Here is a 115,343-nt window from a genome sequence, read left to right as displayed (position 1 = left end):
CCGGTAGCGGCTACTTCACACGGTAAGCAAGGTCAAAACCATATGGCTTACAACAGATGTATCGGTACCAGATATTGTGCAAACAACTGTCCGTACAAAGTAAGACGTTTCAACTGGTTTACTTATAACCTAAATGATAAGTTCGACTACAACATGAACAACGATTTAGGAAGAATGGTACTTAACCCGGATGTAGTTGTTAGAACTAGAGGGGTAATGGAGAAATGTTCAATGTGTATCCAAATGACTCAGAATACTATTCTTGAGGCTAAGAAAGAAGGAAGAAAAGTGAAGGATGGAGAATTCCAGACAGCTTGTTCTAAGGCTTGTTCTACTGGTGCAATGACATTTGGAGATATGAATGATAAAGATTCTTCAATTAGAAAGGTATATGCCTCTAACAGAAGATATTATTTACTTGAAGAGATCGGAACAAAACCAAACGTGTTCTATCATACTAAAGTAAGAAACAGAGTAGAAAAATAAAGTTTAAATAATAAATAGGTAAAAAATGTCAGGACATTACGAAGCTCCGATAAGGGAACCTCTGATTATTGGTCACAAAACTTATCACGATATCACAGAAGATATTGCACGACCTATCGAAGAAAGAGCAGGTAAATTATGGTGGATTTCATTATATGCAGCCTTAGTTCTATTCATCTATGGATTCGGATGTATCGCTTATACTATCGGAACAGGTATTGGATCATGGGGGCTTAACAGAACTATTAACTGGGGTTGGGATATTACCAACTTCGTATGGTGGGTAGGTATTGGTCACGCCGGAACCCTAATCTCAGCGGTATTATTATTATTTAGACAGAGATGGAGAATGTCTGTAAACAGATCTGCAGAGGCAATGACGATCTTTGCGGTTGTACAGGCAGCAATCTTCCCTGTAATTCACATGGGTAGAGTTTGGGTTGGATACTGGGTTTTCCCTTTACCAAACCAATTCGGTTCTCTTTGGGGGAACTTTAACTCTCCTCTACTTTGGGACGTATTTGCGATCTCTACGTATTTCTCAGTATCAACTGTATTCTGGTTCATGGGATTGATCCCTGACTTTGCAATGATCAGAGATAGAGCTAAAACTCCTTGGACTAAGAAGATTTATACATTCCTTGCATTCGGTTGGGGTGGTAAAGCAAAACACTGGCAAAGATTCGAAGAACTTTCTTTAGTTCTTGCAGGGTTAGCAACTCCACTTGTATTCTCAGTACACACTACCGTATCTTTTGACTTCGCAACTTCAGTAATTAAAGGATGGCACTCAACTATCTACCCTCCTTACTTCGTTGCTGGTGCGATTTTCTCAGGATTTGCAATGGTACAGACCCTATTGTTAGTTGCAAGAAAAGTTTGTCACTTAGAAGAGTATATTACAATGTATCATATCGAAATTATGAACATCGTAATCATCTTAACAGGTGGTATGGTAACTGTAGCTTACGCAACTGAATATTTCATCGGATGGTATTCTGGATCTAGATTTGAAGACTTTACTTATCTTTCTCCAGGTGCTGCAGTGGGCCCTTACTGGTGGGCTTTCTGGTCACTAATCATCTGTAACCTTGTTATTCCGGCTTCATTCTGGTTCAAGAGACTAAGAACAAACATTATCTGGACGTTCATCGTTGCATTGATTATCAACATCGGTATGTGGTTCGAACGTTTTGATATCATCGTTATCAACCTTTCCAGAGACTACTTACCAGGATCATGGACAATGTTTAAGCCAACAATCATTGATGTGGGTGTATACTTAGGAACAATCGGATTCTTCTCTGTATTATTCTTATTATACGCAAGAACATTCCCTGTAATTGCACAGGCTGAATTAAAATCGATTTTGAAAATCTCAGGTGAAACTTATAAAGCAAAAGAAGGAGATGAGCACCACTAAAATTGTATACGGACTTTATGCTGATGACGACGATTTAATGAACGGCGTTAAAGCATTCAACGATAAAGGAATCAAAATAAACGAGGTTTATACTCCGTTTCCGGTTCACGGACTAGATAAAGCTTTGGGGTTAAAGAAAACCAGAATTTCTGATGCTGCTTTCATCTATGCTTGTTATGGGGTTACTATCGGTGCTACTTTAACTTGGTACGTGATGAACCACGACTGGCCTCAGAATATCGGTGGTAAACCAGCTTTTGACTGGGGACACAACATGCCGGCATTCGTAGTTCCAATGTTCGAATTAATGGTATTCTGTGCAGCTCACATGATGTCTCTAACTTTCTTGGTTAGAAACAAAATGTATCCAGGAGCTCCAGCTCAGAACCCGGATCCAAGAACTACTGATGATAAATTCATGATGGAATTCGTAACTGAAGATGTAGAATCTGTAAAGCAGTTGCTAATTGAAACTGGAGTTGAAGAAATAACTGTTAAAGACGCTTAAAATGAAAAAGAATGTATTAAGAATTACAGCAGTTTTAGGTTTAACAACAGTTTTACTTAACTCTTGCGGACCAAAGGAGAATACTCCGCTGGTATATTTCCCGGACATGTATTTTCCGGTAGCTTATGATCCATTGATGAAGGCTCAGGATGCGTATTCAGATCATGAAAATGAAATTCCTGCTTTTGTTAAAAATAATGGTGCAACAGGTCTTTCTCCGGTAGAAGGATCAGTTGCTCAAAATAAAGATGGAGTTTTTGAAGAAAGCTTATTGCCAAAGAATGTTGACGAGTACAACGCAGGTTATGATGCTTCTAAAAAACTAACAACTTCTCCTCTGAACCCAGCTAATGCAGCTAAGGATCTTGAAAGAGGAAAAGTATTGTTCGACCACACTTGTGCTGCATGTCACGGAACAGGAGGTGATGGACAAGGACCTATCGTACAGAGTGGAGCGTTCTCCGGAGTACCAAACTATGCTGACAGAGAAATTACTGTAGGATCTGTTCATTATGTATTAACAAACGGTAGAAATGCCATGGGATCTTATGCGGGACAATTGAACGCAGGAGACAGATGGAGAGTAGCAATGTATGTGATGAGTGCTTTCAAAAAAGGAGCAGCAGCACCGGCAGCAGCTACAGCGGCGGCACCAGCAACAACTGAAACGACTACCGAAACTAAAAAATAAGAAAAGAAATGTATAGTTTTTCACCAAAATTAAAATCAACTTCTATAATACTTCTTGTTGTAGGTTTAGTTCTTTTCGGTATTGGTTTCTTTATGAACAAAGGAATTTCTACTGAGAAAATAGAACAAATGATGGAAGCTGTTCATGCTTCTGGTCATACTGCTCCTACACACTCGAGTGAAATGGTTGGACCTCAGGATCACGCGGCTCACCTTGAGCACGCTACAATGCAGGTTCACAATCAGCCTTTAGCATCATTACATTTTGTAGCTGTATTTTTCTTTGGAGTAAGCTGCTGTGTATTGTTCTTCTATTGTATTCAGCATGCTGGACACGCAGGATGGCCAATCATCATTACAAGAGTAATGGAAGCTATTGCTTCTTATATCCCTTACGGTGGTGCAATCCTTGTTATCCTGATGATTTTAAATATCACACACAACGGGCACTTATTCCACTGGATGGACCCTGAATTGACAAAACCGGATTCTCCGCATTTTGATGTGATCTTATTCGAAAAGAAAAAGTTTTTAAATATTCCTTTCTATGCAGTTAGAACTTTAATCTATGTGATTGGTGCTTCTTTCTTCGCTTGGAAATTGAAAGCTCAGTCTAAGAAAGTAGACGAAACCAAGTCTAAAGTAGAGTATCAAATGCTTTACAGATGGTCTGTAGGTTACATTGCATTCTTCGGATTTGCTTCTGCAGCTTGGGCTTGGGACTGGTTGATGTCTATTGACCCACACTGGTATTCTACAATGTATATCTGGTATTCAATGGTTAGCTGCCTTTCAAGTGGTATTGCTGTAATCATTCTATTAAGTGTTTACCTTAAGAAAAATGGTTTCCTACCACAGTTCAATGATAACCACTTACACGATTTAGGAGTTTTCCTTTTCGCTACAAGTATGCTTTGGACATATACATGGTTTGCTCAGTTCATGCTTTACTGGTATGCAAACGTTCCGGAAGAGGTTAACTACTTCTTCGGCAGATTCCAGCACTACTCTCCTACTTTCTTACCGATGTTGATCATCAACTTCTTATTACCGCTATTGGTATTAGTAAGCAGCAGCATCAAGAGAAACTACAAAGTAGTTACTACAATGGCAGTAGTTGTTATCTTGGGTCACATTTTGGATTACTTCAACATGGTAATGCCGGGAACAGTAGGACCATACTGGAACACACCTGAAGTATTCCTGTTAATTCTTGGAGCAATCCTGTTCGTAGTTGGATTATTTATGTTTACTGTACTTTCAGCTTTATCTAAACTGAAGTTGATTCCTACAGGAAACCCTTTCTTACACGAATCTGAAATTTATGAGTATCCTTTCTAAGGACTTCTAATAAAACTTTAAAAAGACTGATTGCTTGAACAATCAGTCTTTTTTTATGTTCAAAATATGCATATTATTTTCATTTATAATTCAAAGATGAGCTCCGCAAAAACAAAACAAAAAATAAAATCCTCTATTAATAAAGGTTTTAGTAAATTTGCAACAAACCAAATAAAAATGAAAAAGTTTTCTTTTCTACTTGTTTTCAGTCTCTTGCTTTTTACAGCATGTAAGAAAGATCATGTAGATGCTACGAATACTAAAACGCTGCAGTCAAGTATCAATGATATGACTTCCAGCTTACCTACCATTAAACAGATTAAGTTTAATGAAGCTCTTTATATTCTTAAAACATTTGGCGTGGAAGCTGATGGAGATGTGAACGAGCTAAAAGCTTTGGGGCAACTGATTAACGGGAAAAAGGTTCCTGAAATCATGGCCTTGGCTGACGAAGTTGCACAGAAAAACGGAATTGAATGGGCAAGTACTGCTCCTCCATCATTGGGTGAAATGAATATCTTCGGAGATGATAAAGCCAAAGAAAGTGATCCAAATGATGTGAAAGCAGGTGCATTAACCCTAATAACAAGGCCCACGGGTGATGACGGAAGCGGTGCGCCAACTGCAATCCAGATCGTTCCAAGATTAGTAGATGCAGCTGGAAACCCTGTATCATTTACCGGTGCTGGCCTGGAAGCTACTTTAGAAGTTTTCAGCAATGGAGTAAGACTTTCAACAGCTAAGAACCTGATGCAGGACAATAATTTTAAAGGGTTTAACCTTAAGTTCTCTTCCATTCCGGCTTCAAAAGTGGTAGATAATAAAATTGACATCACAGTTTCTGTAAAAACAACAGCAAAAACATTCAAAATGTCTAAAATTGGACTGGATGTAAATGCTGCCGCATTGAAAGTTCCTGCTGTTCCGAAAACAGATACAACTGCAATACCACAACAGCCAAGTGCCGTAGTAGACCCGAATAATCCGGCTACAGCTAATCCAGCTACCACAACAGAACCTGGTACAGCAGCTCCTGCAACACCAACGGCTCCAAAACAGCCAACTGCAGATCCGAAAAATACAGTAAGTAAATTCCTGAGCAGTGTAAGCTCCCAGAACCTTAAAGCTGCTTATGATGCCTCTAACAACCCAAGCTGGGGAAGCTATGAGTCTTTCTCAAACCCTAATTCAGGTTTTGGAGCAGTAAAAAATGTAAGCGTTAAGAATATTACTACAACGGCAACCAATGCAAACGGAGCCAGTGTAAACGCTACTTATGATGTAACGGATAAAAACGGAAAGACAACTTCATTAAAGGTAACTTTCGGACTTAAAAATGTAAACGGAGACTGGAAAATTTCCAGCTATAAAATAAACCCATAAATGGCTTCAGCAGAATTAATCAAAAGACTGGAAGAAACAATTGAAAACATACCTGACTTCCCTATTCCGGGGATTCAGTTTAAAGATATTTCACCTATTTTTTTAGATCCTAAACTTTATGAAGACGTTATTGCAGACCTTGCTGCCAAAAGTAAAGGAAAAGTAGATGCGGTATGCGGAATAGAAAGCCGGGGCTATCTTTTCGGAATTGCCATTGCTGTTGCACTGGAAGTTCCTTTTATCCTAATTAGAAAAGCAGGAAAACTTCCGCCGCCTGTTATTTCAGAAAAATATGATCTGGAATATGGAAGTGCCACAATCGAAACCCGTGAAGGACAGATTAAGCCGGGACAAAGGGTTTTAATTCACGATGATCTTTTAGCAACAGGAGGAACCACAGAAGCCGCTGCTAAATTAGTAGAAAAACAAGGAGCAACTGTTTCTCAATTCAGTTTCCTGATTGGATTAAAAGGGTTGAATGGAGACGAAAAACTAAAGAAATTTGGTGCAGAGGTTTACCATATTTTAGAATATTAATCTAAGTAAATAAAAAAATTAATGCTTCGTAACTATGTTTTCGAGGCATTTTTCTTATTAACAATTGATAATTGATAACATTTACAGAATAATGCTCTAAAAGTATTTTGTAAATCTCTAAGAAACAATTAAATTTGCAATTCAATTTTTAAAAACTTATGGCAAAATTGGGAAAGAATGCTCAGAATGAGCAAGAAGGTAAAGAAACGGTTGAGTTCTTCAAAGATCTTGACAGAGAAGCCTTAAACACTGAGAGATTTCTTGAAAAATATTCAAAACCACTAGGTATTGTATTTGGAGTTTTAGTTTTAGGAGTTTTAGGGTTCTTCGGATATAAGCAATTTGTAGTTGCCCCTAAAAATGCAGAAGCGGTAAAAAGTTTCTTAGCTGCTCAGAAGAACTTAACTGAAAATAAAGATAAAGAAGCTTTAGGAGGCAAATCTGCAGCCAACCCTGGTTTCATTGGTACAGCTAATGAATATTCAGGAACAAGCATTGGTCAGTTATCCGCTTACAATGCAGGTTTATTGAAATTCAAAGAAGGAAAATTCCAGGAAGCTTACGATCTATTAGATAAATTCTCTTCTGATAATAAAACCCTGATGGCAATGAAGTATGGTGCTATGGCGGATGCAAAATCAGGACTGAACAAGAATGATGAAGCTTTATCATTATTAGACAAAGCTGCTTCTGTTTCTGATGACCCTTATACAACTTATTTTTTCACAAGAAAAGCAGGTATCGTAGCATTGGGATTAAAGAAAAATGCAGACGCTAAAAAATACTTCTCTCTGATTGACGAGAAATACCAGGATTACGACAACGGAATGTCTGATTCTTACATTGAAATGACTAAATATTATTAAAAAATGGCAACAGTTAATCTTTCCGATTACAAGCCACTTCATATAACTAATGCCGAAGATTTTTCTATCGGCATTGTTTTTTCTGAGTGGAATGATTTTGTAACATACAATCTTCGTGATGCAGCTTTGGAAATCCTTGAGAAAGAAGGAGTAAAACCAGAAAATATTAAACTTTTCCCGGTTCCCGGAGCTTTCGAATTAAGCTATGCAAGTATGCAGCTTTGCAAAGAGAGAAAATATGACGCTGTGATCTCTATCGGATGCGTCATCCGTGGGGAAACCCCTCACTTCGATTATGTTTGTTCTGCTGTAGCACAGGGAATCAAAGACTGTAACATAATGACAGATACTCCTACCATCTTCTGTGTTCTTACAGATGATACTAAAGAGCAATCTATAGCAAGAAGTGGCGGAGACCTGGGAAACAAAGGTGTAGAAGCAGCAGTAACTGCCTTAAGAATGATTGATTTCAAAAAGAAATTATCTGATAAAAAAGGAAACATCGGTTTTGGACACTCTTAATCGTTGACAAACTTTAACAATATCTGAGGACTATTTTTAATAGTCCTTTTTTGTTGGAAAATTCAGGAGCCAGGACAAAATTCATTAAACGCCCGTTTAAATAATACCTTTCAATTCTTAAAATCTTATTAATAAATATCAGGTTTTGCTTTTTTTCATCCAAAAGTTGTATACAACAACTATCTTTGTAAAAATAGTATAGACCATAAATCCATGTTTCTAAAAAAAATAAAACCATTCCTGTACTTAGGAATCTTTTATCTGATTATTTCCTTGATTATAAGGGTAGTATTCTTTTTTCACCCCATCACTACAGCCAGTTTCGGATTTTTTGAGATCATTAAAGTACTGTTTGTAGGGCTCATCAATGATATTTTTGTTTTTATCCTTGCCAGTACCATCCTTGCCCTCTATTTTTTATTCCTTTCCAATTCGAAATATAAAAAGCCTTACGGATATATTATCTTCGGCGTATTGGTTACATTTTTCCTGTACATCTGGCTTATTCCCAATAATATCTTTAAGCAATACGGAGGCTCTGTAACAGAAATAGCCCTTTCTTTTGTAGGGGTAAAGGCATTCCTGTTTGGTTTAATGCTTTTCCTTCCAACCCAGAGAATAAAGATCCGGAATGTTTTATACTTTATTACCTTATTGCTTTATGTGCTGCTTATCATTTTCAATGGAGTAAGTGAATATTTCTTCTATAATGAATTTGGGGTACGTTATAATTTTATTGCCGTAGATTATTTAATATACACGAATGAAGTGATTGGAAATATCATGGAAAGTTATCCTGTTATTCCTTTATTTTCAGGTATAATGCTTGTTACATTAACCATCACCTGGTTTATCTATAAAAAAACAAAAGATGAATTACTGGAGCTTCCTAACTTCAAACAGAAACTGATCTTACTGGGTTCTTTCGCTGTACTTTGCGCCATTAGCCTACTTACTCTTCCATCATTAATGCAAATCAAATCAGACAATGTTTTTGCTGATGAAATTGAGGCCAATGGACTTCCTAAGTTTTACTGGGCTTTTACCCATAATGAGCTTGATTATTTCCAGTTTTATTCGCAACTGGACCAGAAACAGGCAGAGAAAAACTTCTTAAGCCAATACCCGCAGCATACTTTATCAAGAAATATTGTAGCAGAGCAGCCGGAACTCAAAAAAAATGTAGTGCTGATATCTATAGAGAGTCTTTCTGCAGATTTCCTTGAACATTATGGGAATACCCAGGAGATTACCCCATTTCTGGATAGCCTTGCAGATAAATCACTGATGTTTACTAATCTTTATGCGACAGGAAACAGAACTGTACGCGGCCTGGAAGCTTTAACCCTATGTATTCCTCCTACTGCCGGAGAAAGTATCATCAAAAGAAATGATAATAAAAACAAATTCACTACAGGAAATGTATTCAAGTCAAAAGGATATGATGTAAAATTCCTGTATGGCGGATACAGCTATTTTGATAATATGCAGGACTTTTTCGGCGGGAACGGATATGATATTGTAGACAGAAACAATTTTAAGCCGGAAGAAATTACCTTTGCCAATGTATGGGGTGTTGCAGATGAAGATATGGCCAGAAAAGCTATTCAGGTGATGAATGCTGAAGCAAAATCAGGGAAACCTTTCTTCAACCACTGGATGACGGTTTCCAACCACAGGCCTTTCACTTACCCTGATGGAAGAATTGACATTCCGGGAACTTCAAAATCCCGTGAAGGCGGTGTAAAATATACAGATTATTCTCTGAAATTGTTTTTTGATATGGCGAAAAAGCAGGATTGGTATAAAAATACGGTCTTTGTGATTATTGCAGACCATTGTGCTTCCAGCGCCGGAAAAACGGAACTTCCAATGGATAAGTACAGAATCCCTGCAATGATCTTTTCAGAAGGGTTTATCCAGCCGCAGAAGTTTGATACCCTGATGTCTCAGATTGACGTGATGCCTACCCTTTTTGGATTACTTAATTTTAGCTATCAATCTAAATTCTTAGGTCAGGATGTTTTCAAACCAGAATTTCAGCCTAAGGCCTACATTGCCACCTATCAGGATCTTGGTTTTGTGAAGAACAATCGCCTGACCATCATTTCTCCGGTGAAGAAAGCCAAACAATACTCTCTGGATTTAGAAAAAAGTGATCTTGCTCCGGAATTTAAGCTCTATTATGATGAGAAGCTGTTGAAAAACCCGGATCAGAAACTAATAGATGATGCTATTTCAGCGTACCAGTCAACTTCTTATTGGCTGAAAACCAAACAACTGAACAGGTAAAAACGGTTTAGATACTTTAACATATGAAGTATTCATTTATACATAAGAGGATCTTTGCATCCTCTTTTTTTATTTTTGGGAGTAAAGCCCCGAACACTTAAGGTTACCAATAACATAAATTAGCAGCAAAATATTTCAAAATTATTCTTTGCAGATATATAAAGAGAGTCGAGTCTCCTGCAATTGCTGTTTCTCCGGAAGTATAACTGGCATTATACTCTATTTATAACAATTAGCAGGATAAGGCTTCAAAAAAGAGTAATGAATGTATAAAGGAACTAATTTAAAAGTTTAATAATTACCCGTATAAAAATCTTCCCGTCTTAACATTTTAATTATCGTAAGGTTTAATTTTATAAATTTACGAACACAAAAAAGATTTATTATGAGATGGACAGACGACAGAGGCGGAAACGTTGATGATCGCCGTGGCTCCGGAGGCGGAAGTGGCGGTATGATTGTTGGTGGAGGACTCGGAACTTTAATTATAGCAGCTATTGTTTTCTTTTTAGGAGGAGATCCTTCCGGTATATTGAATTCCGGCAGCATACAGCCTTCAGAAAATACAGGAGAAAGAAGAGAGCTTACCACACAGGAAAAAAAGATCGGGGAAATGGTTGATATGATGTCTGGCTGGAATACCCAAACCTGGAGTCAGATTTTCAAAGAAAATGGCATGAATTTTACTGAACCCAGAATTGTGCTTTTCGAAAACACTACCAGCTCCGGATGTGGTACTGCACAATCTGCCATGGGACCTTTTTATTGCCCTGCAGACCAGAAAATCTATATGGACATGGAATTTTTCGGTGAACTCCAGCAAAGGTTCGGGGCAAAAGTAACTGAATTTACAGTAGCCTATGTTCTTGCTCATGAAATGGGACATCACGTACAGACTCTGTTGGGAACCACTCAAAAAGTAGATGCCCTGAGAAGAAGCGGAAGGTACTCTGAAGCAGAAATGAACAGAGTATCTGTAGCTACAGAACTACAGGCAGATTTTTATGCCGGAGTCTGGGCTAAACGTACGGATGAAACTAAAAAAATTCTGGAACCGGGAGATATTCAGTCTGCAATAGATGCGGCAGAAGCCGTAGGTGATGACAATATCCAAAGAAGAGGGCAAGGATATGTAAACCAGGAAAGCTTTACACACGGGTCATCAGCTCAACGTAAAGAATGGTTTATGAAAGGATATAACACTGGTGATATCAGACAAGGTGATACTTTTAATCAGCTTTTGAAATAAAAATAAATGTGTACAAAATACTACCCTGGAGAAAATTTCTTCAGGGTATTTTATTTAAATCTCCCTTATCTCCCACTATTTTCCATACAAAAATGTATTTGTACACAAGAAAATAATTTTGCACATTAACCATTTCTCTTTTTATTTTTTGAAAAAAATCCCCCTCAACATATTATCTTATTAATTTTTGGGACTTTGATAAAAAGTAAGGTTTTTAATGTCTCAAAAGACCTCAATATTGTATAACAAATTACAATAAGAATACATGTTTTTTCACCCGGTTAAGATATATTTATTTCTAATTTCGATTGTTCAACGTTGAAATAGTTTTCTACAGGATCTGTAAGTGCGCATTATAGAGCCGATAGAAAACCTGAACTCCTTGCTAGGGATTAAGTAGCAAAAAAAAAAATTGTAATTATAAAAATTCAAAAAATGAAAAAATTAAATGTATCGCAAATGGAAAATTTGCAAGGTGGAAATATTCATCAGTGTAATATAGCAGCTATTGCTGCTGGTGGAGTTGGTGCTTTTATTCCTGCAGTTGCTGTAGGAGCTTCAATTTGGGCACTTGGTTGTTATCTGTATTCTATGTAATTGCTTTTATTATGAAAAAACTAGAAAATCATAGAATGGAGTCCGTAAAGGGTGGAAGTCCTAAAGATTGCTGGAATGGAGCCATCATTGCCACTGTAATTAATCCAGCTTTTGGGTATAACCTTGCCTGGTCTTGTTGGGTAGCATCCTGGTAAAAAATAATATTATGGCAGTTTCAATAAACTATAAAGAGAAAAGAAATCTAACTATTCTATTTTATATTCCGGTTTTATATGTAGCCTACTATATGGATGCATTATCTTTCAGGGCTTATACATTCTTTTTTATTGTTGGAATGTCATGTCTTCTAACATTAACTATGAGTAAAAGCACAATTTTTAAAGATATTGCATTTTCATTTATTTGTGGCCTTTCAATATTTTTTCTGGGCTTTATACTTTATAAAATGTAAGAAGGATATTAGTTTACTATATTTCTCCAAAAGAGATAAATATATTACTATTGGTTTTATATGAGAGAGGTGTAACAGCCTCTCTTATTAACAATAATGATGTTCTTAATTTTCATTTTCACAATTTTTTCAGAATATGTAAAGTTGGTTCCTTACTCCTTTATAAGTAATTTTTATCCTTACTCTCAGGATAAATAAAATCTTCAATTTTTTTCATCCCCATTACTTAATTTATGAAAAACCTTATACTTTTCGTAGGCATTATTATGTGCTATTTTTTACTTACCTACTTAGACAAAACATATATAACTACTAATACAAAAATCATAGATTTTCTGGCCAAAGACTATTCTAATGCAATGATACAGGATTACCTGGAAAGCCAGAAAAAATGGTGGTGGGTAAGCTATGCCACTACTCCAGTTCTATTAGGAATTAAGATAGTTTTAGTTGCTTTTTGCCTGAACTTTATCAAACTTTTAGATCTTCCGGGATTAGAAAACCTTAGATTTTCAGATTTGGTAACACTTGTTATGATAGCAGAATCTGTTTTTATCATGGCTGGGCTTTATAAATTTATTCATTTCTACTGGATAAATACAGATTATACAATGGAAAGCCTGCAAACCTACTATCCTATGTCTCTTTTAAACATACGGGAATACCTCTCTACCGAAAAGTGGCTGGCATATCCTCTACAATTAGTTAATTTATTTGAATTCTTTTACTGGGGATTTTTAGCCTGGGGAATCTGGGAGCTTTCTGGTAAAAAAATTGGCTTGCCAAAATCTTTTGGACTTACAGCTATGACCTATGGGCTTGGCTTACTTTTCTGGACAGGTGTCGTTTCATTTCTTATACTAAATATACAGTCTTAATGAAGAAGATCAATTTCTTAAAAGTAACGGCTTTCATTATTCCTGTTGTCTGTATTGGAATAATGATAGGGCTTTGGGCTAACTTCCGGAAAAAGAAAGAAAAAACAGAAGCTCTAAAAGATATCCCAACATTCTCCCTCACTACAATAAATAGAACATTGCTGAATTCTAAAACCTTTGGCAATAACCAAACTAAAGTTATCATTTACTTCAGTCCTACCTGCCATTTTTGTCAGGCTGAGGCTGAAGAATTATCTAAAATAAATAATCACTATCAAAATACCCAATGGATTTGGATTGCCAGTGAACCATTAGACCAAATAAAAGAGTTTGCCCATCAGTATAATCTGGATAAACAAATTAATATCTTCTGGTGTCACGATGATGGGGCAGTATTTTATCAGAAACTGGGAATGAGCACCGTTCCTTACTTTTTAGTTTATAACCAAAGTAATCGTCTTGTTAAAAGAAATTCTGGAGCTATAAAACTGGAAAAATTACTGTTAAACATATTACATGAAAGAAAATAAGCTCATACAAAAAACATTCTCTCTTCAAAAAGACCTTACAGATTGTGGCGTGGGATGTCTTCAGTCATTGGTTAGATATTATGGAGGAAACATTTCCTTAGAAGCTCTCAGAGAAAAAAGTGGAACCGGAAAGACAGGCACTACATTACTAGGACTGTATCAATGCGCAGAAGAAATTGGTTTTGATGCAGAAGGATGTGAGGCTGATATAGAATCACTTATCAAACATGCAGCTCCCATAATCTTACATGTTATTATTGATCAAAAACTTGAACATTATGTTATTTGCTATTCCTATAATGGCTCCGGGAACAATCAGTTTTATATTGGAGATCCGGCAAAAGGCTTAGAATACTGGACCAAAGAATACCTGGAAGAAGTATGGATCTCAAAAACCTGTCTCACCCTTATTCCTAATGAAAAGTTTGAGAAGAAAAAAGAAACTCAGAAAAAGAAAAAGGGTTGGATAAAAAGCCTTATTAAAGATGATCAGGAATCTATTTATACTATTCTTTTACTTGGTTTTGCCATTACACTGTTGGGAATGTCAATGTCTGTTTTTTCACAAAAACTGATTGATGATATTTTGCCCCGCAAAAAAATATCTTTACTGTTACTAAGTATCTCTTTTCTTGGTTTCTTACTTTTTGTAAAAGTAGGAATTAGTGCTTTAAGAGAACTTTATATTATTAAACAAAGTAAATCATTTAATGAAAGAGCTAATAAGAGTTTCTACCATACTTTACTCCATCTTCCAAAAACTTTTTTTGACACCAGAAAGATTGGAGATTTTACAGCCAGACTCAATGACATTCTGAGAATACAGGCTGTTATAAAACAATTAATTACCTCTACACTTGTTGATATTCTGGGAGTCTTAGTATCCGTTGGTTTTTTATTCTTCTACTCCTGGAGGCTTTCTTTAATCTGTATAGGAATCTCCCCTATTGTTTTCTTTATTATATTCCGTTTCAATAAAAAAATTATTGATGCCCAAAGAAACGTTATGCAAGCATATAGTATCAATGAATCTAATTATATTGATAGTATAAAGGGAATAGATGTAATTAAAGGATTTTCCAAACAGCATTTATTTGGAAAGAAAAACGACCTCATTTTTAGTTTCTTTCAAACAAAAATTTTTGAACTTGGAAAGCTCAACCTTACAATTTCATTATATTCCGGGATTATTTTAGTGATCTTCCTTCTTATTATTTTAGGATTTTCTTCTTACAGTGTCTTAAATAATGACATCAGGATTGGCGAGCTGATGGCCATACTCGGGATATCCAGTTCTTTGCTTACTTCAATTACAAATCTGGCCCTTGTTACAATTCCTATACAGGAAGCAAAAGTGGCATTTGACAGAATGTTTGAGTATTCATTGTTATTAGATAAAGAAAATACAGAGGGGCAGGAAATTAAAGAAATTTGGTCTATTGATCTCAGCAATATTGATTTTAGATTTAAAGGCAGAAGCAGGCTTCTTAATCAAATTTCCTTTAGGATACGAAAAGGAAGTGTAACCTGTATCCTAGGAAAAAGTGGTTCCGGAAAAACAACACTTACTGAGTTATTACAAAAAAAATTCCTGCCTGAAAATGGTGAAATAAGAGTTAATGAAGAAATCAGTTTAAATAATATCGCAATCAATAACTGGCGGAGTCTTATTAGTGTAGTCCCACAAAATATACAGCTATTTAATGGAAATGTACTGGAAAATATTATACTCAGCGAAAACGTGAATGAGTTCCAGTTACAGAAAGTATTATCGCTGGGATTTGATCATTTTATAGAAGCTTTGCCTCAGGGTTATTTAACACTGGTTGGAGAAGAAGGAATCAATTTATCCGGTGGTCAGAAACAGTTGCTTGGATGGATGCGTGCCTTATATCACGAACCTCAGTTTTTAATTTTAGATGAACCTACCTCCTCGCTTGATCAGGAAAGCAGAAAGTTTATCTATCAGTTAATTCAAAAGCTAAAATCTGAAAAAAGCATCCTTATCATTAGCCATTATCTGGAAGATCTAAAAGATATTGCAGATGATATTTACGTTATCAATGATACTAAAATATATGAAATGAGCCTTACTGATCATAGAAACGTATAAGATCAGAAATAAAGCTTTATACTTAATATCCCTGGAGAAATTCTCCAGGGATATTCGTTTATCTATTGCAATTCAATTGGATTTGAATTTTTCTTAGCCTCTTCTTTCACTCTCTCTTCCATTCTCTTTCTCATATCAGCAGGATTCGGATTTCCGCCGCCACCCGGGCCTCTCCCACCGTCTACTCTTATTGTTGTAGCCATACCTGAACCCTGAGTCATAAATGACATCGGATCGGTTTTAAATTTTTGCTGTTGCTTCACAAAATCACTTCTTTTTACCTTTAAGGTATTTCCAAACTGATTTAAAGCAGGAAGTTCTGTAATTTTATAATTCTTCATCAGATCAAAAGAATAGTCCCCCTTATCATCCTCCACTTTTACAATTAATCCCGGAAGGCCGCCAAACTTGTATGGGCCATCCTGATAAGGCAGATCAGTAGTAAACCAGGCGGTCCATTTTCTGCCTGCAAAATCCGTTTCTGCCTTCTGAACTTTATATTCTCCTATTTTTCTTGTTTCAGAAGAAATTTTCCAGTCCAGAGGTCTGTCTTCTTCATACGAGTAAATATCCCGTCCTATTCTGTCTTTAAAATAAGTTTTTTGGGTTGTTTTATCTTTTTCTACGGAGTAATTGATATTAGATCGTAATCCTTCCATCTGTTCCCTGTTAATACTCATTCTTCCGCCGCCGCCCTGAAAGGCTTTCTGCATGATAGAATCCCTTTTGATTCTGTTTTCAGAATAAAAAACCGATTTATCCTGAGAAATATCAAGATAAGCATTTTCGGTTTTGATATCTGCTTTATTTTCAGCGTCCGGCTTCATGGTTACCTGATATACAAACCGGTTAGTTTGGGCAGAAACCTGCTGTATAAACAATGCCAGAGCAATAATGCCTATTCTTTTCATATTCAAGTCAATTTATGTTTTGGATTTCAAAAGATTACCAAGGTTAAACTCATCAATGATAAAAATTGATAAAATAAAAATGCTGATTTTTATATCCTGATTTTTGTTCGTATTTTTGCCTCATTAAATCATTCTAAATAAATACAATGATAAAAGTATCAGACCATGCAAAGGAGAAAGCCATCCAGTTGATGACTGAAGATGGTTTTAACCCTGCTGAAGATTATATAAGAGTTGGGGTAAAAAGTGGCGGATGCTCTGGTTTAGAGTATGTTTTAAAGTTTGACAACCAAAAAACAGACACAGATCAGATTTTTGAAGATAATAACATTAAAATTATTATAGATAAAAAATCCATCCTTTATTTAGCAGGAACCACTCTTGAATATTCAGGAGGATTGAACGGAAAAGGGTTTGTTTTTAACAACCCGAACGCATCCAGAACATGTGGATGCGGAGAATCATTTAGTCTTTAGAGAAAAGACATAAGATACTAGACCTCAGAAAATATGACGTCTAAATCTGAAATCTAAAAAATTATAATGAGTAAATATACTGAAGACGATTTAAGAGTCGATCTAGAAAATAAAAAATATGAATTCGGTTGGGAAACCAAAATTGATTATGAAGATTTCCCAATTGGTTTAAATGAAGATATCATCCGTGCCATCTCCGCTAAAAAAGAGGAGCCGGAATGGATGACAGAATGGCGTTTGGAATCTTTCAAAATCTGGCAAAAAATGGTAGAGCCTACCTGGGCTAATATCAAATATGAAAAACCTGATTTTCAAGCAATCCGTTACTACGCTGCTCCAAAAGTAAAGCCTGAATTGGCCAGCCTTGATGAAGTAGATCCTGAACTATTGAAGACTTTCGAAAAGCTAGGGATTAACATTGAGGAACAAAAAAGACTTTCAGGAGTTGCCGTAGACATTGTAATGGACTCAGTTTCTGTGAAAACAACTTTCCAGGATACACTGGCAGAAAAAGGAATTATTTTCTGTTCAATTTCCGAGGCTATTAAAAATCATCCAGATCTGGTAAGGAAATATCTCGGAAAAGTAGTTCCAAGAGGAGATAACTTCTATGCAGCATTAAACTCCGCAGTATTCTCTGACGGAAGTTTCTGCTATATTCCTAAAGGCGTAAAGTGTCCCATGGAACTTTCCACTTACTTCCGTATCAACCAGGCAGGAACAGGACAGTTTGAAAGAACGCTTGTGATAGCAGATGAAGGAAGCTATGTTTCTTATCTTGAAGGATGTACAGCTCCGTCAAGAGATGAAAACCAGCTTCACGCTGCGGTAGTGGAACTGATTGCTCTGGACAACGCTGAAATTAAATATTCAACCGTACAGAACTGGTATCCGGGTAATGAAGAAGGAAAGGGTGGGGTATTCAACTTTGTAACAAAAAGAGGACTTTGCGAAAGAAATGCAAAAATCTCATGGACACAGGTTGAAACAGGTTCTGCAGTAACATGGAAATATCCATCTTGTATTCTGAAAGGTGACAATTCAATCGGGGAGTTCTACTCTATCGCAGTAACTAATAATCACCAGTATGCAGATACAGGAACAAAAATGATCCATATTGGCAAAAACACCAAATCAACGATCATTTCCAAAGGTATTTCTGCAGGAAAATCTCAGAACTCATATAGAGGACAGGTAAAAGTAATGCCTTCTGCAAAAGGAGCAAGAAACTTCTCACAGTGTGATTCTTTATTAATGGGTAATGAATGCGGCGCGCATACTTTCCCTTACATTGAAATTAAAGATCCTACTGCCCAATTGGAGCATGAAGCAACCACTTCAAAAATTGGAGAAGATCAGATCTTCTACTGCAACCAGAGAGGTATTGATACAGAAAGAGCCATTGCTTTAATCGTAAATGGATTCAGTAAAGAGGTTTTAAATAAACTCCCAATGGAATTTGCTATTGAAGCACAGAAACTACTTGAAATTTCATTAGAAGGATCAGTAGGATAAAAATATGATAGCTACAGCAAGATTAATTCTAAGAAAGCCTACAAAAGAAGATTTTGAAAAATTCTTCGAAATTAATCATGACCCCGAAACCAATATTCATAATCCAAACGGACCCATGAGTTTTCAAAAAGCAGAAAGTACATTTACCAGGATGCTTGAACATTGGGAAAAGCATCATTTCGGAAGTTGGGCAATTGCTGAAAAGGAAAACCCTGAAAATGTAATAGGTTTTGGCGGGCTGAGCTATAAACTCTACGGAGAAGAAGAAAAATTGAATTTAGGCTATCGTTTTGCTTCCCAGGCATGGGGGAAAGGATATGCTACAGAATTCACGAAGAAAGCTATAGATCTCGGGTTTAATGAGGGCAGTAAAGAAGAAATTTTTGCTGTTGTCCGCCCCGGCAATATAGCTTCTGTTAAAGTTTTGGAAAAGGCAGGTATGATCAAAACCGGGACCCTAGATGACGTTCCTGGTCAGCCTGAAAGTTTAGTATATAGAATTGAAAAATAATTTGTTTAAGCAAATAAAATGTTAGAAATTAAAAACCTTCACGCCAAAATTGAGGATGGCGCAGAAATATTAAAAGGGATTAACCTTGAAATAAAGCCAGGCGAAGTTCACGCTATTATGGGGCCAAACGGAGCTGGTAAATCTACCCTTTCTTCTGTAATCGCTGGAAAAGAAGATTACGAAGTGACAGGTGGAGAGATCCTTTTCCAGGGAGAAGACATCATTGAGGATGCTCCTGAAGACAGAGCACACAAAGGAATCTTCCTATCTTTCCAGTATCCAGTGGAAATTCCGGGAGTTTCTGTAACGAACTTCATCAAAGCTGCTTTAAACGAAACAAGAAAAGCAAACGGATTGGAAGAAATGCCTGCAAAAGAAATGCTTGCATTAATCCGTGAAAAATCTGAAAAATTAGGGATTAAAAAAGATTTCCTTTCAAGATCACTGAATGAAGGATTCTCCGGAGGTGAGAAGAAAAGAAACGAGATCTTCCAGATGATGATGCTTAACCCTAAATTGGCTATCCTGGACGAAACAGATTCAGGATTAGACATCGACGCTTTAAGAATCGTAGCAGATGGAGTAAATTATTTTAAAAATGAAGGAAATGCAGTTCTTTTGATTACGCACTATCAAAGATTGCTTAACTATATTCAACCTGACTTTGTTCACGTTTTAGCTGATGGAAAAATCATCAAAACTGGTGATAAATCTTTAGCATTAGAGCTTGAAGAAAAAGGTTACGACTGGCTTTTAAATTAAGAAGGAAGTATAGTATTTCAGAGATTAAATGTATAGCGGCCATTTATGAAGTGCAGCAAAATATGAATCTCTAAAGTAAAAATTGGATTCCTATTCCTCGGAATAACAATATTTTAGTTCAAAAAAAAGAAAAAATGGTGCAAACCACAGATATACCAGTAATGGCATTAAAAGAACAAATTATAGAGAACCATAATGAGTTTTTGGAGAGTCTTCGTCACAGATTTCTGGATGACGATAGAAAGACAGCTCTTCAGAAGTTTGAAAACATTGGTTTTCCAACCAAAAAAGACGAAGAATATAAATATACCAATCTAAAGGAGATCACGGAAAAAAGCTACAACTTCTTCCCGAAAGAAAACCACAACATCACTAAAGAACAGTTTGATGAACTGCATCTTGGAGAAGAACATTTTGATTGGATTGTTTTTGTAAACGGTAAACTTCACAAAGAACTTTCAAAGGTTTCTATTGAAAATGTAGAATTCCTTTCATTCAATTATGCATTGAATGATGACAAACATAAAGAGGTATTTGAAAAATATTTCAATACAATTGCTTCCAAAGATTTAGCGTTCACAAACTTAAACCTTGCCTATTGCAAGTACGGTTTCTTTTTGAAGGTGCCTAAAAATGTTGTGATTGAAAAGCCAATTCATGTTTTCTACATTTCCCAGAACCAAGAGGAAAATACATTCTACAATACAAGGAATTTATTAATCGTAGAAGAAGGTGCAAAGGTTGAAGTTATTGAAAGCCACCACAATTTTGATGACACTTACGTGTTAACCAACTCAGTGACGGAAATCTTTACGTATCCCAATGCAAAAGCAGACTGGCATAAGCTTCAGAATGACAACAATACTTCTTATCTTGTAGACCATACCTTTGCAAAACAGGAGAAAGACAGTTTAACAACTGTAAATACATTCTCTTTCGGAGGTAAACTGGTAAGAAATAACCTTGATTTTATTCATAATGGATCCAATATCAATTCATTTATGAACGGAATTACTATTATCGGAAAAGACCAGCTGGTAGACCACCATACAGCAGTTCACCACAACTTCCCGAATTGTGAAAGCTACCAGAACTACAAAGGTATCTTTGATGGTAATGCTCATGGAGTTTTCAACGGAAAAGTATTTGTTGATAAAATTGCCCAGAAAACCAATGCTTACCAACAGAACAATAACGTATTGCTAAGCGAGGGTGCAAGCATCGATACAAAACCTCAGTTAGAGATCTTTGCGGATGATGTAAAATGTTCTCACGGATGTACGGTAGGCCAGCTTAATGAAGACGCCCTTTTCTATCTGAGAGCAAGAGGGATCTCTAAAAAAGAAGCTCAGGCATTACTTCTTTACGCATTTGCTAACGATGCCATGCAGAATATTGATATTGAACCTCTCAAGGAGAAAATTTCAAAACTTTTGGCTGAGAAACTGGAAGTAGATATAGAATTTTAATCATTATATATTGATACATAAAAAAGCACTTCGTTTGAAGTGCTTTTTTATTGCTTTATCTCTTGTTGAAATTATTTTTTCAGCCAGCTTTGGTTATCTTTATTGTCTGAGCGTTTCTTTCCGTTATCAAAATTATACGCTAAACCTACTCCCAAAGTCTGTTTCAACTGAGTTTTCCATATCTGGTTATGATCATATAACAGATCCAAAGTTACATTCGTAGAAATAAATTTATTGATCTTCATGCTTAAAACCCCGCTGTATCCAAGAACCAATCTTTCCGGATGATCCAGATAGTTTGAGAATACAGATGCCGTGTTTAGCAAAGTGATGTTCTCCATAATTTTCAGTTTATACATAGCCGTTCCTAGGAAACCGAATTGGAATAGGGAAGAATCACCATCATTTTTAAGTCCGTAAGTTCCAGCTTTCTGAAGGTCTTTATCCAACACAAAAGTCCATCTGGCATTCGCCGGACGTAACGTTACTGTAAGATTATCATTTGGACGGTAAGTAACCCCCGCACCTAAGTTCAGATAGCCCGGAGCCATAAAGTTTGAGATTTTCTTTGCATCAGGATTATTGCCATCCTCATATCCCGGGGCAAATTGAGTCTGAAGCCCGGCACCTGCTGAGAAATACCAGTTTTTAGCAAATTCCCTACCATAGTTGGTAGACAGATTGATAACGTCCTGGGTTTTTCTAACGCCGGTTCCCTGAGTGTTGTTTTGTCCGTAGCCAAGAATAATAATATTTTCCCAAAGGTCTTTACCTTTTTCATAAGTAAGGTTATAATTGACACCGGCAAGCCACCCTACGTTATTGGCTCCTCCTCCTACCCAGTTTGAAAAAGCAGCCTGGTTAAGCATTAAAGTATTCTGGCCCTGAATAGACCAGGCTTTAACGGTATCTGTTACAGGAACATCAGTTTTTGCTTCCTGGGCCATTGCCATAAATCCGAAAGAAGCAGAAGCGATCAATAAAACTTTTTTCATATTCAACGATTTACTACAAATGTATAAATAATAATTTACGCCAAGAGAAAACTCACCCTAAAATGAATTGAATCTCATTAAAATCATTCACATAACACAATGAAAATAAAATACATAAATAGTTATTCCTTTCATATTGAACTTAAAACAACTTAAATCTTTGGTCTTTGAAATTAAAAGAGCACCTCATAATTGAAGTGCTCTTATATTGAAATTAGTGTTAATTTATTTTTTTATCCACCATTGGCTGTCTTTACGGTCAGAGCGTTTCACTCCATTATCCAGTGTATAGGCAAATCCAATTCCCAGTGTTTGTTTTAGCTGTGTCTTTTCAATCTGGTTGTGGTCATATAATAAATCTAAAGAGATATTCGATGAGATATATTTGTTAACTTTCAGGTTCAGAAGAGCTCCATAAGCAAGCACCAATCTGTCAGGACGATCAAGATAATTTGAAAAGACAGAAGCCGTGTTGGTTAATTGAATATCTTCCATAATTTTAAGCTTATATACGGCAGTTCCCAGGAAACCAAACTGTAGCAATGAAGTAGCGCCATCAGTTTTTAAACCATAATTTCCGGCAAGCTGAAGATCTTTATCCATTACAAACGTCCATCTGGCATTGGTAGGGCGTAAAGTTACGGTTAGGTCGTCATTCGGTCTGTATGTAATACCCATACCGACGTTCAGATATCCCGGAGCCATAAAATTTGAAATTTTCTTTGCTTCCGGATTGTTCCCGTCCTCGTATCCCGGAGCAAACTGAGACTGTAAGCCAGCCCCTAAAGACAAATACCAACTTTTGGAAAACTTCCGCCCGTAGTTGGTAGAAATATTGATGACATCCTGAGTTTTTCTTATACCTACCCCTTTTGTATCATTCTGTCCATATCCAAGAATAATAATATTTTCCCAAAGATCGTTGTCTTTTTCATAGGTAATATTATAATTAACGCCGGCAAGCCACCCTACGTTATTGGCCCCACCTCCTACCCAATTCGAAAAGGCCGCCTGGTTAATCATTAAAGTGTTTTTCCCTAACACCGACCAGTATTTTACTGTGTCTACTACTACGGAATCTTTTTTTAATTCTTCTTGTGCACTTGCATAAATCCCCATAAATATGGAAAGAATCAATAAAAACTTCTTCATTACTCTAAATAATTTTCAATGCAAAAGTATTAATATAATTTTTTTAAAGCCAAATTTACCCGTAAACAATATATTTTTTCCGGTTTCAATCAGCTGACAACAAAACACTTCAATAAATTCAATGCCAAAATAATGGGTTTGAAAATTAAATTTGATACCTTTTGTCTTAAAATCAGGAAGGTATAAACTGTTTCATCGACAAATTTTCCGAAATTTACTCTTGGCTTTTGATTTGACGTACAATCTCCATGTTTAAAAATGTAATTTCCAAAAGAGCGGTTATATACCCTTTGCTGATGCTATCTGCGATGTGGTTCGGATATTTTTTACAAATGCATGGCTTTTTTGGAAGTTGCTTCGGAGCCATTATTCCCCTTGTTCCCGAAGGGCTGTTGGGAATTCTTACCTCCCCTCTTTTACATGGAAATATAGATCATATCATAGGAAACTCTATTCCCATCACAGCGCTCATGTTTCTGCTGTATCAATTCTATCCGTTGGTTGCCAATAAGGTTTTTTTTATCGGATGGATCTCAACAGGGCTTTTAGTATGGCTGCTTCCTCCTATAGATATTATGACCGGTGAGTATATGTATACCTGTACCATAGGAGCCAGCGGTGTAGTCTATGTACTGGCTTTTTTCCTCTTCTTTAGTGGTGTTTTCAAATGGAATATGAAGCTTCTTACCATTTCCTTACTGGTGGTTTTATACTATGGAAGTTTGGTATGGGGAATGCTTCCCGAAGAACTGTTCTATAATATGCAGGAACCCAGCAAGATATCTTGGCAGGCTCACCTTTCCGGGGCTATTGTAGGAAGTATCATTGCTTTTGCTTTTAAGAATGTAGGTGAGAGAAAGAAAAGATTTATCTGGGAATATCCGAATTATTATAGTGAAAAAGATGATAAGCTGTGGCAGGAATATAAAGAAAACCACCCGGAAGATTTTATGGAGCTTCCTTACAAAAAAAGAGACGATATTTGGGATCATTTGGATGAATTAAGAAGAAAATAAAACTTAATTCATTACATTTGATAAAAAACACACATGATCTCTGAAGAATATTTATATGCCATCGCTTTACGTGAAAGCAGCCAGATTGGCGATATCAATTTCTATAAACTTGTAAAGACCTTTGGAAGTGCCGAGAATGCATGGAAAAAAGCAAAAAAAGAATACAAAAGATTAGACGGAATAGGCTCCAAAACAGTTGCTGATATTGGAAATGAAAACCATTTGAAATTTGCAGAAAAAGAGCTCACTTTTTGCGAAAAAAATAATATTCGCATAAGAGTAAGGCACCTTGAAGAGTTTCCTGTACTTCTTAATGAATGTATTGATGCCCCTTCTATTCTTTATCAGAAAGGAAATATTGACGATTCAATTCAAAAAATAAGCATTGTAGGAACCCGCAATATGACTTCTTATGGAAAACAGTTTATCGGAGATTTCTTTGAAGCTGCTCAATCTTCCAGATATGTGTCTGTAAGTGGACTGGCTTTAGGTATAGATAAAGAAGTTCATGAACAATCTATCCGGTATCAAAAACCTACAATTGCAGTCCTTGCTCATGGTTTCGAATACTTATATCCTGCTAAAAACAGAAAACTGTCAGAAAAAATTCTTCAGGAAGGTGGTATTCTATTAACAGAGTTCAATTCAACAAGAAAACCGGATCGTGAAAATTTTATTCAAAGGAACAGAATTGTAGCCGGACTTTCTCCTGCAACCATTGTTGTGGAAACAGGATTTGGTGGCGGTTCTGTAAGTACTGCTTCTTTCGCCAATGATTATAACAGAGATGTTTTTGCACTTCCGGGAAAAATTACCGATGTTCATAGCCAGGGTTGTAATCAATTGATTTTGCATCACAAAGCAACAGCCATTTCTACTGTCAAAGATCTTATAAACATGCTTGGCTTCAATAATCCAAAAGAAAAAATTGCTGAGCTTTTCCCTTATAGTGAAACAACAATACAATTAACTGAAAATCAAAAAACTATTTATCAGTTCATCAAACATAATCCACAGATTTCCCTGGATGATCTTGCCCAGGAAATTGCTGTTTCCACCCATAAAATTTTACCGATTATTTTAGAATTAGAACTTTTAGGGAAAGTAAAATCATTTTCCGGGAGGCAATTCATCGCAATTTAAGAATTAACGATTTCTTAATACTGCATTATTTCATACATAACATTTAATTTTTAATAATTTTTAATCACAAATTATCAATTTAATAATATTTCAAAACATTATTATTTAATTTTTAACAATCTTAAAATAGAGTGTTGTGAATCTTGAAAAAAAAATTAAATTTGTTGACAATAATATTCAACCTTAATATATGGAACAATATAATATTGACCAGAAAATCCAAGAGTTTATTGCAAAAATTGAAGCAAAAAATCCTAACGAACCGGAATTCTTACAGGCTGTAAAAGAAGTTGCCGTAACAGTAATTCCATTCATTGCTACGAAAAAAGAATATAACGGAATGAAGCTGCTTGAAAGAATGGCTGAAGCTGAAAGAATTATTATCTTCAGAGTTCCATGGGTTGATGACAAAGGAGAAATTCAGGTTAACAGAGGGTTCAGAATCCAGATGAACTCTGCGATTGGACCATACAAAGGAGGTATCCGTTTCCACCCTACTGTAAACTTATCCGTTCTTAAATTCTTAGCTTTTGAACAAGTATTTAAAAACTCTTTAACTACTCTTCCAATGGGAGGTGGTAAAGGAGGTTCAGATTTTGACCCACAAGGGAAATCTGATATGGAAGTAATGCGTTTCTGCCAGGCTTTCATGACAGAATTATGCAAGCATATTGGTCCTGAAACAGACGTACCTGCAGGAGATATTGGTGTAGGAGCAAGAGAAATCGGTTACCTATTCGGACAATACAAGAAAATCAGAAATGAATTCACAGGCGTTCTTACAGGAAAAGGGCTTGCTTATGGAGGTTCATTAATTCGTCCTGAAGCTACAGGATACGGAGTGGTATACTTCGCTGAGCAGATGCTTAAAACAATCGGACAGGATTTCCAGGGAAAAACTGTAACAGTTTCAGGTTTCGGAAACGTAGCTTGGGGAGTTATCAAAAAGGCAACAGAACTTGGAGCTAAAGTGGTAACAATCTCTGGTCCTGATGGATACATCTATGACAAAGACGGTATTAGCGGAGAAAAAATAGATTATTTATTAGAACTTAGATCTTCTGGTAACAACAGAGCTGAAGATTATGCTAAAAAATATCCATCTGCTGAGTTCCACGCTGGAAAACGTCCTTGGGAAGTGAAGTGTGATGTAGCATTCCCTTCTGCCACTCAAAACGAATTAGATTTAGATGATGCAAGAAAATTAGTTGAAAACGGATGCGTTTGTGTAACTGAAGCAGCTAATATGCCTTCTACATTAGACGCTATCAACTATTTCTTAGACAATAAAGTGTTATTCTCTCCTGGTAAAGCTTCCAATGCCGGAGGTGTTGCAACTTCAGGATTAGAAATGACTCAGAACTCTATCCGTCTTAACTGGACTTCTGAAGAGGTTGATGCAAGATTAAAGGAAATCATGATTGGTATCCACAAAGCTTGTAGAGACTACGGAAAAGACGAAGACGGTTATGTAAACTACGTAAAAGGAGCCAATATTGCTGGCTTCGTAAAAGTAGCAGAAGCTATGTTAGCTCAGGGAGTTGTGTAATAAAAAAATAAAGGTTGGGAAAATTCCCGACCTTTTTTGATATAGCCTGTTCCCGGGATAATGGGAAAAAAGTAAAAAGTGAAAGGAGAAAGCGCTGCTATATGCAGCGCTTTTTTATTTGTATGTCTCGTCCTGAAAAAGGTTGACTAAAAACTCTTCAGATTCAGATTATTATTAATTGAGGATTATTATCTTTGTAATCATTAAAAAACTAGACCATTACTTATTCTACCATGAAAAAAATTCTACTATTTTGCGCTTTTTTATCAGCTAGCTTTGTTCTAGGACAAAAAATCAGATACAAAAAAGACAAAGTACTTGTTGATGATAAAGAAATTCTAAAAACAGAAAAAATAGGCTCCTTTGGAGCTGGAGGTTTCAATCTCTATGAACTGGATGGAAAGAAACCTATCATTGCGCTGATTGCTATAGATAACGGCACACATATGGATTTATCCGATGATTATATCCAGGTTAAATTTTTAACAAAAGGAACTAAAGCAGAAATTGCAGGCGGGGATCTACAGTCTACCATCAAATTACTTATGCAAAATGATATTATCGACAGTAAAGGGATTTTTGATGAATCAAAAGTTGATTTATTTGTACAGAATTTTGATGACAAAATATCCGAAAGAACAGTGCTTCACCGCTAGTAAAAAATCCTGAAATACAAGATTTCAGGATTCAGACTAGTGTTTGCTAAAGTACTATCACTTTTTCTTTTTAGATTTCTTTTGTTCTTTTGTGGCCTCTGCAGGCTTAGTAGCTTCCATCGTAGTTCCTGTACTCACAGTAGCTTCCCCTGCCGGTGTTGCTGTTGAAGCTTCCGTTGTGGTGGTATTTTGTCCACTTGTTGTGGTAGTGGTAGAATTCCAATCCGCTTTGGTTTCTGATGTCTGAGGCTGTGTTTGAGTTGTTGTTGTCTGGTTATTAGTGGTGCTTTCAGCTGGCTTCTGGGTTGTCTGTGTTTGAGCCGATACTGCGATTACTCCGACTAATGTAAACGCTGCCGTTAAAAATAACTTTTTCATAATGTAATATTTAAATGATTGTTTAAACTAAACGGAGTGTTATTTATAAAAATTATGTGTAAGCATCTTATTTAACGGACTTTATCACTTTTTAAGAGGAATTTGTAAATACAAAAAAAGAAGACTAAAGCATAAAAAAAGAGCCTTTTCAGGCTCAAAAATGCTATTTCAGGTATTTTATTGTTTTTAAAACTAATACTAAATACTTTAACAGTTAAGAAATCCTTGGTTAGACTATTTCCTGGCAAATATCCATTTGGAGTCTCTCTGGTATTTAGAATTTACTTCGCTATATTCTTCATCATTTTTTCTACAAATTCAAAAGCAGCAGGACAAATTACTGTATTTTTCAGCATCAGATTGTTGATCTGGTAAATCTTTTTGCGATCTGTATGAGGATATTCTCTACAGGCTTTTGGCCTTACTTCATAGATAGAACAGGTATTATCACTGTTCAGGAAATAGCAGGGAAGATTCTGAAGTACTTTATCATTGTCTTCATCCACTCTTAAAAATTTAGCTTCAAAATCTGCAGATTTCATGCGTAGATGTTTGGCAATACGCTCAATATCTTTTTCAGTGTATAAAGGACCTGTGGTTTTACAGCAATTGGCACATTGTAAACAGTCTATTTCATCAAAAACTTCATCGTGGGTTTCCTGTACGATATAATCGAGGTTTTTGGGCGGCTTCTTCTTCAATCCGTCCAGAAATTTCTTATGCTCTTTCTGCTTTTGTAAAGCTTGTTTTTTATAAAAATCTAAATTCATTTATTCTCTGTTTCCTGGCTGAGCAGGAAGATCTGTTTTTTGATATTCGTTGATCTTATCAAGATCTAAAATGGTGGCAAGATTCTTTTTGTCAGGATAATACATAGGGACAAATTTTGCTCCGTATACAATTTCCCCTGTCACATACGAAGATCTCTGAACTACTGTATTGGAGAACACTTCATCAAATGCCCGTACCTGAACAATGATCTCTATATCTGTACTTTTAAAATCATCTTCGGAGAAGCCGTAAAAAGGAGAACTTTCATTGATTTTATGAACTACCGTCCAGTTCAGAGCTAAAGTATTGATTTTACTTAAATGGGTTTCCAACCTGTAAAAATTGCTCTTGGGAACATCATTTTCAATTACTTCAATGGCTGTAGATACAATAACATCAGCATCTGTAAGCGCATTATTCTTATAAGGCGCCAACCTGAACATTAAGGCCGTTCCTTCTTCAAAAGGAGCAATCACTGCAATATCAGAAAACCTTAAATAAGCCCTCGGTCTTGAAAATCTTCCGTAAAAAAGACCTGTTGCAATGGCAAAGGTAAGCAATCCTAGAAAAGCTTCAAAAGTAGCTACCAAACTAGCCAAAAAGCCTACAGGAGCAATTCTTCCATATCCTACTGTGGTAAAGGTCTGTGAGCTGAAAAAGAAAACATCGATAAACTCATTCAGCGGATCACTCTTATCTATCCCCGTCAGGTGCTCTACACCTATCAGGTAATAGATCATCGCAAACACAAGGTTTACAAGAATATAGGCCACAACAAGATATGAAATAAAACGGAATGAAGACAAATTCAGCATGGTATGATACCAGCTCAGGCTGTTGAAAACATTTACACCTGTTCTCTTTACATTGGGAAGGCCATCTTTATTGATGAATCTTCCTGAGGCATTGCTTCCGAAACCACTGTTTTCAGTGTTCTTCTGGCGGATCTTTTTTCTGAATCCTCTTGTCATCTTATATCATTTGTTATTTGAATCACTTAATTATTAACCATTAATCTTCTACTGATTCCGGATACAAAGATAAAATATTGTTTTCATGAATTTTATCAATTGAATCCTTTACTTATTCAATTTGATTTTACAGTAAATTTGGGATATGAAAAAGCTTGAATCAAGAGAAGACATTGAATACCTGGTGAATTCATTTTATACTAAAGTAGTGAAGGATGAAACAATTGGCTTCTTCTTCAATGATATTGCCAAAGTTGACTGGGATAAACATCTTCCTAAAATGTATTCATTTTGGGAATCTATCCTGTTTGGGCAAATGACTTACAAAGGGAATCCAATGGGCGTCCATTTTCCGATCAATGAGATACAGGCTATGGAACAAAAACACTTCGACAGATGGCTGGAACTATGGAGAACTACCATTGAGGAGAATTTCGTAGGTGAAAATGCTGATATGGCGATCTACAAATCCGAGAACATAGCCAAGCTGATGGCCTTTAAAATGGAATTGGCGAGAAGGCTTTAATGAGATTCGTAATGCAGGTTATGAGATTCTATTAAGGAACAATCACCGTAAAGATATACGCTGCAAGATTCACTAATAGCACGGTTCCGTACAGGATATTGGTCTTCCCCCGGCTTAAGGAAAGCATCACAATAAACACTGACAGGGAAAGAAGGATAACATCTTTCTTATCCAACCCTAATACCAACGGAATATCATACATAATACACACTACAGAAACTGCAGGAATTGTTAATCCGATACTTGCTAATGCTGATCCCAATGCCAAATTTAAACTGGATTGTATCTGATTATTTCTGGCTGCCCTGATGGCTGCAACTCCTTCAGGAAGAAGAACAACCGCTGCAATAATAACCCCTACCAAAGATTTAGGAGCTCCTACGCTTTGCACCATTGCTTCAATTGTATCCGAAAGTCCTTTTGCCATTAAAACAACGATCACCAGGCAAATAACCAGAAAGCCAAAACTTATCAGGGTTTTTGTTAAAGTAGGAATATAATGTTCTTCAGGATGTTCATCAGGAACAACGAAGTAGCTTCTGTGCCTTACTGTCTGTACCATCAGGAAAACACCATAAATAGCAAGACATGCGATGGATATGAAAATAAGCTGTGCTTCATTATAGAAAGGTCCGTTGACGCTTGAAGTGAAGTTAGGAAGTACAAGGGTAAGCACTAAAATAGAGACAATACTTACCAGATAAGTAGTTGCTGAAGTTCTTGCAAAGAACTGTTCATGATATTTCACGCCACCTACCAGAATACAGATTCCTAAAATCCCGTTCAGGATCAGCATTACGGCAGCAAAAACGGTATCTCTGGCCAGCGTGATCGCCTGATCTCCGCCGGCCACCATCAGTGAGATGATTAGCGCTACTTCAATAATGGTGATACAAAGAGCAAGGATAATGGTCCCGAAAGGTTCTCCTACTTTATGAGCTACCATTTCTGCATGGTGAACTGCCGATAAAACACTTCCAATAAGTAAAATCCCGGCAATGATATCATAAACAACGCCATTTCCCATCAGTCCGGAAAAGTAATACCCTACCGCAAGGACAGGAAAAATATAGGTGTAATGTAAAAGTTCTTTAAGCTTCATAAAGTGACTACAAAATACAAAAAATCTATAATATTTTCAATATCAAAAGAAAATATTAATGTTATTTTAATGAGGCCAGAAGTTAAAGTCCTGATAATCTGTTAACATATGAAAAAGTAATCCAATGGCAACAATTCTGATATTCCCTCTAAAAAACAGCATCAAAAAATACACCGCAATGGCATAATAGGAATGTAAAAAATGAAAACCTATGCTTTCTCTTGAGGGATCAAAAATAGGATTGGCAAAAAGATGGTCCAGATCTACCAGCATTGTTGCCAATAATATAAGATACACTTTCTTCCAGTTTTCAGGATAAAAGACCAGCGCAATAAAGACAGGAAACACAAAATGTAAAAAATAATGTGTACAGGTTTTCAGTAAAGCTATTTCTGATGGAGCCATTAATTGGATTTTTTCAGTTGAGTTTCCAGATTACCACCGTAAAATTAAGGGTAATTCTCCTTTTTTCGCCTTTATTTTCAGCCAATAATTTTCTGATGTATTGCCATACAGTACATAATCAATATCAGAAATGATTTTTTTCTCAGTATTGCTCAGGGTTTTTAAAGAAGAATACAGCAAAGTACTGTTTCGGATGACAATGTAGTTCTCGTTTAGTTGAGGGGGTAATGATATTGCTTTTCTGGTTGAGTTTATTATAATTCTGCCTCTGTTCTGACTTATTTTATTTGGCTGGAAAGGAATTGCAGTGAATTGATTTTCACTATTGATCCACTTTTTAGACAGGAAATAGTGCCAGGTTTTTCCTGGATCCTTACTTTGGATATCAATAACATAATTAGGCTGTACAATCTTCTGAATGGCTTTTTTTTCAACTTCATTAAAGTTATCATCATATTCATAGCTGATGATGGTATCATTTACCTGCTCAAGATCTGCAGAAGCTTTTAAAGAAGCAGCCTGTAAAGAATCTGCAATATTTTTATTAAAAAAACGGGTAAAGCTCCTAAGGTTTTTCTGATCCAGCTGCAATGTCAGAAATTCCTTTCCTTTTTGAAGCTTTGAAGTTATTGCATTAAAAATCTCCTGATTTGAATTATTTCTGACCTCTATTTCGTCGTCCTTTAATTCAACAGAAAAGTTTTGAACTTTCTGCCCTGAAATAAAAGAAATGCTTCCCAATGTATTCTGAATCAGTTTGTCTGCCTCCCAAACATGATTTGAAGAAGTCTTAAGAAGTTGTTTCTTAATGGGATCAAAAGCCAGATCAGAAGTTCCCGCAATACAGAAGTTCCCTTCTATCATAAAGAAAAACTGGCCTTTCTGAAAATGATTATTTCCTTTATCTGTAAACTTCTGCAACTTCAAAAAAGCAATAAATTTCTGTGGGTCTTTAAGTTCTAAAACACTGTACCAATCGGAGAACTTAGTGTCTTTAACGTGGAAAATCTGTAAAAAATCCGGAATTCGGATTCCGGAATCTTTTATTGAAGCGGAGCTTTTACTTTTCGTAGTATCACCCCACCACTTTGAAGGATGTGCTGCCAAGCTGAAGAGGTACTGCCCCATTAGTTTTTTACTGTCAATTAAAACAACTGCATCCGCATTCTCAGGAATATATCTGAGGTTCTTATCTTTATGAAAAACCACAAAATATAACGCAACAGCGAGCAATAAAAGTAACGGGGCAATAATCTTCTTTTTTTTCATTTATAGAATGGATGACTTCTTTTCTGTTTCCTTTGTTTTAAAAATCTGATCAAATACATCAAAGAAATACATCAAACTGTTCTCTGAAGAATCTTTGATATTATAATTCATTTCAGTCTGGATACTTTCTCCTTTTACTTCTGTCTTATAGTATAGTTCCCCTACATTTTTTCTGATGGCGTCCAATGTCTTTCTATCTTTAGGACTCTTGAATTCTTTGTCCAGCCCAGTTAGAAGTTTCTGGATATCCAATCTTCCGGATAAAGGATATTTAGCAGAATCTTTTGCCCATTTTCTGGAAATATCAGATTGATTCACCGGTAACATATTGTCTGTGGAACTCATTAAATATACCACTCCATCTTTTACAGTAAAGAACAGCTGATCAATGTACCCACCATTTTTTTCTTCTTTAAATGCGTATACGTTTCCTTTTTTAGAGAATCTTTTAGATAGTTTTTTGTTGGTTGCCAGCATATCAAAAATACGGTTCCAATACCCCTCATTCTCCGTTGCAAAGGCAAATGTAAAGTTAGGAACAGCAATTTCCTTGGTTTTCTTTACTTCTTTTTCATTGAAATCAGCATCATATTCATAATCGGTATACTCTACCTGTTTGGATTTCAGTTCATTCAAGACAAATATTCCGTTTCCTGGTGCTATTTTTGCAATCGCATCTTCATCCAGAACAATTTTCATGGTTTCCATGATGAGCTCCATTTCTTTTTTATACTCGCTGACTCCTGAATTCTGAAGAAGGCTGTACATCATGTCAAAGCATTTCGCTCCGTTTACATTCATCGCATAATAGCCAACACTTTTTTCATTGATAAGTTCCAGAAGCTTTCTGTTTTTCTTCCCTTTGTAAATAGCAGACATACTCTTCTGAATTTCAGGGTTTTTATGCTGATAATTATTCACCAGCCTTACTTTATCTTTATCAAAATACAGGTTGTAAGAATGGTTGGAATTGTACATATTTTTGAAAAGCTGTCCGTAAGTATAATACTTTGTCATCTTTCCATAAATTCCGTCATTTACAATTCTGCCATAGTCTGTATAGACAAAAACATCAGAATTACCATCTCTGAATGCCAGCATTTCCTTAGGAACTTCAATTTCCAAATTTGAACTGAAGTATTGATCAAACCTGGCTTCTGCATTCTTTTGAACAATCTTGAAATTTTCTCTTCTGATAGAATCCTGCTCTTTCTGGAAAGCTTTCTCACCTTCCTCATCATAAGATTCGCCAGGCATTTCTCCTTCATTTTCAGCAATTTCCGGACTTTCTTTTTCCTGAGGATATTTATGATGCTTTTGAAGGTACTTGATATCCTTCTGAATTCTTGCAATTTCTTTGTTATTATCTTTAATGCTTTCTTTCAGATACTTAATATCTTCCTTCAGATTTTTAATTTCTTCTTTGTAATCAAAAGGTTTTTCCGGTTCATCAGCATATACATCTGCGGCATCTGGTGCAATAACAGCAGAATCGACAACAGCAACGGCTGCACTGTCTGCAACCCCATCTGCAGCCCAAAGATTTTCTTTATAAGGTTTGGTATAGCTGATCATGCTGAGAACAGCACGGCTCCCATTCCAGGCTACAAAAATATCATCATCAATATCTACGTAAGAATAGTTCTTTCTGCTGAAAACCTCCTGCCCTTTCTTCTTCATAGAATTGACAAACTGCTGGAATTTTTCTTGATTATCAATGATAAAATGGGTATTGTATGTCTTAATGGAGTCATTAAAGCTGGCATAGTGATACTGAACAGCGTCGTATTTGATTCCTGTTTTGGAATAATCTGTCCATGAAGGTTTTTCTTTGCCTTTTTTACTGAGTTCATGCAGCAAAGGATTCAGTTTAGTCCAGTTTATTTTATTATTAAGCTGTTTCCCGTTGACTTCCATATAAAATACGGCATCAGAAGGAATTTTCATGCTGTTTTGGGCAAAAACCATGGTAAATCCAAAGAGTACGAAAATAATTGCTTGTGTTTTTATTAAGATAGATTTCATGCCTATAGTTTAGAAATTATTGAAAAAGAATCGTGTTTTGTATTTGTTTTTTCTGAAGGATAAGATCCAGGATATCAGCCTCCATCTTAAGCGCTTTTTTGTTGGGAGAAAGCACATAAGTATTATTGGTTTGTGATTTTACAGCATTTTCGAACTGCATAATGGAAGTATATCGTGCATCATTAAAAATTTCCTTATCTGCCTTGCTCATCTTATCATAATCTTCTTTGAAGGTTCTGACCTTATTCCTTGTCAACATTTTTTTCTCAAGATTATGGCTGTAAACCTGTGTTGGAACCATTTTCCCTAATATTTTCTGAGCTTTCAGTTTTTCCAGACCTGCATTGATGTTTTCAATTTTTTTGAAATTACAGCTCAGCCTGATGATATAATTGTCAAGATCAACAGATGTTTTCACGTTGCTGATTCCGGGAGTGCCTTTAAAAATTTTTGCGGCTTCGTTGATCTTGCTTTCAATTTCGGCCTTCTTAGGGACTTTTTTTCCGTTAATAGTTTCCATCTTGGAGATTGATGCCAGCCTTGTTTTGCTTTTACTGGCATTAAGAATAATAGTATATTCACCGGTACCGTCAGCCTTTATATTCACTTTATCAAGAATATCAAAACAACTTGTAAGAAATAGCAAAGGGAAAAGCAGAAGAAATGATCTGAGAATTTTTTTCATGATTGGATTTAAAACCACAAAATTACTCAATTCCAGCCTTAAATACTTACAATATTTGACTTTTTGAGCATAAATAGCCGTTTTCCGGTACTTTTTTGAATCGTAACTCTGATTTTTATTCTTTTTTAAATATGACCTCTCAGATAATCCTGCCGGAGATCCTCGTCCAGTTTTTCAATAGCATAACGCAGGCAGGTTCTAGGCATTTCTTTATAATACTGATTCAGGTACCCGATGAGTTCCTGCTCATTTTTATTTCCCATTTCACGCAGCAGCCAGCCATTCGCTTTGTGCATTAAATCGTGGGGATGCTTCAAATTTCTGGTTACAAATTCTTTGGTAAGATCGAAGGAGCCTTTTTTGATGTAGTGCATAGTTCCCACCACAGCAATTCTTTTATGCCACATTTCTTCCGCTTCAGAAAGATCTCTTAACAGGTTTTCTTTCCTGTTTTCATAAGCATATCTGCCAAGGATTTTATAACAACTGGAATCTACCAGGTCCCAGTTGTTAACATATTGCAGGTGGTTAAGATAAAATTCTATGATCTCATCCTTTACCATTATATCTTTTGTTTTTTCAAACTTCGAAATCAGCATAAAAAGAGCGGTAAGCCTATGTTCATGGTATTTCGAAGAAAGTAATTCACTTAATTCTTTTAGATTGATTTTTGAGTAATATTCTTTAGCAACAGACCTCTGATCCGGAACCGTAACGCCTAGGAACAGATCTCCTTCGCCGTATTCACCTTTTCCTGTTTTGAAAAACCTTGGAAAAAATTCTGCTTTTTCAGGAATGGATAACACCGCAAGAGCTTCCTGTATTTCTTTAACAATACCTCTACCCATGGATCATTTGGCTTTAAACTTAAGCTTTATGCTCTACAACATTAGTTTCTTCTTCTTCCTTTACAATTTGTTTAGGATTGGCAACTTTCGCTATGGTAAGTCCCTGAACAATAATAGAAAATACTACTACACAATACGTAATACTTAAGATTGTTTCACTATACTCACTTTTAGGAATAGACATCGCCAATGCAATGGAAACACCACCGCGGATTCCTCCCCAAACCAATACTTTAACGGTTTGCGGGCTGAAACTTCGTCTGAGAGAAGTAAACTTTGTGGGGCCCCAGATAGAGATAAATCTTGCCAATAAAACTACTAAAATGGCTACTAATCCAGGAATCATGAAATGCTTCAGGTCTTTAATCATTAAAAGCTCAAACCCGATGAATAAGAATAAAACGGCGTTCAGGATCTCGTCAATCAGCTCCCAGAATTTAATAAGATAGTCCTGGGTTACAGATTTCATTTTGAAGTTTCGGTTAAAATTTCCCATGAATAATCCTGCAGCAACCATCGTTAATGGTCCTGAAATATGCATTTGCCTTGCAATCAGGTAGCCGCCCATCACCACAGAAAGCGTTACCAGTACGGAAATAATATAATCATCTACTTCACGCATTAACCTGGAAGTCACCCAACCTAGTAAAACGCCCAGCAAAAGCCCTCCACCGGCTTCATGAAGCAGCAGCAATCCAATATTTTCTACTCCAAGATCCACTTCCTTTCCAACGGCAAGCTGTAATACTACTGTAAACACCACAACCGCCATACCATCGTTAAAAAGAGATTCTCCTGCTACTTTTGTCTCTAATGACTTAGAAACGTTCGCCTGCTTCAGGACACTCAGAACCGCCACCGGATCGGTAGGAGAAATCAATGCTCCAAAAACAAGACAGTAAATAAACGGAAGTTTAACTCCTACATATGGAAGCAAATAAAACATTCCAAAGCCTACTACGAAAGTGGAAATTACAACTCCTGCTGTGGAAAATATGAGCACAGGCCGGAACTGTTCTTTAAGATCATTAATATTAATATGAATTCCTCCCGCAAAAAGAAGGAAATTAAGCATTGCTCCCATCAGCACCTCTGTAAAATCGATACTGTTCATCAGGTTATGAAGATGTCCAAAAGTTCTCGGAAGTACCGTTTCTCCAAACATTACCAGAAAAATGGAAACCACAATGGCAATCACCATGATCCCAATCGTACTTGGAAGTTTTAGAAATCTGTAATTAAGATAGGCAAATATGGATGCTAATACGATTAATGCTGAAAATGAATAATATAATTCCACTAAGTGTTCTTTTTTTGAATTAATTTATAAGTCTAAGTAAAGGACCTTGATGTATATTTTCTGATCTCCTTTTTCCCAGGTATCAACCATGCCGTCCTTCGAAGGCTTTGAGCCTCTGGTATAATTATTTCCTATATTCAGAATATTCAGCAGAATGTACTCATCTCCCACCGAATTGACGAGATAAGCCGTTTTTTCAGATTTTCCGTCTCCGGAGCTTTTTATTCCATCGGCCAGTGCACGAAACTGGCTCAGATGATGCATAAAATTATTTCCATCTTTTAAAGAGTCATAGGCTCTGAGCAGGATAAGCAGGATATCAAGGTTTGTAGGATCTTTATCGTACAGAACCTTTCCCAGCTTAACACAGTCTTCGAACCTGTTTTCCTTAAAAGCTTCCGCCAGACTCTTGAAACCTTCATCTAATGTGGTTATTCTATCTTCCCTGAAGTTCCTCCCATAGTAAAGATACTGTGCTTCTATGCTGTCCAGAGATTTCGGGTATCCTTTGTATTTGAAAAGAAGTTTATCGTAATTGTAAGGAGAATCAGAACTTTTGAAGCTCTTTTCAATGGCTTTAAAATCTATTTTCGACTTCTGGCTGAACCCAAAAACCGAAAACATAATGAATAAAAGGAAAAAATGATATTTCATTAATTGTTGTTTTCTTCCTCTTCGTCATCAAAGTATTCGAAAAGGAAATCATTGTATGGGAATCTGGAAATATGGATCTTCATTACCTCATCATAGATCATCTTTTTCATTTCCGGGAAGTTTTCCTTCGTTAAAGCAGAAATGAAAACAGTTGGATACTTTGATTTGGCCATCCAGGTTTTTTTCCATTCATCCAGAGATATATTTTTGCGTGTTGAAGGAGTTAAATCATCTTCATCCTTCTTCTCATAGCTGAAATCATCAATCTTATTAAAGATCATAATCATCGGCTTTCTGTGTGCGTCAATTTCCTGTAGAATTTCATTAACAGAAGCAATATGATCTTCAAAGCTTTCATGTGAAATATCAACTACGTGAATCAGGAGATCTGCTTCTCTCACCTCATCTAATGTAGATTTAAAAGATTCTACCAGCTGAGTTGGTAATTTCCTGATAAATCCTACGGTATCAGTAAGCAGGAACGGAAGGTTTCCGATCACTACTTTTCTTACCGTGGTATCAAGGGTTGCAAACAGTTTATTTTCAGCAAAAACTTCAGATTTGGAAAGGGCATTCATCAAAGTGGATTTCCCCACGTTCGTGTATCCTACTAGCGCTGCACGAACAACTTTTCCGCGGTTATTACGCTGAGTCGCCATTTGCTTATCTATGGTCTTTAGTTTGTCTTTCAGTAAAGTAATCCTGTCACGAATGATACGACGGTCAGTTTCAATCTCTGTTTCCCCGGGACCTCTCATTCCGATACCTCCTTTCTGACGTTCCAAGTGGGTCCACATTCTTGTCAAACGGGGTAAAAGATATTGGTATTGTGCTAATTCCACCTGAGTTCTTGCATAAGAAGTCTGTGCTCTCTGGGCAAAAATATCAAGGATCAGATTGGTACGGTCCAGAATCTTAACTTCCATTTCTCTTTCCAGGTTTTTCAGCTGGGAAGGAGACAGTTCATCATCAAAAATTACGGTTCCTATTTCATTCTCCTTTACATATTCTTTAATCTCCAATGCTTTTCCGCTTCCTACAAATGTTTTGGAATCCGGCTGGGACATTTTTTGGGTAAATCTTCTGTCAACTGTTGCTCCTGCCGTATAAGCAAGAAACTCCAGTTCGTCCATATATTCTGTTAACTTCTCCTCATCCTGGTCTTTGGTAATTAATCCTACCAAAACCACCTTTTCATAATTATGTTCTTTCTTTTCTAACATTAAGTTCTATCTGTATTTATGATTTTTACAAGATAATATTTTTCGGAAAAAAAACAAAATCAATTTGTAGTTAATAACATTTTTTAATATAAATTTAAGTTGAGCATCGTTTTGTTTTACAAAAAATCAATAACTTTATATAATAATTTTCTGATTTTTAAACATTTAACTTAAAAATTATATCCAGAAGATCATGATTCCCCATATTAAATGTATGATTATTGATGATGATGAACTGGACAGGCTGGTTCTTCAGCATTATATTAAACAGTATGAGAATATAGAAATTGTCGCTTCTTTTGATTCGGCTGAAAAAGCAATTCCTTATCTCGAACTTCCCATTGATCTTCTTATCACCGAGACCAATTTAAAAGGCATGAGTGGACTGGAATTCCGCAAGTTAGCCCATAAAATCCCTGCCTGCATTTTTGTGAGTTCCCATCCGGAGTTGGCAGCCTGTGTTTTTGAAGTCAATACACTGGATTTTATTACAAAACCTCTCACTTCAGAACGTTTTCATTATTCTATGCAGAGATTGCTTGAGTTTTTCAGAATAAAGGAAAAATGTGAATGTTATGATGCCATATTGGGACAGGAATGTATTAATATCAAAGAAAGCGGTAATGTTTCGCAGATCAGAAAAGCAGACATTCTTTATCTGGAAGCCCTCAAAGATTACACCCGAATCGTTACCCTAGAAAGGAAACACTGTATTCTTGATTACCTGGGCAACCTTCTGCACAAAAACTTTTTTGATTCTTTTGTCAGAATACATAGAAGCTATGCCGTACCGAAGCATCTCATCCGTGGAAAAAGCTGTCATGAAATAGAGCTGATCCATCATATCAAACTTCCTATTGGCAGAACTTATAAAAATAACCTGTCTTTTTTTGAGCCTTAAAAAGCCGTTCAATTTTAATAATAATTCACAAAACGCCGTTGGTCGATTATTTCTGCCGTTAGTCTATTTTTCGGACACAAAGTGATGAGAGGTCGTAATTTAGTCTTCCCAATTTTCTAATGGGACAAACTTGAATTCATCACTTTAAAAACCCTATCCATGAAAAAAACTTTTATTTATTCTCTCATCTTGTTTGCCTTTTCCTCCTCATACCTGAAAGCCCAATCTGTAATTCTGGCAACCGGAATGTATGCTTCAGGGGGTAACGGCTCTGTTTCTTATAGTATCGGACAGACCGCTTACTTTTATAAAGGAGCAGGAAACCAGGTTCTGGAAGGTGTTCAACAGCCTTATGAAATCACTACACTTAGCACCCGTGAAAAAGTAACATCGGATCTGAAAGATATTTTACTTTACCCTAACCCTTTCAAGGATTATCTATATCTGGATTTTACGACAAACAATTTCAAAGGAGCAGAATACCAGCTGTTTGATGCCCAGGGCAAATTAATCCGAAAAGATTTCATCTTACAGCCAAAATCTGAGCTTAATTTCTCTGATATTCCTTCCGCTATGTATATTATCAAAATTAATCAGCACGGGGAAAATCTGAAAACTTTTAAAATCATCAAAAAATAATCACCATGAAAAAAATATTATTAATGTTCTGGATTCTGTCCGGCCTCTTTATGGGGCTTTCACAGGCTCCTGAAAAAATGAGTTATCAGGCAATTGTAAGAAACGGATCCGGACAGTTGCTCATCAATCAGGGGATCGCGATTAAGATAAGCTTATTACAGGGATCCCCGGCAGGAACACTTGTCTACTCTGAGCGCCTTACCGGAAATACAAACGCCAACGGCCTTATTAGTCTGGAAATAGGAACAGGAACGGTATTATCAGGAGTATTTTCTTCTATTGACTGGACTTTGGGAAACTATTATTTAAAAACAGAAACTGATCCTTCAGGTGGAACAAACTATACCATAGCAGGAACCAGCCAATTATTAAGTGTTCCCTATGCCTTTTATGCAAAATCTGCAGGAGGCGTTGGAGGCAGCTTTACCATTCCATATGCTAATACTGTAAATAATGCTTCTACTCTATTTTCATTAACAAATGATGGAGACGGAACCTCTTTAGAAGGAAATAACAATACAACAACACCCAATATTGCTGCGGTGAGAGGAATTGTTACCAGTACTTCTCCAGGAGGGTTTTCTTCTGCCGTACGAGGGATCAACAACGGGACAGGAGGACTTGGTGTAGGTATTTACGGTAGCCAGGCCGGAAGCGGATGGGGCGTATACGGAGTAACCCCTAATGGTTTGGGGGTATATGGAAACGCCAGCGCTAACGGAACCGGGGTTTATGCCAACAGTAATACAGGAACAGGACTTACAGCAACCAGCAACAATGGAATTCCTGCGAGCATTTCAATATTCAATAATGCCAATAACAATAATGCCCTTAGTGTTTCCACTGTAGGAAACGGAACCGCCGTAAATGTTACAACAACGGGAAATGGTGCTGGAGTAAGAAGTTCCACAGCAAGTGGCTTTGCCATTCACGGAATGACAAGTGCCCAAACGTCTGCGGGCGTTGTGGGAGATAATAACGGAGGCGGTGAAGCAGTGGTTGGGAGAACAACCAGCGATATTGCCGGAGCTGTAGTAGGACGAAACGATGGGGGCGGATACGGTGTAAGAGGATTTATAGCAACCAGTACGGCAGGAACAGGAATTGGTGTTTATGGACAGGTAGGACTGAATAACAGTACAGGACGTGCCGGTAGATTTGAAAATTTCAATAATACAAATACTGATGCTAATACTTTTGAAGTGGCCTCTAACGGAAATGGAAATATCCCCGATAACACGAAAGGAAATGCTGCTTCTTTTCTGCTCAATAACACCAATAGTGTTGGGGCTGCTGTAAGAGGAGAAGTAAACACTATTTTCGGAAACTTTGGCGCTGCTGCCATCTTCGGGGTTTCTTCAGGAACAGGAGGACGTGCCGGATTATTCTACGCGTCCAATCCTTCCGGAAACGGAGCCTCTTTAATTGCACTCACAGATGGAAATGGAAATGCTATTACCGCCAATGCAGGAAAAGACGGAAATGGAGTGGAAACCAATATTGATGGTGCAGGAAATGCTTTATATGCCTGGGTACCCACTTTTTCTACCGGAAGAGCCGGCAGATTTGAAATTTTTAACGAAAGCAATACAAATGATGTAGTAACAGTAAAAACTGTAGGAAATGGCATTGCGGGAAATTTCAAGGTTGACAAAACAACCGGAACCTCTGCTGCAGTAAAAGGAGAAGTCAATTCACAGTTTGCTAATTTCGGAACGGCAGGTGTTTATGGTCTTTCTTCAGGAACAGGAGGATATGCAGGACTGTTCTATTCCAGCAATCCCTCCGGCAACGGACCTGCATTATTAGCTTTATCCGAAGGAACAGGAAATGGGATTACAGCTAATGCAGGAGGAAGCGGAGACGGAGTGGAAGCCACAGCAGATGGGACAGGTAATGCAATTTTTGGCTGGATTCCTAATTTCGGCACAGGAAAAGCAGGCAGGTTTTCCAACTTCAATACCAGTAACAGCCAGCCGGTACTGTTCGTAACCAATTCGGGCATAGGATCTGCTTTATCTATTAACCATACCGGTTCTTCAGGAGATATTGCCATTTTACAAAATGCGGGATCAAATGTTGCGAGAATCAACAAAGCAGGAAGAGGTTTTTTCAACGGAGGTACACAAAACAGCGGTGCAGACGTTGCTGAAGCATTTGATGTCAATGGAAAAATTTCTGAATATGAGCCTGGGGACATCCTTGTTATCTCAACAGAAGCAGACAGAACTGTTGAAAAATCTTCAGCTCCTTATTCTACCCTTGTTGCGGGCGTGTATGCTACAAAACCTGGTGTTCTTCTTACGGAAGAACATATTGATACTGATATTTCCAATAAAGTTCCGATGGGAGTCATAGGTGTAATTCCCACCAAAGTATGCCTTGAGAACGGAAAAATAAGAAGAGGAGACCTTCTGGTAACCTCATCCAAAGCAGGTGTTGCAATGAAAGCCAATATTAAAAAGGTGAAAATAGGACAGGTCATTGGAAAAGCTCTTCAGGATTATGACCAAAAAGAGATTGGAAAAATACAAGTATTAGTCAACATAAAATAAAACGTTATGAAAACAGCATATATCATCCCATTATTCTTCTTAAGCACTCTTATGTATGCTCAGGAAAATAAACAGTCTGCTTCGGCAGAAGATCAGACACAGGTATTGAAACAGATTAAAGAGCATGAAACAAAACTGATGCAGGATGCTAAAGAAAGAATAGAAAAACAAACAGTCCATACAGAACTTACTTCTGACCAAGGGCTGGAAGTGAAAAAACAGGAGCAAAAATCTAAATCAGCCAATACCTCAGGACTGCTTCTTCCCAATACAGCAACATTAGAAGAAATAAAAAGAACAATTCCCAACAGACAGGCATCTCATAATACAATAAATTCTAGGAACACAAAAACAATTACAGGACTTCCCAACACGGCTACTTTAGAAGAAATAAAAAAGACAATCCCAAAAGACTGATAACCCTAAAAAAACTAATAATCTCAAAAAGCTAATAACCAAACTAGATTTTTCAAACAAAAGAAGTCCGCTCATCAGCGGACTTTTTATATTTAACAATAGATACAGTTAATCCCAATCTGCAGCTACAAATTTCATTGTGTTTCCCTGATGATCAGATAAAGTAAGAAAATGTCCTTCTACGGAATATTTTGTCATAGTTTCAATCTTTTTCTGGAAAGAGTTTTCCAGATTCATATCCTGACAGGCTTTCATGGTACTTACTCCCTGGGAAATCTTCAATTTTCCCCCGTTTTTAAATTCAGATGTAAAAGACATCTGATTACAGCCCATGTATGCACTTCCTTGAATCTTACCTTTTTCCATCTTTCCGGTCAGGTTCATTTCTGCTTTCTGAGCAATCAGCTGATCTTTAGAAAAACCATCGAATGAAATCAGCATCCACTGTCTCTGAATATGAGGATTTTTATCTGGTACTGCAGAACAATTGAAAACAAGTCCCAGGAATGAAATGGCAAAAAGGGAAAATAGTATTTTTTTCATGCGGATTATCATCCCATTTTCATACCAACCCGGGATAGAATCTCGTAAAAATTAGTAAATTAGCGACACAAAAATTATTTTATAAAATGAAAAGACTATTTCTACTATTCACTTTCTTGCTGAGTTTTGCTCAGATGAGGGCGGATGAGGGGATGTGGCTGCTTATGCTCATCAAAAGACTTAACGGTGTTGATATGCAAAAAGAAGGTCTGCATCTTACGCCTGAAGAAATTTACTCGGTTAACAATTCCAGCTTAAAAGACGCTATCGTAAGTTTTGGCGGTTTCTGTACTGGGGAAATTGTTTCTGATAAAGGACTTTTATTCACGAACCACCACTGTGGTTATGGAGCTGTTGCTGCCGCTTCTACTCCTGAAAAAGATTATCTGAAGAATGGTTTCTGGGCCATGAAACAGAAAGACGAGTTCAACGCAAAGGATCTTTATGTAAGATTTTTAGTAAGAATGGATGATGCGACTCAAAGAATCACATCCAAACTAAACAACAACATGACCGGAGCAGAGAGAAAAGCTGTTATAGATGCTGAAACCAAAGCAATACAAACAGAAAACTCTGAAAACGGAAAATATACTGTAGTAGTAAAGGATTTCTTTAACGGAAATGAATTCTACTATTTCGTATACCAGGATTACAAAGATGTAAGATTGGTAGGAGCACCCCCTTCATCATTAGGAAAATTCGGTGGTGATACTGATAACTGGGAGTGGCCAAGACACACTGCAGACTTCACTGTTTTCAGGGTATATGCTGATGCTGCGGGAAATCCTGCTGAATATTCTCCAAGCAATGTTCCAATGAAACCTAAGCACTTTTTACCGGTTTCTCTTAAAGGAGTTAAGCCTGGCGATTTCTCAATGATTCTTGGATATCCTGGAAGAACCAACCGTTACCTTACTTCTTACGGAATCCAACAGATGGTAAACAAAGACTACCCGGCTTGGGTTGAAGCTTCCAAAACAGCAATGGATGTCATGAAGAAGTATATGGATAAAGATAAAGCTACTCAGCTTAACTATGCTTCTCAATATGCTTCAGTAGCGAATTACTGGAAAAACAGACAGGGAACGATTGATGCTGTTAACAAAAACGGAACGATCTCTGACAAACAAAAGATTGAAGATATTTACAGAAAATGGTCTGCAATGCCAGGGAACGATGCTTATGATGGTATCTTAGAAGACATTGATGTTTATTATAAGCAGGTTTCTGACAGAAATGTTGAAAGAAACTATGCTACTCAGTTCTCAAGAAACGCTAAATATATCTCTCTTGCTTTACAGGTAGGTTCTGTTTTAAAAGCTTATGCCGCTCAGGATATGCAGGGAAGATTAGCGATGAAAGCTAAAACTGAAGCAGCTATTAAAGCAGCTTATGAAAATTTCAGCCCTTCTTTAGAGGGTGAAATGCTTGCTGCAATGACAAGCCTTTACCAGGCAAGAGTAAAAAACACTGAAGTCGCTTCTGCAACAATCTTGGGATTAGATGCTAAAACAGTTTCTAACCTTGCTTATTCTTCTATTTTTGCCAACAAGACTTCTGCTACGAACTTCTTGTTAAATCCGGATGCATTAAAGCTTGATGCTGATCCACTTTGGAAAGCAGCAAACGGTATTGTTGCAGACCAGAAAATGAGCACTGAAAGATTTGTTAAAGTTGATGACAACTTTGCAAAAAACAGCCGTCTATTCCTTGCCGGGTTAATGAAAGCTATGCCTGAAAAGAAATTCTATCCGGATGCTAACTCTACAATGAGATTAACTTACGGAACTGTAGATAAACTTCCTATCAGAGAAGACAGAAACTACTTCGGTGTTACTGATAATTATTATACAGACATGTCCGGACTTGTTGGAAAATACAAGAAAGGTGATGAAGAATTCGATCTGCCTCAAAGAGTGATTGACCTTTATAACCTTAAAGATTTCGGGCAATATGCTGATGCGAAAGGATATATGCCTGTAAACTTCCTTTCTAACAATGACATCACAGGTGGAAACTCTGGTTCTCCGGTAATTGATGGAGACGGAAACCTTATTGGTATTGCATTTGACGGAAACAGCGAAGCATTAAGCGGTGATATCGTATTTGAGCCTGAGTGGCAGAAAACCATCAACGTAGACGTTCGTTTTGTTCTTTGGACTATTGATAAATTTGCTGGTGCTAGAAGATTAGTTGATGAATTAAAGCTTGTAAGAGATGCGAATACTCCGGCTGATACAAAAACTAAAAACTCTGGGACTACAACAATGCCTAAGAAAACAAAGAAAAAATAATCTTATCTGATATATTTTGAAACCGTGAAAGTAATATTTCACGGTTTTTTTATTTTTGAATACTAAAATATGAATATGAATTCTCAACCTATATTATTCACAGCTACCATAAAGCAAAACGGAGAAATGAATGCTGCTTTTGTAGAATTCCCATTTTCAACAGAAGAGCTATTCAATAAAAAGGGCCAGGTAAAAATTAAAGCCACATTCGATGGCAAAGTTGAATATCGTGGAAGTTTAGCTAAAATGAAGTCTGGCTGCCATATATTAGGATTAACTCAAGATATCAGGAAACAACTTGGAAAAACCTTTGGAGATGAGGTTTCTGTTTCCCTTATTGAGGATAAGGAAGAGCGAATTGTTGAGGTTGCTGACGATATTTTTTTAGTATTTAATGAAAATCCAGATGCAAAAATATTATTTGACAAGATGAGCTACACCCACAAAAAGGAATACATCCGCTGGATTGAAGATGCTAAAAAACCCGAAACAAGAGAAAACAGAAAAGCTAAAATGATTCAGATGATTCTGGAAGGAAAAAAAGGAATATAAGCCCCTTTGCTTCCCTATTATATTTTTATTTCTGCTTCTAAAAACTGTTTTCCTCCTCCGTTGGTAACAGTTAGAAATCCATCGTAATGAGCAACCCTTACCCCAAGATCATTAATTACTTCTTTAAAATAACCTCCTTTTTCTTTGCCATTGATCTGCCATAAAAATTCTGCAGACTGCCCTTTTTGGTTTTGAAACACCAATGAATTCAACTTATCTTCAACTCCTGATGATTTAAGATCGATCACTGCACTTTCATTGGCCACAAAATTTTTAGCCAATACCCTAGAATTATTCATTTCCTGTTTTTTTATAACGTTTATCTTAAGGCAAAAATCATAGTATATAGCGACAGAACTCGACGTATTATTTTAAATAAAAACCAGACGGAAATCCGCCTGGTTTTATCTAACAATTCTCAGAAGTTATGATATTGAAAGTCCAAGATATTGCAAATATGCATCCAGTATCTTTTTATCAAATACAGGCTCTTTAATACCTGAACCTTTCAAGAATTGAATGACATTGGAGCAATCCCACACATAAGTATTCTGGTACAATTCAACTGTAGATAATCCTTCATGCATATTATCCCTGAAAAGACTGGTTAGTGGATATAACCTGTTTTTACTGTCATCTTCCCATTGCTTTCTCCATTCTTTATAAGGAAGGCTTTTCAGGGTAAACGGATAATGCTTCTTCATAAGTCCGAAGAAATCCTCTAAAGTAAGGTTGGTTTCCGGGCTGGCAATAAGATTGAACTTCTTCCCTACCGCTTCTTTATTTTTTGTAATATAAGCCATAGCCCGGGTCATATAATCTACCGTGATTAACCCTTCTCTTAATTCCGTTAAAGCTGGATAAGATTGGAATTCCACACAGTTTTTCACCAGTCCCGACCACCATTGATATGGAGCACTTGCTCCTGTTTCACTGTGGCACATGGCATATCCTAACCTGTAAGTAATAACCGGCAATCCCTCTTTTGCTGCCAGATCTGCAATAGCTTCCATTACCCATTTGCTCCTTACATAGCCAATATCTTTGCTTACAGACATCAGGTTCTGAGCAATATCATCAGATTCCAGCATTACTGTTTTCCCGGTGAAAATATGCCCCCAGCTATAAACTGATATTGTAGACAATAATGCCAGGCATTTTGTTCTTTCTGCCCCTGCAAGCTTTATAATTTCTCTCAGTCCTTCTACATTAGGTGCTTTCATATAGGAATAAGGTTCTATGAAATTTACTGAGCTTCCGGAGTGGTAAATCAAATCTGTTCTTTCGGCCAGCATTTTGAACGTTTCTTCTGAAAGACCTAATGATGGTTGTGCAAGGTCGCCAATTACAGGAATAATTCTTGTCTTCTGCTCTTCTTTCTGCGGAATAGCAAACTGCTTATAACAACGATCAATTTTCTCTTTAGCATGAAAATCATCCTCAGCTCTCACCAGGCAATAAATATCAGCACCGGTAGTATCCAAAAGTTCCTGTAAAAGATGAATCCCTACAAATCCCGTAACTCCTGTTAAAAAAATAACAGACGGATTTTCCAATTGCTTGGGATCAAACCCTCCGGCAAATACAGTTCCCGGTGCGAGATATACATCCTGCTGTAACTCTACATAGGGCTCTACATCTTCTTTGGCGGCCAATTCTCTTGCTTCTTTAGATCTGGCTATCAAGACTTCTGAAAGATGCCGCAATACGGGATATTGATAGAGATCCCTCAGATATACTTTTACTTCAAGCTTTCTTTCCAATGCTACTGCCACAATGGCAACCAAAAGGGAGTTTCCCCCTATATCAAAAAAGTTATCTGTAATATTAATAACAGGACGTTCCAGTTCTGTTGACCAGATGTCTGCAATAATCCGCTCTGTTTCATTAGTTGGTGGTTCAAAGGAAACCAAACCTTCAGCTTCCTTATCCGCAAGATCTCTTAAAAAGCTGACATCTGTTTTACCATTGGCTGTAAGAGGAATTTTATCTATAAAAATAATCTGGGCAGGAATCATATATCCAGGTAACTCTTCTTTCAACAAAGTTCTGACAGCAGTACTATCTTTTTCAAAGCCTGTCTTGGCTACAATAAAAGCGATGAGGTATTTATTGTTGCCTGCCGTGTCTTTTGTAATAACAATTGCCTCCTGAACGCTTTCCTGTTGACTTAGAGTACGCTCTATTTCCCCCAATTCGATCCGGAACCCTCTAATCTTTATCTGATTATCTATCCTCCCTAAAAACTCAATTTCTCCATCGGGAAGCCATTTGGCCAGATCTCCGGTTCGATATAGTTTTTCTTCATTTTTAAAAGGACTAACAATAAACTTATCTTTGGTTAGCTCTTCATTATTAAGGTAACCTTTAGCCAAAAGACCACCGCCGATATATAATTCTCCAATAGCACCTACTGGCAACAATTCCTTATTTTCTCCTAAAATATAGGCTTTGGCATTCGCTATAGGCCTGCCTATTGAAGATATGTATTTACCCTCTACATCTTTAACTTTCCTAAACGTAGCATATACTGTACATTCAGTAGGTCCGTAATAATCTATGAGTTCATAACTTAATTCTGTAGTAAGTACCGGCTTTAATTTTTCACCCGCTGTGAAAAGATATTTAAGTGACAGATCATTATAATTTTTTGTTTTATCTATAAAAGACGGAACAAGAACTGTTGGTACGAAGCCATGGGTAATATGGTTTTTACGGAAGTATTCTACCAAAGCAGAAGCATCTGTTCTTTCTTCATTCTCAGCAATAAAAAGTGTAGCTCCTGAAGTAAGCCCTGACCAGGTTTCCCACACAGAAATATCAAAAGCCAGACCTGCAACAAGGCTTAGCTTCGAGGTATGATCAACATGGAAATGATAATTATGCCATGTTACCAAATGTTGAATGGCAAGATGAGTAATCATTACTCCTTTAGGTTTTCCTGTTGAGCCGGATGTATAAATGGTGTAAGCCAACATATTTTCATATATCCCAGCTTCAGGCTGATGCGAAGGAAAAGCTCCCAGATCACTCATTGTATCCAACTGAAACACTTCAGTTTTTCCATTTTCTGACAATAGTGAACCCAACTGACGGTTGGTGACCATCATTGAAGCCATGGTATCTGAAATAATATACTCCACTCTTTTTACAGGATATGCAGGATCAACAGGAACATATGCTGCTCCTGTTTTTACAATTCCAAGAACTGCTACAGCCCACTCCAGAGAGCGATCAAGCCAGACAGGAACAAACATATTTTCTTTTATCCCTTTGTCTATTAAGTGATTGGCCAGCTGATTACTTCTTTGATCCAATTCTTTATAAGTTATTGCCTGATCTTTATATACTGCTGCAATATGATCAGGATGAATCTCAACCTGTTTTCTGAAAAGAGACACCAGGGTTTCTTCCTGCTTGTAATCCCAGCCTGTTTTATTGAATTCATTTAAAAGTTTTTCCCTGTCTCCTGATGACAGCAAAACGGCAGCCCCCAATGATTGGGTTTCTAATGTTGATGTTGAGTTTAGCATTGTAATATGTAATTTGGTTAAAGTTTAGTTTCCTATAATTTCTCTCCCTGCATCACCTCCACATAACCTATTGAAAATATAATACTTACATTATTATTAAACTATAAGAATTAAGAATATAACAGGATGTAAAGTATAAACACAATGATGAGATCAATGTGTAATAACAGTAGATTTTTAGATGGTAATTAAAGAAAAGCTCAGATGATCCGTTCAGTGAACAGAACTATAAATAAAGCGATGCATTATTTATTACGCTCAAAAGAATATTGATTTTCTTATCTCTGGTTTATTAAAACCAATTTGTTAATTAAAATTCATAATTAAATATGTTTAGTGATTTGATAATCAAAATTAACATAATAAACCCTATGAAGTGTTACATAATTATCATATCATCCCACACAATGAATAAAAAACAACAGTATGAATTACAATACAGTACATAAAAAAAATATAGTATAATACCCAACAAAAAAAATTACTCTCAGAAAAAAGACCAAGAGTAAAACTTTATAGAATCAATAATATACTGAGACTGTTGCTAAGCATTCCAGAATTCTCTGTCTAAACTTCTGTATTGTATGGCTTCAGAAATATGATGGGAACAGATGTTTTCAGACGCCTCAAGATCCGCAATGGTCCGGGCAACTTTCAGAATTCTGTCATATGCTCTGGCAGAAAGGTTAAGTTTTTCCATAGCCAGCTTAATAAGATTAAAAGAGGTTTCATCCAATTCGCAGAATGCATCAATCTCCCTGGGACCGATCTGAGCATTACTACTGATATTAAGGTCTTTATAGCGTTCATTCTGAATCTCTCTTGCTCTCAGAACCCGTTCCCGGATGTCTTTACTTTTTTCACCTTTTCTTTTTTCTGAAAGCTGCTCAAATTCTACTTTCTGCACTTCAATATGAATATCAATCCTATCTAAAAGCGGCCCGGAAAGCTTATTCATATACCTTTGCATTTCAGAAACAGAAGAGGTATTATTAGGATCATCAGGAAAAAAACCGCTCGGGCTTGGATTCATAGAAGCTACCAGCATAAAACTTGCAGGATAATTAACGGTAAACCGGGCTCTTGAAATTGTCACTTCACGATCTTCCAAAGGCTGCCTCATTACCTCCAGTACTGTTCTTTTGAATTCCGGCATTTCATCCAGAAATAAAACGCCATTATGGGCCAGTGAGATTTCTCCCGGCTGAGGGTAACTTCCCCCACCAACAAGTGCTACATCTGAGATAGTATGATGTGGGGATCTGAAGGGCCGCACAGTCATTAATGAAGATTCTGTACCCATTTTTCCTGCTACAGAATGTATTTTTGTTGTTTCCAGCGCTTCTTTCAGGGTTAATGGAGGTAAAATACTTGGTACTCTTTTGGCCAGCATGGTTTTTCCGCTTCCGGGAGGGCCTATGAGAATAATATTATGGCCGCCTGCAGCTGCTACTTCCATAGCTCTTTTAGCCGTTTCCTGCCCTTTAACTTCTGAGAAGTCAAACGGAAAATCATTAATTTTTTCATGAAATTCTTTTCTGGTATCCAGAATTACCTTTTCAATAGGTTTTCCTTCATTAAAAAAATCAATAACCTGCTTTATATTTTCTACTCCGTATACATCAAGGTCGTTAACAATAGCTGCTTCCCTTGCATTCTGGATAGGTAGAATAATTCCTGTAAAGCCTTCTTCCCTAGCCTGGATCGCAATGGGTAATACTCCTTTGATAGGCTGAAGACTGCCATCCAATGAAAGTTCACCCATAATGATATAGTTTTGGATTTCGTCTGCCAGAATCTGATCTGAAGCAGCTAATATTCCAATCGCTATACTCAAATCATAAGCGGACCCTTCTTTTCTGAGATCTGCAGGCGCCATATTGATGGTAATTTTCTTTCCTGGGATTTTATATCCTACATTTTTCAGAGCAGCAGAAATCCTGTAACTGCTTTCCTTGATAGCATTGTCAGGAAGTCCTACTAAATGATATCCTACTCCGCCGGTGTCTACATTTACTTCAATAGTTATCGTCTGGGCTGCAACGCCATGAATGGCACTTCCATAAATTTTAATCAGCATGGTGCGTTTTTGAAGTAAAAATAATTAATATACTATTTTAAAAATCTGACAGTTACGCTGATAATTTTCTACATAAAAAATGATTTCGAAAATGATTTTAAGGAAATTGGCTATTTAAATTCAGGTCAATTCTTAACAACTTCAATTAACAACAAATAAAGAGTCAGGTATTTACAGCAAACCACTGACCTGTGATACTGCCATACGCTCATCAAACTTCATCAGCACACTATCATTATAAAAGAAAATCAATCTGGCTCCAAAGTTTTGACCATTACTTATTTTTTTTGACTCAGATCAAAGTTTTGCTTTTTTAAGCATTCTAATTTTGCAGCAATAAATTAAGCACAAAATAAGAAACACAAATACCATAAAATTAATCATAATGAACTCAACCGAAACAAAAAAAATACGTTCAGTGTTTCATGTGAAACATAAAGAATATATCAGCCCCCATTTTATCAGGGTTATTTTCGATATTAATGATAACCAGGCAGAAATGCTGTCCAATGTAAAATCAGGTTCAAATAACAAGATATTTATCCCTACAGATGAGACAGATATAAAAGAAACCGTAAGAACCTATACCAACAGAAAAATTGATCTCGAAAACAGGGAACTGAGCATTGATTTCGTAGCACATGGAGATAATGGTCCCGCATCCGCATGGGCATTAAAGGTACAGAAAGGTGATTTTTAAGTATTGGTATGAAAGAAAGTACAAGACCATTGGTTCCTGAAGCAAATTTTTATCTGCTGGTAGGCGATGCCACTGCTTTACCCGTTATCTGTGCTATTTTAGAACAGTTACCTGAAGGAGTAAATGCAAAAGTACTTATGGAAATATTTGGAAAAGAAGATGAAATACTCTCCTGCTCAGCTGCTAATGTAGATATTGAATGGCTTCATAATCCGGCACCGGAAAGAGGAAGCCAGCTTGCAGAAACGGCCAAACAGTTTAAATTTCCGGAAAACGAGCAGAGGAAATATGTGTATGTAGCAGCAGAATATTCTACAGTAAAAGAACTTCGGGATTATTTCAAAGCTGATGCATCTCTTGATTCCCGTGCCCTATATGCCGTGTCTTACTGGAAAGCTGGAGAATCGGAAGATCAGGCCGGGATGAATAAAAAACAATCATCTTAGAGTCTTTTTAATCCTGGATCAAAGTTTTTACTTCTTTGATAACGGAATTTTGTAACCTCTTAAAACTACTCACCTAAGTTGATACAAAATAAAATCGGCACAAAACAAATTGTGCCGATTTAACCACTATTAAAAACTAACGAAAAGATTATTTAATCCTTTATTTCTTTATCAATTTATTTTTATAAACTTCGCCTTTAACACTTTTGGAAATGACAATATAATTTCCTGGTATCAAATGGCTTACATCAATAGCTTGTTTGTATTGATGGCCGTTTTTCTTAAGAACCAGTTTTCCGGACATATCCATAATGGCAATCTCTTTATATTCTTCTGATTCTTTTCCGATATAAAGAAACTGTGCTGTGGGGTTGGGGTATATATTTAATTTGTTTTCCTTAGGTTTTACAGTTTCTCCTGTTCCTAAGTTCCCACAGAAATCCCAGTTACCATATTCCAGTTTTACAAAAGCAAAAGGGTCTAACATCTGGCACTGATTGGGGCAATATTCTGTACAGGCATAGAAACCATATTCTCCTGGCTCAGAAGTGGTGAAGGTATCTCCAGACTGATTAGGAACTACACAAGGATCTCCTGTAAATGGTGCCATAGTTGTCGGCACACATTTGAACCAGGTATGAGCGCCATATACTAAAGGAAAAACATCCTCAAACGTTACTGGTGCCTCATTACATACATGGGCTATTCCACCGTCTACAATTTCATAAGTTCCCGGAATAAAGGTAGAAATCATAGCGGGAAGGCCGTAAACATATCCATCTGCCATTACTGCCGGGCTTTCTGCTGTACAATCTCCTTGTGTCACTTCTACTTTAAAATAATACAGCTGGTCATTACCATTAATTGTCAGCTGTTGTGAGGTAGCTCCGGGAATGGCTTCCCATGGGTTGTTATTAGGAGTCTGCCATGTCCATTCCTGTTTGTACCACTGATAAGTGGAATAGGTTTGTGTAGTGGAGAGTATTTCATCTTCACTCTCACAGAACAGGATCTTATCTGCGAATAGAGCTCCTAATCTTGGACTGGTAATGGTAGGGGTGCACTGCGCCTTTATATTCAGAAGGTTGAACAATAAAAATGCTAAAAAAATCAGTTTTGCTTTCATATATATTGACATTTAAGTTGATTTCTATTTAAAAGTCATCAGCATTAATCAATCAACAATCTGATCCCGAATTTCACATTAAAATGCAGGGGTTTTTCCTTATAAATGGTATTGGGAGAGTTTTCATCTTTAAAATGATAGCCTATCCCGGGTTCTGCATAAATACCCAACCTGTTTACTACCTTCATCTGTAGCCCAACTGCTGTATTCACTGAAAATGAAAGCGGTTTATGATCCAATTTTTCCTCCGAAGTTTCTTTTACCTCATCATTTACTACATAACTTGTTGTAATACTTCCTGATACAGATTTTTCTACCAGTGCTCCTCCTGTAACATATCCTGTAAATCTCCCTTTCTGAATGATATTATAGTTAACCTGAACAGGAATTCCGATATAGTGAACTTTCTGTTCTCCTTTAATATAATTATCACTGCTTCCGGAATGAAGCTCGGAAGCCAGCTTGGTATAATTCAACCCCGTTCCTATCCCCCATCTTTTACCTAAATTATAATACACAGACAGTCCGAATGTTACCGGAACTTTATGCCTGATTCTTGCTTCTACAGGCTTGTTTTGGTTGGCCAGCAGTATTTGTGTCAAAGGATCTTCTACATATTCAGACGCTGTCCATACCTGCTCAAAGCTCAGTGGTTTCCCGCTTACAGAGGCATAACCATGAAACTGCTGCTCAGCAGAATTGGATGATGCATTTCCTGTAAGCATACTTAGCATCCATTTTTTTTCAGATACTGGCTTTATATTCCTGCCTTTGGTATTATCTGCATATTTTCCAGGCAGTTCTTTTACCACTCTATTTATCTCATTTTCAACATCTTTATTCTTTACATTGTTATTAGCTAAAGGCAGTTCATTAATCTTATTCTCTTCAGGAACTAAGATGCTTTGCTCTAATTTAGCTGTTGGTATAACTTCCTGAATGTTTCCGTTATTTTCTGATTCTTTTCCTCCTGCCCTTTCAAACTTTGCCTGTTTCATATTTTTAACAGAATGATACATTGTATTAAAATCATTCCTAGCTAAAGAAATATCGGCCTTTGATTTTTTCCAAATCTCCTTACTCTCTTCCCGTTCTGCATTGTTCAAAGGCAGATCTGTATCTGTTCTTTTATTACTTTTATTAGGACCTGATATGCTCTCTGAAAGTGTATTCTGATTTTCTTCAGGTACTATTTTCATTATCATAAAGATTAAAACAGCTGCAGCAGCAATACCCCCAATACGATACGGCCAGAATTTACCTCCAACATTTGTTTCCCCTACCTTTTGTTCTTTATTTTCAGCATCAATTGCAGGAATAAAACCTGTTATCAACTTATTATCCTCTTCTTCTGAGAACAGTTTATCTCTGATGTCATCCCACAATCCCTCCGGAACCTCTTCTTCATGGTTCTCCATTCTGCTGCGCAGGTTATTGAGCCACTCGTTATTCATATTGTGCTTTTTTTGACATTTTAAATTCCTTTATTTTCTGAACCAGCAGTCCTTTTGCACGGTGGAACTGTGATGCTGAAGAATTTTCTGCAATTCCCAGCAGCAATGCAATTTCCTTATGACTTTTCTTTTCAAATACATAGAGGTTGAAAACAGTCCTGTATCCGTCCGGAAGAGACTGGATCAATCTCATAATATCGTCTTTCGGAATTTCCTCAAAATCAGGTTCTTCTTCATTGGGGAGATCAGGAAGATCATCTACCTCAACAGAAGATCTAAAGTCTCCTTTCCGCCTGATATGCTTCAGCGATTCATTCACTGTAATACGGGTAATCCATGCTCTCAGAGAGCCATCTCCTCTATATTCAAATGATTCTATGGAACGGAACATCTTAATAAAACTATTCTGAAGTACATCATGCACATCTTCTTTTTCATTGATATACCGGGAACATACATAGGACAGATTTCCTGAATAAGCCCCAAAAAGCTCCTTCCAGGCGGCTTCCTCCTTCTGCAGAAGGCGGCTTACCAAAATCTGTTCTTTACTTTCTCCCATGTACTGCTCCAGTATACGATATATTAATTAAAATTTTAAAGCAAAAAATAGATTGCATCGTATAAATACAATCTATTTATAGTAATAACCATTAATTAATATTTTACACAGAACGGAAAATTATAATTAATCGTTTCATAAGGGGCAAGTACTGTACCGTCTACGGTAATTTTCTCTGCAGTCAAAGCAAATCGCAATGAGCCATCCATCCCTACATAAAACCCTTTCTGTTTAGCAACCATTCCTACCTCTGCTTTTTTAGTTCCACCTTCTACAGGAATCAGTACTTCCAATGGTTTAGGAGCTAAAGATAGTTCTACTACATTGCTGGCAGCATTTAAAGAAGCAGTATATTTAATTTCATACTTCACCTTTCCTATAGCTTTAATGGCTGCTTCCGCTTTTAACGGGTCTTTTATTACTGTTTTCACAATTTCATCCACCGGAAATTCTGAAAACATGATCGTATCTTTTTGGGCTTTAAAATTTTTTATTTTTTCTGTTTTGCTATCTCCTTGTATGGTAATGAGCCGCCCTTTATAGTTTCCATTCACATCTTCCAGTGTTACCGGTCTTATTTCCGGACCATCTACACTGCAGGAGTATAAAGTAACTCCTGTTAGTACAATTAAAATAGCTGTTAAAAATTGAGATACTGTAAATTTTTTCATTGCATTATTTTTTCATTAAACATTAATTATTCCGAGTACTCATTGATATAAATCTTCTTTTCCGGAAATCTTGCATCATTTTTTTCAAAAAAAACAAAAAAATATCTAACTAACTGATTTTATGGATATAAAAAAACAACATTTACTTACAAATTAATATTTTAGTGATTTAATTGAATATATTTCAGTATTATACAATAAAAAAGAAAGCTGCCAATGCAGCTTCCTTTACTTTACTGTTTATTAATTACATTTACTGTACTCCACCACCCAAAGCACGGTAAAGATCTACCTCAGCATTTAACCTTTCTAATGTTACATTAATGGCTTCCAGATCATTCTGCAGTTTATTGTTCTGAGCTGTAATCACTTCAAGATAAGTTGCCATTCCGCTTTTATATAGCTTCAGGGCATCACCGATTCCTTTGTCTAAGATAGCTGTTCTCTGTTCCAAAAGCTGCAATCTTTCTGAAGTTCCCTGCGTTCTTGCCATAGCATCAGAAACTTCTCCTACAGCTGTCATTACAGCCTGTTTAAAATTAATAGCCGCTTTTTCCTGTTCAATTAGGGCGGTTTCATAGGCGGTTTTCAACTCTTTTTTCTGAAAAATAGGGGACGCTAAATTAGCTGCCACCGCTTTTGTAATGGACCCCGGAATATCGAACCATGAGTTGAATTTGTTAGAATTGACTCCAATCTGCGGGCTCAAGCTGATACTTGGATACATTGCAGCCTTCGCAAGGCCTGTTTTTGAATTCAGGCTTATCACATTGAACTCTGCCATCTTCAGATCCGGCCTTCTGCTTAATAATTGTGCAGGAAGTCCTTCTGAAAGTTTATTCTCAGGAATCATCGCTTTAAGGTCTCCTGATCTTTCAATCTTTGCCGGGTATTCTCCGCAAAGGATACTCAATGCATTTTCCTGAATAGATATATTCTGCTTAGCCAGAGGAATCAAAAGTTCTGCAGTTTTTTTCTGCGCTTCGGATTGCTGTACAGCTAAGGAGTTAATCTGCCCTGCCTTGAACTGAAGATCCATCATTTTAAGGGTATTGCTGCTTAATTCAATATTCTGCTCTGCAATTTTCATCTGTTCATCAAGACTGAGCAAGTTATAGTAAGCCTGAGCCACCTGAACAATGATCCTGCTCTTTACAGCATTCAGGTTTTCTTTTTGTGCAAAGTATTCTGCCGCTGCAGATTCTTTCTGCATCTTTGCTTTTCCCCAGATGTCTACTTCCCATGTAAGCCTCAGGCTGGCACTGAAATCATCTATATGTGTTGTTCCCGCAAACTGCTCATTGAGCGATCCGTTAAGTGTATTTTTGGATGCCCAGCTTCTATTGGCTCCTGCATTGAGATCTAATGTCGGAAGAAGGGATAACTTAGCCTTTTTATACATAAGATCAAGCTGCTCTATATTTTTCAGGGCAACATTCACTTCATTATTTCTGCTTAAGGCTTTATCTATTAAACCAATTAATTTAGGATCCTTAAAAAAAGTTCTCCACGGAAGTACCACGGTATCTCCTGTTACCTGCACGGATTCTTTATAAGTTTCCGGCACCTGAAGATCTGTTCTTGCATAGGGCTTTCCCACGGCGCAAGATACCAGTATAGAAGCCATTGCACCTGAAATAAGGAAATTCTTTATCTTAAATATTCTCATTGGTCAATTGATTTTGGATTACAGGATATTTCTTTTTGGATGAAAATTTCTCATCCAGATATTGGAAGAACATATACAGAACAGGAATTACAAATACTCCTAAGACTACTCCGCTCAACATTCCTATCGCAGCACTCACACTAATGGATTTGTTTCCTGAAGCCATTCCTCCTGTAGAAATCATCAACGGAATCATCCCTACAATAAAGGCTAATGAGGTCATGATAATTGGACGTAACCTAGCCTTTGCTCCTTCCAGTGCAGAATCCAGAATGGAAAGTCCTGATTTTCTTCTCTGAACGGCAAATTCTACGATAAGGATCGCATTTTTAGCCAATAGGCCGATAAGCATGATTAATCCTACCTGTACATAGATATTATTATCCAGACCAATTGCTTTGATGCCCAGGAATGCCCCTACAATTCCCGTTGGGATGGAAAGCATTACTGCTAAAGGAAGAATATAACTTTCATATTGTGCTGCAAGAAGCAGATACACAAAGAGTAAACACAATCCAAGGATTACAACCGTTTGGTTTCCTGCTGATTTTTCTTCCAAACTTAATCCGGTCCATTCATAGCTGTAGTCGGAAGGCAGTTTATTCAGGGTTGGCTCAATTTTATCCATCAGGGCACCATTACTTATTCCAGGTTTTGGTACCACGTTAATATTCAAGGAATTGTAAAGGTTATAGCGCTGAACGGATTCCGGGCCATATACTTTTTTCAAAGTGATTAGAGTATTTGCCGGAACCATTTCACCTTTACTATTTTTCACGAAAATATCATTGAACGCCTGTTCATCCATTCTGAAAACACCGTCAGCTTTGATATTCACTCTGTAGAATTTCCCGAATCTGGAGAAATTCTGAGATTGGTCTCCTGAAAAATAGGTCTGAACCGATCCTAACAAGTTGGAAATACTTACTCCTAACTGTTTGGCTTTGTCTTCATTCACTTCAAGCTCCAGCTGCGGATAATCTGCCCTGAACATGGTGTAAGCATAAGCTACTTCAGGCACCTGCATCAGTTGTCCGATCACATCATCAGCTTTAGCTTTTAGGACCTGAGGGTCTCTACCCATACGATCCTGAAGTACGATCTCGGCGTCATTGGTTACTCCATATCCCTCTACCGGTGGCATTCTGAAACTCATTACGCTTCCTTCTTTGATAACAGACAGTTTTCCGTTAACAATATTCATAATTTCGTCAATATCCTGCACAGCCCCTCTCTCTTTTTTAGGCTTTAATTTCACAAATCCCATTGCATATGCCGGCCCGGCACTGTTACTTAGGAGGTTAAACCCTGTAATGGAAGTATTTTCCTGAACAGCATCTATCGTTTTTAGGATCGCATTGATCTTATTGGATACTTCCGTTGTTTTTGTCAATCCGGTTCCCGGCGGCATGCTCAATGAATAGATGAAGAATCCGTCATCTTCCATTGGAACGAAACTTTTAGTTGTGCTGGACATCAGCCATGCGGAAAGTCCTATAATTCCGGCTACCAATCCTGCTGCGATCCATTTTTTTCCAATTAAGAATCTTACTCCTTTTGCATAACGCTCTGTCATGTTATTGAAGCCTGCATTAAAGGCAACGGCAAATCTCTGCCCGAACCCTTTTGCCTTTCCACCTTCCTCAGTATGGTGGTTTTTCAAAAATACCGCACATAAAGCTGGTGTTAAAGTAAGGGCATTTACCGCAGAAATAATAATTGCAATAGCTAATGTATAGGCAAACTGCTTATAGAATAATCCTGCAGAACCGGACATAAATCCAATTGGAATAAATACGGCTGACATCACTAATGTAATGGAAATAACAGCTCCTGTAATTTCACTCATCGCTTTGTGGGTAGCATCTCTTCCCGAAAGATCTGTTCCTTCCATATTACTGTGAACTGCTTCTACCACTACAATTGCATCATCTACAACAATTCCGATCGCCAGTACAAGGGCAAACAACGTCAATACATTAATTGTAAATCCTAATACCAGAAGGAAGAAGAATGTACCGATAATAGCAACCGGAACGGCAATGGCCGGAATAATAGTAGACCTGAAATCCTGTAGAAAGACAAATACGACAATAAATACAAGGATAAATGCTTCTATCAATGTAGATTTAACCTGTCCTGTTGCTTCATCCAGTCTTTCCTTGGTACTCATAACTTTGGTATATTTGATACCCGGCGGGAAAGATTTTGACAACTGATCAATCGCTTTGTTTACACCTATTTCAATTTCATTGGCATTGGATCCTGTTGTCTGCATAATGGCAACTGTAACCGCGTTCTTGCCATTGGAAAGGTTATCCCCACTGTTATTGATGGAACCAAATTCTACCCTGGCAACATCTTTAAGCCTGATAACATTGGTTCTGTCATTTTTAACGACCATATTTTCATATTGTTCCGGCTTATTCTTTTTTCCTTTGTACCGGATTACGTATTCCAAAGCTGCATCCGATTCCTCACCCAGCTTTCCGGGAGCAGATTCTAAACTGTGATCTGCAATGGCACTGGAAACATCAGCTGGCTCTAACCCATAAGAAGCCATCTTCTGCGGATTAAGCCATATCCTCATAGAGTAATCCTTAATTCCAAAGATCTGTGCCTGCCCTACTCCTTTTACCCTTTTAATCTGTGGGATAAGGTTGATATTGGCAAAGTTCTGAAGAAAGGTTTCATCATATTGTTTATTATCTTCAGTATAAATATTGAAAATCAACACCATACTGTTCTGCTGTTTGGAGGTGGTAAGCCCCATTCTTACCACTTCCTGTGGCAAAATCGGTGTGGCCTGCTGTACTCTGTTCTGAACGTTTACTGCAGCCTGATCTGCATTTACCCCCTGTTTGAATATAACAGAGATGGTAAATGTTCCGTCATTACTTGCCGTGGATTTCATGTAGCTCATGTCTTCTACCCCGTTAATCTGTTCTTCCAGAGGGGTTACTACAGAACGGATCACCGTTTCACTGTTTCCACCCGGATAAGAGCCTGAAACCGTAATGGTAGGTGGAGAAATGTCCGGGAATCTGGTCACTGCCAGCTGGTTTAATCCTATGATCCCCAAAATGACAATGATAAGGGATATTACCGTTGCCAATACCGGACGGTCTATTATCTTTTTTAACATTTTTGAATTTTCTAAGAATGATTATAAAAATTATTTCGAAGGAGTTACTTTAGCTACAACCTGCGCTCCGTCTGTAAGAGCGTCTATTCTGTTAACAGCAATCTTATCTCCTGCACTCACTCCTGTCTTTACAAAGTAATCCTGCGAAGTGCTTCCTGATACTTCAATCTGTGTCATTTTCACCTTGTCTTTACCTTCCAGCTTATACACGAAGAATTTATCCTGAATATCTTTTACAGAGGTTTTAGGGAGTTTCACCACGCCATCCAGCGCATTGTAAATCATGACTCTTGCTGTTCCTCCTGATCTTAATAATTTATCAGGATTCTGGAAAACCGCTTTCATCTGGATACTTCCCGTATTTCTGTCGAAATTCCCACTTGCATTTTCCAGTCTTCCTTTGAATCCATATGTAGAGCCATCTGCTAAAATAAGTTCTACATTTTCAGCACTTTTTCCTGAAGCTGCAGCCCTGCTATGGGCAATAAAATCGGCTTCGTTCATGGAGAAGTAAACATTTACACTGCTGATGTTGGAAAGAGTTGTTAATGGTGATGCATCTGAAGGGCTGATGAGGTTTCCTACCCTGTTAGGAATTCTTCCAATATATCCGCTTACCGGTGCTTTGATGTAAGTAAAGTTCGCATTGATCTTTGAAGAGCCTAATGAAGACTGTGCCTGAGCTACCTGGGCAGATGCTGCCTTTAAATTGGCCTGAGCGGTTTTAAGCTGCATATCAGAAACCACTTTTCCTTCTACAAGAGGTTTTAGTTTTTCAACTTCGAGCCTTGCTGTTTCCTGTGCTGCCAAAGCAGATTTCAAAGCGGCTTCATTGGTGTTTACCTGCTCATTGTACACGGCCGGATTAATTCTAAACAGCGTTTGTCCTTTGCTGACAAACTGCCCTTCTTTTATATATACAGCTTCCAGATATCCGGTTACCTGAGCCTTTATTTCCACATTATCCTGCCCTTCTATACTTCCGGGATATCCCGTTGCTATGTCTTCATTCCCTGTGGTCACCTGAATAAAATCGGTAGGAAGTGCCACTGCCTGCTGAGCATTTTCCTGCCCGTTTCCTGAGCCGCAGGAGTACAGTATTGCTGCAGCCGTAAGTGAAAGTGCCAGATATCCTTTTCTGTAATTCATAACATTTGTTTTTAAATTTTACAGCAGCAAAATAAGCTTATATAATAAGGATGTTTATCTAAAAATAAAGTGAAACGTAATTAATCGCAGATGAAGCGTACGATACTAAAAATGAAAGGAAAGCAGCTATTTTCGCCGTTCAGAACGATAAAAAGGCACTTTTTCGTTTTAATATTTCAAAAATACGGTTGAGGGTTAAATTTATACGCCTCATAATTAAAACTCTGAGCCCAGGTTATTTCCCGATCTAATTACATAATATCAGAACATTAAGAAACAAGGCAATCATTTAAGTTTTTATCAAATAAAGAAGTTTTGCAAACACAGGGTCAATTACATTGGGTTTTAAGCGGGCAGGCTCAAACTATAGCCTAAAAAGAAAACTGAGTAGAATTGGAATTAGCAATTTGTAAGCGGGTTTTGAAGTATATAAAACCGGGAGCTGGAAGTTATAATTGTATGAATAACGTTTTACAATTACAGAAACAATTAGATAATTAAAAATACCTTTAGCTTTGGAACCTTCAGTAACCTCCGGCCTCTTGCTAATAATCCATCCAGGATTTGAATACGGAAGCCTTTTCCCGGCTTACAATAACCTCCATTTCCGGCTGTTTTCTCAGTTCAAGCTTGAGTTTTCCATTAAAGTGATTGAAGATCTGCTTTACAGAATCAATATGAATGATAAACTGTCTGTTGGCACGGAAGAAGAATTTCGGGTCCAGTTGTTTTTCAAGTTCTTCCAGTGTCTGGGGAATATTTTCCACAACTCCGGTATTCAACATCGCTTTACTGATCCCCAGTTCTGTATAGATATATAAAATATCTTCTGCCAATACAGTTTTATATCCATCGCGATGGGCTATAAGGAAACGTTTTCTGTAGTCTTTAGGCTGAATATAGTTAAGTAATCCTTCAATAGCAGAGCCAACAACCGGAACAGCTTCCATAAAGGTCTCATAGCGCTTCAGAGCGGCATCCAGTTCTTCTTCTTCTATTGGCTTTAAAAGATAGTCTATACTGTTGTATTTAAAGGCCTGTACTGCATATTCATCGTATGCAGTGGTAAAAATTACAGCGCTTTTAATTTCATGCTTATTAAAAATTTCAAAGCTTAATCCATCTGCCAGGCGAACATCCATCATAATGATATCCGGAACCACATTATTTTGCAACCAATTTACGGCAGACGTTATTGAATCTTCTACGGAAAGAATTTCAATATGAGGCCTGAGCTTTAGCAAAAGCCTTTTTAAACGGTCTGCATTAGGTCTTTCATCTTCTACTATTAAAATTTTATTAATCTTCATATCAATGGAAGTTTTACAATAAATCTGTCTTCTGTTTTCTCTATAACCGGTTTTGTATACCCCAGGATTTCATATCTGGCAATGATGTTGGTAAGCCCGACACCTGAGGAATCCGGCTTATTAATCAAGGGTAAAAATGTATTGGAAACCACCAGTTCACTTTCAGAATTGGTATACACATGAATCTCCAGCGGATTTGCTTTGGAGGTCTGATTATGCTTGATGGCATTTTCAACCAACAGCTGCAGGGACAGGGGAAGCGTATACATGGATTTGTATTCTTCCTGAACATCAATTTTAAAAATGACTCCTTCTCCAATTCTTTTTTCAATCAGGAAAATGTATGAGTCTAAGAATTTCAGTTCTTCTTCTACGGCAATGATATCCTTCTTGGAATTAACAAGCAGGTATCTGTACACCCGTGCAAATTTTTCAGAATACTCATATCCTAGCTGCTGATCTTCCAGAATAAGCTCAGAAAGCACACTCAGATTGTTAAAGATAAAATGGGGATCTATCTGCAGTTTAAGAGCCTGAAGTTCTGCAGCCATTGCTGCCTGTTTATGTTTGGAAGCCCTGATCTTATGCTGGGCTGCTTCTACAGCGGTTCTTTTCCAGTTCTGAAGTAAATAATCTACGGTATTAAATCCGCTTATAATAAGTGATATTACAATATTGGTGGCTACCCACTGTCCTAATAATGTATATTCTTTTCTGGAATCCATTTCCGGCAAATTATCTGAAGTGGACTCTACAATGGTGTTGATAATCATCACAATCAGAACACTTCCTACGATCTGTAAAAACCCCTGGATAAGCAAACGCTTAACGGTTCTGTCTTTCCATGGAAGCAGTTTATTGAGTGTAGAATCAATAAATATACTCACCTCCGAGATAATTATTGAAAAAAAGAACACCCACAGGGCATCTTCGATGAACATTTTCAACGGGGTCTCCAAATAACTCTGCCAGACCGGGTCAAAAGGATCAATAAGATAGGAGAACCCACAGAAAGCAATCACCGCTACAGCCCAGATCACCAGCCTCCTTTTCATGGCGGAAAGGATCTTTTTGCTTCGTATTAAATTTTTTCTGATGGTAGAAACCCTATTCATTATCCAAGGCTTTGTGAATGTAAATATAGAAATACATTTCAGAAAAGGCTCCTCCATTTTCAACGAGACCGCCAAAACCGTCCCTGAAACGTAAAATAAAAGAGTTCAAATGAAGCCCGGACGTTTCATCACCTAAAAAATACATTTCATCATCATTTTATGCAACGTCACCTCATTTTTAATACAATACAGCCGGCTTCTATCCTAGTTTTGCTGTATCAAAATCGGTACAATGAAAACAATAATTGTCTGCACAGATTTTTCCCAGGAAGCTGAAAACGCGGTTCATTATGCGGCTTCTATGGCTAAGGAAAACCAATATAATATTATCCTGTTCAATTTACAAAGTATTTCTATTCATGCTCTGAACGCCCAGGCATCTGCTGATTTTTTCTATGAACAGACCCTGAGAAATCAACAAAAGCTTACCGATAAGTCTATCGAAATAACCCGGCTGTATGCTGTAAAAACAGAGTTTTATCTGGCTTCAGGAAACTTTATTGAGGAGCTGAATAAATGTATACAAACCACAGGAGGTGACTTTATTGTTATGGGAATGGCTGAAAAAACCCTTGAACAGAGGCTTTTGGGAAACAATGTAATCAAGGCCATTCACAGAGTAAAAAAACCGATATTGATTATCCCAGGCCATATAGAATATACAGGAATCCGAAAGATTCTCTTTGCCTACGACACGCATAAATCTATCACCTGGTCTGCCATGAATGACATTTATTCTTTCATCCATGAGTTCAATGCTGAAGTTGAGGTATTTAACGTAAGCGAGAGCGTAGAAGATTTTACGGAAGTCATTCTTGATATTGATCTGAATGCCGGCTATGATCTTGATGATATAAAGTACAGCTTCAAGATGATCCAGTCTATTGAAATCATCAAAGCTATTGAAGAGGAAGTGAAACTTACTAATGCGGATATGCTGACGATGGTTCCTTACCGGTATAATCTTGTAGAATCATTCTTCCACCGAAGCAAAACAGCCATCATGGCTTATAAAAACAAAGTTCCATTACTATCAATCCCACTAAACATAGATTAAGGCTCAATCAATAAAAATCACATTTGAATTATCCTTTTTTGCCTTTTTAAGGGGTTAAATTTTACGCTTAATCTTGTTAACAGGACCGGAAATTGCTTTCCGGTCCTGTTTTTTATTATAAGGTAACAACTACTTTTCCGGCTACACGATTGGTCTCCACTTCAAGATGGGCTTTCCTGATCTCTTTAAACGGAAATGTTTTATAAACAGCAGGTTTTAAGATTCCGGCAGCCAATAACCCCGCAATTGCCTGTATGGTTTCCTGTTTAGATTGAACCATCATGAACTCAATAATTACAGCTTTCTGACTGGCCTTATCTTTCACTTCTTCAGGAATTTCCGGTGATGGAAGGGTTACAATAATTCCATTTTCATGTACAATATCTACAGAATTCAATAAGGTTTCCCCCTGAATAGTATCTATAACAATATCAGCATCCTGCACTTTGTCTTTAATATTTTCGGTAGTATAATCAATGTGTTCATCCGCGCCTAACGAAAGGACAAAATCTTTGTTTTTACCTGAAGAAACTCCTATCACATAAGCTCCGAAATGTTTGGCAATCTGAACAGCAAAATGTCCTACTCCTCCCGAAGCAGCATGAATGACTACTTTATCCCCTTTTTTAATGTGAGCAACATCTGCCAATGCCTGATATGCGGTAACTGCTGCCATTGAGGCTGCCGCAGCCTGTGAATGAGTAATGCCCTGAGGCTTTAATGCCAAATGCGAGGCCGGCGCTGCTACATATTCTGCATAGGCCTTTCCGTTACCAAAGAAATTGACCATTCCAAAAACTTCATCACCTGCTTTGAAATCAGTTACATTCTTTCCGGTTTCCACAACTTCCCCTGAAATATCCCAGCCTAAGATAACAGGTCGGCTCTCTTCAAAGATCCAGTTTAAAACGCCTTCGTATGCTCTTGCTTTAACATCCACCGGATTGATGCTTACCGATATCACTTTTATCAGGACCTCATCATCACCTATTGTTGGTTTTTCTATTTCTGTGAACTGAAGATTTTCTACATTTCCTGCTTCGTTTATAATAACAGCTTTCATATTTTTATTTTTTAAATTATAGAGCAAATGTAATCTGATCGTATCTTTACGACAAGTATGTACTTTTTTGTAACCTACATACTTAAAACATACTATTATTGATTATCAATACATTAAAAAAATGTTAAAAATAAAAAAAGTAACCAATGAACCATCCTGCCCTGTTGATTATGCTTTCAAACGTATTGGCGGAAAGTATAAAGGCCGGATCTTATGGTACCTTCATACCAAAAATGTGATGCGTTATGGCGAACTGAGAAAAGCGTTATCAGACATCACCCCAAAAATGCTGACCCAAACGGTACGGGAACTGGAAGATGACGGACTTATTCATCGAAAAGTTTACCATGAGGTTCCTCCAAAAGTGGAATATTCTTTAACCGAGACAGGCCTTGAACTGATTCCTTTTATCGATTACCTGAAACAGTGGGGTGAGGCTCAGATAGAAAAAGAAAATAAAATCAAAAGCTTGATTTAAACAACAAACAGGCTTCATAGCCTACTATTCTATTTTCTCACTTCCGTTATGATGATTTTATATCAGATACGGATTTTATTTAAGTGGGTACAATTAACATTTAGAATATAAAGCAAATCATTAAAACACTATCCAGGATACTTAGCATTCTGCTTTTTCGTAGTTTTGCTAAATAAAATAACCATTTTTGAAAAATGATAATACCTCTGGTAAAATAAAGGCACAGGCCCTGTTAACATCAGAGATATTATAATTGAGTAAAAAAAATGAACACTTTAATTACAGATTTTAATGAGTACACAAGATTTTGCAAAAGCCATGGAAGGTTGCAGTATTACAACCGGTATTGTTCGTTATAATGATTTATGTTACCTTTCAATAGTTGATAATGAGCAGTTAAAAGATGGCCACAAACATACATACGATACAGAAATTGATAGGGGCGTTTGGGGGTGTGACCGCTTAAACTGGGTTGTAGTTTCAGAAGCAGTAATACATTATCCCGAAGAAAAATGCATCAGACTTGGCGAATATGGGCAGATAGAAACATCAGGAGGCGGAGAAATTACAACTGAAAAAGAAATCACGGCAAATGGTGGTCCGCAAAAAAGAGGTCCTCTAAGAGAAGTAAATGCTATTGACGGTAAGGCTTATGCGGTTGGCACATGTCGCCAGGTTTATGTGAGAACCGATAAAAATCAATGGAAGTGTTTAGATACAACAGCACAGGTTTATGAAAAGAATGAAGAAAAATATGACAAGTGTTTTGAGTCTGTAGCTGGGTTTTCAGATGATGAAGTATATTGTGCTGGTTGGGAAGGTGATCTTTGGAGGTATGATGGTGAGCAATTCAGAAAAATAGACCTAGGAATTAAAAATCATTTAACAAAAATAAGAACGGCCAGCGATGGTCTTATCTATGGATGTGGCATGGCCGGAATTATAATTAAAGGGCGTGGAAACCAATGGGAAGTCATTGAAACAGAGCATGAAGACCTTTGGGGAATTATAGAATTTAATAATACCATCTATGTTTCAAGTTTATATGCTGTGTATAAATTAGTAGATAAAGAATTGATTCCCATTGATTTTGGAAATGATATTGAACCAGGCTCCTGTTATCATTTATCTGCGGCCGATGGAATCATGTGGTCTATTGGTGGAAAAGATGTTCTAGAATTTGACGGAAACCGTTGGAAAAGAATATTAAAACTGGAATAATAACTTTAATATAACAGATTATACAGTAAGTTCAGCTTTTCATCAGGGGCTATTGATTAATCTTTTAATTTCTTAATATTTTAATACATTTGTTATAAAACATATTCCAAATGAATTTTGAACAGGTTAATTTACACCTTGAAGCTTATAAAGAACATAACCAGATTCTGGATGCAGCCAAATATTTAATTCACTCTTTTAATCTGGAACATGAGAATTTTGCAGGTTTTGGATTCAGGGAGGAACTTTCTCCTACTTCGATGCTTCTTACTGCAGAAGGAGAACTTGGAGGGCCTCAAACCGTAATGATTCCCAGAAATTTATTTGATTTTGATCTGAACCTTGTTCTGAACATGGTAGCCCACGAAATGCTTCATGTACGGCAAAAAGCGCCGGGACAAGTAATTGAAGACAAAAATGAAAGAGAATTCCAGGCTTACTATGAAATGCTTTTTCATAAAGTCTTTCCACAGGTTCCTGACGTTTCCGACTTTCATAAAAAATTCTTCGGCGGAAAAGCCCTGGAATATTATAAAAGAATGGGTGAAGGTTCAGAATTACAACAAAAATATGCAGAACAGAAAACAGAAGTAGAACATTTAATTAGTACATTACCATGAACATAAAACCGGACATAACCTGGGCAGATTTTGAAAAAATAGACATCAGATGCGGAACAATTATTTCGGTAAATGATTTTGAAAAAGCAAGAAACCCATCCTACCAATTGGAAATAGACTTTGGCGACCTTGGAATCAGAAAATCATCTGCGCAAATCACTTCCCTCTATAAGAAAGAAGAATTGATAGGAAAACAGATTTTAGCCGTGGTTAACTTCCCTAAAAAGCAGATTGCCAATTTCTTCAGTGAATGCCTGGTCTTAGGATTATATGGAGAAGACAAAAAAGATGTTACTCTTTTAACCCCTTCATTACCCACAAAAAACGGAATGCAGGTGGGTTAATTCACATAAAAAAACCTTATAGGCACTGAGCTCCTATAAGGTTTACCATTATTTAACTGATTATTGGATTACTGATGTAATGTTTTGGTTCCCAGATTAGTAACCTGTCCGAAAACTACTGATACATTTCCTGTATTCTCATCTACATATCCGGTGCTGTTATCTGCATCATAAGAAACCGTATAATTTCCTTGCGGAAGCCCAGAAAACATATAAAACCCATCCGGGTTAGGAATTGCAGTCGCTAAAGTATCTGTTGCAGTAATAGCATGTACGACAGCTTTTGCCGCCTGAGGCTGTACATAACCTTTAATCTGTCCGTTTGTCAGTTCGGAAAACGTTCTGATTACAGGTTTTAAAATATAAGACCCGTTTCCTGTTTTTACAATAGATTTTCCGGCATCAAAATCTATCCATACATTATAGGCTCCGTTGCTCACCAAAGTCTGATGCCAGTTAAACCTTAATCCGCTTTGTTCACCTGATGGCGTCTGCAACGGATACGTTACTCCATTTGAAACCAGGCTGTTATTAGGGCCAAGGATCATTCTCATTTGGGAAACATTTCCTTCAGGAAGTGTGGCCTGTCCTAAGGCAACGTCTGCTCCGTTTTTAAAATCAAGAAGGTTATAAATGCCCGGTTTAGGAAAGTTAAGCGGAACCCAACCTCCGTTAACGCCGATTTCAATTTTTTGAATATCGATATTAACAGCGCTATAAGCTGCAGGCCCATCCGTGAGCCTTACATTAACTGTAGCGGTACCCTTATCCTCTGAATCATTACATGATGCCATAAATAATAATGAAATACCACTTCCCATAATGAATAACTTTTTCATAAGAATAAATTTGATGTATAATAAAAAACGTTTTGGATAATTGATTTATTATGTCATATATTTCAGTTATAAAAAAGCAAAAAATGATCCAAAATATTCCATTAGAAAAAGTCTTATTCCTTGATATTGAAACTGTTCCACAGGCAGACTCCTGGAATGATTTATCTGAAACCGAACAGCACCTTTGGGACAAAAAAACAAAATTCCAGAGAAAGGAAGATGTTTCGGCAGCAGAATTTTATGAGCGTGCGGGAATTATGGCAGAATTCGGCAAAATCATCTGCATCACCATCGGGATGGTTGAAAAAAATGATACCTTAAAGATCAAAAGTTTCTCCGGGCACGATGAAAAAAAGATGCTTCAGGAATTTGGAGAAATCTTCAACAGCCCAAGATTATACAACGTTATTCTATGCGCCCATAACGGAAAAGAATTTGATTTCCCGTGGATTGCACGAAGATACCTCATCAATGGGATGCAACCTCCAGCACCATTTCAGATGTTTGGAAAAAAGCCCTGGGAAATTCCTCATATAGATACTATGGAGCTATGGAAATTCGGAGATTATAAAAGTTTTGTATCACTGGAATTATTGGCTCATGTCTTTGGTATTCCCACTCCGAAGGATGATATTGACGGCTCAATGGTTTCATCAATTTACTACATAGAAAAAGACTTGCAGCGAATTGTTGACTATTGTGAAAAAGATGTCTTAACTTTGGCAAATATTTTCCGACGCATGCGTCAGGAAGATTTGTTGAAAAGGAATATCAATTTAGATTAAAAAATGAAATTTACAGACGATCAAATTGCAGACATTGGTGAAGAAATCATCAGCGTGCTGAAAACCGTATATGATCCCGAAATTCCGGTAGATATTTACGAATTAGGGCTAATTTATGATGTACAGATCTCCGATGATGCTGACGTAAAAATTATAATGACTCTTACCACTCCCAACTGCCCTGTAGCGGAAACCCTGCCTCAGGAAGTAAAGGATAAAGTAGGCGAAGTGGAACATGTAAAAAGTGTTGACCTCGAACTGACCTTTGAACCGAGCTGGAATAAGGATATGATGAGCGAAGAAGCGAAATTTGAATTGGGAATGCTATAAATTAAGCATTGTCTATACAAATACAATGCATATTACGACAACCGAGTAAAGTAATATGAAATTTGAAATACAAAGAAAGGATGTCAGCGTATGACATCCTTTCTTTGTATCACTAAAATCCTGACTGGATTATTTTATAGTTCTTTTGCAATTTCTTTTCCCTCTCTCCTGCTCCATTCACTCCATGAGCCTACATACAGATTAGGAATTTTAAACCCTGCATGCGCTAATGCCAAAATAGTATGACATGCGGTAACTCCTGAACCACAGTGAATAATCAAATTTTCAGGTTTATTTTGTAATAATTGGGTATATTTTTCTTTTAAAGTTTCCGGACTAAGGAACAACCCATCTTCATCCAGATTTTCAGAAAAAGGGATATTAATGGCTCCCGGAATATGTCCGGCTACCAGGTCAATAGGTTCAGATTCCCCTCTGTACCGGTAAGCATCTCTTACATCAATCACTGTAGAAGAGTTGCTTTTTAATTCGTTTTCAACTTCTTCAAGATTTGAAACAGGTAGCTTCCAATTTTCTTTTTTAATCAATGGAGCCTTCCCAAATGCTTCTTCTCCTGACGAAAAATCCATATTACTCTTTTCCGCAGCCTGTATTCCGCCATCAAGAACCTGTACATTTTCAAACCCGAATGATCTCAGCATCCACCATGCTCTCGCGGCCGCATTTGAACCATTCTTATCATCATAGATAACAATATGGGAATTTTCAGTGATCCCGAGATTGGAAACTGTGTATGCAAATTTTTCCGGAGCCGGAAGCGGGTGCCTTCCTCCAAAGGCTGCATTTTCACCTATTTCAGCAAGATCTTTATCCAGATCAATAAATCTTGCTCCTTTAATATGCTTTTCAAGATAGTTTTGTATGGCATCTTTTCCTGTCCTTGCATCAAGAATGATAAGGTTTTCTGTAGAAATATTTTTTAATTCAGATGGTGAAATGATTGGAGACATGGTGATGATTTTGGGTTAATATTTATTTAATTGGGCCTAAGCCTGCTTGATTTTAATATAGTAAAGCGGGTTTAAGCCCGCTCCTATTAATATTTTTTGATTTCGCGCAGATCACACTGGTTTTGCAAATCTTAATTTTCCGGTTTCTTATCTTCATAATTTGCTAAACCTGAGATATTTAAACCATTTTAAAAATGAAAAATATCCTTAGCTTTGTTGTAAGAACTTTCAAAGTTTAAAAGATTCAGTTTATGCTCTGCTTTTTCAACACTCATAAAGTTAATCACCTGTTCTGTAGGCATATTACCTACCAGATCATCTTTAGCCATAGGACATCCGCCTATTCCTTTGATGGCACTGTCAAACCTTCTGCAACCTTTGTCATAAGCTGCTTTCAGTTTTGAATAGGATTCTTCATAACGGTTATGAAAGTGTCCGCCGAAATTAATTTCAGGGTATTTTGAAGGAATTTTTTCGAATAAAAGGGCGATAGTTTCCGGTGTTGCCACTCCTGTTGTATCAGAAAGAAGAATATCTTTCACTCCGATATCCGAGAATCTTTGAGCCCATTGATCCACATCTTCCCACTTCCACATTTCACCATACGGGTTTCCAAAAGCCATTGAGAAATAAATATTCAGCTGTTTTCCTTCACTTTTTACCAGTTCAAGCATTTTAATGATCTCATCAAAAGCTTCTTCCTGGCTCTTATTGGTATTTCTGTGCTGAAAAGTCTCAGAAATAGAGAAAGGAAATCCCAGAATATCCACAGACTGATGTTTTAATGCTTTTTCAGCTCCCCTGTAGTTTCCAATAATGGCAGAAACTTTAGTTTTAGAACGTGATTTATCAATATTTTCAGCCACTTCATCAGAGTCTGCCATCTGCGGAATTGCTTTTGGGGAAACAAAACTCAGACAGTCCAATACGTCAAAACCAACATCCATTAAGGAGTTAATATAATCTATTTTTTTATCAGTAGGGATAAACTCTCCCCATCCCTGCATTGCGTCTCTAGGACATTCGGTAAGAAACATTTTTACTTTTTGATTTTCTCAAATATAATAAAACTAAACTATTTGATACAGTGTACATACAAATCTAACATTATTTTGATTTCCAAAGTTTTATATTCCATTTATAATTTCAATAACTGATATTCAGCCGCAAATAATGTATTCTGAGCATCAAATTTGCTAACTTTGTTAAAATTTATGATAAATCTGATGAGTACAATAGAATTCAATCCTTTATGGAAAGAGAAATTACTGAACCGTTTTCTTAGTTATGTAAAAATATATTCAACCAGCGATGCTGAGAGTGAGACTACTCCTTCTACAGACCGTCAATGGGATATTGCCAACTACATTACTGAAGAACTGAAAACTATCGGTTTAGAAGATGTTTCAATTGATGAGCACGGTTATATTATGGGCTATGTTCCTTCTAACCTTGAAAATGATGACAGACCAACGATTGGATTCATTTCTCATTATGATACTTCGCCGGACTTCAGCGGGGAAAATGTAAAACCTCAGGTTTGGGAAAATTATGACGGAAATGATCTATTACTGAACCAGACTACAGGGTTCACTTTATCTCCTTCAAGATTTGAAAGCCTAAAAAAATATATCGGGCAAACATTAATTACTACGGACGGCAATACTCTTCTAGGGGCTGATGATAAGGCTGGTTGTGCAGAAATTGTGACCGCTGCAGAATATCTTATCGCTCATCCAGAAATTAAACACGGACGAATTGCTGTTGGATTTACTCCTGATGAAGAAATCGGAAGAGGTGCACATAAGTTTGATGTTGCCAAATTCGGTGCTGAATGGGCCTATACAATGGACGGCGGAGAAGTTGGAGAGCTTGAATACGAGAACTTTAACGCTGCCGGAGCGGTAGTGAAAATCCACGGGTTAAGCGTACACCCCGGTTATGCTTATGGAAAAATGATTAATGCGGCTTTACTGGCTGCTGAATTCGCTCAGATCTTACCGGCTAATGAAACACCTGCAACCACTAAAGGTTTTGAAGGATTTTACCATCTAATGGATATTACGGCTGATATTTCTGAGGCAAAACTCCAATACATTATCCGTGATCACGATGCCGATAAGTTTGAAGCAAGAAAGAGATTCCTGGAAGAGAAAGTAGCTGAATTTAACCAAAAACATGGTGAAGGAACAGCAGAAGTGGAGATCAAGGAACAATACAGAAACATGAAACAGCAGTTTGAAGGCAAAATGCACATTGTAGATCTTGCTGCCAAAGCAATGACTGAGGCAGGTATTGAACCTAAGATCAAAGCTATCAGGGGTGGTACAGACGGTGCCCAGCTTTCTTATATGGGACTTCCTTGTCCTAATATCTTCGCAGGAGGAATCAACTTCCACGGTCCCTATGAATATGTAGCGTTGGAAAGTATGGAAAAAGCTACAGAAGTAATTATTAATATTGTAAAAGCTTAATAAGATGAAAAAACTCTTAGCATTAGCCTTCATATTATCTTTTGCTTTCGGAAATGCCCAGGTATCTGCTTTCCAGAAGGCTGATTCCAAATATGAAAGAAAGAAACAAGCATTGTATAACAAATACCCTAAGCCTAACGATCTGAGAACTAAGCTAGAGTGGCTTCTTACGGAAGACAAAATAACATCCTATAAAAATGCTCTTGAGAAAATTTCTGAAGATGATAAGAAAGTACTAGCCAATGACCCTCCTGTAAAAACTAAACTGACAAAAGAAGCGGAATATGAGGCTGGAAAAGCAGCGTTTCAAAAGTTATTGCAAGGAGCCGTTGATCTTGCTTTCTTAAATTATGCTTCGGATTCTTATAAAGCCACATTAAGTTTTATAATAGACTCTAAAGGAAATGCTCTCGAAGCTCAGGCCAAAGGAAATAATGAAGATGTAAATGCATTTATTGAGGCAGCTTTTTACCGCATTAGGGAGAAAGGCAAATGGAAGCCTGCTGAAGTGAACGGGAAACCGGTATCTTCTACAGTTTCCATTCCGTTAGTATTAAGTTTTAAAAAATAACACAACCAACCCGCTTTAACAGCGGGTTTTTCTTTTCCTCATTTCCCGGCTTCCATTTTTATTCATCCAAAACCGTATTCTCGTCAAAGTATCTCTGCCACTCATCAAATAAAATTTCCACTCATATTTCAGATTTGTTGTTTTGCATCAAATTTTAAAAGTAATCAATTTATGAAACAACAATTTTTAGCATTCTGCTCTTTGTTACTATGCATCACTTGTTCTATGGAGACTCAGGCTCAGCAAACTTCACCGCTTCACATAGGCATAAAGGGCGGTGCAAATTTTACAAAAACCTCAACGGAGTCTTCTTCCTTGGAAGGAAAATACGGTTTCGGCTATCAGGCAGGGGTAATGGCAAGGTTGGATATTGGAAGCCTGTATGTACAAGGAGATGCTTTATTCAACAAAAGAAAGACCTCTTACGAAGCAAAAGACCTAGGATCTGCAAAGCTAACCTGGAATGCCATTGATATTCCCGTAGTCATTGGATACAAATTCATTAAAACTGATGATTTTAATGTAAGAGCATTTGCCGGAGGTGTTTACAGCTATGCTTTCAACAATAAATTATCGGTTTCTGAATCGCTGCAGGAAGGTTTTAATAAGTTTGACAAGTCCAATATAGGAGTTACTGGAGGAATAGGAGTGGATTATAAAAACTTCACGGTAGATCTCAGATATGAACACGGGCTATCCAGCATCAGTAAGGAATTTAAATCCAAACCCCACAGCTTTAGCCTTGGGATAGGTTATTTCCTGTTCTAAAAAACTTAAATTATATTTACCATTAGAAACTGTTTTCCCTGCAGTTTCTAATTTTTTTATCAACCTATTTCCAATTCTATGACAAAATCTTTTATCTTAAAAGAATATATATTTACTTTTATTTTCTGGCTTGTATTAGCGATTGTATTGTGGTTTAATTTCCAGAGCACAACAGATATTTATCTTGCGATGACCCAGGCTGCGATAATTGCAGCATTTTCGTTTACATTTACTCACTTTTTAACCAATAAGCTTCTGCCGAAAGCACTTCGGGAAAAGAAAATGAAACGGTTTCTGATACAGTTGATACTGTTGATTTTCATGCTTAGCCTGGTTTTCTCTGTTATATTCACTTATCTTGAAGTTGAGCCCAAAGATGAGCTTCCGGAAAACTTCAGAGACCATTTACCTTTTTTGTGGAAGGGCTTTTATATGTCTCTGCCTGCCTCATTTCTAATCAACGGAGCAGCATGTGGTGTAAAATTCTATAATGAACATGGAAGAATAGAGCGTGATCATATTCTCCTTCAGCAGGCTCATCTTGAAAACCAGCTCAAGCTTCTGCAGGATCAGATCAACCCACATGTGGTATTTAATATCCTGAACCATATTCATATTCTGATGAAAACGGATATCCAGCTTGCTGATTTTTTACTGATGAAATTTTCAGATATTCTCCGGTATCAGCTTTATCATTGCAATCAGCCACTGGTTCCTTTGGGTAAAGAAATTGAATATCTCCAAAACCTTGTTGAGGTAGAAAAACTCAGGTGGGGAAACGAACTGGATGTAAAAGCCCAATGGCAAATTGATAACAAAAAAGCTTCTATTGCTCCATTACTTTTGGTTCCTTTTATAGAAAATGCTTTCAAATACGTGTGCAGACTTCCCGGGCAAACCGGTTATGTTAAAATCTTCTGCAAGGAAGAAAACAATAACTTTTTCTTTTATGTTGAAAACTCCTATTCAGAAATAGCTGTTCATAAAAAGAAGGATGGAGGAATTGGGCTTCAAAATGTAAAAAAACGCCTGAAATTGCAATATCCTGATGCTTATGACCTTAAAATTGAATCTGATAACCTTGTCTATAAAGTGACCCTAACCTTAAAACTGTCTGAAAATGAGTAATAATATCCCTAAAATGAAATGCCTGATCGTAGATGATGAGCCTTTGGCCAGATTCCACCTTAAGGAGCTGGCAAACCAAATTGATTTTTTATCTGTAGAAGAAACCTGCGCTACAGCTCTGGAAGCAGATGCCAGGGTAAAGGAAAGCGAAATAGATCTTCTTTTCCTGGATATTAATATGCCCTATCTGAATGGTATCGATTTCCTGGAGCAGCTTGAAAATCCTCCTTTATGTATCTTAACAACAGCTTATTCTGAATACGCTCTGGAAGGATTCCGGCTTCAGGTGGTGGATTATCTTTTAAAGCCAATTGCCTTTAACCGTTTTTATCAGGCTGTGAATAAAGCCCAGCAGCAGTTTATCATCAATGAAAAATTAAAGAAAAATACCCCTTTGGATGATCCATTTCTGTACGTAAGACAATCTGACACCTTTATTAAAGTCTCCTGGGTGGATATTTTATATATTGAGAGCATGCAGAACTATACCAAGCTGCATTTTAAGGATAAGTCCCTTGTTATTCATCAGACTATGAAAGCGATTGAAGAATCTTTGCCTTCCGAACATTTTTTCAGGATTCATAAGTCGTTTTTAATCAATATCATTCATATTGATATGATTTCGGGCGGCCGTTTGTTTATCAATAAAACAGAACTTCCTATTTCCCGTACCCGAAAAGAAGAATTGCTCAATCAGGTGGTATATAAGAAGCTTATTAGTAAATAAATGAGAAGGCCGGAAGGTGTTGGGGGAATTATTCAGATTAAAAAATAGAACAAATAACTACATCCGGCCTCATTTCTCATATTTTAAGGCAGGTTCCAGCGCAAGGATACTGCTGCATAAAATGTACTGGAAAACTTAGGATCTGCAATGTTTTTATCTTTAAAAATGCTCTTGATCTTGCGCTCACTTTCTGTGAAACTTCTCACCAGGGTTGATCCTCCCGTAATGCCAATACTCAGCTTATCATTGACCTTTATTTCCGGCCGGAGACCTGCTGTAATCTGCTGATAACCAAACATAATAGATTCTCCGTTTTTATTCCTTTCTACGGTCATTCCGCTGAGGTTAACCACTGCTTTCAAGGTAAAAACGTCTGTGAACTGATAGCCAACTTCTGCACCTTCCGGGAAATTGATCCTGAATTTCACCTTTCCATTGGTTTTCCAGTCGAAATAGACCCATGGCAAAACCATTGGAACTCCAAATGCTGTAGTAAGCACCGGACCTACTCCCAAAGCAAGATTAGGATTAAAATGCCTGATAAATACGATCCCTCCCTGGCCCAGAACATCATCAAAGCTTATCTTTTCCATATCTGTGTATACACCAACTGAAGCCATCATCATTATACTCCATTTCTTTCCTAGAGGTCTTACATGCTGCAATCCGACCTGGGCGTTCAGCATCTGATCCGGAAATAAAGGTGTTTCGTAATTCTTGTGAGACATTTTTGCGTAAGATCCGCTCAGGAGCATAGACCATGCACTTACCTTACCTTCTTTATCTTTTTTTACAGATAACGGAATACTCAGATTAAGGTCTACCCTTTTAAAATCACTTTTGGAATTTGTCTTTACGCTGTCTTCCGGACGGATATAATTAGAAGCTGGAATATATTCTGTTTTAAGTTCGGCAGAGATTCCCGACTGTGCATTTACCCAATATCCTAACGGCAGCAGACAGCATAAAGCCGTCAAAAGGTTTCTTTTCATATTCTAAATTTTATGCAAAGAGAGCCTTTTGGTTATTTTCTACAAAAATTACTTGATTAAGTGCCTGAATAGTGTGACCAATAGAAGCAACGAAAGGATAAAGCTCAATGGGCACGAAGTCAGATTAGGCAATATGGAAGTTACGATTAGTTTATTGAATTACTGATTAAACAACAGATTTCTGCATCACCGCTTTCTTATCCTTAATTATCTGATATGCAAACCATACAGCAATTAAGCTCATTCCGGCACGGGTTATCACCATTGGCATAATAGAATCTGCTTCTAAAAGACCTAGTAATCCCGACATTAAAAAGGTAACTATCAACTGTAAGAATCCAAAAAGTGCTGCAGCTGTACCTCTCCCTTCTTTAAAAGGAGACAACGCATGTGCTGAAGTAAGAGGAAACAATATTCCAATAGCCAGCAGTGATAGATACAGCATCCCTATTTCCAATACCATAGAAAAATTTTCTGCAGCTATCAAAATATGAAGAGTACATACCACCAGAAGTATTAAAGTTGCGACAAATAAAAGAGTTGAATTGCTCATTCTCTTGATTAGCCTTGGCGTAATATAAGCCGCTGTGATGAGGGCCAATGAATTGAATGCGAATATAAAGCTGAAAGTCTCACTGGAAAATCCGTGAATTTCCATAAATAAGAACGGGGCATTTGAGATATAGATAATTAATGACGCAAATGCAATACTTCCCACCATTGTACTTTGGATGAATTCTTTATTGGAAATAATCATTTTCAGCTGCTCTTTTAACCCTTTCTCATCTGTTGGCACATCCTCTGGCTGACTGATTTTCGTATTGGTCTCCGGAATATATTTATATACCATGAAGAATGTAATCAATCCCATAATACACAGGAAAGCAAATGAACTGTTCCAACCCCAGTATTTAAGAAATATGCTTCCCATTAAAGGAGCTATAATGGGAGCAATACCACTGATCTGAGATTGTTGTGCAAAAATGGTTACAGATTTCTGTTTATCATAAAGGTCAATAATAACAGCTCTTCCGATCACAATCCCCGCGCTTCCTCCAAATGCCTGTAAGAAACGCATGCTCCATAAAACGTAAATATCTGAAGTAAAATAAATAGCTGCTGCACCTATGATAAAAAGGAAAAGACCACAGTACAGCATGGGTTTACGTCCTGTTCTGTCTGATAAGGGGCCCCATAATAACTGTCCGAGTGCAAATCCGGCAAAGAAAACCGAGATAGAAATCTGAATATGTCCGATATCCGTTTTAAAAATTTCGGCCATGCTTGGAAAAGCAGGAAGATAAAGATCTATACTCAATGATTCCAACGTGTTGAGCAGCGCTAAAATAAACACTACAATACTTAACTTCTTCATAAACTTAAGCCTTCACAGGCGATTTTTTTCAGGATGCAAAATTGCCTTAAAAAGCAAAATATTACAATAAAAGAACTGGAGAAAGTATAGGACAAATTGGGGGTTAAAGCGTAGAAATAAATAAATATTGCTTATTTATATACATCAAAACTGTAAATAATGAAGATTATCACTTTTCATTATTCTTAAAAGATTCGGGAGTTTGGCCTGTATGTTTCTTGAAAAACCTTGAAAAATATGAAGCATCGTTAAAACCAAGCTTAAAAGCGATCTCCTTCACTGTGAGTGCTCCAAAACTCAGTTCTCTTTTAGCTTCCAGGATAAGGCGCTGGGAAATCATCTTTTTTATTGTTGTTCCTCTCAAAAGGCGTACAATATCATTCAGGTGATGGCTGCTTATCTTTAATTTTTCGGCATAGAATCCTGTCTCCTTATGTGTTATATAGTGTTTCTCAATAAGTCCTACCAGGTCATGAATGCGTTGACGGTCATTCAATAAAGGTTCTTGAGGATTAATCTGTTCTCCTATAATAATACAAAATGCTTTAAGATAAGCCTTCAAGAGTTCAGTTCTCGATGCTGCATTATATTCCTGTTCCATCAATGACAGGATCGTACTACAGGTTTGTTTATTTTTAGGATCTAAGAAAAACGGAAGTACTCCTCCAGTAAGTACAGATTCTATATCACAGGCTTCGTTGAAAATTTCCCGGCTTATTGCCATAGCATATCCTTCCTCTCCCTCTATTTTCATATTGAATGCCTGTCCCGGTGCTATGATACATATCTGATTATTCTCAAGCTTATAGCTTTCAAAATCCAATTCTAAATGACTTTTTTCATGTACTTCCATGAACCAGATAATTTCAAAAAAATTATGCCTGTGAACATCATGAAAATTCTCAGGGCCTGCTGCACTCAGTGTACTCATCTGAAATTCCTCAGAGGTAAGGTGGTGCGTTGGTATTTCTTTTTCTTGTATAATCATCCCTGTTTTTTTAAAATAATAAAGCTATAAACAAAAACCACAGCAAAAAAAATGCTGCGGTTTTCTACAATATTTAAAATTAAATATAATTTTATCCTTTTTGATTTCCCAAGAAGGCATCCCAACCCTGGGCGGTAAGAGCCACCAATTGGTTAGACCCTCTCGCCACCATAAAGTTTCCTTCTTCTTTGTCTACTGCATGTCCTATAATAGTAAAATCAGGATGGTTTTTAATTTTATCAAAATCATTTGGTGAAATTGTAAATAGTAATTCATAATCTTCACCACCGCTTAATGCTGTCATTACAGGATTAAGGTTCATTTCATCTGCCGTGGAAATTGTAAGACTGTCTAATGGAATTTTTTCTTCATATAATCTGAACCCTACTTTAGACTGATCTGAAAGATGAAGAATTTCAGAAGCCAGACCGTCAGAAATATCAATCATGGAAGTTGGTTTAATTTCCAATTGCTCTAAAATCTTTTTAACGTCTGTTCTAGCTTCAGGTTTCAATTGTCTCTCCAGGATATAATCGTAGCCTTCCATTTCCGGTTGCATATTCGGATCAGCAAGGTAAACGGCATGTTCCCTTTCCAAAATCTGAAGTCCCATATATGCACCACCCAAATCTCCTGTTACCACAAGAAGATCATTAGGTTTTGCACCACTTCTCTTTACAATATTTTCGTCAGCTTCAATTCCTACAGCCGTAATGCTCATGACCAATCCGGAATTGGAGCTGGTAGTGTCTCCACCTATTAGATCTACTTTATATCTTGTACACGCTGCCTGGATCCCTGCATAGATTTCTTCAAGCGCTTCTACCGGAAAACGGTTGGAAACAGCCAAAGAAACCAAAATTTGTGTAGGAACTGCATTCATAGCAGCAATGTCACTTAGGTTAACCACTACAGCTTTATAACCTAAATGCTTCAGTGGAACATAGCCTAAATTAAAATGTACTCCTTCTGCCAGGACATCCGTGGTAAGAACTACTTTTTTATTGTCAGGGTTAATCACTGCCGCATCATCTCCTACTCCAAGTTCCGAAGATTCATTGGATAATGGAAAATACTGCGTCAAATGCTTAATAAGACCAAATTCTCCTAGTTTTGAAATGGGCGTCAGCTCCTGTGATTTATCTTCAAACATAAAAATTTATTTATCAATGATAACTGATAGGCGATAATTGATAATTTTACTTCTATCCTTTTTTCAGAGCATCAATTATCATTCATCATTTATATATTAAATTCTGCCGGGTCAATATTATGTGGATGGAAAGGAAGCTTTTTAAAATCTTCTTTAGACAGTACCACTGTTTCCGGGCTCTTGTATTTGTTCATGGCTTCCACCACATCATCTGGCGGAGTCGTCATTTTTCTCAGCATCATATCAATCCAAACACCAGTAGCTTCGGAGGTAGCACAGTGTACCCCATCCGGAGTATAGAATTTGTGAAGAAAACGGTAGATGGATGAATCATCAGAACATCCGTCAATTTCTACACTCACAATAACCGTCTGATCGGCATAGATCTCCTTGAAGAAAGAATATCTTTCGTGCAGGATCACAGGACCAATTCCCCATCTGCTTAATTGGGTAACACCCATTTTTTCCTTAGTCATAAAAGCCATTCTGGCTTGCGCACAATATTGTACATATGATGAATTGGCCAGGTGCTTATTAGCATCAAGATCGCTCCAACGCACTTCAAATTTATGGTAGAAAATCATACTGAAATCGTTTTTGGTATAATAAAAAATTATAATCTTCAAAAATACTCAAATAAGATGGTTTATAAAAATTGTACTTTTGAAAAAATAATCTTCAGCATAGGATTACATACACATGAAACAGATCATTATTATCGGAGGCGGTGCTGCCGGCTTTTTCTGCGCATCCAACCTTGACGAAAAGAAATATAAAATTACCATATTGGAACAGAACTCGGATGTGCTTCAGAAAGTTAAGATCTCCGGAGGAGGGCGGTGCAATGTTACCCACGCCTGCTTTGATCCAAGAGAACTGGTCCGGTTCTATCCCCGCGGAAACAAGGAATTATTGAGTGTATTCACCAAATTTCAGCCGGGAGACACCATGGAATGGTTCGATCAGCGTAATGTTCCTTTAAAAATAGAAAATGATAACAGGACTTTTCCTGAAAGCAATTCCTCACAGACCATTATCAATACCTTTTTGAATGAAGTTCAAAAGAAAAATGTGGTTGTACAAACAAAATGCAGTGTAAAAGAGATTGAAAGGCAGAATGAAAAATATTTTGTAAAGACCAATTCAGGAGATTTTGAGGCAGATTATATTGTCTATACTACCGGAAGTTCGCCAAAATCATTAAAAATTATAGAAAATCTGGGCCATAAGATTGTTGATCTTGTTCCTTCTCTTTTTACATTTAATATTAAAGATGATCTTTTAAAAGATCTTCCCGGAACCAGTTTTGAAAATGCAGGGATTTCGATTCCTAAATTAAAGACTGATGAAAGCGGGCCGCTTTTGATTACCCATTGGGGGCTTTCCGGACCGGCTGTCCTGAAAATTTCTGCATGGGAAGCTATCAGTCTTGCCAAACTTAAATACAATTTTGAAATTGAGGTTAATTTTGTTTCTGTTGCTACAGAGGAGGCAGAAGAGATATTTCAGAACTTCAAACAGAGCAATCCTAAAAAAACTATAGGACAATCAAAGATTTTTGATATTACAAACAGGTTCTGGCAGAAAATCCTGGAGATTTCAAAGATAGACCTCAACAAACAGGTTGCCAATATTTCAGGGAAAGAGATGCAGAAAATTCTGGAGAATCTTTGTAAAAAGAAATTTCAGGTTACAGGAAAATCAACATTTAAAGATGAATTTGTAACAGCCGGAGGCGTTGATTTAAAGGAAATTAACTTCAAAAACATGTCTTCAAAACTGCTTCCTAATTTCTATATTGCCGGAGAAGTTTTAAATATAGATGCGGTAACAGGAGGTTTCAATTTTCAGGCGTGCTGGAGTGAGGGCTGGCTGATTGCGCAGGACTTAAACTCGTTGTAACAATGAAAAAAATCTCACTATTACTTTTTCTCATAGGATTTAACTTTGTCTTATCTTAAATACAGACCACAAAAAATCATACTACCCAAGAGACATCCGGAGATCAAAGCTATAAAATCACTGAAAACCAGATGGGATCCGGCAGAATATAAAAAACAACTTATTCGTTCTTATGATAAAGGTCCTTTCATCTTAACTATTGAATAATTAAAGTGTTATCTATCAAAAGAAATATCACGTTTTTCCTAAAAATCCTTTTGGTTATGGGATTTATATATTTCTTTTGGCTAATGTTTTCCATTACTCTGGAGTATATTCCTGTAAATCCCAATATCAGCTTCCTGATGATTAAACAGACTGAAGTGCAACAAAGACCGGAATATCTTTATTTTTTCTATGCTCATGTGTACACCAGCATTTTTGTGCTTCTTTCTGGTTTTTTAGCCATAATCAGAAAGGAATTCGGATTGAAAAATTTCCACACGAATATGGGAAAGGTATATATTCTTCTCATCTTACTTTTGGCTGCACCTTCAGGACTTTATATGGGTTTTTTTGCCAATGGCGGAGCTCTTTCAAAGATTTCATTTGTTATATTGGGCTTTTTATGGTGGTTTTCCACTTTCAAAGCCTATCAGTTAGCCAGGCAAAAAAGATTTAAAGAACACAAACAGTGGATGTGGCGGAGTTTTGCGCTTACATTATCAGCCATCACGTTACGAATGTGGAAAGTTATTATCGTATATTTATTCCATCCCAATCCCATGGACGTTTACCAAATCATTGCATGGCTGGGCTGGATTCCCAATATCCTTATTATTGAGTACTTAATTACAAAAAAACAGATATGAAAACTTTACATTACTCCTTAATTTCCCTGCTTGCAGTTTCTTTGATAAGCTGTAAGAAAGACGGAAAAACGAATGAATCCAATAAAGATTCCTTAACTGCAAAAAAAGACTCCGTTATCATCCCTGAGATTCACAAAGAATATTATGGCGTTTATACGGGTGATTTTGCAGGTATGGAAAAGGTTGTTGATGATGTAGATGGCTCTGAATATGATGAGAATATTTACAAAAAGATCTCCTTAAAGATCAACAGGATCACCAAAGACAGTGTTTACGGGCAAAGCATCGTAAATGGAAACCAGCGCCCTGTAAGAGGAGTTTTTAATGAGACTTCAAAATCCTTTGTGTTAGATGAGCCAGGAAACGATAAAACAGATGGCAGATTCGAGATAAAACTGAATGGAGACAGCTTAACCGGAAAATGGAATGCCTTTAACAAAAAAGCGGTAAAAGCTCCTGTAAAAACTCTCAAACTCATCAAAAAGGACTTTGTTTATAATCCTAACTTTATGCTGGATCCGGATTCAAACCTGGTAGATTGGAATAATCCTAAAGATTTTGTTGAGAAATATACGGATAGCGATGGCAAGACCGAAAGCTATACAACGTCAAAAAACCGGGTGGCTTCTGATGCAGTCTTTAAACTGAATGCCTCTAAACAAAAATTAAGTGAAAAAGACCTTAAAAACCTGAGGAAGCTGGATCTGGAAATTATCAAAAACTCAGTATTTGCCAGACATGGCTATTCCTTTAAAAAAGAAACCTATAGAGATTTTTTCGAACAAACGGATTGGTACATTCCGGTTTCCAATAATGTAGATAATGAACTCTATCCAATGGAAAAGGATAATGTGGCGCTGCTGAACCGCTTCATTAAATATGCTGAGGATAAATATGATAGCTTTGGAAGGTAGCAGAAATTAAAAATCAGAGGTTAAGATTCCTCTTTTGTCACCTTTATAAAAAGATACAGCAGCAGACAGCCTGCTGCATAACACAGAATATCAATCCAGGAAAAAGAGTTTCCAATTACAATATACATCTGGCTTCCTTCCCGGAAGCCTATTTTTTCTGCGATATTAAAATACTGAGCCAACTCTACAAGACAGGAAAAAATTAAAATTCCAAGAATAAGTTTTTCATTATTTACCCTGAAAAAACTCTTTATGAGGGTATAGAGCAGCATGACAACAATAACATCTCCAAGGTATGCTCTTACAAAGAAAATATCTTTTAATTCTGTAGCAATAAGCACTTCAATAAGGAAAATAAAAACGGAAATAAGCAGATATTTCAGGCTAAATTGGAATTTCATGTTGATGTTTTTATTAAAAGTTCAGGCATAAAAAATCGGCATTCACTAAAACACCGATGCTTATTCTGGCAAATATATTATTTCTTTACTTTAATTGTACATCCAGTGGCAACAGTTTTTGTAGTCGTATTTTAGAACAGAAACTTCCGGTAGCAGAGCAGAATAAACTGTACTGAACAGAAAAACAACCAAGGTTTACAATAAATTCTTCAATTCCAAATGTAATAAACAATTGTAAAACAGAAACCTATTCGAATGACTCTCTCCGAAAATAAGAATAATATGAATTATTCTTTTGATAAGCATTAAATCTAATTAATAGATCTTTAGAACAGTATACCATATAAAAACTTAAGTATCTATTTTTTAAAATCTTATCACAATTTATTTTTCACAATCTATAGATTTATTTAAATAATTTTGTATATTTGAGTACAATCAAAACTAATTTATTATGAAAAAATCAAACATTCAAAAAAGAAAATTGACAAAAGATGAATTAAAAACAATTAACGGAGGAAGTGGCCCAACTTGTTTAATGGCCTGTTTTTGTAATATTGATGGGGAGATGACAATAGGGTCTTGTAATTCTAAAGGACAGTGCTGTTAATCATAATCAATAAAAATCAACGTGATCGGAGAAGAATCTTCGATCACTTTTATTAAAAATACAACCAAACTAAATTATTATGAAAAAAACAAACATTCAAAAAAAGAAACTTACTAAGAGAGAAATGAAAACAATTAACGGAGCAGGACCTATCTGCCCGCTGGTATTCAGTTGTTTTGACCGAAATACCGGAGAAGAAGTATATGGAGTCTACGGTATTCAGGATGGGCCTTGCTGTTAATACAGCTTAACCTACACCCAATAATCAAAACAAAATAAAAAAATATGAAAAAAACAATCATTCACAAAAAGAAGCTTACCAAAGCTGAGCTTAAAGAAATAAGCGGTGGCGCCATAGCCAACTGCGCAGAAGATCTATGCAAACTTAGAGGAGTAAGCAGCCATTTCATGATCATCGGTCCCAGAGGCAGAGACGGATATTGCTGTTAATTGTTAACCTATAAAAGAAAAAATGATTGGATTATCCTCCAATCATTTTTTTTATGGCGTTGAGCTTCATTAAAGCTTCAATGGGTGTTAAAGTATTGATATCTATTTTGGTAAGCTCTTCCCGGATATTCTCCAGAACCGGATCATCCAGCTGGAAGAAAGAAAGCTGCATATTTTCTTCGGTTACCCTTTTAATATTCTCTGAAGTTCCTCCCTCCTGGGTTCTGCTTGCCTCCAGAGTTTTAAGGATCTCATTGGCCCTGTTGATTACTTTAGCCGGCATACCCGCCAGTTTAGCCACATGAATACCAAAACTATGCTCACTGCCTCCCGGAACCAACTTTCTCATGAAGATAATATTCCCTTTGTTTTCCTGAATGGAGACATGGAAATTCTTCACTCTTTCAAAATTTACGGTCATTTCATTCAGTTCATGATAATGGGTGGCAAATAAGGTTTTTGCCTGTGTGGCGTGCTGGTGAAGATATTCTGCTATTGCCCATGCAATAGAGACTCCGTCATATGTGGAAGTTCCACGGCCAATTTCATCTAAAAGAATAAGGCTTCGCTCTGAAATATTATTCAGGATATTGGCCGCTTCATTCATTTCTACCATGAAAGTAGATTCTCCTGCGGAAATATTATCCGTTGCCCCTACCCTTGTAAAGATCTTATCCAGCAATCCGATCTCTGCATGTTTAGCAGGCACAAAACTTCCAATCTGAGCCAAAAGGCATACAATAGCCGTTTGACGCAAAATTGCAGATTTACCGGCCATATTGGGTCCTGTCACCATGATAATCTGCTGGGAATCTTTATCCAGGAAAATATCATTCGGAATATATTTTTCTCCTAACGGAAGGGCATTTTCAATGATTGGATGCCTTGCTTCTTTCAGATCAATGGCATAACCGTTATTCAGAATAGGTTTGGTATAGCTTTCTGACACAGCCAGTTCTGATAATCCTGCAGCAACATCAATCTGCGCAATAATATTGGAGTTCCCCTGAATCTGATCAATATAGACCATGGTTTCAGCACATACATTTCTGTATAGTTCACTTTCCAAAACGCCTATTTTTTCTTCAGCACCCAGGATCTGGTTTTCATACTCCTTTAATTCTTCGGTGATATATCGCTCGGCATTTACAAGGGTCTGTTTCCTCACCCAGTCCCCCGGAACTTTATCTTTATGGGTATTTCGGACTTCAATATAGTATCCGAAAACGTTATTAAAATCAATTTTAAGGCTGGTAATACCTGTTCTCTCAATTTCTCTCTGGCACATTTCATCCAAAAATCCACGGCCTTTGCTCTGAAGGTTTCTCAATCTGTCCAGTTCTTCAGAAACACCTTCTTTGATGACATTTCCTTTGGCAATACCTACCGGAAGTTCTTCATTAAGATGATTTTGCAGGAATTTTATCAGTTCGTCAAGATCAAACAGTGGCTCTAACCATGCCAATACATCTGCATGAGGATGTAATAATTCTTTAATCTTGTGAATATTAATAAGACTCTGACGGAGGTATCCCAATTCCTTAGGTGATATTTTTTCTGCAGCCAATTTTCCCATCAACCGGTCCAAATCGGAAATTGATTTTAAAAGTTGCCCTATTTCATATTTAAGATGATCGTTTTCGTTTAAAAAATCAATCAGGGAAAGCCTCCTGGAAATTTCATCTACCGATTTTAAAGGAAGAATAATCCTTCTCCTCAGTAACCTTCCTCCCATCGGAGTTGAGGTCTTATCAATAATATCCAACAGTGATTTTCCTTGCGGGTTGCTTGGATAAACGATCTCAAGATTTCTTAGGGTGAAATTATCCATCATCAGATAATCTTCCTGTGGGATAATCTGAAGTTTGGTGATATGGGAAAGCAGGTTATGATGAGTATCTTCTACAAGATATGCGAAAATAGCTCCAGCTGCTGTAATGGCTAACGGAAGGTTTTCCACTCCGAATCCCTTTAAGGAATTGGTATTAAAATGATTGGTTAATTTTTCGTAGGCAAAATTGTACTGAAAAGCCCAATCTTCTAATTTAAAAGCATTCTTATTTTTAATTTGCTCCGGAATCTGTACACTTCTCTGGAAAATAATTTCACTGGGGTCGAAGGTATTAACAATATGCAACAGCTTTTCAAGGTTACCCTCACTTACCAGAAACTCTCCGGTAGAGATATCAACCAAAGCAATTCCATATTTTTCTTTTTCCTTGTGCAGGGAAAGCAGGAAATTATTCTTTTTGGAGTTTAAAACCTGGTCATTGAAAGTCACTCCCGGAGTTACCAGTTCTGTAACCCCTCTCTTTACAATTCCTTTAACCATTTTAGGATCTTCCAGCTGGTCGCAGATAGCGACCCTCATTCCGGCTCTTACCAATTTTGGAAGATAAGAATCTATTGAATGATGCGGAAATCCTGCCAGCTCCACACTTCCTTCTCCGTTATTTCTTTTCGTAAGAACAATCCCCAAGATCTGAGAAGTCTTCACGGCATCCTGCCCAAAAGTTTCATAAAAGTCCCCTACTCTAAAAAGCAACAGCGCATCAGGGTATTTGCCCTTGATGGTATTGTACTGAGTCATTAACGGGGTTTCCTTCTTCGATTTTGCCATAGTAAAAAATGAACCCCAAATTTAAAAAAATAAATCCAGGGTTGCAGAATTGTTTCACGGTTATCCCTGAATAACTTTTCCCTATCAGGAATTAATCGTATTTTCACCCTAAAATCACATCCATGGAATTTCCTGTTTTAGAAACTGAAAGGCTTATTCTGCGCCAGCTTACCCTTAATGATACCCCAGACTTATTTGAATATTTTTCATTAGAAGAAGTTATGGAATATTATGATCTTGAAGCATTTAAATCTATCGAAGATGCACAACGCATCATTCAGCATTTCAACAGTGAATTTGAAAAAGGAAAAGGCTTCCGCTGGGCCTTGCAGCTAAAATCCAACGGTAAAGTGATTGGAACCTGTGGTTATCACAACTGGTACAGAGAACACTTCAGGGCAGAAATCGGATATGAGCTCAATCCCCTTTTCTGGAGGCAGACTTATATGAAAGAAGCTATTCTTCCTATTTTAACTTTCGGATTCGAAAGCATGAGACTGCACCGTGTGGATGCCTTTATTGATCCCGCCAACATTTCCTCTGAAAAACTTTTGAGTTCTGTAAATTTCCAGGAAGAGGGAACTCTCAGGGACTATTTTTTTGAGAAAGGAAAATTCGTGGATGCCAAAATCTTTGGGCTCATTAACAAGTAAGATGTATAATAAGGATGGAAGATGGAGGTTACTATTTTACAGAAGACTTCTACAGATCGCCTAAACATCTGCAAGTATATAAAAAGTTCTTCCTTCGTCAGAATAACAATGACGTAATGTTAGATATAAGAATTAATATTTTTTACGAATGGCTTAAATTGATTTTTCGCCAAAAATGACTTCCATCTTATCAGATTAATTCCCTTTATGCAAATGCTTTTCCAATGCTTCTGAGCTTTTTTTATAGGCCCATTTTTGCTTATAATTCACCCACTTAGCTTTAAACAGCTTACGCATAATCTTATCTGTATACCTCATGATAAAGACATGATACAACATATTGGCAAAGACATCAGGCTTATTGGGAAGAGCCCTCAATGAAAGTGAAAACCCAGGTTCAAGATACCTGTTGAAATGCCAGAATGCTCCCGGAATAAAAAGAGCATCACCATGTTCCATAAAAATTTCATACCCCTTTGCATATTTCAAAGCCGGAAATTTTTCGTAATCAGGATTTTCGTAATCTACATCATAGATGGTATGAACAGATAATGGTACTTTATATAAAAACGGTGACTGTTTCTGATCGAACAACAGAATTCTCTTTTTCCCTTCGAAATGGATGTGCATAAAATCGCCCAAATCTACATCATAATGCATTAGCACATGAGCTTCGCTCCCTCCAAAAAACAAGGTAGGAAGCCTTTTGAAGAACTTCATTCCCAGATCCGGATAGGTGAAATTTTTAAGCAGTTCCGGAAGCCGGTCTGTAATGATATAAAAGAAAATTCTAAGATCTGAAGGTCTGTTTTTTATCGTATCAATATAATCCTTCATCTTCATATGGGTTACCGGAGCATCAGAACTTTTAGCTGCATCAGCAGGCTTATTATCATACAGAGGAACCTCCTGATCTCCTGCCTTTTCACGGATATAGGCAAGATTCCATTTGTCAAAAGCATCCCACCGACTTGCAAAATTCTTGATTAAAAGAGGCTTCTGCTTTTTGAAATAATTCTTCTGAAAATCTTCTTTACTGATATCAGTTACTACATCTACGTTTTGGAGAATCATGTACTTTGTATTTAATGCGAAATAAAAATAGTGTTTTTTTGAACACTGCAAAAATTAAGATTAAAAGGGTTGGAAACTGGAAAGTTACTATTTGCCTGAAAACTTCTATACATTATTCAATAAAGGATTTATGTAAATTTAAAGCTCCCTCTTAGAGATCTAACCTTCAGACTTCCCTCTTTATTAGCAAAGCTCAAATGAAAAATTTATATTTGTGATATTAAGCGAATTTATGAGAGTCTACAACACAAAACATTTCATTAAAATCCTTTTCAGTTTACACAAAAGCGACACCCTGAAGATTCTTTTCCCAAGTATGGTTCTGGTAGGATTATATTCCTGGGGAATTCAATATCTGGAAGTGGAATACCTTCATCTTACTACAAAATCAGGAATAAGTAATGTGGGAATGATTCACTCTCTTTTGGGGTTTGTGCTCTCTCTTTTATTGGTTTTCAGGACCAATACAGCTTATGACAGGTGGTGGGAAGGAAGAAAACTGTGGGGGAAACTGGTGAATGATACTAGAAATTTAGCCATAAAAATCAATACTGTTCTTGGAGATAACCGTCAGGATGCAGAACAGGTTTCAAGATATCTCAAATACTTTCCTCACTTCTTAGCCAAGCATCTTTCTAAAGAATCAACCCGGCTGGCTTTAGATGAAGATTATTCAGAAATTGAAAAATCTTTGAAAAATCATGGTCCAAGTGAGATTATTATCCTTTTAAGCCATAAACTGAATCAGTTGAAAAAAGAAGGCAAAATTTCAGAGATTGAAATGCTCTATCTGGATACTCAGCTTTCAGGATTCCTGGAAGTATGTGGCGGATGCGAACGGATTAAGAATACACCTATTCCTTATTCTTATTCATCGTTCATTAAGAAATTCATCATTCTTTATGTATTTGCCCTTCCCATTGCTTATGTAATTACAATAGGCCTTTTTATGATCCCGCTTACGGTATTTGTATATTATGTACTGATGAGCCTTGAACTGATCGCAGAAGAGATTGAAGACCCTTTCAACAATGACGAAAATGATATACCGATGGAAACCATAGCCCAGAATATTGAAAAAAATGTTCATCAGATTATGGGTAAAAAATAAAGAAATCAACCTTTTAAAGGCTGATTTCTTTTAGTTCTCCGTCCTGTTTAATTTCTACAAATTTACTTTCCCTGTTTGCTGCATCATAGCCATAAAAAAAGGTGGAATAAATTGGTGATGAATACAGATAATTCCCAAAACCATTATAGGTATCTGTTGTTCCGGTTTGTTGCTGATAGCTTCCTGTTGCCGTAAAATTCACAATGGTCTCAAGATAGTATTTACCGGGTTTCAGTTTTTCAAACTTGAATCTGCCATAGTCATCTGTTAAAGCTTCTACTCTATACTTAAAAGCCTCTTCAGACATATAAACAGTAGTTTTTTTGTTCTCATACTTTTTCCTCATATTATAAAATTCTTCAAAATAAGGTGTTACAGGAAAAAGCATAACAACAGTTCCTTTAGGTGCATAATGCTTCTGTCCAAGCAAAGGTTTTATTCCCCAATTATTTTTTTGTTTGGTAGAAGCTACCCCTTCAATAGTTGAATTTCCAAAAGCAAGCATATCACGGGCTAATTTTTTATCAAAAAAGGCTTGCGGATAATATGTGTTCTGCGCCTGTGCATTAATAAATGCAACCATCAGTATGAATAAAGTGAATAATTTTTTCATAGTATATTTTTGAATCAAATATAAGTATTTTACTATTTTTGAAATAAAAATAGCTATGAAATACATTTTTCTATTGTTTTTTTCTTTTTCATTCATGGGGACTGCTCAGAAGCCTTGTGGATATAAGGATGGATTGCAGGAAGGAAGCTGCAAAGAATTCTATGAGAATGGACAGGTAAAAAATACCATTGAATGGAAGAAAGGAAAAAAAGAAGGTGATGCTGTTTTTTATCACGACAACGGAAAACTCAATGCAAAGGGAGAGTTCAGGAAAGATTTCAAGGTAAAAGAATGGGTTTACTATGATAAAAATGGAGTTCTTACGGCTAAAGAAATTTATAGAAATGGAGATAAAAATGTTTATGACAACAGTTTTACAGCCACTTTTTATTCTCCCAAAGGAGTTATAGAAGAAGTTTCCAATTATAAATTCGCAAAACTGAACGGAGAGACCAAACTTTACCATGAAGACGGAAAATCTGTAAAACAGATAGGGCAATATGATAATGGTCTTGCCACAGGAAAATGGAAAGTATTTTATCCGTCAGGCAAATTACAGCGTGAAACAGAATTTGTTAATGACAAATGGAATGGCAACAGAATCCATTACCGCGAAGACGGAAGCATTGAAAAAACAGAGGTCTATAAAGACGGAAAATTAATCTCAACAAAATAATACAATTGGTACAGAAACTAAAACTGGAGGAACTTAACAGAATAGATGTAGAAACATTTAAGAAAGTTGAAAAAATTCCGTTGGTCATCATTTTAGATAATATCAGAAGTATGCACAACGTAGGTGCAGCTTTCAGAACGGCAGATGCCTTTTTAATTGAAAAAATAATCCTCTGCGGAATTACCCCGCAGCCTCCTCACCGCGAAATCCATAAAGCAGCATTAGGAGCTACGGAAAGTGTAGACTGGTCTCACGAGGAAGATACCAACAATGCTATTTCTGATCTGAAAAGCAAAGGATATGAAATTATAGGAATTGAACAGACTACCGGCAGCCAGATGATCACAGATTTCACAATAGATAAGTCAAAAAAATATGCTTTGATTTTAGGAAATGAAGTGGAAGGAATCAGTGATGAAGTATTACCTAATGTGGATGTATTTTTAGAAATCCCACAGCTTGGAACCAAGCATTCTCTTAACGTTAGTGTATGCGGCGGAATTGTGATGTGGGAGTTCGCAAAGGCCCTAAAATAAAAAAACTGCATATGTCATAGCAGACAGTGCAGTTTGAAATAAATCTAATAAAAAGTAAAAATGAAAGGCGACAAAGGTACTTTTTTTTTCTTTACAAACAAATTTTGACGGCACTTTTTTTGTTCTAACTTAAAAAAAGTAGTGTTTTCAGAAACAGTTTCGTTTAATTTTTTATAAATTAGCACAATGTTTATCAAGGACTATATCTCAAAAGATTTCCCATGTTTTAGCCTGTCGGACTCTATAGAGTCGGCCAGAAATACATTGGAAGACTTCGGATATTCTCATATTTTCATCAAAAAATCCCACCATTTTTACGGAGCCCTTGCCAAGGACTTTTTATATGAAGAGGATGGTGGCACACTGAAGGAACTTGAGCATCAGATTGAAAGATTTGCCATTCTGGATGACAATAATATTATGGATAGTATCCGCCTGTTCTATACATTCAATACTAATGTGATTCCGGTGATTAACAAGAATGAAAAGTATCTGGGATATATTACCTGTGATGATATTTTTCAGGACCTTTCCCGTTATCCGCTGTTTTCAGAAACAGGAGCTATCCTTACCGTAGAAACTCCTGCCAGAAAGTACTCCATGACGGAAATCGCCAATATTGTAGAAAGCAATAACTCGAAATTTTATGGTGGATTCATTAGCTTTATGTCTGATGAGGTAATTCATATTACCATCAAGATCAGTAATGAAAATTTAGCCTCGATAGATTCAACTTTTGACCGGTATGATTACAGAATTGTTGAGAAATACTATTCTGATGAGAAATCCGATCTTTTTAAAGACCGGTTCGGTTTTTTCCAAAAATTTATAGAAATATAACATGAAGGCAGCCATATATTCTCAGAAAAAAGATCTTGATACTTTTTTATATTTAAGCAAGTTTATCTCTGAACTTGAAACCAGAGGTGTAAAATCTGTTCTGTATGATGAAATGGCTGAAGCACTTCAGTTTTCGAAAATTTTCGAAACATTCAATAATAAACAGGACCTTTTAGATAAAGAAGTGGATCTTTTCTTCACTTTCGGCGGAGACGGAACCATTGTAAATTCACTTACATTTATTGAGGATCTTGAGATTCCTGTAGTTGGTGTAAACACCGGAAGACTTGGGTTTCTGGCCTTCTTTACCAAAGAAGAAGCCTTTAAGGAACTTGATTCTATCTTAAAAGGAGACGTAAAAACAAGCCGCCGTTCGGTCATTGAAGTAGTCTCTCCTAATCTGGAAGGATTTTTCCCTTATGCCTTGAATGATGTAACCATTTCAAGAAAGGAGACAACCTCTATGATTACGATAGACTCTTATATTAACAACGAGTTTTTGAATATATTCTGGGGTGATGGAGTTATTATCTCCACACCTACCGGTTCCACCGCTTACTCTTTAAGTTGTGGCGGGCCTATTATTTCTCCCAATAACGAAAACTTTGTTATCACCCCTATCGCTCCTCACAATCTGAATGTAAGACCTTTAGTGGTAAATGACAAAGTGGAGATTAAGCTCAGGGTGGAAAGCAGAGTACCACAATACTCATTGTCTTTAGACTCCAGGCTGATCCATATTGAGACCGATAAGGAAATTATCATCAGAAAAGCAGGTTTTCAGCTTCTTCTGGTACAGCCCAACAATCTGAGTTTCTACGAAACCATCCGTCAGAAGCTACTTTGGGGACGAGATAAAAGAAATTAATGATTTCTTAAAAATGATTACCTTTACACGAAATTAAACACCTAATAATTTTATAATAAAAAGTAAAACATGAGCAGAATTTTTCCGGCAGGAGTTGCCACAGGTCAGTTAGTTACTGATATCTTTCAGTATGCTAAAGAAAACAAATTTGCATTGCCTGCAGTAAACGTAATTGGATCAAGCAACGTAAACGCTACGATGGAAACTGCAGCGAAATTAAACTCTCCTGTAATTATTCAGTTTTCAAATGGTGGAGCTGCTTTCAATGCAGGGAAAGGATTAAGCAATGACGGACAAAAGTCTGCAATCTTAGGAGCTATCGCTGGAGCAAAGCACATTCACACTCTTGCAGAAGCTTACGGAGCAACAGTAATTCTTCACACAGACCACTGTGCAAAGAAATTATTGCCTTGGATCGATGGATTAATGGATGCTAATGAAGATTTCTTCAAGCAGACAGGGAAATCTCTTTATTCTTCTCATATGTTAGACCTTTCTGAAGAATCTTTAGAAGAAAACCTTGAGATTTCAGCTAAATACTTCGAAAGAATGGCTAAACTTCAGATGACTCTTGAAGTAGAGATCGGAGTAACTGGTGGTGAGGAAGACGGTGTTGACAACTCAGACGTTGATAACTCTAAATTATATACTCAGCCTGAAGATGTAGCTTATACTTATGAAAAATTAAAAGCTATTTCTGATAACTTTACAATTGCGGCAGCGTTTGGTAACGTACACGGAGTTTACAAGCCAGGAAACGTAGTTCTTACTCCAAAAATCCTTGACAACTCTCAGAAATATGTTCAGGAGAAATTCGGAACTGCAGCTAAACCAATTAACTTTGTATTCCACGGAGGTTCAGGATCTACTCTGGAAGAAATCAGAGAGGCAATTGACTACGGAGTAATCAAAATGAATATTGATACTGACCTTCAGTTTGCATACACAGAAGGCATTAGAGATTATATGGTTAACAATGTTGATTATTTAAGATCTCAAATCGGAAACCCTGAAGGAGAAGAAAAACCTAACAAGAAATTCTATGACCCAAGAGTATGGGTAAGAAAAGGTGAAGAAACTTTCTCTACAAGATTAGTAAAAGCATTTGAAGATTTAAATAACGTAAATACTTTAAAATAAGAACTGTACATTTGTATCAATGTAAAAAGTATTCCTAAAAGAGTACATTTACATTGATACATTTTACATTTATACATTAATACAATTAAAAATGGCATTCGACTGGTTTAAAAGAAAAGCAAAAAACATTACCACCTCTACTGATGAGAAAAAGGACGTTCCCAAAGGTCTATGGCATCAGACTCCATCAGGAAAAGTTGTGGAACATGATGAATTAAAGAGAAATAACTACGTTTCTCCTGAAGATGGATTTCATGTGAGAATAGGAAGTGCGGAATTTTTTGACATCCTTTTTGACGGTGGTAAATTTACCGAACTGGATGCCAATGTTGAAAGTATTGATATCTTAAACTTTAAGGATACGAAACCTTACAAGGACCGTTTAAAAGAAGTAAAAGCTAAAACTAAACTTACAGATTCCATCAGAAACGCTGTAGGAACAGTAAAAGGAACTGAAATGGTAGTTTCTTGTATGGATTTCGCTTTTATTGGAGGATCTTTAGGCTCTGTAATGGGGGAAAAAATCAGAAGAGCTGTAGATTACTGTATCAAGCATAAACTTCCGTATATGATTATCTGTCAGTCCGGAGGTGCGAGAATGCAGGAAGCTACTTATTCTTTGATGCAGTTGGCTAAAGTACAGGCTAAATTAGCTCAGCTTTCAGAAGCAGGTCTTTTATACATCGCTTACCTTTGTGACCCAACTTTTGGTGGAATTACAGCATCTTTCGCGATGACTGCTGATATCATTATGGCTGAACCTGGGGCATTAATCGGTTTTGCAGGACCAAGAGTAATCCGTGAAACTATCGGTAGAGACTTACCGGAAGGGTTCCAGACCTCCGAATTCTTACAGGAAAAAGGATTTGTTGACTTTATTGTAAAAAGAACTGAAATTCAGGATACGGTTGCTAAAACAGTTAACTTATTAGCTGCAAAAGCATAATTTCTGTAACAAAAACAATACAATCTCTCTCTAATTAGGGAGAGATTTTCATTTATGAGGACTTTTAAAATATTTTTCAATACCATCCGGAGTATGAGTTTTAAGAAGATCATGCGTCTTCTATCACTTGTTCTCCCCCATCCTCTTTTTGCCATACTCAGCTTTCACGCTACTGTTAAAGCATTCGCCATCGCACAGGCAAAATTCCCCGAAACAGCATCTAACAATGGTATAGGAAACGCTTTCAGGCATGCTTTATGGTGCTGCTTTATCATGATGTACTGCTGCAAAATTTCCTCTCCTAAAAAAGCACTGGATTTCTGTAAAAGAATGACAGATCTGCATGAAGAGCTGTTTCCCAACCAACCCCTGGAAACCAAGATGGATCTTCACAACAATAAGTTCGGAATGGATTATTTTATGGAGCTTTTACCCGGAATTCACCGCCAATTCTTTGAAAAAAGCTTTTTTGTAGATGGATTGATTAAAAAAATGGACGATGCAAAAGTGCTGAAAAGCCTGGATGATGATTTTGAGGGGCACCTTGTTTATCTTGAAGAATAATTCTTTTCATTCAAACGTTAGGAATACGCAAAGAATTTAAACGCTTTACACATATTTTTCCGTTTGCAAAGCCATTTCATTCAGCAAAAGGCTCCACCAATACACCCTGCTGAGTGCTAACGTGGCTACGAACGGAAAAATCTACATCTCTCTATAAAATCTTTGTGAACATAGCGTTAAAATAAACCAACATAAAAAAGATAAAATCAAAGGTTTTCAAAAACTTAAATACTCTTATCAGTAACACGACAGAAATTTAGTTGTTTAATTCTTTTGTGACCTTTGCAGTTTAAAGTATTTTTGATAAGTTTAAACAATTAAATCAATCGAATGGTTCTCAGCAGAATTTGGTCGGCATTTATTATCATTGCCATTACCATTGCCAGTATAAAATACATTTCATCAAGCCATTACAAGACCATTTTCAACGATATGGTGGTTGGGAAAGGTGGTGATACCGTGAAGATCGCCACTCAACCTATGAATGCACTGTCCCCAATCGTGAGGGATAGCCTGATGAAAAAAAATGATTTTGCTGACAGCAGAATTCACTATAAAACAGATTCTTTAAAGCAAAATGTAAAAGTTTACCGTGTTCAGGAAGCTGATGGGGCTATTGGAACTTCAGAAACCGCCGTAAAAATATGCCTGGGATTAATTGGAATTATGACCCTTTTCATGGGATTCATGAGTATTGCTGAAAAAGCAGGCGGAATTAACCTTTTAAGTAGGTTTATTCAACCATTCTTTTCTAAATTATTTCCTGACATTCCTAAAAATCACCCGGCATTTGGGCATATGCTGATGAATTTCAGTGCCAACCTCCTTGGATTGGATAATGCCGCCACTCCCTTCGGATTAAAAGCAATGGAAAGTCTCCAGACTTTAAATCCTAATAAAGATACTGCCAGTAATTCACAGATTATGTTTCTGTGTCTTCACGCAGGTGGAATGACGCTTATTCCCGTATCTATTATTGCGATCCGGGCTTCAATGGGATCCAAGACTCCTACTGATATCTTTCTGCCCTGTATGATTGCTACTTTTGCTGCAACCCTGGCTGCTATGATTATTGTTTCTTTGTACCAGAAGATCAATCTCCTTCGCCCGGTAGTTATTGCATATGTTGGAGGAATTTCAGCAGTAATCGGTTTACTGGTTGTCTATCTTGTACAACTTAGCAAAGACGAACTTGATGATTTCAGTAAAATATTGAGTAACGGGCTTATTCTCTTTATTTTCCTGGCTATTGTACTTGGAGCTGTTTATAAAAAGATAAACGTTTTTGATGCCTTTATTGAAGGCGCTAAAGAAGGATTTACTACCTGCGTAAAGATTATTCCTTACCTGGTTGGAATGCTGATCGCTATTTCCCTTCTAAGAACTTCCGGAGTTTTTGATGTTATCATTGACGGAATGAAATGGGTTGCCAATGCTGCCAGCCTGGATCCAAGGTTTGTGGACGGACTTCCTACAGCACTCATCAAACCTTTATCTGGATCAGGAGCAAGGGGAATGATGGTAGATACCATGGCGACTTTCGGAGCAGACAGTTTCCAGGGGAAATTAGCAGCAGTTCTTCAGGGAAGCTCAGATACTACATTTTACGTGATTGCAGTGTATTTTGGTGCTGTAGCCATTAAGAATACAAGATATACGGTAATTGCTATGCTTTTGGCGGATCTGGTAGGTATTATTACTTCTATTGCGTTGGCTTACTTATTTTTTGCTTAATTAAGACGGATTACTCGTTGATCAGACAACTTTAAACATTAAACCAAAAACCTTAAACCATTATGATTACAGATAAAGAATTTACCCTACGGCTTATCCGCCAGTTAACACAGGCATTAGAAAAATTGATCCTGGATAAGCCGGAAGAGAGTTTAATGCAGAAAGAGCTGGATTTTGATACTCTGATGAGAGATATTTTCAAAATGAACTTTACGGAAGTATCTTCCATGACAAAAGAAGAAATGATTACTCTCGTTAATGAAAGACAGGAAAGAGACCGTAAAGACTATTATGAAATGCTTGGAAACCTTTTCTACTTTAAAAGCAGAGAAGAGCAGAATAAAGACTTTCAGGATAAAGCCAAAACATTCTATGAATTGTATCTTCAGACCAGCGGAATCTTTGCCTTACCAATTATTAACAGAATCAACGAATTAAAAAAAGCACTTGAATAAAGTGCTTTTTGTATTTTTTAGAATGTGATTTTATAAGTTCCGGTAGAGGATACACTTGCTTTTTCAGCTTTAACATATTTCTTCACCCAGGCAACGGATGTAGATGCCACACAAGGATCTGAAATTCCGCCAGTCCTTCTTGCCGACACCACATTTCCTGCTTTATCAACCGTATAGGAAATGGTTATAGATCCACTGGCTGTGCAACTGTGAGAGGGTTGCGCTCCTCCTCTTCCCATCGTCCCTGGAATATACCCTACGAGTTTCCTGTCGATTCCTACTTTACTATCACCGTTACCTTCTCCTCCTAATGGATCCCCTGCGTTTCCGGGGCCATTTCCATCACCCTGTCCGCCGGGTTTCTGTCCTTTCCCGCCTAGAAACTTACCAATAGCTGCATTTCCTTGCCCGTCACCGTTCCCGGTTTTTGAATTGGCCTTAACAGCTCCTGATTTTTTAGTATTTTTAGCAGTACTTGTACTTGCAGCTTCCTTTTTTTCTGATTTTTTAGATTCTTCTTTTTTAGCAACCGTATTCTTTGAATTATTTCCGGTAATCACTTTTTCCTTAGCCTCAACTTTCTTTGGATCAGGTTTAACAACAGGTTCAGGCTTTACTTCGGTTTTAGTTTCAGGTACAGGAACTTCTACGGGTTCTGGTGTTACCACTTCTGTTTCAGCCGCTAAGCTTCCCGGTTGTTCTGCAGGTTCCTCCGCACCGTTTCCGTTTCTATTGTCTCCGAAGTTCACCAGCATAGTGGTTACAACTTCGGGTTCTTTATCCAGTTCGGGTTTTAATTTATAGTAGAAAACAAAAAGCAGAATAGCAGCCCAAATCAGGATAGAAAGCAACGCACTTTTTACCCTGTCCCGGTTTTCTTCATTTTTGTTTGCAGTATAGCTTCTCATCTTTAAAAATGACTCTTAGCATTTATTTATCCTTAACAGTTGCTATAGCAATGTTAAATTTATGTTTTTCGGCGATTTCCATTACGAAAACCACATCTTTATGCATGGTGTTTTCATCAGCTCTGATCGTGAAAGATTTATTGGTCTGCCCATTTAATTTATCTGTAATGATCTGCTCCAGTTCTCCTTTATTTACCGGATTATCATCCACAAAATAAGATCCGTCTGGCTTAATGCTTACAATAACAGGATTTGGAATATTATCTTCAACAGCTCCGGCTTTCGGAAGATTCACCTCTATGGCACTCTGATTTGCCGCTGAGGAGGTAATCATAAAGAATATCAGCATCAACAGGATAACGTCTGTCATCGCTGCTAAACTGAATTCCGGATTGGCTTTATTTCTTCTCTGAATTTTCATCTTAAGAAAGATTTATAAAGGTTTGTTGATTAGATCTAAAAATTCTCCTGACATATTCTGAGCCTTCAATACAAACTTATCAATCCTTGTTAAAAGAATATTGTAGCAGAAGTTAGCAGGAATGGCCACTGCAAGACCTACTGCGGTTTGCCCTAAAGCGGTATAAATACCTTCTGAAAGAGTTTTTGGAGAGAATGATCCAGTTGCATGGGAAAGGTTAAAGAATGCAATAATCATCCCTATTACAGTTCCCAAAAGCCCCAGCATTGGTGCGATACTCGGTACTACCGCCAGGAGGTTCAGGTTTTTCTCCATATTGGCAACCTCTACCTGCGCCTGAGCTTCCATTGCGCTTACGATATCAGAAACAGGGCGTCCTAATCTTGAGATCCCTTTTTCAAGAATTCTTCCTTCCGGAGAGTTCTGTGTTTTGCAATAATCAGCTGCTGCTTCTATTTTTCCCTCTCTAATAAAGTCCTCAATATTGTTCATGAAGTTAGAATCTGTCTTTGAGGTAAGCCTTTTAATAAAGAAAAATCTTTCAAAAAACAGATACAGGGAAAATACTCCCAACAGCAATACGGTAACCATCACTATTTTAGCGAAGGCTCCTCCGTGGAACATGATCTTCCAGAATGAAAATTCTAAATTGTCTGCGGCAACTGCAGGGGTTGTGATTTGTGCAAATAAAATCTGAGAAAGTTCCGTTAACAGCATTAAATGTGAATTTTATTAAAGTTTCAACGACAAATGTAGTGGAATATTATGAATTGATATCTTAAAAATTGCTTAAAAACAACTTAAAGTTTGTTATGATTTATAAACAGCAAATTTCTTTCCAAAAGAAATTTTGAAAAGAAATTGGTATTAATAAAGAATGATGAATAACGTTTAGTCTTCGTCTACTTCAATGTCATCCTGCTTGAATTCGCATTTTAGCCTAAAAGGAATCGGAGTATCTGATCCGGTATAGAAATCATCAATGGTTCCCTTCCATATCACCTGGAGTTCTCCTTCTTCATTTTTCTCGAACAGAAGCTCATTGTCATAGATATAAGCCTCTTCATCATCAAAAAGGTCTACCTCTGTATAGGTTTCTTCGTCAGAATCATTGATTTTGATTGTTTTTCCTTCTATTTCCGCAGAATCGATAGGGAAATCGAAGACCTCAAGTGAAAGCTGCGGAAAGTTGTACTGTAATGAATCATCATCTACATGATCCAAACTGTCATCCGTAATAATTTCAACCTCTAAAAAATGTTGCTGGTTGCTGTAAACTGCTTTACAATAAGTATTTCTGATATTGTATTTTAGCGTTTCGTCCGGATGGTAAATTTTTAAAATCCCTTTCATTTTTTCTTAAAAAAGAACTGTAATAATATGATTGTTAAACGTTTTAGACAAAGATAAAAAATTGATTTAATGTGAAAAGGATTTTGAATATTATTTTTTAAAATCAATTCATACAATGGTATGAATATCCCAATAATACTTACTTTTGTTTTATAAAGATTCTGAACATGAAAAATATTTTATCGAAAAGTATTCTGGGACTGGGACTGATGATCGCACTTGCCTCGTGCAAAAAGAGCGATTCTCCTCTTACGAAGGTAACACCTACCAACCTGGACTCTATTGCATCCAATTATTATGAACAGTATCTTAAGCTATACCCTTTAGATGCTACTGCTCAAGGAGATACAAGATACAATGACCAGCTTCCCATCAATATTGATAAAGATTTCATCTCAGGAGAAATTGCTTTTTACAATTCAGTACAGAAACAGCTGGAAAATGTAGACTATAAGGCTCTTTCTGATGAAGATAAAGTGGTATACGATGTATTGGACTATACTTTAAAAGACAAAATTGAAGCTTATGCTTATCATCCGGAGTACATCCCTTTCACCCAGTTCGGAGGTCTTCCTTTAAACTTCCCCTTGTATGGAAGCGGCCAGGGAAGCCAGCCATTCAAAACAGAAAAAGATTACAGTGACTGGCTGAAAAGAATGGACAAATTTCCTGAATGGATGGATGCGGCTGCAGATAATTTCCGTGATGGAATCAACAATAAAGTGGTACTTCCTAAAAAACTGATTATCAAAATGATTCCTCAAATGAAAGCAGAGGAAATCACGACTCAGGACCTGGATAAAAATATATTCTACGGCCCGATTAAGAATTTCCCCAAAAACTTCACTCAGGCACAAAAAGATAAATTTTCAGCGCTTTACAAAGAGGCAATCACAAAGAAAATCATTCCTGCTTATACTAAAATGGGAACTTTTCTTGAAAAAGAATATTTACCAAAAGGGAGAGATACTGACGGATACAACAGCCTTCCTAACGGAAATGAAATCTACGGCTATTATGTAAAAAGCTGGACAACAACAAAAAAATCACCTGAGGAGATCAACAAAATCGGACTGCAGCAGGTGGCTATGCTTCGCACAGAAATGGAAAAAGTGAAGCAACAGGTTGGCTTTACAGGAACTCTGGAAGAGTTTATCACTTTTGTGAAAACAGATCCAAAAGCAATGACTTATAAATCTTCTAAAGAGGTTTTAAATGGATTCAACAGTATTCTGACGAAGATTACTCCAAAGTTGAAAACCATGTTCAATGTGACACCAAAAACAAAGTTTGAGATCAGACAGACAGAAAAATTCAGAGAGGCCAGTGCCAGTGCTGAATACATTCCAGGAACTCCCGATGGGAAACGACCTGGAATTTTCTATGTTCCCCTTCCAGACCCTACTAAATTCAATGTTACTTCAGGAATGGAGTCTTTATTCTTACACGAAGCTATTCCAGGCCATCATTATCAGGTTTCTCTTCAGCAGGAAAATACAAAGCTTCCCAAATTCATGAGATTCGGATGGTTTGGCGCCTATGGTGAAGGATGGGCTCATTATTGTGAAACTTTAGGCCCTGAATTCGGTTTATATACAGATCCTTACCAGAAAATGGGCTATTTAAGCGATCAGATGCTGAGAGCTGTAAGATTAGTAGTAGATACAGGTTTGCATACCGGAAAAATGAGCAGAGAAGAAGCTATTAAATATTTCCTGAGCAATATTTCTTATGATGAAGGCGCTGCTATAGCCGAAGTGGAAAGGTATATGGCTATGCCGGGACAGGCCCTGGGATACAAAATAGGATCTTTAAGAATCCGTGAGCTGAGAGAAAAATATCAGAAAGAACTAGGCAATAAGTTTAATCTGGCAAGCTTCCATGATGAAGTATTAAGCCAGGGATGCCTTCCATTGGATGTTTTGAACAGAAAGATGGAGCTGTGGGCGAAAAAACAAAAATAATACACAATATAAATGGGGCCACTTGTCCCATTTTTTAATTTCAAAACCATTCACAATGATAACAGCATCTTTACGCTCTCTTTATCAAAGAGACTTAAACAAACTAAAAATGGAGATTGGGGCCTATCAGAACGAAGAAAATCTTTGGAAGACTGATAAAAACATTTCCAATTCTGCAGGAAACCTCTGCCTGCATCTTATTGGAAACCTTAATCATTTCATTGGCACACATCTCGGCAATACAGGATATGTAAGACAACGTGAGCTTGAATTTTCATTGAAGGACATCCCAAAAACTGAACTCATTGAAAAAATTGAAGCTACAACAACGATGGTTGACTCTGTTTTAAACCAGCTCCCGGAGGCTGCAATGGAAAAGGAATACCCGCTTGTGGTTTTTGAAGATAAAATGACAACCGGTTATTTCCTGATTCACCTGCTTTCTCATTTGGATTATCATTTAGGACAGATTAATTATCATAGACGATTATTGGATATTTAATCTTAAAGTAAACAAGAATTTCATGATTCCAAGAACCTTTATTATCATATCCTTTTTAACATCGATTTGTTTTTTTTCACAAAATCATAAAAAAGCCAACAAGATAGACTCCCTACAAAATGTAGATAGCATTCAAAAGTTCATAGAGGAAAAAAGTACAGAGTACATCACTGTTTCTGATCAAATTCAATATAAGGATCAATGTAGAAGCACCGCTGATAGCCTGAATTTCAAGCCCTGGATAAAGGATGATTTTGATCAAAACGGGTTAACAGACCTTCTCATCACCGGAAACACTAGTAACGGACCTAAAACAATCTGCATCCTGGATATGGGAAATGAATTTATCACCAAGAAGATCACTCAAGGAAGCTTGTATGAACCCTGTGCTTTTGTAACTGCAAAAGATTGTAAAATAGAATATAAAAGCAATAAGATTCTTTCCAGACTAGGATATTTCAGTGATCTGAAAACTGATCATCTTATTTATAAATTCGGAGAGTTCATAGAGGAAAATAGTAATCCCAAAAGACATAACATCCTGGAAATAGAATTCGAAGCATCTGCATGCTATGGAAATTGTCCTTCATTCACCTTGAAAATTGTATCGAACCGAGATATAGAATGGCTTGCAGGTGATGACAATACGGTTAATTTTCAAAAATATTCCGGCAATTACGGGTCTAAACTTTCTCAGGAACAATATAAAGATCTGCTTGAAATTCTCGATTATATTGATTTTGAGAATTTGGCCGAAAATTATAGCGTGGCATATTCTGACAGTGCTACAGGAACCTTAAAAATCACCTACGACAATCTGAAAACAAAAATGATCAGTGATTATGGAATGATGGGAACTAGAGGACTTAAAAAACTATATAATGTTCTTTTTGACTTAAGAGGAAATATTGAGTGGAAAAAATAATAAACTAAAATCCCTTCATTTGAAAGAGATTTTATGCTATATCAATAAATCGTTTACTTTTCAAACATCATTTTGGTAATAAAGTCCTTCTCTCCTTTTCCTCTTGCCGGAGAATATTCTCTACCGTAGAAAATAATCTGAAGATGAAGTTTGTTCCATACTTCTTCCGGGAATAATTTCTTGGCATCCTTCTCTGTTTCTACCACGTTTTTACCGGAAGTAAGTTTCCATTGCGTCATCAGGCGGTGAATATGAGTATCAACCGGAAAAGCAGGAAATCCAAAACCCTGGCTCATTACCACCGATGCCGTTTTATGTCCAACGCCCGGAAGTGCCTCTAATTCTTCATAAGTCTGCGGAACAATACCATTATGCCTCTCCAGCAGAAGTTCGGCCATTCTCTTTAAGTTCTTGGCCTTGGTATTGGATAGTCCTATTTCTTTAATTAATTCTTTGATCTGATACTCTTCCAGCTTAGCCATTCTCTGTGGAGTTCCGGCGACCTCGAAAAGGTTTGGGGTAACTTCATTCACCTTTTTATCCGTTGTTTGTGCAGAAAGGGCTACAGCCACCATTAGAGTATAAGGATCGGTGTGATCCAAAGGAATAGGTGTTGTGGGATATAATTTATCCAGTTCTCTCTGAACGAGTTCAGCTCTTTGCTTTTTTGTCATTTTACCCTTAAATTTGAACAAAAATAAATCATTATGCTGAAAGTTGGAGATAAATTACCTCAATTTGAAGGAACCAATCAGGATGGAGAAACCATATCTTCATCAAATTTAATCGGAAAAAAGCTAGTTGTTTTCTTTTATCCACAGGCCAATACTCCAACCTGTACCGTTGAAGCCTGCAATCTTAGTGATAATTATTCCAAACTTGAAAAAGCCGGATATCAGTTACTGGGTGTGAGTGGAGACTCTGTAAAAAAGCAGAAAAACTTCCATAGTAAATTTGCTTTTCCTTATGATCTTATCGCAGATGAAAACCGTGATATTATTGAAAAATTTGGAGTTTGGCAAGAGAAAAAGACATTTGGTAAAACATATATGGGAATTGTGAGAACCACGTTTATTTTTGATGAAAAAGGAGTTTGTACCAGAGTTATTGAAAAAGTAACTTCCAAAACTGCTGCTGAGCAGATCTTAGAAGGGTAATTTTAAACAAAAAGCACAAAATATTCACAAATAACACTAAAAAACAGGCTATTTGTGAATATTTTTTTATTCTGTTTCGTAATAGTTTAACTCTTCTGTTTCACCGGGAAGGGTAACAAATTTCTTCAACTTCAGGCCTAGTTTTTCAATCAGTTTTTGTGAAGAAAGGTTTTCTTTTGAAATAATGGCAGATATTTTAGCCAATCCGAATTCATCCATCCCAATGGATTTCACTTTTTGAGCTGCTTCAAAAGCATATCCTTTGCCTTCAAACTCTTCCAGCAGAGAATATCCGATATCTACAACATCAAGCCCTTCTCTTTCAAAGATTCCTACTGCTCCTATTTTTTCGTTACTGTCCTTGGTTATTAAAAGATAGTTTCCATATCCAAGTCTTTCAATCTGTGGAACAAATCTGTTCAGAATATAGTTTTCAGCATCTTCAGCAGTATTCACATTTCGATTTCCGATATACTGAATAAATTTTGGTCTGTTATAAAGATCAAAAATAAAATCCCTGTCTTCTGAAGACATCGGACGAAGTATTAAACGCTCAGTTTCATAAGTTTTATCTGCGCTTGGATGTTTTGGAGGATTCATCTTTCTTTGGTTCTTCTTTTTTCTCGACTTTTAAAAGTCTTGGGTTATTAGCACATTTTTTATTGTAGAGTTCAATATAGGTTCCGTTATCCTTTACATTTGTTACAAGGCCGGTTGCCTTATTTACCGTTAATGTATAGTGTGTTTTCTGATAAGGACATTCCTGTGAAGTCAGTTTTCCAAGATCCAGATAATAGTTCTTTTGATCTTCATGATAATTCCCTGCTAGATCCTTAAATTCTTCATCCACCATATAACCATCAGCAGCCAATATTATTGCTGCTTCCTGAGCATTGTCTATCTTTCCCACAAAAGTCTTCAAGGCTTCCGTATCAAGAATGTAATTAATTTTCCCTCCTGAAGAATAAGCAATATAATAAAAACTGTCTTCACTGGGGAACAGATTAAATCCGGAGAACTGAGGTGTATAGTTTATCTTACCACCAGATATTTTGATCTCCTCTCCTTTTCCGTAGTTATTATATACCAATACCCATGAATCTACATTAGCGCCAGGTTCTATTCTCTGTAATATATTAGGGATACTCGAAAACTTTTTCTTGTCCTGAGCATATCCAAGGATAGTAAAAAGTAAAAGTATCAGGGTCGTAAATCGGAGTGCAAATTTAATCATAGCCTAAAAATAAGCATAAAAGATACCAAATACTACATAAATTTATCTCCCTTCTTGAAATTTTTCAGATCAAGAACATAATCCTTGATTAATTGGTCATTATCCCTTGGGCAAATAAGAAGCGCTTTATCAGTATCTACCACAATATAGTTTTCAAGACCATCAATAATGACGGCTTTATTATTATTTTTTAAACGGATAATGTTTCCTTTTGAGTTATAAGCAAGTAAATGTTTCAGCTTCACCGCATTTCCATCCTTATCTTTTTCTGTATTTTCATACACTGAAGTCCATGTTCCCAGGTCACTCCAGCCTAGATCTGATGGTATAACATATACATTCTTAGCCTTCTCTAAAATCCCGTTATCGATGGAAATTTTCTGAACCTTAGGATAAATGGTCTCTATACAGCTGTTTTCTTTTTCAGAATTATATTCGCAAGCCATAAAGTGCTGTGTCATTTCAGGGAGATACATTTCAAAAGCATGCTGAATACTTTTGATATTCCAAATAAATATTCCAGCATTCCAAAGGAAATCACCACTTTCGAGAAAGCTTTGAGCAATTTCGAGAATCGGTTTTTCAGTAAATATTTTTACTTTGAAATATTCTGAGTTTTTCTTTTCCACAAACTGAATGTATCCATAGCCCGTATCAGGTCTTGTAGGGGTAATTCCTAATGTTACCAGATAGTCATGTTTGGAAGCCAGATCAAATGCCAGCATTACTTTTTCCAGAAAAACATCTTCTTTCAGGATCAGATGATCTGCAGGAAGAACAATCATGGTTGCATTTGGATTAATTTCAGCAATTTTATTGGCCATGTAAAGGTTACAGGCTGCTGTATTTTTCATCAGAGGTTCCCCTACGATATTTTCTTCAGGTATTTCCGGAAGTTGCTGATGGGAAAGTGCAACATATTCTTTGTTCGTAATAACGAATATATGTTCTTTTGGGATTATCTTACTGATTCTATCATAAGTTTGCTGAATCATGGTACGCCCAGTTCCTAAAATATCCTGAAATTGTTTTGGAAATTTCTGTGTACTCATAGGCCAGAATCTGCTTCCGATTCCTCCTGCCATTATTACGCAATATCTATCTGACTTTAACATTCTTAGCTACATTTTTCTACCCTCGCTAAAGGTTTGAAAGAATACTTCCTTCCAGTAGCCAGGTTCTTACAAAGATAGTTTTTTTTAATCAGACCCTCCAACAAATACTTTTCGTTACGATATATAAAAAATTCTCCTTTTTGAAGCTGTTCGATAAAATAGAGCCTATCATCCTGCTTTTCAGTATGAAAATATCTTACAAGATCAGGGCTCGCCATAAAATTTGCCTTTGGTGACTTTGAAAATTTTACAATGATGGGCTTCAGATCTTCATCATAAATTTCAAGGCTTTCAAGCAGCATATTTCTAAAAGTTTCTTTCCATTCATTGCCATGGGGAGAGATTCTTCTTCCATATTTTTCAAAAGCAATCATATGGGCCAGCTCATGAGTAAGCACAAAGAAAAAAAGTTGTGGGGTAAGCGTAGAGTTTACCGTAATTTCATGGGAGTTGTCCGGAAGTTTTCTGTAATCTCCCAGTTTAGAATTTCTGTTTCGCGTGACTTTTATATGAATATAATAATCTGAAAACCAAATTTTTAAATACTTAAGTGTGTTTTGTGGTAGATATTTTTCTAACGATTGGATAGACATTTTATAAACTTAGTGGAATTCCTGCATAGAAATTCAATAGTTTAAGACTGAAAAGATAATTATATTTCGCCTGCGCTACTGATCCCTGTGCATTTGCATAATTATTTCTTGCAACATTAACATCATAAATAGTTGTTTTTCCTGCAGCATAGCTTTTATCTGCAAAATCAAGTGCCAGCTTGGAGCTTTTTTCTGCTTCCAATGCAGCAAGGTATGACTCATAATTGGCATCAGCATCAAACTGAGCTTTCTGTATATTCTGTCTTACAGCCTGCTTTTGTTGTTCAAGGCTGATTTTGCTAACACTTTCATTTAATTTAGACTGCTCAACCTGTAGTTTTGTTTTCCCTTTATTAAAGATAGGAATATTAAGTGACAACCCCACATTCTGTCCAAACTGATCTTTATATTGCTCAAAAAAAGTTCCCTGTACAACTCCAGGAGGAACATTAAATGATTTATTATAGAACGTATTAAGACCGGCACTGGCAGTTAATGTAGGCCAGAATGCTGTTTTGCTCACTTCAGTCTGTGCTTCGGCAGATCTTATCCTGCTTTCGGCTGCTTTTATCTGAGGCTGTACATCATAGGCTTTTGTAAGGACCTCATCAGCAGTTACCAACTGGGAATCCAGTGCTTCAGGAACATCTACATTTTCCACATCAAAATCTTTATAATCTGAAAGCTGTAAAAGCTGTGCGATTGCAAACAGAGCTCTCCCTACATTAACCTCAGCTGTTTTAAGATTTTGTTTTTCTCTCGCCAGGGCAGCTTCTGCTTCCGCTAAAACCGTTTGGGCAGTAGTCCCAACCTGAGTGGTTATTTTGGCTCTGTCATATTGCTTTTTAGCATTTTCTACAGCACTTTGGGAAATTTTTACAATTTCTTTATTCAATAAAGCTGTTAAATATTGCTGAGCAATTTGTACAGAAATATCATTTTTGATGGCTTCAATATCATATTGGCTGGCTTCTACATCAAACTGAAGTTTTCTTACATTCTTCTCCAGCCTTCCATTATTATAGACCAAAACATCAGCACTTACTCCAACACTGTTATTGAATCTGTCGTTTCTATAACTTCCTGCTCCTAATGATCCCTGTCCAAAACTCACTCCATTCATCATACTTCCCGATACGGAAGGTAAATAGTCTTTTTTGGCAGCCTTAAGATTATATTCCTGGTTCTGCTTGGTATATTGATTTTGGATAACCTGAAGATTATGCTCCACTGCATAGCTTACACATTCTTTTAAGGACCACTTCTTCTGAGCGCTTAAACCCAGAGAACCTAATCCAAAAACGATAATCCAAACTTTTTTCATATTATGTA

General features: G+C 36.9%; 120 protein-coding genes (1 of these 120 running past the window's edge). 68 read left to right on the top strand and 52 right to left on the bottom strand.

The window, feature by feature from the left end; all coding sequences use genetic code 11:
• The 17 genes from EG339_RS06255 to EG339_RS06185 all read left to right on the top strand — a co-directional run.
• Positions 1-486 carry the 3' end of a TAT-variant-translocated molybdopterin oxidoreductase gene (locus tag EG339_RS06255; protein ID WP_123869360.1) on the top strand. The gene continues 2,577 nt to the left of window position 1, outside the view, so 486 of the gene's 3,063 nt are visible here — the last part of the coding sequence; its start codon lies off the left edge, out of view; its stop codon occupies positions 484-486.
• Between the two features lie 25 nt (positions 487-511).
• A complete protein-coding gene (gene nrfD, locus EG339_RS06250) occupies positions 512-1,909 on the top strand; it encodes an NrfD/PsrC family molybdoenzyme membrane anchor subunit (RefSeq protein WP_066690579.1) in 1,398 nt (465 codons plus the stop codon).
• The gene (locus EG339_RS06245) at positions 1,896-2,417 is read left to right on the top strand and encodes a DUF3341 domain-containing protein (protein WP_047098680.1); all 522 of its coding nucleotides are present in this window, start codon (positions 1,896-1,898) and stop codon (positions 2,415-2,417) included. The genes nrfD and EG339_RS06245 overlap by 14 nt, the downstream gene beginning before the upstream one ends.
• Position 2,418: 1 nt before the next feature.
• On the top strand, positions 2,419-3,108 hold the full coding sequence (locus tag EG339_RS06240; RefSeq protein ID WP_123869359.1) for a c-type cytochrome: 690 nt from the start codon (positions 2,419-2,421) through the stop codon (positions 3,106-3,108).
• Positions 3,109-3,116: 8 nt separating this feature from the next.
• Positions 3,117-4,448 (top strand): quinol:cytochrome C oxidoreductase, encoded by a 1,332-nt coding sequence (locus EG339_RS06235; protein WP_123869358.1) that lies wholly within the window; start codon positions 3,117-3,119, stop codon positions 4,446-4,448.
• Between the two features lie 177 nt (positions 4,449-4,625).
• Complete coding sequence (locus tag EG339_RS06230; protein WP_123869357.1) at positions 4,626-5,831, top strand: hypothetical protein; 1,206 nt, start codon at positions 4,626-4,628, stop codon at positions 5,829-5,831.
• On the top strand, positions 5,832-6,368 hold the full coding sequence (locus EG339_RS06225) for an adenine phosphoribosyltransferase (protein WP_123869356.1): 537 nt from the start codon (positions 5,832-5,834) through the stop codon (positions 6,366-6,368).
• Between the two features lie 158 nt (positions 6,369-6,526).
• The gene (locus EG339_RS06220) at positions 6,527-7,234 is read left to right on the top strand and encodes a YfgM family protein (protein WP_123869355.1); all 708 of its coding nucleotides are present in this window, start codon (positions 6,527-6,529) and stop codon (positions 7,232-7,234) included.
• Positions 7,235-7,237: 3 nt separating this feature from the next.
• Positions 7,238-7,756, top strand: coding sequence for a 6,7-dimethyl-8-ribityllumazine synthase (gene ribH / locus EG339_RS06215; protein WP_065400059.1), 519 nt, complete (start codon positions 7,238-7,240; stop codon positions 7,754-7,756).
• 213 nt (positions 7,757-7,969) lie between these two features.
• Positions 7,970-10,048, top strand: coding sequence for an LTA synthase family protein (locus EG339_RS06210; RefSeq protein WP_123869354.1), 2,079 nt, complete (start codon positions 7,970-7,972; stop codon positions 10,046-10,048).
• Positions 10,049-10,433: 385 nt separating this feature from the next.
• Entirely contained in the window at positions 10,434-11,297 is an 864-nt protein-coding gene (gene ypfJ, locus EG339_RS06205; protein WP_123869353.1) for a KPN_02809 family neutral zinc metallopeptidase, read from the top strand.
• 435 nt (positions 11,298-11,732) lie between these two features.
• Positions 11,733-11,894 (top strand): hypothetical protein, encoded by a 162-nt coding sequence (locus EG339_RS24180; RefSeq protein ID WP_164465414.1) that lies wholly within the window; start codon positions 11,733-11,735, stop codon positions 11,892-11,894.
• An 11-nt stretch (positions 11,895-11,905) separates the two neighbouring features.
• Positions 11,906-12,049, top strand: coding sequence for a hypothetical protein (locus EG339_RS24175; protein WP_164465413.1), 144 nt, complete (start codon positions 11,906-11,908; stop codon positions 12,047-12,049).
• Positions 12,050-12,060: 11 nt separating this feature from the next.
• Entirely contained in the window at positions 12,061-12,306 is a 246-nt protein-coding gene (locus EG339_RS06200) for a hypothetical protein (protein ID WP_123869352.1), read from the top strand.
• Positions 12,307-12,539: 233 nt separating this feature from the next.
• Positions 12,540-13,184, top strand: a complete 645-nt coding sequence (locus EG339_RS06195; RefSeq protein ID WP_123869351.1) for a hypothetical protein — start codon at positions 12,540-12,542, stop codon at positions 13,182-13,184.
• Positions 13,184-13,714, top strand: a complete 531-nt coding sequence (locus EG339_RS06190; protein ID WP_123869350.1) for a redoxin domain-containing protein — start codon at positions 13,184-13,186, stop codon at positions 13,712-13,714. The genes EG339_RS06195 and EG339_RS06190 overlap by 1 nt, the downstream gene beginning before the upstream one ends.
• The gene (locus EG339_RS06185) at positions 13,701-15,827 is read left to right on the top strand and encodes a peptidase domain-containing ABC transporter (protein WP_123869349.1); all 2,127 of its coding nucleotides are present in this window, start codon (positions 13,701-13,703) and stop codon (positions 15,825-15,827) included. Before EG339_RS06190 ends, EG339_RS06185 begins: the two co-directional genes overlap by 14 nt.
• A 62-nt stretch (positions 15,828-15,889) precedes the next feature.
• Here EG339_RS06185 and EG339_RS06180 read toward each other — a convergent pair whose 3' ends face one another.
• Positions 15,890-16,738, bottom strand: a complete 849-nt coding sequence (locus EG339_RS06180; protein ID WP_123869348.1) for a GLPGLI family protein — start codon at positions 16,736-16,738, stop codon at positions 15,890-15,892.
• A gap of 146 nt (positions 16,739-16,884) precedes the next feature.
• On the opposite strand from EG339_RS06180, the gene EG339_RS06175 reads away from it, so the two are divergent.
• From EG339_RS06175 to sufD, 5 genes are all read left to right on the top strand, one after another.
• Positions 16,885-17,214 carry a HesB/IscA family protein gene (locus EG339_RS06175; RefSeq protein ID WP_050021936.1) on the top strand — a complete coding sequence of 110 codons (330 nt, stop codon included), beginning with the start codon at positions 16,885-16,887 and terminating at the stop codon, positions 17,212-17,214.
• Positions 17,215-17,280: 66 nt separating this feature from the next.
• Positions 17,281-18,729 carry a Fe-S cluster assembly protein SufB gene (gene sufB, locus EG339_RS06170; protein ID WP_123869347.1) on the top strand — a complete coding sequence of 483 codons (1,449 nt, stop codon included), beginning with the start codon at positions 17,281-17,283 and terminating at the stop codon, positions 18,727-18,729.
• A 4-nt stretch (positions 18,730-18,733) separates the two neighbouring features.
• A complete protein-coding gene (locus tag EG339_RS06165) occupies positions 18,734-19,240 on the top strand; it encodes a GNAT family N-acetyltransferase (protein WP_123869346.1) in 507 nt (168 codons plus the stop codon).
• 18 nt (positions 19,241-19,258) lie between these two features.
• Positions 19,259-20,002: a Fe-S cluster assembly ATPase SufC gene (gene sufC, locus EG339_RS06160; protein ID WP_123869345.1), complete on the top strand. Its 744-nt coding sequence runs from the start codon at positions 19,259-19,261 to the stop codon at positions 20,000-20,002.
• A 161-nt stretch (positions 20,003-20,163) separates the two neighbouring features.
• Positions 20,164-21,471 carry a Fe-S cluster assembly protein SufD gene (gene sufD, locus EG339_RS06155; RefSeq protein WP_123872622.1) on the top strand — a complete coding sequence of 436 codons (1,308 nt, stop codon included), beginning with the start codon at positions 20,164-20,166 and terminating at the stop codon, positions 21,469-21,471.
• Positions 21,472-21,542: 71 nt separating this feature from the next.
• Here sufD and EG339_RS06150 read toward each other — a convergent pair whose 3' ends face one another.
• Entirely contained in the window at positions 21,543-22,466 is a 924-nt protein-coding gene (locus tag EG339_RS06150) for a DUF3078 domain-containing protein (protein WP_123869344.1), read from the bottom strand.
• Between the two features lie 225 nt (positions 22,467-22,691).
• On the bottom strand, positions 22,692-23,618 hold the full coding sequence (locus EG339_RS06145) for a DUF3078 domain-containing protein (RefSeq protein ID WP_123869343.1): 927 nt from the start codon (positions 23,616-23,618) through the stop codon (positions 22,692-22,694).
• 248 nt (positions 23,619-23,866) lie between these two features.
• Between EG339_RS06145 and EG339_RS06140 the strand changes: the two genes are divergently transcribed.
• From EG339_RS06140 to EG339_RS06125, 4 genes are all read left to right on the top strand, one after another.
• Positions 23,867-24,634, top strand: a complete 768-nt coding sequence (locus EG339_RS06140; RefSeq protein ID WP_123869342.1) for a rhomboid family intramembrane serine protease — start codon at positions 23,867-23,869, stop codon at positions 24,632-24,634.
• Positions 24,635-24,667: 33 nt separating this feature from the next.
• Positions 24,668-25,777, top strand: coding sequence for a DNA-processing protein DprA (gene dprA, locus EG339_RS06135; protein ID WP_123869341.1), 1,110 nt, complete (start codon positions 24,668-24,670; stop codon positions 25,775-25,777).
• 190 nt (positions 25,778-25,967) lie between these two features.
• Positions 25,968-27,326 carry an NADP-specific glutamate dehydrogenase gene (gdhA, locus tag EG339_RS06130; RefSeq protein ID WP_123869340.1) on the top strand — a complete coding sequence of 453 codons (1,359 nt, stop codon included), beginning with the start codon at positions 25,968-25,970 and terminating at the stop codon, positions 27,324-27,326.
• 233 nt (positions 27,327-27,559) lie between these two features.
• Positions 27,560-27,982, top strand: a complete 423-nt coding sequence (locus tag EG339_RS06125) for a hypothetical protein (RefSeq protein ID WP_123869339.1) — start codon at positions 27,560-27,562, stop codon at positions 27,980-27,982.
• Positions 27,983-28,039: 57 nt separating this feature from the next.
• Here the strand turns inward: EG339_RS06125 and EG339_RS06120 are convergent, their stop codons facing one another.
• The 3 genes from EG339_RS06120 to EG339_RS06110 form a co-directional block, all read right to left on the bottom strand.
• Positions 28,040-28,360 (bottom strand): hypothetical protein, encoded by a 321-nt coding sequence (locus tag EG339_RS06120; RefSeq protein ID WP_123869338.1) that lies wholly within the window; start codon positions 28,358-28,360, stop codon positions 28,040-28,042.
• A 281-nt stretch (positions 28,361-28,641) separates the two neighbouring features.
• The gene (locus tag EG339_RS06115; protein WP_123869337.1) at positions 28,642-29,130 is read right to left on the bottom strand and encodes a YkgJ family cysteine cluster protein; all 489 of its coding nucleotides are present in this window, start codon (positions 29,128-29,130) and stop codon (positions 28,642-28,644) included.
• The gene (locus EG339_RS06110; RefSeq protein WP_123869336.1) at positions 29,131-30,102 is read right to left on the bottom strand and encodes an ion channel; all 972 of its coding nucleotides are present in this window, start codon (positions 30,100-30,102) and stop codon (positions 29,131-29,133) included.
• Between the two features lie 145 nt (positions 30,103-30,247).
• On the opposite strand from EG339_RS06110, the gene EG339_RS06105 reads away from it, so the two are divergent.
• On the top strand, positions 30,248-30,628 hold the full coding sequence (locus tag EG339_RS06105) for a group III truncated hemoglobin (protein ID WP_123869335.1): 381 nt from the start codon (positions 30,248-30,250) through the stop codon (positions 30,626-30,628).
• Between the two features lie 31 nt (positions 30,629-30,659).
• On the opposite strand, the gene EG339_RS06100 is transcribed toward EG339_RS06105, so the two are convergent.
• The 9 genes from EG339_RS06100 to hflX form a co-directional block, all read right to left on the bottom strand.
• On the bottom strand, positions 30,660-31,730 hold the full coding sequence (locus EG339_RS06100) for a calcium:cation antiporter (RefSeq protein ID WP_123869334.1): 1,071 nt from the start codon (positions 31,728-31,730) through the stop codon (positions 30,660-30,662).
• Positions 31,731-31,796: 66 nt separating this feature from the next.
• Positions 31,797-32,135, bottom strand: coding sequence for a DUF6122 family protein (locus EG339_RS06095; protein ID WP_123869333.1), 339 nt, complete (start codon positions 32,133-32,135; stop codon positions 31,797-31,799).
• 30 nt (positions 32,136-32,165) lie between these two features.
• Positions 32,166-33,404, bottom strand: coding sequence for a hypothetical protein (locus tag EG339_RS06090; RefSeq protein WP_123869332.1), 1,239 nt, complete (start codon positions 33,402-33,404; stop codon positions 32,166-32,168).
• Positions 33,405-35,429, bottom strand: a complete 2,025-nt coding sequence (locus tag EG339_RS06085) for a hypothetical protein (RefSeq protein ID WP_123869331.1) — start codon at positions 35,427-35,429, stop codon at positions 33,405-33,407.
• 16 nt (positions 35,430-35,445) lie between these two features.
• On the bottom strand, positions 35,446-36,114 hold the full coding sequence (locus EG339_RS06080; protein ID WP_123869330.1) for a hypothetical protein: 669 nt from the start codon (positions 36,112-36,114) through the stop codon (positions 35,446-35,448).
• Between the two features lie 125 nt (positions 36,115-36,239).
• On the bottom strand, positions 36,240-36,962 hold the full coding sequence (locus EG339_RS06075; protein WP_123869329.1) for a DNA alkylation repair protein: 723 nt from the start codon (positions 36,960-36,962) through the stop codon (positions 36,240-36,242).
• A 19-nt stretch (positions 36,963-36,981) separates the two neighbouring features.
• A complete protein-coding gene (locus EG339_RS06070; RefSeq protein ID WP_123869328.1) occupies positions 36,982-38,262 on the bottom strand; it encodes a cation:proton antiporter in 1,281 nt (426 codons plus the stop codon).
• A 24-nt stretch (positions 38,263-38,286) separates the two neighbouring features.
• Positions 38,287-38,916: a DUF4919 domain-containing protein gene (locus EG339_RS06065; protein ID WP_123869327.1), complete on the bottom strand. Its 630-nt coding sequence runs from the start codon at positions 38,914-38,916 to the stop codon at positions 38,287-38,289.
• Entirely contained in the window at positions 38,916-40,139 is a 1,224-nt protein-coding gene (hflX, locus tag EG339_RS06060) for a GTPase HflX (protein WP_123869326.1), read from the bottom strand. The genes EG339_RS06065 and hflX overlap by 1 nt, the downstream gene beginning before the upstream one ends.
• Positions 40,140-40,332: 193 nt before the next feature.
• Here hflX and EG339_RS06055 point away from each other — a divergent pair, with 193 nt between their 5' ends.
• The 4 genes from EG339_RS06055 (at position 40,333) to EG339_RS06040 (ending at position 44,651) form a co-directional block, all read left to right on the top strand.
• Positions 40,333-41,040: a LytR/AlgR family response regulator transcription factor gene (locus tag EG339_RS06055; protein ID WP_225717154.1), complete on the top strand. Its 708-nt coding sequence runs from the start codon at positions 40,333-40,335 to the stop codon at positions 41,038-41,040.
• A gap of 159 nt (positions 41,041-41,199) precedes the next feature.
• Positions 41,200-41,679: a T9SS type A sorting domain-containing protein gene (locus tag EG339_RS06050; protein ID WP_123869325.1), complete on the top strand. Its 480-nt coding sequence runs from the start codon at positions 41,200-41,202 to the stop codon at positions 41,677-41,679.
• A gap of 5 nt (positions 41,680-41,684) precedes the next feature.
• Positions 41,685-44,234, top strand: coding sequence for a beta strand repeat-containing protein (locus EG339_RS06045; protein WP_123869324.1), 2,550 nt, complete (start codon positions 41,685-41,687; stop codon positions 44,232-44,234).
• A gap of 6 nt (positions 44,235-44,240) precedes the next feature.
• On the top strand, positions 44,241-44,651 hold the full coding sequence (locus tag EG339_RS06040; protein ID WP_123869323.1) for a hypothetical protein: 411 nt from the start codon (positions 44,241-44,243) through the stop codon (positions 44,649-44,651).
• A gap of 108 nt (positions 44,652-44,759) precedes the next feature.
• On the opposite strand, the gene EG339_RS06035 is transcribed toward EG339_RS06040, so the two are convergent.
• Positions 44,760-45,194, bottom strand: a complete 435-nt coding sequence (locus tag EG339_RS06035) for an META domain-containing protein (protein ID WP_228458814.1) — start codon at positions 45,192-45,194, stop codon at positions 44,760-44,762.
• A gap of 86 nt (positions 45,195-45,280) precedes the next feature.
• Between EG339_RS06035 and EG339_RS06030 the strand changes: the two genes are divergently transcribed.
• Positions 45,281-47,488, top strand: a complete 2,208-nt coding sequence (locus EG339_RS06030; protein ID WP_123869322.1) for a S46 family peptidase — start codon at positions 45,281-45,283, stop codon at positions 47,486-47,488.
• A gap of 75 nt (positions 47,489-47,563) precedes the next feature.
• Complete coding sequence (locus tag EG339_RS06025) at positions 47,564-48,040, top strand: YdeI/OmpD-associated family protein (RefSeq protein ID WP_123869321.1); 477 nt, start codon at positions 47,564-47,566, stop codon at positions 48,038-48,040.
• Positions 48,041-48,057: 17 nt separating this feature from the next.
• On the opposite strand, the gene EG339_RS06020 is transcribed toward EG339_RS06025, so the two are convergent.
• From EG339_RS06020 to EG339_RS06010, 3 genes are all read right to left on the bottom strand, one after another.
• A complete protein-coding gene (locus tag EG339_RS06020) occupies positions 48,058-48,339 on the bottom strand; it encodes a hypothetical protein (RefSeq protein ID WP_123869320.1) in 282 nt (93 codons plus the stop codon).
• A gap of 126 nt (positions 48,340-48,465) precedes the next feature.
• Complete coding sequence (locus EG339_RS06015) at positions 48,466-51,573, bottom strand: non-ribosomal peptide synthetase family protein (RefSeq protein WP_123869319.1); 3,108 nt, start codon at positions 51,571-51,573, stop codon at positions 48,466-48,468.
• A gap of 544 nt (positions 51,574-52,117) precedes the next feature.
• Positions 52,118-53,653 (bottom strand): YifB family Mg chelatase-like AAA ATPase, encoded by a 1,536-nt coding sequence (locus EG339_RS06010; protein WP_123869318.1) that lies wholly within the window; start codon positions 53,651-53,653, stop codon positions 52,118-52,120.
• 385 nt (positions 53,654-54,038) lie between these two features.
• Here EG339_RS06010 and EG339_RS24460 point away from each other — a divergent pair, with 385 nt between their 5' ends.
• Together EG339_RS24460 and EG339_RS24455 are read left to right on the top strand one after the other, a co-directional pair.
• Positions 54,039-54,353 carry a siderophore-interacting protein gene (locus EG339_RS24460; protein WP_228459709.1) on the top strand — a complete coding sequence of 105 codons (315 nt, stop codon included), beginning with the start codon at positions 54,039-54,041 and terminating at the stop codon, positions 54,351-54,353.
• Between the two features lie 8 nt (positions 54,354-54,361).
• The gene (locus tag EG339_RS24455) at positions 54,362-54,799 is read left to right on the top strand and encodes a siderophore-interacting protein (RefSeq protein ID WP_228459708.1); all 438 of its coding nucleotides are present in this window, start codon (positions 54,362-54,364) and stop codon (positions 54,797-54,799) included.
• A gap of 160 nt (positions 54,800-54,959) precedes the next feature.
• Here the strand turns inward: EG339_RS24455 and EG339_RS06000 are convergent, their stop codons facing one another.
• The 10 genes from EG339_RS06000 to EG339_RS24170 all read right to left on the bottom strand — a co-directional run bounded on the left by EG339_RS06000 (position 54,960) and on the right by EG339_RS24170 (position 67,142).
• Positions 54,960-55,925: a T9SS type A sorting domain-containing protein gene (locus EG339_RS06000; protein ID WP_123869317.1), complete on the bottom strand. Its 966-nt coding sequence runs from the start codon at positions 55,923-55,925 to the stop codon at positions 54,960-54,962.
• 44 nt (positions 55,926-55,969) lie between these two features.
• The gene (locus EG339_RS05995; RefSeq protein WP_123869316.1) at positions 55,970-57,379 is read right to left on the bottom strand and encodes a porin family protein; all 1,410 of its coding nucleotides are present in this window, start codon (positions 57,377-57,379) and stop codon (positions 55,970-55,972) included.
• Positions 57,372-57,938 (bottom strand): RNA polymerase sigma factor, encoded by a 567-nt coding sequence (locus EG339_RS05990; RefSeq protein ID WP_123869315.1) that lies wholly within the window; start codon positions 57,936-57,938, stop codon positions 57,372-57,374. Before EG339_RS05990 ends, EG339_RS05995 begins: the two co-directional genes overlap by 8 nt.
• 95 nt (positions 57,939-58,033) lie before the next feature.
• On the bottom strand, positions 58,034-58,609 hold the full coding sequence (locus EG339_RS05985; protein WP_123869314.1) for a DUF4840 domain-containing protein: 576 nt from the start codon (positions 58,607-58,609) through the stop codon (positions 58,034-58,036).
• Between the two features lie 253 nt (positions 58,610-58,862).
• Positions 58,863-60,278 carry an efflux transporter outer membrane subunit gene (locus tag EG339_RS05980; RefSeq protein WP_123869313.1) on the bottom strand — a complete coding sequence of 472 codons (1,416 nt, stop codon included), beginning with the start codon at positions 60,276-60,278 and terminating at the stop codon, positions 58,863-58,865.
• Positions 60,265-63,423, bottom strand: a complete 3,159-nt coding sequence (locus EG339_RS05975; RefSeq protein ID WP_123869312.1) for an efflux RND transporter permease subunit — start codon at positions 63,421-63,423, stop codon at positions 60,265-60,267. Before EG339_RS05975 ends, EG339_RS05980 begins: the two co-directional genes overlap by 14 nt.
• 30 nt (positions 63,424-63,453) lie before the next feature.
• Positions 63,454-64,572 (bottom strand): efflux RND transporter periplasmic adaptor subunit, encoded by a 1,119-nt coding sequence (locus EG339_RS05970; protein ID WP_123869311.1) that lies wholly within the window; start codon positions 64,570-64,572, stop codon positions 63,454-63,456.
• Positions 64,573-65,117: 545 nt separating this feature from the next.
• On the bottom strand, positions 65,118-65,882 hold the full coding sequence (locus EG339_RS05965) for a LytR/AlgR family response regulator transcription factor (RefSeq protein ID WP_123869310.1): 765 nt from the start codon (positions 65,880-65,882) through the stop codon (positions 65,118-65,120).
• On the bottom strand, positions 65,879-66,997 hold the full coding sequence (locus tag EG339_RS05960; RefSeq protein ID WP_123869309.1) for a sensor histidine kinase: 1,119 nt from the start codon (positions 66,995-66,997) through the stop codon (positions 65,879-65,881). Before EG339_RS05960 ends, EG339_RS05965 begins: the two co-directional genes overlap by 4 nt.
• Complete coding sequence (locus EG339_RS24170) at positions 66,990-67,142, bottom strand: hypothetical protein (RefSeq protein WP_164465410.1); 153 nt, start codon at positions 67,140-67,142, stop codon at positions 66,990-66,992. The genes EG339_RS05960 and EG339_RS24170 overlap by 8 nt, the downstream gene beginning before the upstream one ends.
• An 87-nt stretch (positions 67,143-67,229) precedes the next feature.
• Between EG339_RS24170 and EG339_RS05955 the strand changes: the two genes are divergently transcribed.
• On the top strand, positions 67,230-68,054 hold the full coding sequence (locus tag EG339_RS05955) for a universal stress protein (RefSeq protein ID WP_123869308.1): 825 nt from the start codon (positions 67,230-67,232) through the stop codon (positions 68,052-68,054).
• Positions 68,055-68,169: 115 nt separating this feature from the next.
• Here EG339_RS05955 and EG339_RS05950 read toward each other — a convergent pair whose 3' ends face one another.
• The gene (locus EG339_RS05950) at positions 68,170-69,117 is read right to left on the bottom strand and encodes an NADP-dependent oxidoreductase (protein WP_123869307.1); all 948 of its coding nucleotides are present in this window, start codon (positions 69,115-69,117) and stop codon (positions 68,170-68,172) included.
• A gap of 121 nt (positions 69,118-69,238) precedes the next feature.
• On the opposite strand from EG339_RS05950, the gene EG339_RS05945 reads away from it, so the two are divergent.
• The 4 genes from EG339_RS05945 to EG339_RS05930 all read left to right on the top strand — a co-directional run bounded on the left by EG339_RS05945 (position 69,239) and on the right by EG339_RS05930 (position 71,780).
• On the top strand, positions 69,239-69,595 hold the full coding sequence (locus tag EG339_RS05945; protein ID WP_123869306.1) for a winged helix-turn-helix transcriptional regulator: 357 nt from the start codon (positions 69,239-69,241) through the stop codon (positions 69,593-69,595).
• Between the two features lie 291 nt (positions 69,596-69,886).
• Positions 69,887-70,816 carry a hypothetical protein gene (locus tag EG339_RS05940; protein ID WP_123869305.1) on the top strand — a complete coding sequence of 310 codons (930 nt, stop codon included), beginning with the start codon at positions 69,887-69,889 and terminating at the stop codon, positions 70,814-70,816.
• Positions 70,817-70,926: 110 nt separating this feature from the next.
• A complete protein-coding gene (locus EG339_RS05935) occupies positions 70,927-71,436 on the top strand; it encodes a hypothetical protein (protein WP_123869304.1) in 510 nt (169 codons plus the stop codon).
• Positions 71,433-71,780, top strand: a complete 348-nt coding sequence (locus EG339_RS05930) for a tRNA-binding protein (RefSeq protein ID WP_123869303.1) — start codon at positions 71,433-71,435, stop codon at positions 71,778-71,780. The genes EG339_RS05935 and EG339_RS05930 overlap by 4 nt, the downstream gene beginning before the upstream one ends.
• Positions 71,781-71,848: 68 nt before the next feature.
• On the opposite strand, the gene EG339_RS05925 is transcribed toward EG339_RS05930, so the two are convergent.
• Positions 71,849-72,619: a DUF4382 domain-containing protein gene (locus EG339_RS05925; RefSeq protein WP_123869302.1), complete on the bottom strand. Its 771-nt coding sequence runs from the start codon at positions 72,617-72,619 to the stop codon at positions 71,849-71,851.
• Positions 72,620-72,702: 83 nt separating this feature from the next.
• Here EG339_RS05925 and EG339_RS05920 point away from each other — a divergent pair, with 83 nt between their 5' ends.
• Both EG339_RS05920 and EG339_RS05915 read left to right on the top strand, forming a co-directional pair.
• On the top strand, positions 72,703-73,404 hold the full coding sequence (locus EG339_RS05920) for a 3'-5' exonuclease (protein ID WP_123869301.1): 702 nt from the start codon (positions 72,703-72,705) through the stop codon (positions 73,402-73,404).
• 3 nt (positions 73,405-73,407) lie between these two features.
• Positions 73,408-73,734 carry an SUF system Fe-S cluster assembly protein gene (locus EG339_RS05915; protein ID WP_050021700.1) on the top strand — a complete coding sequence of 109 codons (327 nt, stop codon included), beginning with the start codon at positions 73,408-73,410 and terminating at the stop codon, positions 73,732-73,734.
• A 134-nt stretch (positions 73,735-73,868) separates the two neighbouring features.
• Here EG339_RS05915 and EG339_RS05910 read toward each other — a convergent pair whose 3' ends face one another.
• A complete protein-coding gene (locus tag EG339_RS05910) occupies positions 73,869-74,705 on the bottom strand; it encodes a sulfurtransferase (RefSeq protein ID WP_123869300.1) in 837 nt (278 codons plus the stop codon).
• 188 nt (positions 74,706-74,893) lie between these two features.
• Positions 74,894-75,742 (bottom strand): hydroxymethylglutaryl-CoA lyase, encoded by an 849-nt coding sequence (locus EG339_RS05905; protein ID WP_123869299.1) that lies wholly within the window; start codon positions 75,740-75,742, stop codon positions 74,894-74,896.
• A 189-nt stretch (positions 75,743-75,931) separates the two neighbouring features.
• Between EG339_RS05905 and pepT the strand changes: the two genes are divergently transcribed.
• The 5 genes from pepT to EG339_RS05880 all read left to right on the top strand — a co-directional run bounded on the left by pepT (position 75,932) and on the right by EG339_RS05880 (position 80,373).
• Complete coding sequence (pepT, locus tag EG339_RS05900) at positions 75,932-77,179, top strand: peptidase T (protein WP_123869298.1); 1,248 nt, start codon at positions 75,932-75,934, stop codon at positions 77,177-77,179.
• Positions 77,180-77,183: 4 nt separating this feature from the next.
• A complete protein-coding gene (locus EG339_RS05895) occupies positions 77,184-77,750 on the top strand; it encodes an energy transducer TonB (RefSeq protein WP_123869297.1) in 567 nt (188 codons plus the stop codon).
• Between the two features lie 171 nt (positions 77,751-77,921).
• Positions 77,922-78,518 carry a porin family protein gene (locus EG339_RS05890; RefSeq protein WP_123869296.1) on the top strand — a complete coding sequence of 199 codons (597 nt, stop codon included), beginning with the start codon at positions 77,922-77,924 and terminating at the stop codon, positions 78,516-78,518.
• 78 nt (positions 78,519-78,596) lie between these two features.
• Positions 78,597-79,646 (top strand): sensor histidine kinase, encoded by a 1,050-nt coding sequence (locus tag EG339_RS05885; protein WP_123869295.1) that lies wholly within the window; start codon positions 78,597-78,599, stop codon positions 79,644-79,646.
• Positions 79,639-80,373 carry a LytR/AlgR family response regulator transcription factor gene (locus EG339_RS05880; protein ID WP_123869294.1) on the top strand — a complete coding sequence of 245 codons (735 nt, stop codon included), beginning with the start codon at positions 79,639-79,641 and terminating at the stop codon, positions 80,371-80,373. The genes EG339_RS05885 and EG339_RS05880 overlap by 8 nt, the downstream gene beginning before the upstream one ends.
• An 83-nt stretch (positions 80,374-80,456) precedes the next feature.
• Here the strand turns inward: EG339_RS05880 and EG339_RS05875 are convergent, their stop codons facing one another.
• The 5 genes from EG339_RS05875 to EG339_RS05855 form a co-directional block, all read right to left on the bottom strand.
• Positions 80,457-81,365, bottom strand: coding sequence for a DUF6268 family outer membrane beta-barrel protein (locus EG339_RS05875; RefSeq protein WP_123869293.1), 909 nt, complete (start codon positions 81,363-81,365; stop codon positions 80,457-80,459).
• 166 nt (positions 81,366-81,531) lie between these two features.
• Positions 81,532-82,740 carry a multidrug effflux MFS transporter gene (locus tag EG339_RS05870; protein ID WP_123869292.1) on the bottom strand — a complete coding sequence of 403 codons (1,209 nt, stop codon included), beginning with the start codon at positions 82,738-82,740 and terminating at the stop codon, positions 81,532-81,534.
• Between the two features lie 169 nt (positions 82,741-82,909).
• Positions 82,910-83,728: a helix-turn-helix domain-containing protein gene (locus tag EG339_RS05865; RefSeq protein ID WP_123869291.1), complete on the bottom strand. Its 819-nt coding sequence runs from the start codon at positions 83,726-83,728 to the stop codon at positions 82,910-82,912.
• A 91-nt stretch (positions 83,729-83,819) separates the two neighbouring features.
• Positions 83,820-84,881, bottom strand: coding sequence for a thiamine-phosphate kinase (gene thiL / locus EG339_RS05860; protein WP_123869290.1), 1,062 nt, complete (start codon positions 84,879-84,881; stop codon positions 83,820-83,822).
• 89 nt (positions 84,882-84,970) lie between these two features.
• On the bottom strand, positions 84,971-85,465 hold the full coding sequence (locus EG339_RS05855; RefSeq protein WP_123869289.1) for an acyl-CoA thioesterase: 495 nt from the start codon (positions 85,463-85,465) through the stop codon (positions 84,971-84,973).
• Positions 85,466-85,580: 115 nt separating this feature from the next.
• Here EG339_RS05855 and EG339_RS05850 point away from each other — a divergent pair, with 115 nt between their 5' ends.
• The 3 genes from EG339_RS05850 to EG339_RS05840 all read left to right on the top strand — a co-directional run bounded on the left by EG339_RS05850 (position 85,581) and on the right by EG339_RS05840 (position 88,548).
• Positions 85,581-86,783, top strand: a complete 1,203-nt coding sequence (locus tag EG339_RS05850) for a BaiN/RdsA family NAD(P)/FAD-dependent oxidoreductase (protein WP_185147668.1) — start codon at positions 85,581-85,583, stop codon at positions 86,781-86,783.
• A 263-nt stretch (positions 86,784-87,046) separates the two neighbouring features.
• The gene (locus EG339_RS05845; RefSeq protein WP_123869287.1) at positions 87,047-87,634 is read left to right on the top strand and encodes a DUF2306 domain-containing protein; all 588 of its coding nucleotides are present in this window, start codon (positions 87,047-87,049) and stop codon (positions 87,632-87,634) included.
• The gene (locus EG339_RS05840; protein ID WP_123869286.1) at positions 87,631-88,548 is read left to right on the top strand and encodes a YARHG domain-containing protein; all 918 of its coding nucleotides are present in this window, start codon (positions 87,631-87,633) and stop codon (positions 88,546-88,548) included. Before EG339_RS05845 ends, EG339_RS05840 begins: the two co-directional genes overlap by 4 nt.
• A 20-nt stretch (positions 88,549-88,568) precedes the next feature.
• Here the strand turns inward: EG339_RS05840 and EG339_RS05835 are convergent, their stop codons facing one another.
• On the bottom strand, positions 88,569-88,949 hold the full coding sequence (locus EG339_RS05835) for a ribosomal maturation YjgA family protein (protein WP_123869285.1): 381 nt from the start codon (positions 88,947-88,949) through the stop codon (positions 88,569-88,571).
• Positions 88,950-89,403: 454 nt separating this feature from the next.
• Here EG339_RS05835 and EG339_RS05830 point away from each other — a divergent pair, with 454 nt between their 5' ends.
• The 3 genes from EG339_RS05830 to EG339_RS05825 all read left to right on the top strand — a co-directional run bounded on the left by EG339_RS05830 (position 89,404) and on the right by EG339_RS05825 (position 90,009).
• Entirely contained in the window at positions 89,404-89,559 is a 156-nt protein-coding gene (locus EG339_RS05830; protein WP_123869284.1) for a bacteriocin, read from the top strand.
• A gap of 79 nt (positions 89,560-89,638) precedes the next feature.
• A complete protein-coding gene (locus EG339_RS24165; RefSeq protein ID WP_164465409.1) occupies positions 89,639-89,800 on the top strand; it encodes a hypothetical protein in 162 nt (53 codons plus the stop codon).
• Between the two features lie 44 nt (positions 89,801-89,844).
• Entirely contained in the window at positions 89,845-90,009 is a 165-nt protein-coding gene (locus EG339_RS05825) for a bacteriocin (protein ID WP_123869283.1), read from the top strand.
• 31 nt (positions 90,010-90,040) lie between these two features.
• On the opposite strand, the gene mutS is transcribed toward EG339_RS05825, so the two are convergent.
• On the bottom strand, positions 90,041-92,629 hold the full coding sequence (gene mutS / locus EG339_RS05820; protein ID WP_123869282.1) for a DNA mismatch repair protein MutS: 2,589 nt from the start codon (positions 92,627-92,629) through the stop codon (positions 90,041-90,043).
• A gap of 122 nt (positions 92,630-92,751) precedes the next feature.
• Here mutS and EG339_RS05815 point away from each other — a divergent pair, with 122 nt between their 5' ends.
• A complete protein-coding gene (locus EG339_RS05815) occupies positions 92,752-93,282 on the top strand; it encodes a GNAT family N-acetyltransferase (protein ID WP_123869281.1) in 531 nt (176 codons plus the stop codon).
• 195 nt (positions 93,283-93,477) lie between these two features.
• Here EG339_RS05815 and EG339_RS05810 read toward each other — a convergent pair whose 3' ends face one another.
• Positions 93,478-94,356, bottom strand: a complete 879-nt coding sequence (locus EG339_RS05810) for a cupin-like domain-containing protein (protein ID WP_123869280.1) — start codon at positions 94,354-94,356, stop codon at positions 93,478-93,480.
• Between the two features lie 214 nt (positions 94,357-94,570).
• Here EG339_RS05810 and EG339_RS05805 point away from each other — a divergent pair, with 214 nt between their 5' ends.
• Positions 94,571-95,467, top strand: coding sequence for a bestrophin family protein (locus EG339_RS05805; protein WP_225717096.1), 897 nt, complete (start codon positions 94,571-94,573; stop codon positions 95,465-95,467).
• Between the two features lie 13 nt (positions 95,468-95,480).
• Here EG339_RS05805 and EG339_RS05800 read toward each other — a convergent pair whose 3' ends face one another.
• Positions 95,481-96,080 (bottom strand): hypothetical protein, encoded by a 600-nt coding sequence (locus tag EG339_RS05800; protein ID WP_228459707.1) that lies wholly within the window; start codon positions 96,078-96,080, stop codon positions 95,481-95,483.
• Between the two features lie 55 nt (positions 96,081-96,135).
• Between EG339_RS05800 and EG339_RS05795 the strand changes: the two genes are divergently transcribed.
• The 9 genes from EG339_RS05795 (at position 96,136) to EG339_RS05755 (ending at position 103,839) form a co-directional block, all read left to right on the top strand.
• The gene (locus EG339_RS05795) at positions 96,136-96,756 is read left to right on the top strand and encodes a toxin-antitoxin system YwqK family antitoxin (protein WP_123869278.1); all 621 of its coding nucleotides are present in this window, start codon (positions 96,136-96,138) and stop codon (positions 96,754-96,756) included.
• Between the two features lie 5 nt (positions 96,757-96,761).
• Entirely contained in the window at positions 96,762-97,292 is a 531-nt protein-coding gene (locus tag EG339_RS05790) for an RNA methyltransferase (RefSeq protein WP_123869277.1), read from the top strand.
• A gap of 186 nt (positions 97,293-97,478) precedes the next feature.
• Positions 97,479-98,132 carry a CBS domain-containing protein gene (locus EG339_RS05785; protein ID WP_123869276.1) on the top strand — a complete coding sequence of 218 codons (654 nt, stop codon included), beginning with the start codon at positions 97,479-97,481 and terminating at the stop codon, positions 98,130-98,132.
• Between the two features lies 1 nt (position 98,133).
• Positions 98,134-99,000, top strand: a complete 867-nt coding sequence (locus EG339_RS05780) for an NAD kinase (RefSeq protein WP_123869275.1) — start codon at positions 98,134-98,136, stop codon at positions 98,998-99,000.
• 69 nt (positions 99,001-99,069) lie between these two features.
• The gene (fbaA, locus tag EG339_RS05775; protein ID WP_123869274.1) at positions 99,070-100,140 is read left to right on the top strand and encodes a class II fructose-bisphosphate aldolase; all 1,071 of its coding nucleotides are present in this window, start codon (positions 99,070-99,072) and stop codon (positions 100,138-100,140) included.
• Between the two features lie 91 nt (positions 100,141-100,231).
• Positions 100,232-101,086 (top strand): acetyl-CoA carboxylase, carboxyltransferase subunit beta, encoded by an 855-nt coding sequence (accD, locus tag EG339_RS05770; protein WP_123869273.1) that lies wholly within the window; start codon positions 100,232-100,234, stop codon positions 101,084-101,086.
• 54 nt (positions 101,087-101,140) lie between these two features.
• Positions 101,141-101,650: a DUF6973 domain-containing protein gene (locus EG339_RS05765; RefSeq protein ID WP_123869272.1), complete on the top strand. Its 510-nt coding sequence runs from the start codon at positions 101,141-101,143 to the stop codon at positions 101,648-101,650.
• A gap of 330 nt (positions 101,651-101,980) precedes the next feature.
• Positions 101,981-103,384: a nucleoside recognition domain-containing protein gene (locus EG339_RS05760; RefSeq protein WP_123869271.1), complete on the top strand. Its 1,404-nt coding sequence runs from the start codon at positions 101,981-101,983 to the stop codon at positions 103,382-103,384.
• 62 nt (positions 103,385-103,446) lie between these two features.
• Entirely contained in the window at positions 103,447-103,839 is a 393-nt protein-coding gene (locus EG339_RS05755) for a hypothetical protein (RefSeq protein ID WP_123869270.1), read from the top strand.
• Positions 103,840-103,856: 17 nt separating this feature from the next.
• Here the strand turns inward: EG339_RS05755 and EG339_RS05750 are convergent, their stop codons facing one another.
• From EG339_RS05750 to EG339_RS05735, 4 genes are all read right to left on the bottom strand, one after another.
• Positions 103,857-104,747: a ferric siderophore ABC transporter substrate-binding protein gene (locus tag EG339_RS05750; protein WP_123869269.1), complete on the bottom strand. Its 891-nt coding sequence runs from the start codon at positions 104,745-104,747 to the stop codon at positions 103,857-103,859.
• Between the two features lie 22 nt (positions 104,748-104,769).
• The gene (locus EG339_RS05745; protein WP_047095049.1) at positions 104,770-105,168 is read right to left on the bottom strand and encodes an ExbD/TolR family protein; all 399 of its coding nucleotides are present in this window, start codon (positions 105,166-105,168) and stop codon (positions 104,770-104,772) included.
• A gap of 12 nt (positions 105,169-105,180) precedes the next feature.
• The gene (locus tag EG339_RS05740) at positions 105,181-105,885 is read right to left on the bottom strand and encodes a MotA/TolQ/ExbB proton channel family protein (protein WP_123869268.1); all 705 of its coding nucleotides are present in this window, start codon (positions 105,883-105,885) and stop codon (positions 105,181-105,183) included.
• A gap of 174 nt (positions 105,886-106,059) precedes the next feature.
• Positions 106,060-106,521, bottom strand: a complete 462-nt coding sequence (locus EG339_RS05735; protein WP_123869267.1) for a hypothetical protein — start codon at positions 106,519-106,521, stop codon at positions 106,060-106,062.
• A gap of 167 nt (positions 106,522-106,688) precedes the next feature.
• On the opposite strand from EG339_RS05735, the gene EG339_RS05730 reads away from it, so the two are divergent.
• Genes EG339_RS05730 through EG339_RS05720 form a run of 3 tightly spaced genes read left to right on the top strand, consistent with a single transcriptional unit; the run spans position 106,689 to position 109,912 of the window.
• Complete coding sequence (locus EG339_RS05730) at positions 106,689-108,485, top strand: DUF885 domain-containing protein (RefSeq protein WP_123869266.1); 1,797 nt, start codon at positions 106,689-106,691, stop codon at positions 108,483-108,485.
• A gap of 55 nt (positions 108,486-108,540) precedes the next feature.
• A complete protein-coding gene (locus EG339_RS05725; RefSeq protein ID WP_185147666.1) occupies positions 108,541-108,987 on the top strand; it encodes a DinB family protein in 447 nt (148 codons plus the stop codon).
• Positions 108,988-109,009: 22 nt separating this feature from the next.
• Positions 109,010-109,912 carry a DUF6438 domain-containing protein gene (locus EG339_RS05720; protein ID WP_123869265.1) on the top strand — a complete coding sequence of 301 codons (903 nt, stop codon included), beginning with the start codon at positions 109,010-109,012 and terminating at the stop codon, positions 109,910-109,912.
• A 53-nt stretch (positions 109,913-109,965) separates the two neighbouring features.
• Here EG339_RS05720 and EG339_RS05715 read toward each other — a convergent pair whose 3' ends face one another.
• Positions 109,966-110,586 (bottom strand): endonuclease III domain-containing protein, encoded by a 621-nt coding sequence (locus EG339_RS05715; RefSeq protein ID WP_123869264.1) that lies wholly within the window; start codon positions 110,584-110,586, stop codon positions 109,966-109,968.
• Between the two features lie 33 nt (positions 110,587-110,619).
• Between EG339_RS05715 and bcp the strand changes: the two genes are divergently transcribed.
• Complete coding sequence (gene bcp, locus EG339_RS05710; RefSeq protein WP_123869263.1) at positions 110,620-111,069, top strand: thioredoxin-dependent thiol peroxidase; 450 nt, start codon at positions 110,620-110,622, stop codon at positions 111,067-111,069.
• Between the two features lie 66 nt (positions 111,070-111,135).
• Here the strand turns inward: bcp and EG339_RS05705 are convergent, their stop codons facing one another.
• The 5 genes from EG339_RS05705 to EG339_RS05685 are packed head-to-tail and all read right to left on the bottom strand — an operon-like array spanning position 111,136 to position 115,335.
• The gene (locus EG339_RS05705) at positions 111,136-111,669 is read right to left on the bottom strand and encodes a GNAT family N-acetyltransferase (protein WP_123869262.1); all 534 of its coding nucleotides are present in this window, start codon (positions 111,667-111,669) and stop codon (positions 111,136-111,138) included.
• A complete protein-coding gene (locus EG339_RS05700; protein WP_123869261.1) occupies positions 111,638-112,303 on the bottom strand; it encodes a hypothetical protein in 666 nt (221 codons plus the stop codon). The genes EG339_RS05705 and EG339_RS05700 overlap by 32 nt, the downstream gene beginning before the upstream one ends.
• Before the next feature lie 32 nt (positions 112,304-112,335).
• Complete coding sequence (locus EG339_RS05695) at positions 112,336-113,418, bottom strand: mannose-1-phosphate guanylyltransferase (protein WP_225717089.1); 1,083 nt, start codon at positions 113,416-113,418, stop codon at positions 112,336-112,338.
• Positions 113,419-113,420: 2 nt separating this feature from the next.
• Positions 113,421-114,011: a SprT-like domain-containing protein gene (locus tag EG339_RS05690; RefSeq protein ID WP_123869260.1), complete on the bottom strand. Its 591-nt coding sequence runs from the start codon at positions 114,009-114,011 to the stop codon at positions 113,421-113,423.
• A gap of 1 nt (position 114,012) precedes the next feature.
• Positions 114,013-115,335 carry a TolC family protein gene (locus EG339_RS05685; RefSeq protein WP_123869259.1) on the bottom strand — a complete coding sequence of 441 codons (1,323 nt, stop codon included), beginning with the start codon at positions 115,333-115,335 and terminating at the stop codon, positions 114,013-114,015.
• Positions 115,336-115,343: the final 8 nt, after the last annotated feature.

The sequence above is a fragment of the Chryseobacterium bernardetii genome (assembly GCF_003815975.1).
Classification (GTDB): Bacteria; Bacteroidota; Bacteroidia; order Flavobacteriales; family Weeksellaceae; genus Chryseobacterium; species Chryseobacterium bernardetii.
This window is presented reverse-complemented; position numbering and strand designations above follow the sequence as displayed.

Excerpts from the sequence above, each read along its gene's own strand:
- EG339_RS05880 (WP_123869294.1), top strand. The coding sequence starts at position 79,639 with ATGAGTAATAATATCCCTAAAATGAAATGCCTGATCGTAGATGATGAG.
- EG339_RS24175 (WP_164465413.1), top strand. The coding sequence starts at position 11,906 with ATGAAAAAACTAGAAAATCATAGAATGGAGTCCGTAAAGGGTGGAAGT.
- EG339_RS05800 (WP_228459707.1), bottom strand. The coding sequence starts at position 96,080 with ATGAAAAAATTATTCACTTTATTCATACTGATGGTTGCATTTATTAAT.
- EG339_RS24170 (WP_164465410.1), bottom strand. The coding sequence starts at position 67,142 with ATGTATTTTTTAGGTGATGAAACGTCCGGGCTTCATTTGAACTCTTTT.
- EG339_RS06115 (WP_123869337.1), bottom strand. The coding sequence starts at position 29,130 with ATGAATTTAGATTTTTATAAAAAACAAGCTTTACAAAAGCAGAAAGAG.
- EG339_RS05830 (WP_123869284.1), top strand. The coding sequence starts at position 89,404 with ATGAAAAAATCAAACATTCAAAAAAGAAAATTGACAAAAGATGAATTA.
- EG339_RS05765 (WP_123869272.1), top strand. The coding sequence starts at position 101,141 with ATGAGGACTTTTAAAATATTTTTCAATACCATCCGGAGTATGAGTTTT.
- EG339_RS05760 (WP_123869271.1), top strand. The coding sequence starts at position 101,981 with ATGGTTCTCAGCAGAATTTGGTCGGCATTTATTATCATTGCCATTACC.
- EG339_RS06175 (WP_050021936.1), top strand. The coding sequence starts at position 16,885 with ATGATAAAAGTATCAGACCATGCAAAGGAGAAAGCCATCCAGTTGATG.
- EG339_RS06165 (WP_123869346.1), top strand. The coding sequence starts at position 18,734 with ATGATAGCTACAGCAAGATTAATTCTAAGAAAGCCTACAAAAGAAGAT.
- EG339_RS06050 (WP_123869325.1), top strand. The coding sequence starts at position 41,200 with ATGAAAAAAACTTTTATTTATTCTCTCATCTTGTTTGCCTTTTCCTCC.
- EG339_RS05930 (WP_123869303.1), top strand. The coding sequence starts at position 71,433 with ATGAACATAAAACCGGACATAACCTGGGCAGATTTTGAAAAAATAGAC.
- EG339_RS06150 (WP_123869344.1), bottom strand. The coding sequence starts at position 22,466 with ATGAAAAAAGTTTTATTGATCGCTTCTGCTTCTTTCGGATTTATGGCA.
- EG339_RS06195 (WP_123869351.1), top strand. The coding sequence starts at position 12,540 with ATGAAAAACCTTATACTTTTCGTAGGCATTATTATGTGCTATTTTTTA.
- EG339_RS05810 (WP_123869280.1), bottom strand. The coding sequence starts at position 94,356 with ATGATTCTCCAAAACGTAGATGTAGTAACTGATATCAGTAAAGAAGAT.
- sufB (WP_123869347.1), top strand. The coding sequence starts at position 17,281 with ATGAGTAAATATACTGAAGACGATTTAAGAGTCGATCTAGAAAATAAA.
- EG339_RS06230 (WP_123869357.1), top strand. The coding sequence starts at position 4,626 with ATGAAAAAGTTTTCTTTTCTACTTGTTTTCAGTCTCTTGCTTTTTACA.
- EG339_RS06055 (WP_225717154.1), top strand. The coding sequence starts at position 40,333 with ATGATTCCCCATATTAAATGTATGATTATTGATGATGATGAACTGGAC.
- EG339_RS24460 (WP_228459709.1), top strand. The coding sequence starts at position 54,039 with ATGAACTCAACCGAAACAAAAAAAATACGTTCAGTGTTTCATGTGAAA.
- EG339_RS05785 (WP_123869276.1), top strand. The coding sequence starts at position 97,479 with ATGTTTATCAAGGACTATATCTCAAAAGATTTCCCATGTTTTAGCCTG.
- EG339_RS06145 (WP_123869343.1), bottom strand. The coding sequence starts at position 23,618 with ATGAAGAAGTTTTTATTGATTCTTTCCATATTTATGGGGATTTATGCA.
- EG339_RS05690 (WP_123869260.1), bottom strand. The coding sequence starts at position 114,011 with ATGTCTATCCAATCGTTAGAAAAATATCTACCACAAAACACACTTAAG.
- pepT (WP_123869298.1), top strand. The coding sequence starts at position 75,932 with ATGAGTACAATAGAATTCAATCCTTTATGGAAAGAGAAATTACTGAAC.
- EG339_RS06100 (WP_123869334.1), bottom strand. The coding sequence starts at position 31,730 with ATGAAGCTTAAAGAACTTTTACATTACACCTATATTTTTCCTGTCCTT.
- EG339_RS05825 (WP_123869283.1), top strand. The coding sequence starts at position 89,845 with ATGAAAAAAACAATCATTCACAAAAAGAAGCTTACCAAAGCTGAGCTT.
- EG339_RS05725 (WP_185147666.1), top strand. The coding sequence starts at position 108,541 with ATGATAACAGCATCTTTACGCTCTCTTTATCAAAGAGACTTAAACAAA.
- EG339_RS05695 (WP_225717089.1), bottom strand. The coding sequence starts at position 113,418 with ATGTTAAAGTCAGATAGATATTGCGTAATAATGGCAGGAGGAATCGGA.
- EG339_RS05750 (WP_123869269.1), bottom strand. The coding sequence starts at position 104,747 with ATGAGAAGCTATACTGCAAACAAAAATGAAGAAAACCGGGACAGGGTA.
- EG339_RS06020 (WP_123869320.1), bottom strand. The coding sequence starts at position 48,339 with ATGAATAATTCTAGGGTATTGGCTAAAAATTTTGTGGCCAATGAAAGT.
- EG339_RS05815 (WP_123869281.1), top strand. The coding sequence starts at position 92,752 with ATGGAATTTCCTGTTTTAGAAACTGAAAGGCTTATTCTGCGCCAGCTT.
- EG339_RS05960 (WP_123869309.1), bottom strand. The coding sequence starts at position 66,997 with ATGAATAGGGTTTCTACCATCAGAAAAAATTTAATACGAAGCAAAAAG.
- ypfJ (WP_123869353.1), top strand. The coding sequence starts at position 10,434 with ATGAGATGGACAGACGACAGAGGCGGAAACGTTGATGATCGCCGTGGC.
- EG339_RS06120 (WP_123869338.1), bottom strand. The coding sequence starts at position 28,360 with ATGAAAAAGTTATTTTTAACGGCAGCGTTTACATTAGTCGGAGTAATC.
- EG339_RS05705 (WP_123869262.1), bottom strand. The coding sequence starts at position 111,669 with ATGAATCCTCCAAAACATCCAAGCGCAGATAAAACTTATGAAACTGAG.
- EG339_RS06075 (WP_123869329.1), bottom strand. The coding sequence starts at position 36,962 with ATGGGTAGAGGTATTGTTAAAGAAATACAGGAAGCTCTTGCGGTGTTA.
- EG339_RS06090 (WP_123869332.1), bottom strand. The coding sequence starts at position 33,404 with ATGAAAAAAAAGAAGATTATTGCCCCGTTACTTTTATTGCTCGCTGTT.
- EG339_RS05925 (WP_123869302.1), bottom strand. The coding sequence starts at position 72,619 with ATGAAAAAGTTATTCATTATGGGAAGTGGTATTTCATTATTATTTATG.
- EG339_RS06080 (WP_123869330.1), bottom strand. The coding sequence starts at position 36,114 with ATGAAAAAAATTCTCAGATCATTTCTTCTGCTTTTCCCTTTGCTATTT.
- EG339_RS24165 (WP_164465409.1), top strand. The coding sequence starts at position 89,639 with ATGAAAAAAACAAACATTCAAAAAAAGAAACTTACTAAGAGAGAAATG.
- EG339_RS06105 (WP_123869335.1), top strand. The coding sequence starts at position 30,248 with ATGAAAAAGCTTGAATCAAGAGAAGACATTGAATACCTGGTGAATTCA.
- EG339_RS06030 (WP_123869322.1), top strand. The coding sequence starts at position 45,281 with ATGAAAAGACTATTTCTACTATTCACTTTCTTGCTGAGTTTTGCTCAG.
- EG339_RS06040 (WP_123869323.1), top strand. The coding sequence starts at position 44,241 with ATGAAAACAGCATATATCATCCCATTATTCTTCTTAAGCACTCTTATG.
- EG339_RS05780 (WP_123869275.1), top strand. The coding sequence starts at position 98,134 with ATGAAGGCAGCCATATATTCTCAGAAAAAAGATCTTGATACTTTTTTA.
- EG339_RS06140 (WP_123869342.1), top strand. The coding sequence starts at position 23,867 with ATGTTTAAAAATGTAATTTCCAAAAGAGCGGTTATATACCCTTTGCTG.
- gdhA (WP_123869340.1), top strand. The coding sequence starts at position 25,968 with ATGGAACAATATAATATTGACCAGAAAATCCAAGAGTTTATTGCAAAA.
- EG339_RS06035 (WP_228458814.1), bottom strand. The coding sequence starts at position 45,194 with ATGAAAAAAATACTATTTTCCCTTTTTGCCATTTCATTCCTGGGACTT.
- EG339_RS06110 (WP_123869336.1), bottom strand. The coding sequence starts at position 30,102 with ATGACAAGAGGATTCAGAAAAAAGATCCGCCAGAAGAACACTGAAAAC.
- EG339_RS05895 (WP_123869297.1), top strand. The coding sequence starts at position 77,184 with ATGAAAAAACTCTTAGCATTAGCCTTCATATTATCTTTTGCTTTCGGA.
- EG339_RS05855 (WP_123869289.1), bottom strand. The coding sequence starts at position 85,465 with ATGATTTTCTACCATAAATTTGAAGTGCGTTGGAGCGATCTTGATGCT.
- EG339_RS05970 (WP_123869311.1), bottom strand. The coding sequence starts at position 64,572 with ATGAATTACAGAAAAGGATATCTGGCACTTTCACTTACGGCTGCAGCA.
- EG339_RS05985 (WP_123869314.1), bottom strand. The coding sequence starts at position 58,609 with ATGAAAAAATTTACAGTATCTCAATTTTTAACAGCTATTTTAATTGTA.
- EG339_RS05945 (WP_123869306.1), top strand. The coding sequence starts at position 69,239 with ATGTTAAAAATAAAAAAAGTAACCAATGAACCATCCTGCCCTGTTGAT.
- EG339_RS05935 (WP_123869304.1), top strand. The coding sequence starts at position 70,927 with ATGAATTTTGAACAGGTTAATTTACACCTTGAAGCTTATAAAGAACAT.
- EG339_RS06010 (WP_123869318.1), bottom strand. The coding sequence starts at position 53,653 with ATGCTGATTAAAATTTATGGAAGTGCCATTCATGGCGTTGCAGCCCAG.
- EG339_RS05715 (WP_123869264.1), bottom strand. The coding sequence starts at position 110,586 with ATGACAAAAAAGCAAAGAGCTGAACTCGTTCAGAGAGAACTGGATAAA.
- EG339_RS06245 (WP_047098680.1), top strand. The coding sequence starts at position 1,896 with ATGAGCACCACTAAAATTGTATACGGACTTTATGCTGATGACGACGAT.
- EG339_RS06045 (WP_123869324.1), top strand. The coding sequence starts at position 41,685 with ATGAAAAAAATATTATTAATGTTCTGGATTCTGTCCGGCCTCTTTATG.
- EG339_RS05975 (WP_123869312.1), bottom strand. The coding sequence starts at position 63,423 with ATGTTAAAAAAGATAATAGACCGTCCGGTATTGGCAACGGTAATATCC.
- EG339_RS05700 (WP_123869261.1), bottom strand. The coding sequence starts at position 112,303 with ATGATTAAATTTGCACTCCGATTTACGACCCTGATACTTTTACTTTTT.
- EG339_RS06190 (WP_123869350.1), top strand. The coding sequence starts at position 13,184 with ATGAAGAAGATCAATTTCTTAAAAGTAACGGCTTTCATTATTCCTGTT.
- EG339_RS05730 (WP_123869266.1), top strand. The coding sequence starts at position 106,689 with ATGAAAAATATTTTATCGAAAAGTATTCTGGGACTGGGACTGATGATC.
- EG339_RS05990 (WP_123869315.1), bottom strand. The coding sequence starts at position 57,938 with ATGGGAGAAAGTAAAGAACAGATTTTGGTAAGCCGCCTTCTGCAGAAG.
- ribH (WP_065400059.1), top strand. The coding sequence starts at position 7,238 with ATGGCAACAGTTAATCTTTCCGATTACAAGCCACTTCATATAACTAAT.
- EG339_RS24180 (WP_164465414.1), top strand. The coding sequence starts at position 11,733 with ATGAAAAAATTAAATGTATCGCAAATGGAAAATTTGCAAGGTGGAAAT.
- EG339_RS06225 (WP_123869356.1), top strand. The coding sequence starts at position 5,832 with ATGGCTTCAGCAGAATTAATCAAAAGACTGGAAGAAACAATTGAAAAC.
- EG339_RS05685 (WP_123869259.1), bottom strand. The coding sequence starts at position 115,335 with ATGAAAAAAGTTTGGATTATCGTTTTTGGATTAGGTTCTCTGGGTTTA.
- nrfD (WP_066690579.1), top strand. The coding sequence starts at position 512 with ATGTCAGGACATTACGAAGCTCCGATAAGGGAACCTCTGATTATTGGT.
- EG339_RS05795 (WP_123869278.1), top strand. The coding sequence starts at position 96,136 with ATGAAATACATTTTTCTATTGTTTTTTTCTTTTTCATTCATGGGGACT.
- EG339_RS05940 (WP_123869305.1), top strand. The coding sequence starts at position 69,887 with ATGAGTACACAAGATTTTGCAAAAGCCATGGAAGGTTGCAGTATTACA.
- EG339_RS05980 (WP_123869313.1), bottom strand. The coding sequence starts at position 60,278 with ATGAGAATATTTAAGATAAAGAATTTCCTTATTTCAGGTGCAATGGCT.
- mutS (WP_123869282.1), bottom strand. The coding sequence starts at position 92,629 with ATGGCAAAATCGAAGAAGGAAACCCCGTTAATGACTCAGTACAATACC.
- EG339_RS05915 (WP_050021700.1), top strand. The coding sequence starts at position 73,408 with ATGAAATTTACAGACGATCAAATTGCAGACATTGGTGAAGAAATCATC.
- fbaA (WP_123869274.1), top strand. The coding sequence starts at position 99,070 with ATGAGCAGAATTTTTCCGGCAGGAGTTGCCACAGGTCAGTTAGTTACT.
- EG339_RS06125 (WP_123869339.1), top strand. The coding sequence starts at position 27,560 with ATGAAAAAAATTCTACTATTTTGCGCTTTTTTATCAGCTAGCTTTGTT.
- EG339_RS05740 (WP_123869268.1), bottom strand. The coding sequence starts at position 105,885 with ATGCTGTTAACGGAACTTTCTCAGATTTTATTTGCACAAATCACAACC.
- accD (WP_123869273.1), top strand. The coding sequence starts at position 100,232 with ATGGCATTCGACTGGTTTAAAAGAAAAGCAAAAAACATTACCACCTCT.
- EG339_RS06180 (WP_123869348.1), bottom strand. The coding sequence starts at position 16,738 with ATGAAAAGAATAGGCATTATTGCTCTGGCATTGTTTATACAGCAGGTT.
- EG339_RS05735 (WP_123869267.1), bottom strand. The coding sequence starts at position 106,521 with ATGAAAGGGATTTTAAAAATTTACCATCCGGACGAAACGCTAAAATAC.
- EG339_RS05840 (WP_123869286.1), top strand. The coding sequence starts at position 87,631 with ATGAAAACTTTACATTACTCCTTAATTTCCCTGCTTGCAGTTTCTTTG.
- EG339_RS06210 (WP_123869354.1), top strand. The coding sequence starts at position 7,970 with ATGTTTCTAAAAAAAATAAAACCATTCCTGTACTTAGGAATCTTTTAT.
- hflX (WP_123869326.1), bottom strand. The coding sequence starts at position 40,139 with ATGTTAGAAAAGAAAGAACATAATTATGAAAAGGTGGTTTTGGTAGGA.
- bcp (WP_123869263.1), top strand. The coding sequence starts at position 110,620 with ATGCTGAAAGTTGGAGATAAATTACCTCAATTTGAAGGAACCAATCAG.
- EG339_RS05845 (WP_123869287.1), top strand. The coding sequence starts at position 87,047 with ATGGGATTTATATATTTCTTTTGGCTAATGTTTTCCATTACTCTGGAG.
- EG339_RS05920 (WP_123869301.1), top strand. The coding sequence starts at position 72,703 with ATGATCCAAAATATTCCATTAGAAAAAGTCTTATTCCTTGATATTGAA.
- EG339_RS05745 (WP_047095049.1), bottom strand. The coding sequence starts at position 105,168 with ATGAAAATTCAGAGAAGAAATAAAGCCAATCCGGAATTCAGTTTAGCA.
- EG339_RS05995 (WP_123869316.1), bottom strand. The coding sequence starts at position 57,379 with ATGAATAACGAGTGGCTCAATAACCTGCGCAGCAGAATGGAGAACCAT.
- EG339_RS06235 (WP_123869358.1), top strand. The coding sequence starts at position 3,117 with ATGTATAGTTTTTCACCAAAATTAAAATCAACTTCTATAATACTTCTT.
- EG339_RS05965 (WP_123869310.1), bottom strand. The coding sequence starts at position 65,882 with ATGAAGATTAATAAAATTTTAATAGTAGAAGATGAAAGACCTAATGCA.
- sufD (WP_123872622.1), top strand. The coding sequence starts at position 20,164 with ATGGCATTAAAAGAACAAATTATAGAGAACCATAATGAGTTTTTGGAG.
- EG339_RS05885 (WP_123869295.1), top strand. The coding sequence starts at position 78,597 with ATGACAAAATCTTTTATCTTAAAAGAATATATATTTACTTTTATTTTC.
- EG339_RS05910 (WP_123869300.1), bottom strand. The coding sequence starts at position 74,705 with ATGTCTCCAATCATTTCACCATCTGAATTAAAAAATATTTCTACAGAA.
- EG339_RS06220 (WP_123869355.1), top strand. The coding sequence starts at position 6,527 with ATGGCAAAATTGGGAAAGAATGCTCAGAATGAGCAAGAAGGTAAAGAA.
- EG339_RS05955 (WP_123869308.1), top strand. The coding sequence starts at position 67,230 with ATGAAAACAATAATTGTCTGCACAGATTTTTCCCAGGAAGCTGAAAAC.
- EG339_RS24455 (WP_228459708.1), top strand. The coding sequence starts at position 54,362 with ATGAAAGAAAGTACAAGACCATTGGTTCCTGAAGCAAATTTTTATCTG.
- EG339_RS05950 (WP_123869307.1), bottom strand. The coding sequence starts at position 69,117 with ATGAAAGCTGTTATTATAAACGAAGCAGGAAATGTAGAAAATCTTCAG.
- EG339_RS06240 (WP_123869359.1), top strand. The coding sequence starts at position 2,419 with ATGAAAAAGAATGTATTAAGAATTACAGCAGTTTTAGGTTTAACAACA.
- EG339_RS05755 (WP_123869270.1), top strand. The coding sequence starts at position 103,447 with ATGATTACAGATAAAGAATTTACCCTACGGCTTATCCGCCAGTTAACA.
- EG339_RS06200 (WP_123869352.1), top strand. The coding sequence starts at position 12,061 with ATGGCAGTTTCAATAAACTATAAAGAGAAAAGAAATCTAACTATTCTA.
- EG339_RS06025 (WP_123869321.1), top strand. The coding sequence starts at position 47,564 with ATGAATTCTCAACCTATATTATTCACAGCTACCATAAAGCAAAACGGA.
- EG339_RS05865 (WP_123869291.1), bottom strand. The coding sequence starts at position 83,728 with ATGATTATACAAGAAAAAGAAATACCAACGCACCACCTTACCTCTGAG.
- EG339_RS06095 (WP_123869333.1), bottom strand. The coding sequence starts at position 32,135 with ATGGCTCCATCAGAAATAGCTTTACTGAAAACCTGTACACATTATTTT.
- EG339_RS05835 (WP_123869285.1), bottom strand. The coding sequence starts at position 88,949 with ATGAAATTCCAATTTAGCCTGAAATATCTGCTTATTTCCGTTTTTATT.
- EG339_RS06185 (WP_123869349.1), top strand. The coding sequence starts at position 13,701 with ATGAAAGAAAATAAGCTCATACAAAAAACATTCTCTCTTCAAAAAGAC.
- dprA (WP_123869341.1), top strand. The coding sequence starts at position 24,668 with ATGATCTCTGAAGAATATTTATATGCCATCGCTTTACGTGAAAGCAGC.
- EG339_RS05890 (WP_123869296.1), top strand. The coding sequence starts at position 77,922 with ATGAAACAACAATTTTTAGCATTCTGCTCTTTGTTACTATGCATCACT.
- EG339_RS05850 (WP_185147668.1), top strand. The coding sequence starts at position 85,581 with ATGAAACAGATCATTATTATCGGAGGCGGTGCTGCCGGCTTTTTCTGC.
- EG339_RS05905 (WP_123869299.1), bottom strand. The coding sequence starts at position 75,742 with ATGTTTCTTACCGAATGTCCTAGAGACGCAATGCAGGGATGGGGAGAG.
- thiL (WP_123869290.1), bottom strand. The coding sequence starts at position 84,881 with ATGTTTGAAGATAAATCACAGGAGCTGACGCCCATTTCAAAACTAGGA.
- EG339_RS05870 (WP_123869292.1), bottom strand. The coding sequence starts at position 82,740 with ATGAAGAAGTTAAGTATTGTAGTGTTTATTTTAGCGCTGCTCAACACG.
- EG339_RS06015 (WP_123869319.1), bottom strand. The coding sequence starts at position 51,573 with ATGCTAAACTCAACATCAACATTAGAAACCCAATCATTGGGGGCTGCC.
- EG339_RS06065 (WP_123869327.1), bottom strand. The coding sequence starts at position 38,916 with ATGAAATATCATTTTTTCCTTTTATTCATTATGTTTTCGGTTTTTGGG.
- EG339_RS05720 (WP_123869265.1), top strand. The coding sequence starts at position 109,010 with ATGATTCCAAGAACCTTTATTATCATATCCTTTTTAACATCGATTTGT.
- EG339_RS06000 (WP_123869317.1), bottom strand. The coding sequence starts at position 55,925 with ATGAAAGCAAAACTGATTTTTTTAGCATTTTTATTGTTCAACCTTCTG.
- sufC (WP_123869345.1), top strand. The coding sequence starts at position 19,259 with ATGTTAGAAATTAAAAACCTTCACGCCAAAATTGAGGATGGCGCAGAA.
- EG339_RS05875 (WP_123869293.1), bottom strand. The coding sequence starts at position 81,365 with ATGAAAAGAAACCTTTTGACGGCTTTATGCTGTCTGCTGCCGTTAGGA.
- EG339_RS06085 (WP_123869331.1), bottom strand. The coding sequence starts at position 35,429 with ATGAAATCTATCTTAATAAAAACACAAGCAATTATTTTCGTACTCTTT.